The organism is Streptomyces sp. CRCS-T-1, assembly GCF_024442335.1.
GTDB lineage: Bacteria > Actinomycetota > Actinomycetes > Streptomycetales > Streptomycetaceae > Streptomyces > Streptomyces koelreuteriae.
In genome coordinates this window covers 4,554,574-4,667,759 of the sequence record NZ_CP101651.1, presented here as the reverse complement: position 1 = coordinate 4,667,759, position 113,186 = coordinate 4,554,574, and the positions used below count along the sequence as shown (strand labels likewise).

The following is a 113,186-nucleotide window of genomic DNA, read 5'->3' as shown; positions in this document are numbered from 1 at the left end:
GCGTGCAGCGGCTGTGCGTGGAGGGGTCCGGGCCGAACCGCAGCCCGTGCGGGGCGGCGGCCTCCTGGAGCCGGTCGAGCACCAGCCCCGGCTGTACGACGGCGGTACGGGTCACCGGGTCGAGTGACAGGAGCCGGTTCATGTGCCGGGTGAAGTCGAGGACGACTCCGGTGCCGGTGGCCTGCCCGGCGATGGACGTGCCCCCGCCCCGGGCGACCACGGGCACGCCGTGCTCCCGGCACACGGCCAGGACGGCGGCCACGTCGTCGGCGTCCACGGGGGCGACGACCCCGCGGGGGACCCGCCGGTAGTTGGACGCGTCCATCGTGACGAGCGCGCGGTCCGTCACGCCGAACCCCACGTCACCGCGGACCACGCCGCGAAGCTCCGCCTCAAGTTCCGACATGGGTCCATCCCATACCCACCGCCACCCCGTCTCACCCGACGGACGACGTTTCGCCCAGGTTTCCGGAAACGGCTACGCTCCCCTGCGTGGCTGAGATCCAGATTCCCGCTGACATCAAGCCCGCCGACGGACGTTTCGGCGCGGGCCCCTCCAAGGTGCGGACGGAAGCGCTGGACGCGCTGGCCGCGACCGGCACCTCCCTCCTCGGCACCTCCCACCGCCAGGCCCCGGTCAAGAACCTGGTCGGCCGGGTGCGCGAGGGCATCCGTGAGCTGTTCCAGCTCCCCGACGGCTACGAGGTGGTCCTCGGCAACGGCGGCTCCACCGCGTTCTGGGACATCGCGACGCACGGCCTGATCGAGAACAAGTCGCAGCACCTCACCTTCGGCGAGTTCTCCTCCAAGTTCGCCAAGGCCGCGAAGCTCGCCCCCTGGCTCGCCGACCCGGACGTCATCTCCAGCGACCCGGGCACGCACCCCGAGCCGGTCGCCGAGGCGGGCGTGGACGTCTACGCCTTCACCCACAACGAGACCTCGACCGGTGTCGCCGCCCCCATCAAGCGGGTGCAGGGTGCCGACGAGGGTTCCCTCGTCCTGGTCGACGCCACCTCCGGCGCCGGCGGCCTGCCCGTCGACATCGCCGAGACGGACGTCTACTACTTCGCCCCGCAGAAGTCCTTCGCCTCCGACGGCGGCCTGTGGATCGGCGTCTTCTCCCCGGCGGCGATCGAGCGCGCGGAGCGCATCCACGCCTCCGGCCGCCACATCCCGGAGTTCTTCTCGCTGCCCACGGCGATCGACAACTCCCGCAAGAACCAGACGTACAACACCCCGGCCCTCGCCACGCTGTTCCTCCTCAACGACCAGCTGGAGTGGATCAACGGCCAGGGCGGCCTGGACTGGTCGGTGCGCCGCACGGCCACGTCCGCGCGGACGCTGTACGGCTGGGCCGAGGACGTCAAGTACGCGAACCCGTTCGTCACCGACCCGGCCAAGCGCTCCCAGGTCATCGGCACGATCGACTTCACCGACGACGTCGACGCCGCCGCCGTCGCCAAGGTCCTGCGCGCCAACGGCATCGTCGACACCGAGCCGTACCGCAAGCTCGGCCGCAACCAGCTGCGTGTCGCGATGTTCCCGGCGATCGACCCGGCGGACGTCGAGGCGCTCACGAAGTGCGTCGACTACGTGATCGAGAAGCTTTGATCTTTTCTCGTACGTGACCTCTCCCGTACGTAACTGAGGGCGCCCCGCACACGCGGAGCGCCCTCAGTCATATACGCCAGAGCTCAGGCAGGTCAGACAGGCATGTTCAGCCGCCGAAGCCCAGGATCCCGCTCAGGGCCTTGCCGGCCGCGCTCGACGCCTTCGCCGCGGCGGCCTGCGGCTTGGGGTCGGCCAGCTTCTTGCAGACCGCGTCGGCCGTGCCGCTGCCGTGCGGCACCTTGCCGTTGGTGAGGTAGGCCGCCAGGTGCTTGTCGAGGCAGGCGTTGCCGCCCAGCGTGATGCCGTGGTTGCCGCCGCCCTGCTCCACGACCAGGCTGGAGCCCTTCAGCAGACGGTTCATGGTGACGCCGCCCTGGTACGGGGTGGCCGCGTCGTCCGTCGCCTGGAACAGCAGGGCAGGCGGGAGCTTGGAGTTGGAGACGTTCACCGGCTTCTGCGACTTCGTCGGCCAGAAGGCGCACGGCGCGTTGTACCAGGCGTTGTTCCAGGCCATGAACGGGGCCTTCTCGTACACGGCCCAGTTGTCCTTGCGCCACTGGTTCCAGTCGCGCGGCCAGGAGGCGTCACGGCACTGCACGGAGGTGTAGACGCTGTAGCCGTTGTCGCCGGAGGCGTCGATGGCGGCGATGTTGTCGTACGCCTTGACCAGCGCGGCGGTGTCCTTCTTGTTGACGTAGGCCGCGAACGTCTCGGCGAGGGTGGGCCAGTAGGCGTTGTTGTACCCGCCGGGTATGAAGATGTCCTCCAGTTCGGAGGCGCCCACCTTGCCGCCGGCCGGCTTCTTGGCGAGGGCCGCCCGCATGGCGTACCACTTGGCCTCGATCTTCTTCGGATCGGTGCCGAGCTTGTACGTGGAGTCGTACTTGGCTATCCAGGCCATCAGCGCCTTGTGACGCTTGTCGAAGGCGTAGTCCTGCTTGATGTTGGCGTCGTACCAGACCCCGGTCGGGTCGACGATCGAGTCCAGCACCAGGCGCCGCACGCGCTCGGGGAACAACTTGGCGTAGACGGCGCCGAGATAGGTGCCGTACGAGTAGCCGAAGTAGTTGATCTTCTTCGCGCCGAGGGCCTTGCGGATGGAGTCCATGTCCTTCACGGCGCTGACCGTGTTGATGTACGGCAGGACGTCCTTGTACTTCGTGCCGCAGGCCTGGGCGAAGGACTTGGCGCGCGCGAGGTTGGCCTTCTCGATCGCGGGCGTGCTGGGCACGGAGTCGGGGCGCACCGGGTCGAAGTGGCCCGGCTTGCAGTCCAGGGCGGGCTTGCTCTCGCCCACGCCGCGCGGGTCGAAGCCGATGACGTCGTACTGGGCCGCGACCTCCTTGGGCAGGGAGGAGGCGACGAAACCGGCCAGCGACAGGCCGCTGCCGCCGGGGCCGCCGGGGTTGACCAGGAGCGGGCCCTGGTACTTGGAGGCGGTGTGCGGCACCCGGGAGAGCGCCAGCGTGATCTGCTTCCCGTTCGGCTTCGCGTAGTCGAGCGGGACCTTCACCGACGCGCACTGCATCGTCGGGGAGTCGTCCGTGGCGCACTTCTTCCAGGTGACCTTCGCGGCCTGGGCGGTTGTCGCGGACCGCGACGCGTCGGCGCTGGCGGGAGCCGCGGTGAGGGTCCCGGCCAGCACGACGGTCGCGCCGCACAGTACGGCTGCGCTTCTTCTCATGGAGTTCTCTCAGAACGGTGAGGGGGGTCAGGCCCGTGAGTCACACGGGCCGTGCCGCATCGTTTCGGAAGAGCACGCCATGCACATACATATTCGACCGAGACTTGACCGAATCGAGTCATCCATCGCGCCCAAACCCCTTTAAAAGAGGGGTGCTTGGGCCATTCACGCCCAAACACCCTTCTCGCCGTGCGGGTCAGGGCCTACAAGGAGCAGGTCAGGAGGCGGGGAGGGAGCGGAGGAAGCCGGGCGACTTCTCCTGCTTCTCCTTCGCCTCGTCGCCGTCGCAACGGGTCTCCGTCGTGTTGTTCTGGGGCCCGAACAGGACGGACCAGACGATGCTCTCGAGGCCCTGCCGCTGAGTGTTGGACGTGTAGCACTGGGAACGCCGGTTCTCGTAACCGTCGGACGGCGCGGCACTGTGGGCCGCGACGGGTGCGGCGGAGGTCAGGGCCGACGCGAGGATGATGACGGCCGCACCAGCCGAGTGCGCCAGAGATCGAGGCATACGGTACAAACGCGGAGTTTTCATGATCACACCTTGAGCGGAAAAACGCCCGGGAGGAAGGCTGACGGCCCCTCGGCCGGGCAACTGAACCCGAACGGCGGCCCGCACCGCACGCCGCCGCGCCCGCTCACATCCGGCGGGTCGAGGGCTGCGGAGGCAGCATCACGTCTCCGCTGCGCTTGAGCCGCTGCCAGGGCAGCCGATAGCCGTTGATCGCGGTCAGACAGGCCTGGGTGAGGACCAGGTACATCACCTGGCGGTAGACGACCTGTTGAAGCGGGAGCGCCCACAGGGGCCGGAGCCGCTCGCCGTCGAGATGGAAGGCGTACGCGGCGCAGACGGCCTGCACCGCCAGCACACCGCACCACGCGAGCACGGTCGTGACCGGGTCGCCGAACACCAGGCCGTACAGGGCCAGGATGTCGATCAGCGGGGCGAGCAGCGGGGTGAGGATCTGGAAGACGGCCAGCAGGGGCAGACCGCGGCGGCCGAAGCGGCCCGCGGTGCCGCGCTCGACCAGCGCGTGCCGGTGCTTCCAGGCGGCCTGCATCGTGCCGTAGCTCCAGCGGTAGCGCTGGCGCCACAGTTCCCGCAGCGAGGACGGTGCCTCGGTCCAGCCGAGCGCGTCCGGGACGTAGCGGATCTCCCACCCGGCCCGGTGCAGGGCCATGGTGAGGTCGGTGTCCTCGGCGAGGGTGTCCGCGCTCACCATCCCGGCGTCCCGCAGGGCCTCGGCGCGGAAGGCCCCGACGGCGCCGGGGATGGTAGGCATGCAGTGCAGCAGGTCGTACATGCGGCGGTCGAGGTTGAAGCCCATGACGTACTCGATGTGCTGCCACCGGCCGAGCAGCCGCCGCCGGTTGCCGACCTTGGCGTTGCCCGCGACCGCCCCGACCCGGGGGTCGGCGAACGGCTGGACGAGGCGGCCGACGGTCGAGGGGGCGAAGACGGTGTCGGCGTCCAGCATGACGACGAGGTCGTGGGAGGCCCGCAGGACACCGGCGTTGAGGGCGGCGGGCTTGCCGCTGTTGGGCTGCCTCACGACGGTGACGTTCCCCAGCGCGAGTGACTCCGCGAGGTCCGCGGTGCCGTCGCGGGAACCGTCGTCCACGACGATGATCTCGACGGGGTGCTCGCTCGCGGCGAGGGAGCGCAGCGTCTTGGGGATGCACAGCCTCTCGTTGTAGGCGGGGATGACGACGCTGACGGGCCGGGTGACGGGCGGGGGCGCCTGCCCGCCGGTGCCGGGACGTGGGCGGCGGGCGTGGTGGCGGGCCAGGACGAGCAGCAGCACACACCGGGCCAGGACGAGCGAACCGACCACCAGCAGCAGCGCGCTGACGGCCGTCACCGCCGTCGACGACACGGTGACGGCGGCCACGAAGACACGGCCGCTCCACCGGTCCACCGTGTCGACGGGGCTGCTGAGGGTCTCGGCGCCGACCAGTTCGGCGAGCGTGGTGAAGCGATAGCCCTCGGCCTGCAGCCGGGGGATCAGGGTCGTGAGGGCCTCGACCGTCTGCGCCCTGTCCCCTCCCGCGTCATGCAGCAGGACGACCGCTCCCCTGCCCCCGGTCGGGGTGGCCGCGTCGGCGATCTCCCGGGCGCCCGGCCGCCGCCAGTCGTTGGTGTCCCGGTCGATGAACGCCAGGACATAGCCCTTCTCGCCCAGGCTCCGGACCAGGGACCACTCCGGGGCGTCGAGGGCGGCGGGGGTCGAGGAGTAGGGCATCCGCATCAGCGAGGTGTGGATGCCGGCGGCCCCGGCGAGCGCGAGCTGGGTCAGGGACAGCTCACGGTCGACGTCGCGCGCGGAGCGGGTGGTCAGGTCCGGGTGGGAGAAGGTGTGCACGCCGATCTCGTGGCCGGAGCGGACCACCCGGCGCAGCACCTCCGGGTACCGGGCGGTCTGCTGCCCGGTGACGAAGAAGGTGCCGGGCACTCCGTAGCGGTCGAGGACGGCCCGGATGCGGGGCGTCCAGGTGGGGTCGGGGCCGTCGTCGAAGGTCAGGACGACGGTCCTGTCCGGTGTGCGATAGGTGCGCAGATGATCGTCGGTGGTGTCGACGACCGGGCCGCCGCCCGCGATCGCGCGGGGGACGCCGGTGTCCGGTCGCCCGCCCGGCCCTTCCTGGTCCCCGGCGAAGCCCCTGGTGGTGTAGCCCTCGACCAGGAGGACCGAGGCGACGAAGGCCAGCAGGATCAAGGGGACGACGATACGGAAGCGATGCCGCGGTGCCAGGGGCGCTCGGGTCCGGCGCGGACCGGGCGGCCTCGATGAGCGGTCGGGTGACCGGTCGGGGCGCCGCCGCATCAGGGGGCCTCGGCCACCGTGGGGTCGGCGGGCGGGGGCGGCTCCGCGACACCGGACGGCGCGGAGGGGCTGGGCGCCGGTGCTGTGGGCTCGGGTGCCGGAGGGGTGGAGGGGGCGGTGGTGGGCGGAGCGGGCGAGGGCGGGGCCGGGGGCGAGGGCGCGGTGGTGTCCGGGTCCGGTTCCGCGGTGGGAGCGGCGGGATCATCGGGGTCCGCGGGCTCTTCCGGTGCGGGTGGCTCCTGTGTCGCCGGGGCCTGCGGTTCCGGGGTGCCGGTGTCGGACGGTGCCGGTGGGCTGCCGGGCACCAGGGGCGGAGCGAGGGAGGGGCCGGGCCCGGCGAGCCCCGGGACGAGCAGCGCGCTGGGACCGGCCGCGTCCGAGGCGTCGCCGGGCGGGGCCAGGGGCGTCCCGCCCGGGGTCTGCGCCCTCGGCGCGGCGGGCGCCGCCACGTCGCCGGGGAGCAGCGACCCCGGGGCGAAGGGCGTCGCCCCCATCAGGCTCAGCCCCAGCACCGCCATATAGGCCGCCGCACAGCCGGCCAGCCCGTAGCCCGCGCGCCGGAGATTGCGCGCACGCCGGCCGGAGGAGTCGACGAACACCGGAAGGCTCGGATCACTCGACGGCTCCTGCCCTGTTTGCCCCGCATCGACACGGTCAGGCGCCATAAAGGTCAGCGTACGCCGCTACGGGGCCGCCGGTCGGCTGGGGCGCCCGGCGAGCACCGGGCGCCCCAGCCGCACCACCCTCAGGTCGCCGTACAGCTCACACTCGGCACCGCCCCGCCCCCGGGCGCTCCGCCCAGGCCGAGGCTCGCCGAACCTCCCACCGGGACGCTCCCGTTGTGCGCGGCGTTCACCGCCGTCACGCTCGCCCCGCTCTGTGTGTACGAGGCGTTCCACATGCTGGTGACCTTCTGCGCGCCGCTCCACGTCCAGGCGACCTTCCACGAGGCCAGCGGCTTCGTGCCCGTGTTGGTCACCTTCACCTCGGCGTTGAAGCCGCCGCCCCAGTCGCTGCTCACCGTGTAGGCGGCGGTGCAGGCGGCCCCGCCACCGGGCTCTCCGGGCCCGCCGGGGTCCGGCCCGGAACCGCCGCCCGCGAAGCCCGGCGCCTTGATCGCCGCGAGGTAGCCGTCCTTGGCGGTGTCCACGGTCTGCCAGTCGTCCTTCAGGATGCCGCCCGTGTCGCCGGAGTTGGGGTTCCAGGACCAGAACGTCCAGTGGAAGCTGTCGGCGCCGGAGCCCGACGTCGACCGCAGATACGTCACCAGCGCGGACAGCCACCGCTGGTCCACCGTCGACTGGAGCGTCGTACCGAACTCGCCGAGCCACACCGGGGCGATGTTCTGCTTGAAGATGTAACCCCAGTACTTGTCCCAGATCCCCGGCATGTTCGCGGGGAACGACGAGTCGCTGAACCAGGGCTGCTGGGCCACCGAGGTGGCGTAGTCGTGGGCCGAGTACACCAGCCGGTTCGGCACGTCGAGCTGGACCGGGTACTGCGCCACGCCCATGAGGTTGCCGCCCCACCAGCCGTTCGTGCCGTTGTACGACTGCACGCCCTCGACCATGATCAGCAGCTCGGGGTTGACCGACAGCACCGCGTTGCCCGCGCGCTGGGCGGCCAGACGCCAGTCACGGGAGGTGTCGCCGCAGCCCCAGCAGGCCGGATCATGGGGCTCGTTGTGCAGGTCGATGCCGACGACGGTGGAGTTGCCCTTGTACCGCGTGGCCAGGGCCTTGAGATTGGCGATCCAGGTCGACTCGGGCACCGACGCCGTGTACCAGAGGGCCGACTGTCCGGCCGCGTCCGGGCGGTGCCGGTCGAGGACGATCTTGAGCCCGGCCTGTCCGGCGTACGCCACGATCTTGTCCAGGACCTGGAGCGAGGTCAGTCCGCGCAGGTCGGTGTTCTTGCCGTCGTAATTGACGCTGTCGGGCATGGTGCCGGACTTGAGGATGTCGTCGCTGTAGGGCATCCGGATCGTGTTGTAGCCCAGCGACTTCATCTGGTCGATCATGCTCTTGTAGTCGCGGGCCCACAGGCCGTGGACGACGTGGTTGGCGGTCTCGAAGCCGAACCAGTTGACACCGGCGATCCGGACGGGCGCTCCGGCCGCGTCCAGGATCTGACGGCCGCTGGTGTGCCAGTAGCCGGCGCCGGCCTTCACATCGACGTCGGCGTCGGCCTGGGCCGACTGCGTGCCGGCCAGCGGTAACAGGAGCGCCGCGGCAACACACAGCGCTCTGCGCAGAGTGCGGAACATGTGGCTGCTTCCTCTCTGACTCTCGGAGGCGCGGCCCCGGAATCGAATGGGAGCGCTCCCATAATGCCGCGCACCTCCCAGGAAACTGACGCACCATGAACACGTCAAGACTCCGGGAGGTACGCGTCGCTCGCGCTACCGGCTGAGCTTCTTGAACCGCCGTACCGCGAGCGGCAGGAAGATCGCCGTCAGGATCACCGGCCACACCCCGGCCATCAGCAGCGCGTGCTGCTCGACCCAGGTGTCACCGCCGACCGGCGTGCCGAACAGCTCGCGGGTCGCCGCCGCCGTGGAGGAGATCGGGTTCCAGACCGCCACCCAGCCCAGCCAGTCGGGCATGAGCTGCGGCGCGACGAAGATGCTGGAGATCATCGTGAAGGGGAAGGCGACCGCGAAGAGGCCGCCCGCCGCCTCCGGGTTGGGCACGATCAGACCGAGCCACACGCCGATCCAGATCAGCGAGAAGCGCAGCCACAGCAGCAGCCCGAACGCCCCGAGGAAGCCCAGCCCGCCGTCCGGACGCCAGCCCATGGCGAGCGCGGTGAGCATCATGATCGCCAACTCGGCGCAGGCGACGATCAGATCGGTGACCCCGCGCCCGGCCACCACCGCCGAGGACGACATCGGCATGGAGCGGAAGCGGTCGATGACGCCCTTGGTGGAGTCGTACACCACCACCGTGGCCGTGTTGATGAAGCCGAACGCCATGGTCATCGCGAACATGCCCGGCATCAGGAAGTCCTGGTAGTCCCCGCCGCCGGGCACCTTCATGGCGCTGCCGAAGACATAGCCGTAGAGCAGCACGGACAGGATCGGGAAGCCGAGCTGCCAGGCGATGTTGACGGGCTGGCGCTGGTAGTGGGTCAGGCCGCGGCGGACGATGTTCCAGCAGTCGGAGAGCAGCCAGTACGTACCGCCGCGCGTGCTCGGCGTGCTCAGGTCGATGGCGCTCACGCCGCGGCCTCCTTCTCGGTGCGGTGTCCGGTCAGACGCAGGAACACATCGTCGAGGCTCGGCCTGCGCAGCCCGATGTCCTCGACGCGGACGCCCTCGTCCTGGAGGGTCCGCGCCACCTCGGTGAGCGCGGTGACCCGGTCGACGACGGGGGCGTGCACCCGCAACTCGGTCTCGTCCGCCTCGGGTTCGCCGTCCGTGACCCGGGCGACGACCTTCACCACCCGCGGGATCTCGGACCGCTCGGCGACCACGACCTCGATCCGGTCGCCGCCGACCAGGTTCTTCAGCCCGTCCGGGGTGTCGTCGGCGATGGCCCGCCCCTGGTCGATGACGGTGATGCGCGAGGCGAGCTTGTCGGCCTCCTCCAGATACTGCGTGGTCAGCAGCACCGTGGTGCCGCCCGCCACCAGTGCCCGTACGGACTCCCAGACCTCGCCCCGGCTGCGCGGGTCCAGGCCCGTCGTCGGCTCGTCGAGGAAGAGCACGGCCGGCGCGAGGATCATCGACGCGGCGAGGTCGAGGCGGCGGCGCATACCGCCGCTGTACTTGCCCACGCCCTTGTCGCCGGCGTCGGCCAGGTCGAACTGCTCCAGCAGTTCACCGGCCCGGACCCTGGCCCGCTTGCCGCCCAGATGGAACAGGCGGCCGAACATCTCCAGGTTCTGCCGGCCCGTGAGCACCTCGTCGACCGCCGCGTACTGCCCGGTGAGCCCGATCCGGGCCCGGACCTCGCGCGGCTGCCGGGCCACGTCGAGCCCGGCGACCGTCGCGCTGCCCCCGTCCAGCCGGATCAGCGTGGACAGGATGCGCACGGCGGTGGTCTTGCCCGCGCCGTTCGGCCCGAGCAGACCGTGCACCGTGCCCTCGCGCACGGCCAGGTCGAAGCCGTCGAGGGCGCGTTTCTCGCCGTACCGCTTCTCCAGCGCCTCGGCCCGTACCGCGTATCCGTCCATGCCGCCCTCCCGTACCCGGCTCGCCAACTCTGAACTGAGTACAGCGTACCCTATTACGCGTACGACGTACCCAGTTTTGTTGCGGACCTCTAAGCTGACCCCATGACGAGCGGTGCGAGCGGTACGAGCGGTGCGGGCAGTACGGAGACCAGCGGCAGCGGCGACATCACCCGCACCCTCGAACTGTTGTGGGACACCGGACGCCGCCCGAGCCGGGGCCCGAAGCCGACCCTGACCCTGGACCGGATCGTGGAAGCCGCCGTCCAGTTGGCGGACGCCGAGGGGCTGGGCGGGCTCTCCATGCGCCGCGTAGCGGCCGAGCTCGGCACCGGCACCATGTCGCTGTACCGGTACATCCCCGGCAAGAACGAGCTGCTCGACCTCATGCTGGACCGGGTACAGCGCCCCACCGGCGAACTCGCCGGCCCGGACGACGGCTGGCGTGCCGCCCTGGAGGCGGTGGCCCACGAGAACCTCGCCCGCTACCGCCGGCACCCCTGGCTGCTCCAGGTCAACCAGTCCCGCCCGATCCTCGGCCCGAGCGCCCTCGACGGCATGGAGAGGATCCTCACCCGGATCCGCCCCATGGGGCTCACCGACCCCGAGCTGGTCTCGGTGATCATCATGATCGACGGGTACGTCGTCGGGGCCGCGCGCACGCAGGTGCACGAACAGGAGGCGGAGCGCCGGACGGGCCTGACCGACACCGAGTTCTGGCAGGCGCAGGTACCGGTCCTGGAGCAGGTCATGGCCTCGGGCCGCTACCCGGTCATGGCCTCACTCTCCGAGGACGCCTTCGGCACCGACTTCGACCACTTCGAGTTCGGGCTGCAACGGATGCTGGACGGGCTGGACGTCGTCGTGGCGCGACGCGGCGAGTCGGCCCCCTCCTAGCCCCGGGCGCCCTACCGCCGCCGTCGCCTCAGCCCCCGCATCCCGAACAGCACGGCACAGGCCACGGCGACGGCGATGGCCCCGTTCTTGAGATTCCCGCTCAGCCCATCGCCACCGCCACCGTCCGAAGCGGCGGAACTACCGCTCCCGGAGGCCGATCCGGACCCGCCGGCCCCGGGAGCGTCCTGCGGCTCCACGGGACTGTCGGCCCCCTCGGCGCCGTACATGAGCTTCTTCCCGTCGGCGGTGTAGGTGACGGACTCCCCCTGCCCGAGGAACGGCACACCGAGCCGCGCCTTCTTCTTGATCTTCCCGCCGTTCCAGTCGTACGCGATCGCCCCGAAGTAGCTGCGTACGACGAGGTGTTCGGCGTCCGGGGAGAGCGTGGCGTCGGTCGCCTCCAGGTCGGGAACGGCCGCGACGGGACGGAAGACGTTGCTCCCGGTGGGAGAGAGCTCGGCCGGCCCCTCGTACAGATGCCCGCCCTTCTCGTTCTTGTCGACGATGTAGACGCGGCCGGTCTTCGGGTGCACGACCAGCGACTCGGCGTCCCGCGCGCCGTCGGAGTACTTCACGACGTACTGCCTGGCCCGCACCGTCTGGTCGCGCAGATTCTTCGGCTCGGGCAGCCGGTAGATCCACACGTACGGCCAACTGCCGCCGAGGTTGTCGCCGATGTCGCCGACGTAGACCTGGTTGTCGGGCCCGATCGAGATGGCCTCGACATCACGCGGGCTGCCCACCCCGGCCATGGTGACCGTGGCGACCGTCTCGCCCGTGGCGCTGTCGACGGCGTAGAGATACGCCCCGTCGTCGCTGTCGTTGTGCGTCCAGTAGATCCCGGGGTGCTGCCGGGAGGCCGCCAGACCGCTGGACTCGGTGATGCGCGGATCCTTGATCGTGAACTCCTCGTCCCCGTCGGCGGCGGAGGCGGGCACGGCGAAGGCGCCCACGAGGAGAGCCGCGGCGAGGAAGACGGTCGGTCTGCGCATGCCCCAAGACTGCCATCCCGCTCCGCGGTTCACCGGGCACCGCCCACCACTCACCCCCCGCGGCCCGCGTGGCCCGACTCACACCCCGTCCGGCAGCCCGACCCTCCCGTGATCCTCCATGATGAGCGGATGCTCAGGTTCATGCCCGTAGGTGACTCCATGACGATCGGGAGCACGGGCGAACACACGTGGCGCTACCGGATCTGGCAGCACCTGTGCCGTTCCTACGGCGCGCCCTGCACCCTCGTCGGCCCGCGCGAGACGCTCTACGACAAGCTGGACGAGGCCCCGACGTCGTACGCCTACGCCGAACCGGACTTCCCCCGTGCCCACTTGGCCGGCTGGGGCGAGGGCTGGCTGCACATGGCCCCGCTGATCGGCGAGGCGGTGCGCTCGACGCGCGCGGACATCCTGCTGGTCTCCCTGGGCCTCATCGACCTGGGCTTCTACACGAACGCCGAGCAGACCGCCGAGAACGTCCGGGCCTTCGCGGCCGAGGCGCGGGCGGCGAACCGGCGGGTGCGGATGGTGTGGCTGCCGGTCACCCCGAACGTACGAGCCCAGACGGACGCGGCGTTCGCCACCGAGGTCGCCCGCTTCAACGAACTGCTGGCGAAGACGGCCGCGGACCTCGACGAGCCCGGCTCCCCCATCCTCCTGGCCTCGACCCCGCCGTCGTACGACATCCCCACCGACACCTACGACGGCACGCACCCGGGCCCGAGCGGCGAGCACAAGATCGCGGCGGCCTTCGCGGAGGCGATGTACCAGGCGTGGGACCTGGGCGAGCCCTACGAGGCGTAGCTCTCGGCGATCCCCCGCACCAGGAACTCCGCGCAGGCCCGGGTCTCCAGACCGTCCCAGCACTCGTCCGCCTCCCCGAGATAGACGGCCCGGGCCCGGGCGAGCACGGCCCGGTGCCCGGCGGGCAGCCGCCCCAGCACCCACGACGCCGCCGCGTCCTTGGAGCGGATGTCCCCGGTGACGAGGGTGGTCCAGATCCGCGCGAGGGTGAGCAGCACGTTGCGGGTGTCGGAGTCCAGCTCCCCCATCAGCTCCGGCACACCGGCGACGACGGCCCGCCTGAGGTCGGCGTGCGGCACCACGTCGATCAGCTCGCCGGGCGGCGGCCCGTACACCGGCGCGTCGGCACGCAGCACCATGGTGAGCAACGGCGCCAGATCAGGACTGGCCTCCGGCCCCGGAATCACCCCCCGCTCATACTCCTCCCGCAACCAGTCGCCGTAGAGAAAATCGCAGGTCGGCGGGTACCGCCAGGGCCGCACCTCGTCCCGCACGACGACGACCAGCTCGACATACCGCCGCCCACCCACACCGGACACCGCGAGCAACTCCTCGATGATTTCCCGCCGTTGCACAGGCCTCACGGACTCCCGCACGACGGCCAGGACGTCGATGTCACTGTGCGGCCGCAGCCCACCGAGGGTCGCGGAGCCGTGAAGGTACACCCCGAGAAGACTGTCGGGCAGGGTCCGACGAAGGAGCCGGACGAGCTGACGGGGGTCGGGCTGGTCTGGCACGGACGCGCCTCCTGACGTGAGTCGTACGTGCTTGCCTAGAGCGCACTCCACATCGCTAGCGTGCACCCATGAAGTACACGCAGCTCGGACGCACGGGACTCAAGGTCAGCCGGCTCGTCCTCGGCACCATGAACTTCGGTCCGCAGACCGACGAGGCCGACAGTCACGCCATCATGGACGCGGCGCTGGACGCGGGCATCAACTTCTTCGACACCGCCAACGTGTACGGCTGGGGTGAGAACAAGGGCCGTACCGAGAGCATCATCGGGAACTGGTTCGCCAAGGGCGAGGGACGGCGCGAGAAGGTCGTCCTCGCCACGAAGGTGTACGGCCACATGGGCGGCGACGGCCCGGCCTGGCCCAACCACGACAAGCTCTCCGCGGTCAACATCCGGCGGGCCGTGGACGCCAGCCTCAAGCGGCTCCAGACCGACCACATCGACGTCTACCAGTTCCACCACATCGACCGGGACACCCCGTTCGAGGAGATCTGGCAGGCGATCGACGTCCTGGTCCAGCAGGGCAAGATCCTCTACGTCGGGTCGTCGAACTTCCCCGGCTACAAGATCGCCCAGGCCAACGAGATCGCCGCCCGGCGCGGCGGGACCATCGGGCTGGTCAGCGAGCAGTGCCTCTACAACCTCGCCGAGCGGCGTGCCGAGATGGAGGTCATCCCGGCCGCGCGGGACTACGGGCTCGGGGTCATCCCCTGGTCGCCGCTGCACGGCGGTCTGCTGGGCGGCGTGCTCAAGAAGGAGGTCGAGGGCGGCCGCCGTGCCTCCGGCCGGGCCGCCGACGCCCTCGCCGACCCCGCCTCCCGCGCGCAGATCCAGGCCTACGAGGACCTGCTCGACAAGCACGGCATCGAGCCCGGCGAGGCCGCCCTGGCCTGGCTCCTCACCCGCCCGGGCGTGACCGGCCCGATCGTCGGCCCGCGCACGGCGGGTCAGCTGGAGTCCGCCCTGCGCGCGGCCGACCTGGAACTCTCCGAGGATCTCCTGACCGGCCTCGACGAGATCTTCCCGGGCCCGGGCCCGAGCCCGGAGGCCTTCGCCTGGTAGCGCACCTCCAGGGGCGCGGGGCTGAATCCGATCTGCGGCTCCACCGCAGATCGGAAGGCAGCGGACAGCAGTCCCCCGCCCCTGCCCGGCTACCTACCGAGCGCGGAAGCCAGGGCGACAACGAGAAACATCAGCACGAGCACACCGGCCATGATCCGGTTACGGGTTTTCGGGTCCACGGCACCGAGCCTAACCGGCACCCCCGAGCGCCCACCGACCGACCGCCTCATACCGGGGCTGCTCCCCCGGAACCCCCGACGTCGGCAGATTGCTCCGCACCAGCGCCAGCTCTCCCACCGTCCAGGTCCGGCCGGTGAACCCGGCCAGGGCGTCCAGGCACGGGCGCACGTCCCGCGCCTCCCGGCTCCTCGCGATCGTCAGATGGGCCTTGTACCGCCGGTGCTCCCCCATCGCCACCCCCGCCTTCCGCGCCGCGGCCTCGGCCCGCTCTGCCAGCAGCCGCAGGGTCGCCAGATCACCCTCGGCCCCGGCCCACAGCGCCCGCCCGTGCCCGAACTGACCGCCGCCTCGTACGGCCAGCGAAAAGGGGTCAGTACGGCGCGCGGCCCGCTCCAGCCGCTCCGACAGCTCGGGGACGAGACCGTCGTCGACCTCCCCGTAGAACGCGAGCGTGAAGTGCCAGCCGGGGCGGCCGGTCCAGCGCATGCCGTCGGCGCCGGGCAGCCCGCGCAACGCGTCGACCACGGAGCCGAGTTCACGGCACACCTCGTCGGGGGGCAGCACGGCCGCGAAGAGTCTCATGGACCCAGCCTGGCACCATGAGGCCATGCGGATCACCATCCGGGACGGCGGGCCCGACGACATTCCCGCGATACTCGGCATGCTCGACGGCTGCGTGGAATGGCTGGTCTCCCAGGGCCGCACGGGGCAGTGGGGGACCCGGCCCCTGTCGCAGAGCCCGAAGACGGTGGAGTCGGTCGGCCGGTACATGGCGGAGGGGAACACGTTCATGGCCGACGTCGACGGCGTCCCCGCCGGCACCCTCACCCTCACCGACTCGGCGGGCGCCTACCTTTCCCACCTCCCCCAGCCCGGCGAACCCGAGCGCTACATCCACTGGCTCGCCTCCGACCGCCGCTTCCAGGGCCACGGCGTGGGCAGCGCCCTGCTCGCCCACGCCGCCGAGGAGACCCGCCGGGCCGGAGTGGGCCTCCTCCGGGTGGACTGCTACGCCGGCGACGACGGCAAGCTCGTCCGCTACTACGAGGCCAACGGCTTCACCCGCACCGCTGCCTTCACGGTCGGCGAGAACAACTGGCCCGGGCAACTACTGGCCCGCAGGGTGTAGCCCCCGGCCCGCCCCCAGCCGGAGCCGGGCGTGTCCCGGTCACCGTGCGTATCGTTGTACTGCGCGGCAGCCGGGGTACGGCGCCACGGTGACCGTCCTCGCAGACAGGATCGAGATGGCCGACAGCAGCGGCGACCTCACCCTCAACGTGATGTTCGACTGGGTGGAGAAGATGCCCGCCCCCGAGGGCTACAAGGTCGAGATCGTCGGGGGGAACATCTTCCTGGCGCCTCAGCGGGACACCCACTGGGACATCATCGCGGACATCTACGACCAGCTGCGCACCAAGTATCCGCGCAAGCGCCTGAAGTCCGACGTCCGCGTCGACTACCCGGGCCACCTCAACGGCTTCGCCTCCGACCTGACGCTGATGGCCGAGGGCGCTGCGAAGAACGCCAAGAACCTGTGGCGCTACGAGGACGTCGAGTTCGTCGCCGAGGTCATCTCCAGGAAGACCGCGGCGAACGACTACGGGCCCAAGAAGGACGCCTACGCCGCCGCCGGTGTGCCGGTGTACCTGATCGTGGATCCGTACACCGGCCGCTGGCACCTGCACACCAAGCCCAAGGACGGCGAGTACCGGGGCAAGCTGAGTCTGGACTTCGGGGACGAGGCGGACCTGACCGGCACCGTGGTCGGCCTGCTTCTGGAGACCGGCGAGTTCCCCCGAGACTGACCCCGACCAGCCCCCTACGCCGCCGGAGCCAGCGCCTCCTGCTGCTCCCGGGGCACGAACCGCACCCGTGGGTGGCCCTGATGCCAGCCCACCGACAGGCGCAGATTGCCGACGCGGGCCAGGATCAGGCCGATCACGGCCGCCGCCACCGCCGCCACCGCGCCGCCCGCCGCGAGGCCCACCCGGGCGCCGTACGTATCGGTGATCCAGCCGACGATCGGGGCGCCGACCGGGGACCCGCCGAGGAAGACCATCATGTAGAGGGCCATGACACGGCCGCGCATGGCCGGGTCGGTGGACATCTGGATGCTGGTGTTCGTCGTGACGTTGACCGTCATGCCGAACAGGCCCAGCGGAACCATGAGCAGGGCGAACAGCCACAGCGTCGGCGTCGTCGCCGCCACGATCTCCAGCGCCCCGAAGACCATGGCCGCCGCGATCAGCAGCCGCAGCCGGGCCGTACCGCGCCGCGCGGCGAGCAGCGCGCCCGCGACCGAGCCGACCGCCATCAGCGTGTTGAACATGCTGTAGGCGCCGGCGCCCGCGTGGAACACGTCGTCCGCGAAGGCCGAGAGGTAGACGGGGAAGTTGAAGGCGAAGGTGCCGACGAAACCGACCAGGACGATCGGCCAGATCAGCTCCGGGCGGCCGGTGACATAGCGGACGCCCTCCCTCAGCTGCCCCTTGCCGCGCGGGGCGCGCTCCACGGCGTGCAGCTCACGGGCGCGCATCAGCAGCAGGCCGGTGAGCGGCGCGACGAAGGACAGGCCGTTGAAGAGGAAGGCGTAGCCGGTGCCGACGCCGGTGATCAGCAGACCCGCGACGGCGGGGCCGACCAGCCGGGCGGACTGGAAGTTGGCGGAGTTCAGGCTGACGGCGTTCTGCAGCTGCCCGGGCCCGACCAGTTCGGAGACGAAGGACTGCCGGGCCGGGTTGTCGACGACCGTGGCCAGACCCATCACGAAGGCGGCGACGTACACGTGCCACACCTGGACCTGGCCGGTGAGGGTGAGGACCGCGAGGGCGAGGGCGGTGAGGCCCATCGACGACTGGGTGACGAGCAGGGTGGGCCGCTTGCGCAGGCGGTCGACGAGGACACCGCCGTAGAGGCCGAAGAGGAGCATCGGCAGGAACTGCAGCGCGGTCGTTATGCCGACGGCGGCGGAGGAGCCGGTGAGGCTGAGGACCAGCCAGTCCTGGGCGATGCGCTGCATCCAGGTGCCGATGTTGGAGACGACCTGCCCCAGGAAGAACAGGCGGTAGTTCCTCACCTTCAGGGAGGAGAACATCGAGGACTTGCGAGCGGACCGGGCGTCGGAGGCGGGGGCGTCGGGGGTGGGCGGGGAGTCGTGGGGATCAGGTGCGGGGACGGAAGCTGCTCCGGGTCCCGTACTCAACAGGGTTCGCCTCCTTGCTGTGACGACTTACAGGTGCGCGAGCTTCTCCAGCACGGGGGCGGCGGCGCGGAGTTTCGCCCACTCGTCCTCGTCGAGGTCCTCGACCAGCGTGGCCAGGAACGCGTTCCGCTTGCGGCGGCTCTCCTCGAGCATCGTTTCGGCCTGCTCGGTGCGCGTCACGACCTTCTGGCGCCGGTCCTCGGGGTGCGGCTCCAGACGGACCAGCCCCTTCGCCTCCAGCAGCGCCACGATGCGGGTCATCGACGGCGGCTGGACATGTTCCTTACGGGCGAGCTCGCCCGGTGTGGCCCTGCCGCAGAGGGACAGGGTGCCGAGCACCGACATCTCGGTGGGGCTGAGCGACTCGTCGACACGCTGGTGCTTGAGCCGACGGGACAGCCGCATCACGGCGGATCGGAGGGAGTTCACGGCGGCTACGTCGTCGCCATGGCTGAGGTCCGGCATGTTCTTTAGCGTAACTCATTACTCTCGCTAAAGAACACCGGGGACACGCAGAAACCCCCGTGACCCTGGCCACTTACCCGTGACATCACTCATATGGGTGACGCGACGGCGGAACGCGCCCCGCCGCACCGAAGGATGCCGCGACCCTCATGCCCATGGGGACCAGCGTGCTCAGCCTGCGAATAGACCACGAACTGCTCGACCGGCTCCGGCACCATGCCGCGAAAAGGGGAATGAGCGTCCAGGACTATGTCGTCCGGACGCTCATTCGAGATGACTTCGACGAACGGTTCCAGGCCGCCGTCGAGGAGACGGAAAGGTTCTACGGAGTCACCTGAGAACCGGGCCCCGGCTCACGTAAGACCCAGCGCGGGCATCAGGTAGTAGAAGGCGAAGACCGCCGCCACCGCGTACATCGCGGCCGGAACCTCCCGGCCCCGGCCGGCCGCCAGGCGCAGCACCGCGAAGGTGATGAAGCCCATGCCGATGCCGTTGGTGATCGAGTACGTGAACGGCATCATCAGCATCGTCACGAAGGCCGGGATCGCGATCGTGTAGTCCGCCCAGTCGATCTCCTTGATCGAGCCGGACAGGATCAGGAAGCCGACCGCGACCAGGGCCGGGGTGGCGGCCTGGGACGGCACCATCGTGGCGACCGGCGTCAGGAACAGGGCGAGGGCGAAGAGCCCGCCGGTGACGACGTTCGCGAGGCCGGTACGGGCACCCTCGCCGACCCCGGCGGTGGACTCGACGAACGCGGTCGTGGCCGAGGAGGAACTGGCACCACCGGCGGCGACCGCGAAGCCGTCCACCAGCAGCACCTTGTTGATGCCGGGCATCTGCCCCTGCGCGTCCGTCAGCTTCGCCTCGTCGGAGACGCCCATGATCGTGCCCATCGCGTCGAAGAAGCACGACAGCAGCACGGTGAAGACGAACAGCACGCCGGTGAGCATGCCGACCTTCTCGAACCCGCCGAACAGACTGACCTGCCCGACCAGCCCGAAGTCAGGACTGGCAACAGGATTCCCGGGCCACTTCGGAGTGGTGAGCCCCCAACTCGGAACATCGACCACGGCCTCGATCACAACCGCCACCACCGTCATGGCCACGATCGAGATCAGGATCGCGCCGGACACCTTGCGCACGATCAGCGCGAGCGTCAGCAGCACCCCCAGCACGAACACCAGCACCGGCCAGCCGTTGAGATGACCGTCGCCACCCAGCTGCAGCGGCACGGTCGTCTGCGCGGCATCCGGGATCCGCGAGACGAACCCGGCGTCGACCAGCCCGATCAGCATGATGAACAGACCGATACCGATGGAGATGGCCTTGCGCAGCCCGAAGGGCACGGCGTTCATGACCCGCTCGCGCAGCCCGGTCGCGACCAGCAACATCACGACGAACCCGGCGAGAACCACCATGCCCATCGCGTCCGGCCAGGACATGCGCGGGGCGAGCTGCAGCGCGACGACGGAGTTCACACCCAGCCCGGCGGCGAGCGCGATCGGCACATTGCCGATGACGCCCATGAGAAGGGTGGTGAAGGCGGCCGTGAGGGCCGTGGCGGTGACCAGCTGCCCGTTGTCGAGCTGATGGCCGTACATGTCCTTCGCGCTGCCGAGGATGATCGGATTCAGCACGATGATGTAGGCCATCGCGAAAAAGGTGGCGAGACCGCCTCGGACCTCACGGGGCAGAGTGCTGCCCCGCTCGGAGATCCGGAAGAAGCGATCGAGTGCGCCGTACGTGGGCCCGGCTCCCGGCTGTTCAGGGGCGGGGACCTGGGCGGGAGCCGAGGACGACATGTGTTTGGTGTTTCCTACGAAGAGAAGTGGTCAAACGCAAACCGTTTCAGTATGAACATATAGACCCCCGAACGACCATCTCCGCGCGTAGACCTGATCGCCTCGTAAGCTGTCCCCATGGCGAAGTGGACCCCCAGGCACGAGGCGCCGGAGCCCCTGGAGGGCCCCGTGGTCGCCACCATCATCGGCGGCACGATTCTGTGGTTCCTCCTCTTCCTGATCCAGCTCCCCTTCTATGGCTGGTTCGACGACCACGGCCACACCTGGTGGATCTGGACCTGCCTGGCCGGAAGCGGCCTGGGCCTCCTGGGCATCTGGTACGTCCGCAAGCGCGACGCCGCGATCAAGCGAGCCACCCAGGACCCACCGGAGCCCCACACGACCCCGTCGGCCCCGTAGAAGGGCCAGCCGGGACGGGCCCGCACCCGCGCACGGCGAGCAGGGGACGTGTCGGGGGGTGTCCGCCCGCAGCGGTTGGCGCGTCAACGAACAGCTAATCGGTCCCCGACCCCATCGCGCCGTTCCGAGGACGGACACCCCCCGACGCGGCCCCGACCCACCACCCACGGCGTAGGCGCGGACGCGCACCCCCACCAAAGCCGCACAGGCCGCCGCAGGCACGGGGCCCCAGCCTCCTCCGACAGGACACGCCGCCACCCCCTCCCTACGCTCAAGAGGAGGCGGCGAACGCCCGGCCCCGCGGTGAGGAGCGCAGCCATGACGACGCAGGACAGCGCGACAGCGACCGACCGGACCCTGAAGGCCAAGCACCGCGCGATGTGGGCCCAGGGCGACTACCCGTCCCTCGCCGCCGAGGTCATCCCCGGCCTGGGAGCGGTCCTGGTCGAGGCATGCGGGGTACACCCCGGCCAACGCGTACTGGACGTCGGCGCCGGCAGCGGCAACGCCGCGATCCCCGCGGCCCTGGCCGGCGCGGACGTCATCGCCTCCGACCTGACCCCGGAACTGTTCGGAGCGGGCCGCCTCGCGGCCGAGAAGCAGGGCGCGGACCTCACCTGGCAGGAGGCCGACGCCGAGGACCTGCCCTTCGCCGACGCGGCGTTCGACACCGTGCTGTCCTGCGTAGGCGTCATGTTCGCCCCGCACCACCAGCAGGCCGCCGACGAACTGGTCCGCGTCTGCCGGCCGGGCGGCACCATCGGCCTCCTGAGCTGGACCCCCCAAGGTTTCATCGGCCGGATGTTCGCCGCGATGAAGCCGTACGCGCCCCCGCCCCCACCCGGCGCCCAGCCGCCCCCGCTCTGGGGAGACGTGAACCACGTACGCGCCCTCCTCGGCGACCGCGACCGGGTCACGGACGTCCACACCGAACGCGGCACCGCCAGGGTCGACCACTTCGCCACACCCGAGGCCTTCCGGGACTACTTCAAGGAGCGCTACGGCCCGACGATCACCGTCTACAAGAACATCGCCGACGACCCCGACCGCGTCGCCGCCCTGGACCGTGCCCTGGTGGACCTCGGCCGCGACGGCGACCTGGGAACGGGCCCGGACGGCACGATCCTGGAGTGGGAGTACCTCCTGCTCACCGCCCGCCGAGCGGGCTGACGCGACGGCGCGGCACCAGGGTCCGACGGCGTACAACTGCCGTACGACCAGGGCACGACACCCCTCCTCCCCAGGTCGGATCTTCCCCACATTCAGCAGGTGAAGCGGCAAATCCGCACGTACCGTCGAATGCATGACGCATCTCGACGCGGGTGCCCGGCTCGACTCCGCACGACCGGCACAGGTCACCTCCCCGGTGACCGGCCTGACCGGTGCTCAGGTCGCCGAGCGCGTGGCGCGCGGCCAGGTCAACGACGTACCCGTGCGCAGCAGCCGCTCCACCGTCGACATCGTCCGCGCGAACGTCTTCACCCGCTTCAACGCGATCATCGGCATCCTGTGGCTGATCATGCTGGTCGTGGCGCCGATCCAGGACAGCCTGTTCGGCTTCGTGATCCTCGCCAACACCGGCATCGGGATCGTCCAGGAGTGGCGGGCGAAGAAGACGCTGGACTCCCTCGCGCTGATCGGCGAGGTGCGGCCCACCGTCCGCCGGGACGGGGACGCCACGCAGGTCAGCACGTCCGAGATCGTGCTGGACGACCTGATCGAGATCGGCCCGGGCGACAAGGTCGTGGTCGACGGCGTGTGCGTCGAGGCCGACGGCCTGGAGATCGACGAGTCGCTGCTCACCGGTGAGGCCGACCCGGTGGTCAAGAGCCCCGGCGACCAGGTGATGTCGGGGAGTTTCGTGGTCGCGGGCGGCGGGGCGTTCCAGGCGACGAAGGTCGGGCGGGAGGCGTACGCCGCCCAGCTGGCCGAGGAGGCCTCGCGTTTCACCCTCGTCCAGTCCGAGCTGCGCTCCGGCATCTCCACGATCCTCAAGTACGTGACGTGGATGATGGTCCCGACCGCGATCGGCCTGATCATCAGCCAGCTGTTCGTGAAGGAGAACGCCTTCGACGACTCCGTGGCCCGCACGGTCGGCGGCATCGTCCCGATGGTCCCCGAGGGCCTGGTCCTGCTGACCTCCGTGGCCTTCGCCATCGGCGTGATCCGCCTCGGCCGCAAGCAGTGCCTGGTCCAGGAGCTGCCCGCGATCGAGGGGCTGGCCCGGGTCGACACCGTCTGCCTGGACAAGACCGGCACCCTCACCGAGGGCGGCATGGACGTCACGGAGCTGCGGCCGCTGCGGGACGCCGACGAGGCGTACGTACGACAGGTCCTGGCCGCCCTCGGCGAGTCGGACCCGCGCCCGAACGCCTCCCTGAAGGCGATCATCGACGCCTACCCGGACGGCGAGCGCTGGCGCTGCACCCAGGCGCTGCCCTTCTCCTCGGCGCGCAAGTACAGCGGCGCCGCGTTCGCCGAGACCGGCGGCGAGACGAGCACCTGGCTGCTGGGCGCGCCGGACGTCCTGCTGCCCGACGACGACCCCGCCCTGGCCGAGACCGGGCGGCTGAACGAGCAGGGCCTACGGGTGCTGCTGCTCGCCCGGGTAGAACGGGACCTCGACGACACCGACGTGACCGAGGGCGCGAAGTCCACCGCCCTGGTCGTCCTGGAGCAGCGGCTGCGCCCGGACGCGGCGGACACCCTGCGCTACTTCGCCGACCAGAACGTCCGGGCCAAGGTCATCTCGGGCGACAACGCGGTGTCGGTCGGTGCGGTCGCCTCCAAGCTCGGGCTGTCCGGCACGACCGTGGACGCCCGGCGGCTGCCCGCCGACGACGACGGCATGGCCCGGGCCCTCGACGACAACACGGTGTTCGGGCGGGTCACCCCGCAGCAGAAGCGGACCATGGTGGGCGCGCTGCAGTCCCGTGGGCACACGGTCGCGATGACGGGCGACGGGGTGAACGACGTCCTCGCCCTGAAGGACGCCGACATCGGGGTGGCGATGGGCTCCGGCTCGGAGGCGACCCGGGCGGTGGCGCAGATCGTGCTGCTGAACAACAGTTTCGCGACGCTGCCGTCGGTGGTGGCCGAGGGGCGCCGGGTGATCGGCAACATCACGCGTGTGGCGACGCTGTTCCTCGTCAAGACGGTGTACTCGGTGCTGCTGGCCGTCCTGGTGGTCTGCTCACAGGTCGAGTACCCGTTCCTGCCACGCCACCTGACCCTGCTCTCGACGCTGACGATCGGCGTCCCGGCGTTCTTCCTCGCGCTCGCGCCCAACAAGGAGCGGGCGAAGCCGAACTTCGTACGGCGGGTCATGCGGTATTCGATCCCGGGCGGGGTGGTGGCCGCGGTGGCGACCTTCGCGACGTATCTGATCGCCCGGGAGCACTACACGGGCGCGGGTGCGCTGGACGCGGAGACCAGCGCGGCGACGCTGACGCTCTTCCTGATCTCGATGTGGGTCCTGGCGATCATCGCCCGCCCCTACACCTGGTGGCGCGTCGCCCTGGTGGCTTCGATGGCCGGGGCGTTCCTGCTGGTCCTGGTGGTGCCGTGGCTCCAGCACTTCTTCGCGCTGAAGCTGGTCGGCATGACGATGCCGTGGATCGCGGTCGGCATCGCGACGGTTGCGGCGGCCACCCTGGAACTCACGTGGAGGTGGGTGGACCGCCGCTTTCCCGCTTAGCGCTCGGCTTCGGGGCGCGTGCTTACTGGACGTCGACGAAGTCACCCGCGGCGTTGACCGCCGGGGTGGTCGTCGTGCCCGCGAAGGAGTAGCGGAAGTAGCCGTCCACGGAGGCCTTGACCGTGGTCTTCAGCTCACCAGTGGAGTTCGACTTGATGGTCTTCACCGTGGTGTAGGTGTCGGAGTTCTTCTTACGGAACTGCAGCTTCACCGACTGGTTGGTGTAGCCGTGGTACTTGTTGTCGTCCCAGTTGGCGCGGGACAGCTTGCCGGTGACCGTGATGGTCTTGCCCTTCTTCACCGGCTCCGGCGAGGCGTTGACCGTCAGCTTGGAGAAGCGCTGCAGCTTGAAGGAGTTGGTCGGGTCCGTCACCGCGACGCCGACCTTGTCCAGGTTCGGCTCGTCCGGGTTCTCGCCGTTGAAGGCGACCGCGAAGCCCGCGGCCTTCCAGGAGCCGGCGTCCTCGTTCAGCAGCGCGAACGGGTCGATCTCGACGGTGGCCTTGCAGTTGGCGACGGTCGCGGAGGAGTCCGTGCAGCTCGCGTCGTTGCTGTCGAAGAAGAAGGCCGACTCCTCGAAGGAGGCGCCGCGGTACAGCTCGATGCCCGCGAAGAAGTCGTCGGCGTGGATGTCGACGTCCGCGCCGTGCGTCAGCTTGAAGGAGACGGGCACCTTCACCAGGTTGGTGGTGCCGACGGAGATGTTCTTGCCGTTGTTGACCTTGACGGAGGAGAAGGTCGCGTTCAGGGCGTACGGCTCGCCCTCCACGGCGCCGGCGAAGGCCGACCGGCCGGAGTCGGCGTGAACGACCTCGCTGGCGGCGGCGATGTCCGCGGGAACCTTCGGCTCGGCGGCCTGCGCGGCCGGCACGGCGAAGGCGGAAAGGGCCAGGGCGCCGGTGACGGCGGCCACGGTGGCTCGGATACGCATGCGTTCTCCAGGTGGAGAGGGGCCCCGGCGCTCGTCGTCGGCTCCAGGGGGCCCAAGTGATCGTGGAGTCTGTTGACTCACGTGATCAGATACGTGACGGGTGCGCATGGTTGTACGACGAGTGAAAAATATGTGCGGAAGTTTTCACCGGTCGCCGGGACGCCCTGCTCCTCCGGGACTCACCCTCTGAGCCTCAGTCGAACCACCGATCCCGCTCCAGCTCCTCCGTCCGCGACGGATCCTCCAGGAGTGCCGCCACCTCGAAGCGTCGCGGCCACTGGCCCGCCGCCCAGGCCAGGCCCGCGGCGACGCCCTCGAGGGTGGCGGCGTGGAGGGTGCCGTCGTTGGTGAGGCGCCAGTCGATCTCCACGTCGTCGACGACGAGTTCCTCGTGTTCGACGTAGGAGGAGGGGGTCTGCCGGCCGAGCAGGACCCGTACCGGGTCCGGTACGTCGTGCTCGACGCCCCCGGAACCGACCTGCCCGGTGACGGACTCGCTCAGGCGCCGCACCTGGAACAGTTCGGACAGTTCGGCGGCCCGGGCGGGGCGGACCGGGAGCAGGGGGACGCCCGAGGTGAAGGGGAGCAGGTCGGGCGAGTCGACGACCACGGCGTCGGCCGCGTCCACGACCTCCACCCGGCCGTCGACGACCGCGCGCAGCTCGTCCGGCAGGGTCACCTGCTCGGGGTCGAGATCCGCCAGGGCCCCGTACAGGGCGTGCAGTTGGGCGTCCGCCACCTCGCGCTCGGGCTCGGCGAGCCGGTCGAGCAGTTCGGCGGCCCCGCCGGGCTCGTCCAGCAGCGCGGTGACGGACGTGCGGACCCCGAGCGCGCGCAGCACCTGTTCGTCTTCAAAGCCGGTGGCGTCGGCCTCCTCGTAGAGACCGCGCAGGAGCGGGTCCCCGCCGGCGGCGCGCAGTCCGGCCGGGCGGCGGCCGTCGAGCACCGGGTTCCCGCGCAGCCACCACGCCGCGTACGGGCGTACGACCTCGTGGGTCCCGTCGTGCAGCAGGATCCGCACGGGCTCGACGATGGCGTCCCGGTAGGGCGGCTGCGACAGCAGGGCGAGGGCCTGGGCCCACTTGTCCTCGTCGACCAGGTCCAGGTCCCGTACGGCGATGATCTCCGTGGCGACCGGCGGGACCGGGCTGTCGGGGAAACGGTCGAGGATGTCCTCGCACCACACGTCGACGGCGTCCAGCAGACCCGCGTCGTCGGGCTCGGCGAAGTCGCCCTCGCGGGGCTCCAGTTCGTCCGGGTCGAGGACGACGTCGGTGGCGCGGACCAGCGCGAAGTTCACCAGGACCCCGCAGGCGGCGAGCGGCTGCTCGCCCCACCGGCCGGCCAGCTCCGCGTCCACGGCGGCGAGTTCGCCCTCGCGCATCACCTGGGCGAACGGGCCGCCGGGGAAGACGAGTTCGCAGGCGGGGGCCGGTTCGCCGTCCTCGTCGGGCAGGGCGAGGGCGCCCAGCCAGGGCTCGTCGCCGGGCTCCAGTCCGGCGTCCCGGACCAGCGCGAGCACGGTGTCGGCCAGTTCGTCGGCGTCGAGGGTGTCCTCTTCCCAGTTCACCCCGCCCTCGTCGTCCAGGGACGCGGCGACGGCGGCCCGGACCTGCGGGGTGGTGAGGACGGCACGCGGGGTGGCGGGCAGGGCGCCGAGCTTCTCCAGGAGCGGATGGGCGGCGTCCGGGTGGGCGACCTTCAGGCCGAGCCGGGCCAGCACCTCGGGGTCGATACCGGCGGCCTCCGCGCCGGGCAGGAGCACCTGCCGGGGGCCGATGGTCGTACGGCCGTCCGCGAGCGGCACCGGGAGGCCCGAGAGCCGGTCGGGGTCGACCCCGGCGAGGCTGTCGTAGAGGCGCCGCCACCAGCCGGGGTCCTTCTCCAGCCCGGCCAGCCGGTCGACGGCGTCGGTCAGCGGGACACGGGCGACGCCCAGGGTGCGCAGCTCCGCGCGCCGCTCCAGCCCGCCGGGCAGCAGGGTGGGCAGCACCTCGGCGAGGACCCGCACGGTGTCCGCGCCCGCGCCCTCGACGATCTCGGCGTCACGGGGCCGCAGGGAGTCGGGCAGGTCGTCGCCGTCGTGCTCCTGGGGCTCGGCGGCGGGCGGCAGGAAGGAGGTGCGCGGGAGCCGCTCCAGGATCGCCTGGCGCAGGGCGCCGTCCAGCTCGCCCTTGCCGAGCGGGCCGGGCACCAGGCCGATGATCCCGGTGGTCACGGGCCGCCAGTCGCCGAGGAGTTCGGCGTACGCGTCGGCCGCGCGCTGGACGAGGAAGTCGGTCAGCGGCCCGGGGGCGGCGTGCCGGCGGGTGGAGTCCAGCGGGAACGAGGCGATGAGCAGCGCCGGGACACCGAGCGGCTCGTCGCTGGGCGTGGGCGCGTGCACGACCGGACTGGTGCGGGGCCGGGCCGGGCTGCCGTCGCTGTCGACGGGCACGGCCCAGGTGACGGACCACCGCGGCCGGAGCCGCTCCTCGACGGGCCGGTCCGCGAGCAGGTCGGGCGTGAGCGGGCCGTGCGCGACGGCGGTGCGCCAATGGGTGACGCCGCCCTCGGAGTCGTCGACGACGGTGAAGGCGCCGTCGGTACGGCGGGTGATGGTCCTCGGGCTCTCCCCGTTGACCTCGACCACGACCTCGTCGAGGCCGGGGAGGGCGAGCAGCAGCGCGTCGTCCACGGCGTGCAGCAGCCGCTCGGCGAGAGCGGCGGCGGGGTCGTCGCGCAGCGGGAGGATGACGGCGGTGTCGTACGGGGCGGGGGCGGTGCCCTCGGCGGCGAACGGCAGCCGCAGCAGCGGTACGTGCCCGTCACGCCGCCGGACCTCGTCCCCGAGGCCGGGGCTGTGGCGGGCGGTGTCGGCGGCCAGGCCCCGGGCCTCGGCGAGGGACCAGCGCACCCCGCCGTGCCGGCCGATGAGGGCGGGCTCGTCGGTGACCGACAGGACGGCGGCGAAGCCGACGCCGAAGCGTCCGACGGCCTGCTCCTGGCTCTCCCGCTTCGCCGACGCCCGCAGCGTGGACAGCGACTCGACACCGGCCGCGTCCAGGGGCGCCCCGGTGTTGGCGGCGACGAGCACCCCGTCCCGGAGCGTCAGCCGCAACCGCCCCGGCACTCCGGCCCGGGCGGCGGCGTCGGCGGCGTTCTGGGCGAGCTCGACGACGAGCCGGTCCCGGTAGCCGCCGAGGACCAGGTCCTCCTCGGCGTTGGCGTCCTCACGGAACCGGGCGGGGCTGGTGGCCCACGCGTCCAGCACGCCGCGGCGCAGGCGGGCCGTGCCGAAGGGATCGGCGCCCTCGGGCGCGGGCCGCACGAACTTGCTCACGTTGTCTCTCCTCATCGGCTGACGACGAAGGTACCGCCTGGGCAACCGGGCCGCGTGCCCCGCCCGACACCGGCGATGACCGGCGACGCCCCACTCGTCGTCCCGGCCGACCATGGCGTCACACACCCCGGGCTCCCTCACCCACGCGAGTGAATGTCATCAACTTGGGCCTTTCTGCGAGCAGTTGGCTTCTACGCTCGCCCACAGTCCCTTTGGCATGTGCCGGAGGCATGATCCAATTCCGCAAGCATTCCCATCCCCCACAGGAACCGTGGACGGAGGGCGTACCGGCTCCAGCCGCTCGGAATGGGCGGCGCGCCCGGTCAGCTTCGGCCCTCGCCAGTGGCCCCTGCTCACCCTGCGGCCCCTGGTCGCGGGTCCGCACAACATGCCCGTACTCACCGACCCGGCCGAGGTCCGCAAAGACCTCGCACCCGGCCGCGGAACAGTGGAGGAACCTGGTGGCCGTGGACCTCTCCTTCTACAAGTCGTACATCTCGGAAGAAATCCGCGACGAGGGCCGGGCCGAGGGTGAGGCCCGGCGGGCCGCCGAAGACGTCCTGGAGGTCCTGGACGTCCGTGGCATCGACGTCCCCGAAGCGGTCCGCGAGCGCATCGTGAGCTGCGATGACCCCGAGACCCTGCGCCGCTGGCACCGGCACGCCGTGATCGCCCCCACTGCCGAGCAGATCTTCTCGGACGAGCAGGACGAATAGCCGATCAGCGCTTGGGCTCGGACACGCCTACGAGTGGCCCAGTTCCTCCGTGTTCTCGTCCGCCGCGGCCTCGACCGAGCCCGAGTCCGGCGCCGGGCGCAGGGGGAAGGGGTCGACGCGGGTCTCGTCGATGACCGGGGAGGGCGGCTGCGGGGGGCGGGGCATGACCGCGGCCTCGGAGTGGCCGCCGCAGCCGTAGGTGAGGGAGACGAGGCGGCCGTCAGCCGGGGAGAACTCGTTGGCGCAGACACCGAAGGCCTGGCCGAGGGAGCCGCCGATGGGGGCGAGGAAGCCGCAGGTGACGCAGGCCGCCGGGGCCGACTGGGCCATGGGGGTCTTGGGGCCGAACGCCTCCTCCCAGCGGTCGGCCGCGGTGTACAGGCCGTAGCGGGACAGGACGCGGGCCCGACGCATGCCGAGTTCCTCCGCCACTCCGGTGATGGAGCCGCGGGAGGGGATGGCCGGGAGGAAACCGGACGGGGGTCCCGCGGTGACGTCCGCGTCCTCCGACTCCACCAGATCGGCCATCTCGTGCGACACGGGGGAATTCGGCGCGGGCTCGTCCTCGCCGGAGTAGCCGGGCTCCAGACGGAGGTCCTCGGCGTCCGTGGGGAGCAGGTCGCCCGGGCCCATGTCGCCGGGGCGCAGCCGCTCGCTCCACGGCACCCACTCGGGCGCGAGCACCGCGTCCGGGCCGGGCAGCAGCGCCGCCTCGTCCACCGTGACGATCTTCGCCCGGGACGCCCGGGCCACCGTCACGGCCCACCGCCAGCCCCGGTATCCGAGCTCCCGGCACTCGAAGAAGTGCGTGACAACGCGGTCCCCCTCGGAGACCGTCCCCACGTGCTCGCCGACGATCCCTGGCGCCGCGGCCTCCTCGGCTGCGGCACGCGCGAGGTCGACGGCCTCGGCGCACAGACGGTCAGGGGTGCGGCTTCGCGTTGTCGCTGCGCTCACAGGTATCGCTTCTCTCCATACGCCGTCTCACGAGTGCGCCACTCCCGGCGCGGGGGCGGACGGAGCGGACCGGGGGACCGCGTCGACATCCTTCATCCATTTTGCGGGATGGCTGAGATACGCACGCTACCCTTCCGCCCCACTTCACGTACACCGACGGTCCCATGACCCGACGACCGGGCAGTCATCCGACAGTCACCCCACAGGCCCTATACAAGCGGTAATGGCACTACCCACAGCCTTCTCGGGGCACTATGACGTCGTGGCAGCCGCGAAGACGCCCGTCAAGGGAAGCAGCCGACGACGCGGACCGGGCCGTATGCGCGGCTCCCTCCGCGCGGTCGGCCGTGCCCTGCACTTCCCGGTGACCGGCACCGCCCGCGGCATCCGCAAGGCCACCCACGCGCACGGCGCCGGCGAGTCCGGCCTCGGCAAGCTGATCGAACTGCACGGCGTGAACGGCGCCGGCGATGTCATGGTCACCGTCGCCCTCGCCTCGACGGTCTTCTTCTCCGTCCCCACCGACGAGGCCCGCGGCCGGGTCGCGCTGTACCTCGCCATCACCATGGCGCCCTTCACGCTCCTCGCGCCGGTGATCGGCCCTCTCCTCGACCGCATCCCGCACGGCCGCCGCGCGGCCATGGCCGGTGCGATGCTGGCCCGGGCGCTGCTCGCGATCGTCCTGTCCGGGGCCGTCGCCACCGGCGGTATCGAGCTGTATCCGGCGGCGCTCGGCGTCCTCGTCGCGTCGAAGGCGTACGGGGTGGTCAGAAGCGCCGTCGTGCCCCGGCTGCTGCCACCCCGCTTCTCCCTGGTGAAGGCCAACTCGCGGGTCACCCTCGGCGGCCTCCTCGCCACCGGCATCGCCGCCCCGATCGGCGCCGGACTCCAGCAGATCGGACCGCGCTGGCCGCTCTACGGCGCCTTCGTGCTGTTCATCGTGGGTGCGGTCCTGTCGTTCACGCTGCCGCCCAAGGTCGACTCCGCCAAGGGCGAGGACACCGCGCTGCTGGCCGCGGACGAACAGCATCTGCACGGCCCGCACCGCAGGCCCGTCAAACGCCCCGGGCTGCGCACGGTCGGCCCGGCCGTCACCCACGCCCTGGCCGCCAACGCCTCCATCCGCTGCCTCACCGGCTTCCTGATCTTCTTCCTCGCCTTCCTGCTGCGCGAGCACCCGGTCTCCGGCCAGAGCGCGGCGGTGTCCCTGGGGATCGTGGGCGTCTCGGCGGGCGTGGGCAACGCGCTCGGTACGGCGGTCGGGGCGTGGCTGCGCTCCCGGGCCCCGGAGATCATCATCGTGACGGTGGTGGCGTGTGTGGTGGGCGTGGCGATCCTGGCGTCCGTGTTCTTCAGCGCGGTCCTGGTGGCCTGCCTGGCGGCGATGGCCGGCTTCGCACAGGCCCTGGCCAAGCTGTCGCTGGACGCGCTGATCCAGCGGGACGTGCCCGAACTGGTCCGCACCTCGGCCTTCGCCCGCTCCGAGACCCTGCTGCAGATGTCCTGGGTGCTGGGCGGGGCGGTCGGCATCGTGATGCCGCTCAACGGCACGGCCGGGCTGGCCGTGGGTGCCGCGATCGTCGCCACCGGGTGGGTGACGACCGTCCGGGGGCTGATCGGCTCGGCCCGACGCGGTGGTACGACACGGCCGCGGGTGGCGTAGCCGTCGGGCACGCCGTACCCCGCGTGGGCGGTCCGACCCGCGTGCCGGATAACCTTCGCCCATGAACACGTTGCAATCCGTAGTGCGACGCCGCCGCGCCGTCGCTGTCGCCGGTGTCGTATCCGCCGGACTGCTCGTCCTGTCGGCCTGTGACAAGCCGACGCCGATGGCCACGGTGACCGTGGGCAGCGACTCGGTGAACTCCGAGGCCACCTGTGGCGGCGAGGGCGACGCCCTGAAGCCCGCCGACCTCACGCAGTGCCTGAAGGACAAGGGCATCAAGTCCATCTCGGTCGACCCGGACGAGACCGTGCGCTTCGGTGTCGACCCGGAGATCGCCGACAAGGGCTGGACGATCCTGATGAACGGTCAGCCGCTGACCGACGCCAGCACGAAGACGTACCGCACCATCCCGGGCAGCGTGTTCTTCAACGCCCAGTACGGCGCGCAGGGCGACTCGACGCTGGTCTCCATCAAGGAGGGCGAGAAGGACACGTCCGGCCTCTGGAACTTCAAGCTCGAGAAGGACGCCTGATCGCTGCCGCTGGGCTGGGCAGGGTGCTGATCGCCACCGCTGTTCCTGTGGAGAGGGACGCGGTGGCACAGGCCTTCGGTGGGATTTCGCCGGGGTCCGATGACGCGGCGCTCGGCGCTGTCGGCCGTGCCCACCCGTTCCGCACCGGCGGAACGACTGCCCACGGCTGGACCGATGTGATCGACGTCGGTGTCGGGCCCGCCCTCGCCGCCGCGTCCGTCGCCTCCGCTCTCACCGCCGCCGCCCTCCAAGGCACCCCCTACGACCTCGTCGTCTCCGCCGGGATCGGGGGCGGCTTCCAGCCGGACGCGCCCGTGGGGTCGCTGGTCGTCGCCGATGAGATCGTCGCGGCCGATCTGGGCGCCGAGACGCCCGACGGGTTCGTGCCGGTCACGGAGCTCGGGTTCGGGACCGTGCGTCACCAGCCGCCCGGGGACCTCGTACGGCGGGTCGCCGAGGCCGCCGGGGCCCGTACGGGGGCCGTGCTCACCGTGTCCACTGTGACCGGGACGGCCGCCAGGGCCACCGCGCTGCGCGAGCGGCACCCCACCGCGCTGGCCGAGGCCATGGAGGGCTTCGGTGTCGCCGAGGCCGCCGGTGCGCACGGGGTGCCCGTGCTGGAGATCCGGGCGGTCTCCAATCCCGTCGGGCCGCGCGACCGCGCCGCCTGGCGCATCGGGGACGCCCTGGCCGCCTTGACCGAGGGTTTCGGGAAGCTCGTGCCCGTACTGGAGAGTTGGAACCGGCATGACCAGTGACCAGTTGCAGATCGCGTACTCCCCCTGCCCGAACGACACGTTCGTCTTCGACGCCCTGGCCCACGACCGTGTCCCCGGCGCCCCCGCCCTCGACGTGACCTTCGCCGACATCGACGTCACCAACGGCATGGCCGAGCGCGGCGAGTTCGACGTACTGAAGGTGTCGTACGCCGTGCTGCCGTACGTCCTCGACGAGTACGCGCTGCTGCCCTGCGGGGGTGCGCTGGGGCGGGGCTGCGGGCCGCTGGTGCTGACGCGGGAGGCGGACGTCGACCTCACCGGGCGCCGGGTCGCGGTGCCCAGCGAGAAGTCCACCGCCTATCTGCTGTTCCGGCTGTGGGCCGCCGACACCCTGGCCGACGGGGTCGGCGAGATCGTCGTCATGCCGTTCCACGAGATCATGCCGGCCGTGCGGGATGGGAAGGTCGACGCGGGACTCGTGATCCACGAGGCGCGCTTCACCTACGGCGGCTACGGCCTGCACAAGCTCGCCGACATGGGCGAGCACTGGGAGCACACCACCGGGCTGCCGATCCCGCTGGGCGCGATCATCGCCAAGCGGTCGCTGGGCGAGCAGAAGCTGCGGCTGCTGGCCGACTCCATCCGGACGTCGGTGCGCGCCGCCTGGGACGACCCCGAGGTGTCCCGCCCGTACGTCATGGAGCACGCCCAGGAGATGGACCCGGCCGTCGCCGACCAGCACATCGGGCTGTACGTCAACGAGTTCACGGCCGGTCTCGGCGAGGACGGCTACGCGGCCGTACGCGGACTGCTCACACGCGCGGCGGCCGAGGGACTCGTACCGCCCCTCGGCCCGAACGCGCTGCGCTTTCCCTGAGAAGCCTCAGACGTCCAGCTGGTCGGCGACCGCCCGCAGCAGGCCGGCGATCTTCTTGCCGGAGGTGCGCTCGGGGTAGCGGCCCCGCTCCAGCATCGGGGTGATGTTCTCCAGCAGGGTCGTGAGGTCCTGGACGATCGAGGCGAGTTCGTCCGGCTTCTTGCGCGTCGCCGCAGCGACGGAGGGGGTCGGGTCCAGAATCGTCAGGGACAGTGCCTGGTCGCCGCGCTGCCCGGCGACCACGCCGAACTCCACGCGCTGACCGGGCTTGAGCGTCTCGACTCCGGCGGGGAGGACCGAGGAATGGACGAAGACGTCACCGCCGTCGTCGCGGGAGAGAAAGCCGAAGCCCTTCTCGCTGTTGAACCACTTGACCTTGCCGGTAGGCACGTCTGTCCTCGTCCTCGTACTCGTCGGAAAACTGCTTCTGGAAACGGCTCTTGATAGCACTCGGGCGGGCCGCACGGACCCGCCGGTACCAAGGCTAATGCTCTTCAGGCCGGTGACAAGACGTCACCGGGTTGTTCCTTCGGGCAGGGAACTACCCTGGTCCGGTGCCTGACAAAACCCAAACGAATTCCGCCGCGCCCGGTGACCGTCTGGTCCGTGCCGGTGCCATCGTCTTCTTCATCGGTGCCGTGGCCACACTGGTCACGGTCGCCCCGCTGTTCCTCGGGACGACGCCCTTTCCGACGTACATGTTCGGATTGAGCATGCTCATGGCGGTCGGTTTCCTGATGGCCGGCGCGGGAGTACTGCGTTCCGTGGCGGCCGGCCGCCGTCAGGCGCGCGCGGGGCGGTAGCCGGCGAGCCACCCGGGGAATTCGGTCAGGTCGGCGAGGACGACGTCCGCGCCCGCCGCGCGCAGTTCCTCCGGGGGGCAGGGGCCGGTGGCCACCGCGACGGACAGCGCGCCGGCCGTCCGGGCGCCGCGCACGTCCCCGACGTGGTCGCCGACATAGACGCCCGCGTCGTGCTCGCGCAGCGCCTCCGCCTTCTGTTCGGCCCACAGGTCGCCGATCACCGCGTCGGGCTCCATGCCCAGGTGGGCGAGGTGCAGCTTGGCGTTGGGCTCGTACTTGGCGGTGACGACTATCGCGCGTCCGCCGGCCTCCCGTACGGCCGCGATGGCCTCGGCGGCGCCGGTCATCGCCGGGGTCGCGGCGATGGCGATCGACGGGTACATCGCGCGGTACAGGACGGCCATGTCCGCGACCTCCTCCGCCGGGAACCAGTTGATCAACTCCTCGGCCAGCGGCGGCCCGAGCCGCGTGACCGTCAGATCGGCGTCGATGTAGGTCCCCGTCCGCTCGGACAGCGCCTGGTAGCAGGCGCGGATGCCGGGACGGGAGTCGATGAGGGTCATGTCCAGGTCGAAACCGACGGTGAGTGCCATATGCGCCATTGTGCCCAGGGCGTATGACCCACAGGCGTCCCGGGGGTGCCCGGGATGTGGGCTACTTCTGCCGCTGCGAGCGCCACACCAGGAACAACGCCGAGGCCACCGCCGCGCCCCGGACCACCCAGGGCCAGGTCTCGGAGACCGCGTCGTTCATGTGGCCCTCGGCGATCGGAGTGCCCCAACGGCCGTTCATCCTGCCCCAGAGCCAGACCAGGCCCGAGGTGACGGCGAGCCCGGGCAGGACCATGACCGCCCACTTCGTCTCCGCCTGGGTCAGCCGGCGTGAGGCGTAGGCGATGAGCCAGCCGAGGAGGAGCACGAACCAGTTGCCGAGCACGGCGCCCGCGACGAGCAGAGCGGCGGCGGCCAGGAGCAGCGGGTTGCTCCAGTTGCCGGAGGGCAGACCGGGGAGGCGGCGGCGCCGGGTGCCGGCGACGGCCTCCTCCTCGACGGCCTCGACGGGCGGCTCGGCCGCCGTCTTCTCCGGCTCCGGCTTCCTCGGCTGCGGCGGCTTCAGCAGGTCCGGCAGTTCCACGCCGCCCACGAAGCCCGGCACCTCCTCGCCCACTCCGAACGGGCTGCTGTCCACCCGCCACCAGTCGGGCTGGACGACGCTGTCCCCGAGCTCGTGCCCGGCGGCCAGGTGCGGCGGGGCCGGGCCCTCGGCGGGCGCCGGGCGCGACTCCTCGCCGGGCCGGGCCGGGCGGGGCCGCGGGACGACGCGCCGCAGCATCCCCTTCGCCCGCTCCTCCGGCTCGTCGTCGCGCTGCACGGGGACGGCGGCGGGGGCCGGGGCGCTCCGCGGCGCGTCGCCGGTGCCTTCCGCTGCCGCCGCCACGATCTCGTCGGGGCTGCCCATGCGGGTCAGGATGCGGCGGACGGCGGCGGGCGAGTCGACGGTGACCTTCGCGCGGCGCCGGTCGATCTCGTTACGCAGGTCGGCGACCAGGCGCATCCGGGTGGCCGACGACAACTGCCGCTGCTGGGCCACGTCGCCGACACGGCTCAGATACTCGTAAACGACCTGGTCGCTCTCAATCCCCACGAAGTCCCCTCCGGGGCGGGTGCGTTGGCTGACGCCGTCGGACGACGGTATCGCGAGTCCCGGCAGGTCGGCCAAAAGCCCGTCCCGCGATCGGGGTCCGGGGTGCCCGCGGTCGGCCCGGCCGCCCGAGGCGACCCGCTACCGTGGACCGGATGAGCACCGAGGACAGGCCCCCGGCCCCCCGCTCCCTCGCCGAAGCGCTCCGCGCGCGGGGCGATGCCGCGCTGGCCGCGCTCCTGCGCAGCCGCCCGGACCTCATCACGCCCGTGCCGACCGACCTCACACAGCTCGCGACCCGGGCCGGCACCCGTGCCTCGGTCGTGCGCGCCCTGGAGCGGCTGGACCGGTTCGCGCTGCAGACGGCGGAGGCGCTGGCCGTGGCCGGGGACCCGGCGACGTACGACGAACTGCTCGGGCTCACCGCCGGGGACGACGCCGACCCGGCCGTCGTCGCCGCCCTGCCGCACGCCCTGGACGTCCTGCGCGAGCAGGCCCTGGTCTGGGGCGGCGACGACCGGCTGCGGCTGGTGCGCACGGCACGTGAACTGCTGGCACCCGCGCCGCAGCACCCCTCGCCGACCGGTCTCGGCCCGACGGTCCAGGAGGCCACCGCCGGGATGTCCCCGGGGCGGATCCAGGAGATCGTCACGACCGCCGGGCTGGCCTCGACGCATGACTCGGTCTCCGCGGTGACCGCCCTCACCGGCCTGTTCACGGACCGGGACCGGATGACCGCGCTGCTCGCCGACGCCCCGGCCGACTCCCTGGAGGTACTGGAGCGTCTCGTGTGGGGGCCGCCGTACGGGCAGGTCACCGCGGATCCGGCGGCCCGGCTGCGCTGGCTGCTGGACCGGGGGCTGCTGCTGCCGACGGCGCCGGGGACGGTCGTCCTGCCGCGCGAGGTCGCCCTGCATCTGCGGCGGGGGCCGGCGCACCGGACGCCCGAGCCCGCGCCGCCGGTGGTCGAGGCCGCCGCCGTACATCGTCCACAGGTTGTGGACAGTACGGCGGCCGGGCAGGCGTACACCGCGCTGGCGACCGTCGAGGAGCTGCTGAAGGACTGGGACGAGGGCGGGCCCGCGGTGCTGCGGGCGGGTGGGCTGAGCGTGCGGGACCTGAAGCGGACCGCCGTCGCCCTCGACGCGCCCGAGCCGGTCGCCGCGTTCTGGGTGGAACTGGCGTACGCGGCGGGCCTGATCGCCTCGGACGGGGAGGCCGACGAGCGGTACGCGGCGACCCCGGCCTACGACGAGTGGCTTCAGGCGCCCCCCGCCGAGCGCTGGTCGCGGCTGGCCACGGCCTGGCTCGCGGCGACCCGGACGGCCGGGCTGGTGGGCGGGCGGGACGCGAAGGACCGTACGTTGTCGGCGCTCGGGCCGGGCCTGGACCGCTCGGCGGCGCCCGAGGTACGGCACCGGGTGCTGGCGCTGCTGGCCGGGCTGCCGGAGGGGGCCGCTCCGGCAGCCGAGTCGGTGCTCGCCCGGCTGCGCTGGGAGCGGCCCCTGCGCGGCGACCGACGCGAGGACGACCTGCGCGGCCGTCTCGCCGAGTGGGCGCTGTCGGAGGCGGAGCTGCTGGGCGTGACCGGCCGGGGCGCGTTGTCGGGGCACGGCCGGGCCCTGCTGGGACCGGCGGCGGCCGCGAAGCACCCCGAGGCGGAGCCCTCCGCATCGGCGGGTCCGCCTACTGGTCCGGGAGACAAGCTCCCCGTCCATCACCACCACCATCGTCCCGCCCCGGTCGCTCCCCTCTCCCCCGCCGAACAGTCCGTCGCCTCCGCCGCCGCGGCCCGGCTCCTGGCGCCCCAGCTGCCCGAGCCGCTGGACCACGTGCTGCTCCAGGCCGACCTGACGGCGGTGGCGCCCGGGCCCCTGCGGCGCCCGCTCGCCGACATGCTCGGGGTGCTGGCGGACGTCGAGTCCAAGGGCGGGGCCACCGTCTACCGGTTCACGCCCGGCTCGGTGCGCCGCGCGCTCGACGCCGGTCAGGCCGCCTCCGACCTGCACGCCTTCCTCACCACGCACTCCCGTACGCCGGTGCCGCAGCCGCTCGCCTATCTGATCGACGACGTGGCCCGCCGGCACGGCCATCTGCGCGTCGGCGCGGCCTCGGCGTACGTACGCTGCGACGACGACGCGGTCCTCAACGAGATCCTCGCCGACAAGCGGGCCGCCGGGCTCGGCCTGCGCCGACTCGCCCCGACCGTGCTCGCCGCGCAGGCCGATCCCGCGGGGCTCCTCGAAGGGCTGCGGGCGATGGGGTTCGCACCGGCCGCCGAGTCCGCCGAGGGCGATGTGCTGATCACCCGCGCCCTCGCCCACCGCACCCCGCCGCGTACGGCGCCCGAGCCGGTGCCGGACGGTCCGCCGGTCCCCGACGACGTCCTCCTCGCGGCGGCCCTGCGCGCCATCCGGGCGGGCGACCTCGCCTCCACCACCCCGCGCAAGCCCGGCGCCACTCCGGCGGCCGACGGCGAGCTGCCCCGCACCGGTTCCGCCGAGACCCTCGCCACCATGCAGGCCGCCGTCCTGACCGGTGAGGCCCTGTGGATCGGCTACGTCAACGCCGAGGGCACCGCCAGCCAGCGGGTCATCGCGCCCATCCGCGTCGAGGGCGGCTTCGTCACGGCGTACGACCACACGGCGGACGAGGTCCGTACGTATCCGCTGCACCGGATCACCGGGGTCGCGGAGCTCGCCGACGACGCGGGCTGACCCCCGCCCGGGCAGGGGGGCGCTTCTCACCCGTTCGGGTGCACGGCGGCGTTCATGCACGCCACGCCGGGGATGTCCCACGCTCGGGCGACCTTGCCGGGCGTGCCGCTTCACGCGCTGTGCCCGGGGGCAGCCACCGGGTGTTCCTGTGAGCACTGCCGAAAGGAAGTCCCAGCATGCGCGCTGTCCGTCGAGTCACCGCCGTCCTGGCCACCGCCGTCCTGATGATGTTCGGTGGTCTCGCCACCCCGGCCGCGGCGGTGGGCATCGATGTCGCCGGCCTCGTCATCGAGACGCCGCAGATCTGATCCGTCTCCGCGCACCCGTGGGGGCCGGCCCCGCGTTCCGGGCCGGCCCGGGGTGCGGTGTCCCGCACCGCTCAGCCCGTGAAAGGCCCTGCCGCCATGCGTGAAAAGCTTCCCGCCGTCGTCCTCTTCGCCGCCGCCTTGGTGGGCGTGTTCGCGCCCTCGGCCGCGGCGGCCACGCCCGCGCTGCCGCTGCCCATCCCGGCGGCCCACGCCGAATCCCTGGTGGGCGAAGGCGTCTCCGTCGAGGGCCCGCTGGTCAACACCATCAGTCTGTCCACGCTGCGGTAGCGCGGCGCGTCCGGTAGCTGTCGCCCTCCAGCCGGACCACCTCGGCGTGATGGGCGAGGCGGTCCGCCATCGCGGGTGCGGAGGTGCCGAACACCTCGTCCCAGCGGCCGAGCGGGCGGTCGCTGGTCACGATCAGCGAGCCGCGCTCGTAGCGGTGCGCGACCAGCCGGAAGAACAGGCCGGCGGTGGCCGCGTCGAAGGGCGTGTAGCCGATCTCGTCGACGATCAGGAGGGGGTGATCGTCGAGGGCGGCCAGCTCCGCGTCGAGCCGGCCGGCGGCCCGGGCGTCGGACAGCCGGGCGGCCCACTCGGCGGCGGTCGCGAACATCACCCGGTGCCCGGCCTGGCAGGCCCGCACGCCCAGGGCGACGGCCAGATGCGTCTTGCCGGTGCCGGTCGGCCCGACGAACACGACGTTGCGCCGGGCGGCGACGAACTCCGCCTTGCCGAGCCGGGCCACGGTCTCCCGGTCGAAGCCCCGGGGGTGCTGCTGGTCGAAGTCCTCCAGCAGCTTGCGGGCGGGGAAACCGGCCGCGCGGATCCGGGCCTCGGCGTCGGCGTCGGTCTCCGGCAGGGACGTGGGCTCCGGCTCCGGCCGCCGGGGGTGGGGCAGGGTGGCCGCCGGGGTCTCGCCCGGCTGCGGGCGCGTGACCTGCGGGTGCCCGGCGGGCTCGCGGTCGGCGTGCGCGAGCTCGGCGTGCCCGTGGTCACCGTGCCCGCGATCCGCGTGCCCGCGATCCGCATGGCCGCGATCGCTCTGCGCCGCCATCGGCCCCGACATGTACGCGAGGATCGCCGCCGAGGCGATGAACGCCATGTGGATCACCGTCCCCCACAGCAGGGAGTGGTGGGAGGTGTGGTGGACGTCCACGAACATCTGGAGCAGATGCACGGAGGAGATGCCCACGATCGCGGTGGCGAGCTTGACCTTCAGTACGTTGGAGTTGACGTGCGAGAGCCACTCCGGCTGGTCGCGGTGGCCCTGGAGGCCGATGCGCGAGACGAAGGTCTCGTAGCCGCCGACGATCACCATGATCAGCAGGTTGGCGATCATGACGACGTCGACGAGCTTGAGCACGGCGAGCATCACATAGGTCTCAGTGGCGTGCCCGCTCACGCACATGAGGATTAAGGTCCACAGCTCCTTGAAGAACTTGTAGACGTAGACGCCCTGGGCTGCCACCAGCCCGAAGTACAGCGGGGCCTGGAGCCAGCGGGTGGCGAACAGGGCGTATCCGAGCGTGGTGGTCGGCGTATTCTGCACGGTTCGCCATTCTTCGGGGCCGCCGTGGAAAAACTGAATTCACACCACACGTTGGGATGAAAAGGCATTCTGTAGGACCGGCGTCGTTTCAGCAGCGCAGATCACACCCTCGGGCGGCTTCGATCAGGCACACTGGACGTTTGGCCGCAGAAAGGGTGCCGCGTGTGAATGGTCCGCTGATCGTCCAGTCCGACAAGACCCTGCTCCTGGAAGTCGACCACGAGCGGGCCGACGACTGCCGTCGTGTCATCGCCCCCTTCGCGGAGCTGGAGCGGGCGCCCGAGCACATCCACACCTACCGGGTGACCCCGCTGGGTCTGTGGAACGCGCGCGCGGCGGGCCATGACGCGGAGCAGGTCGTGGACGCGCTGGTGGAGTACAGCCGCTATCCGGTGCCGCACGCGCTGCTCGTCGACATCGCCGAGACGATGGACCGCTACGGCCGGCTCACCCTGTCCAAGCACCCCGCGCACGGCCTGGTCCTGACGACCACCGACCGGCCGGTGCTGGAGGAGATCCTGCGGTCCAAGCGGATCACACCCCTGGTCGGCGCCCGGATCGACCCGGACACCGTCGCCGTGCACCCCTCCGAGCGCGGGCAGATCAAGCAGACCCTGCTGAAGCTGGGCTGGCCGGCCGAGGACCTCGCCGGGTACGTCGACGGCGAGGCGCACGCGATCGAGCTGGCCGAGGACGGCTGGGCGCTGCGGCCGTACCAGAAGCAGGCCGTCGAGAACTTCTGGCACGGCGGCTCGGGCGTCGTCGTCCTGCCCTGCGGCGCCGGGAAGACGCTGGTCGGTGCCGGGGCGATGGCCCAGGCGAAGTCCACGACGCTGATCCTCGTCACCAACACGGTCTCCGCCCGGCAGTGGAAGCACGAGCTGGTGAAGCGGACCTCGCTCACCGAGGAGGAGATCGGCGAGTACAGCGGGACGCGCAAGGAGATCCGGCCCGTCACCATCGCCACGTACCAGGTGCTGACGACCAAGCGGAAGGGCGTCTATCCGCATCTGGAGCTGTTCGACTCGCGGGACTGGGGCCTGGTCGTCTACGACGAGGTGCATCTGCTGCCCGCGCCGGTCTTCAAGTTCACCGCGGATCTTCAGGCCCGGCGCCGCCTCGGCCTGACGGCCACCCTGGTGCGCGAGGACGGCCGTGAGTCGGACGTGTTCTCGCTGATCGGGCCCAAGCGGTTCGACGCGCCGTGGAAGGAGATCGAGGCGCAGGGCTACATCGCGCCCGCCGACTGCGTCGAGGTCCGGGTCAATCTGACGGACTCCGAGCGGCTCGCGTACGCCACGGCCGAGACGGAGGAGAAGTACCGCTTCTGCGCCACGACCGCGACCAAGCGGAAGGTCACGGAGGCGATCGTCCGCCGCTTCGACGGACAGCAGATCCTGGTGATCGGCCAGTACATCGACCAGCTCGACGAGCTGGGGGAACACCTCGGGGCGCCCGTGATCAAGGGCGAGACGTCGAACGCGCAGCGCGAGAAGCTCTTCGACGCCTTCCGCGAGGGCGAGATCAGTGTGCTGGTGGTCTCCAAGGTCGCGAACTTCTCGATCGACCTGCCCGAGGCGACCGTCGCGATCCAGGTGTCGGGCACCTTCGGCTCCCGCCAGGAGGAGGCCCAGCGTCTCGGCCGGGTGCTGCGCCCCAAGTCGGACGGCCACCAAGCCCACTTCTACTCCGTGGTCGCCCGGGACACCATCGACCAGGACTTCGCGGCCCACCGGCAGCGCTTCCTGGCGGAGCAGGGGTACGCGTACCGGATCGTGGACGCGGACGAGCTGCTCGCGGACAGCTGAGAGTGGCGGGTCCGTCGGCTCACTTGCGGCGGACCACGCCGACCTCCTCGCCGTACTGTCCGAGGACGATCACGTCGAAGGCGGCGCCCGCGAAGACCTTGACGGCGCGCAGGGCGTCGCCGAGGCGGTGGCGGTGGCTGCCGGTCACGGCGGTGGCACCCGGCGGCCGGCCCGGTGCGGGGGCAGGGGAAAGGGTTGCTGCGCTCATGTCTCCATGGTGCGGTTTCGCCCGTAAAGCCCGCGTCGGTCCAGGGACCGAGGTGGGGTACTCCGCTCGTAGGACCTCTCGTAGGACCTCGTGCGGACCTCGTGCGGACCCGTGGGACAACGACCCTTACGGGTCGCCGCATAAACCGTTGGCGGTGAATAAAACCGTTGGCGGTCGTCTCCCCCGCTCCTCTAGGATCTCCGCTCTTGCCCGCCTCCCTCTCGGAGCGCCGCCGACCGGACGGAAACCGGCCGGTATCTCACCGCCGTCCCTTCCGCAGGTCCTCCGGAGGCACCCCCTTGTCCACGCCCGTCGACGACCCGCTCTCCCGTGAGCGCTCCCACCTCTCCTCGTCCCGTTCCGCCCTGCGCGCCATGCGCGAGGACGTCGAGGCCCTCGACATCAGCGATGTCACCGCGAACTGGGTCAACGCGGAGGCGCTGAACCACCAGATCGAGGAGCGCATCAAGGCCCTGGCCGACCTCAGCGACACCCCGCTGTTCTTCGGGCGGCTCGACTATCTGCACACACCCGGCGCCGAGCAGGCCGAGGGTGCGGAGGGCGAGCGCTTCTACATCGGGCGGCGGCATGTGCACGACGCCGACGGCGACCCCATGGTGATCGACTGGCGCGCACCCGTCTCGCAGCCGTTCTACCGGGCCTCCAAGAAGGACCCCCTGGACATCGCGCTGCGCCGCCGCTTCGGCTACACGGGCGGCGACCTCACGGCGTACGAGGACGAGCACCTCTCCGACCCGGCCGAGGCGGCGAAGACCAGCCGGCTCCTCCAGCAGGAGATCGAGCGTCCGCGTGTCGGCCCGATGCGGGACATCGTCGCGACGATCCAGCCCGAGCAGGACGAGATCGTGCGCTCCGGGCTCTCCGGCTCGGTGTGTGTACAGGGCGGCCCGGGCACCGGGAAGACCGCCGTCGGCCTGCACCGGGTCGCCTATCTCCTCTACGCCCACCGCGAGCGCCTCGCCCGCACCGGCACCCTGGTCATCGGACCCAACCGGTCCTTCCTGCACTACATCGAGCAAGTGCTGCCCGCTCTCGGCGAGTTGAGCGTCCAGCAGGCCACCGTCGAGGACCTGGTGGCCCACGTCGAGATCAAGGGCACGGACGACGCGACGGCCGCCGTCGTCAAGGGCGACGCCCGCATGGCACAGGTGCTGCGCAGGGCCCTCTACGCGCACGTCACCCTGCCCACCGAGCCGGTCGTGGTCGTACGCGGCTCCCGCCGCTGGCGCGTCGCCCAGTACGAACTGGAGGACATCGTCCGCGAGTTGCTCGACCGCGACATCCGCTACGGCGCCGCCCGCGAGGCCCTGCCGCAGCGCATCGCGCACGCGGTGCTGGTGCAGATGGAGCGCTCGGGCGAAGCCCCGGACGACCGGGTGCAGGACGCGGTGGCCCGCAACAGCGCGGTCAAGGCGGCCGTGAAGACGGTGTGGCCGGCCGTCGACCCGGCGAAACTGGTGCTGCGCCTGCTGTCGGACGCGGACTTCCTCGCCGAGCACGCCGAGGGGATCCTCGACGAGGAGGAGCGGAAGGCGATCCTGTGGGCGAAGCCCGCGCGCAGCGTCAAGTCCGCCAAGTGGTCGACCGCGGACGCCGTCCTCATCGACGAGGCCACCGACCTGATCCAGCGCACGCACTCCCTCGGGCATGTCGTCCTCGACGAGGCGCAGGACCTCTCCCCCATGCAGTACCGGGCGGTCGGCCGCCGCTGCACCACCGGGAGCGCGACCGTCCTCGGCGACCTGGCGCAGGGCACCACGCCCTGGGCGACCCGAGGCTGGCAGGAGGCGCTGACCCACCTGGGCAAACAGGACGCGGTGGTGGAGGAGCTGACGGCCGGTTTCCGTGTGCCGACGGACGTCATCACCTACGCCTCCCGGCTGCTGCCGCACATCGCCCCGGGCCTCACTCCGGTCGAGTCGATCCGTGAGAACCCGGGCCACTTCGAGGTCAGGGAAGCCCCCGCGACCGCCGATGTCGTCGAGGCCTGCCGCGAGCTGCTGCGCAACGAGGGCTCGACCGGCCTGATCGCGGCGGACGCCCGGATCCCGGCACTGGCGGAGGCCCTGGCGGAGGCCGGTGTCCCGTACCTCGGCCCGGGCGAGGAGACCACCCAGGAGACCCGCCTGACCCTGGTCCCGGCCACGCTCGCGAAGGGTCTGGAGTACGACTACGTCGTCCTGGACGAGCCGCAGGCGGTGGTCGACGGCGAACCCGACGAGCGCACCGGCCTGCGGCGTCTGTACGTGGCGCTGACGCGAGCCGTGTCGGGGCTGATCGTCACGCACGCGGCCGGGCTGCCGCCGCAGCTGGCATCTCCCTGACCGCTCAGGTCGCGACGTAGCCCCCGTCGGCGGCGAGCACCGCGCCGGTGATGTAGCCGGCCTTGTCGGAGGCCAGGAACGCCACGGCCTCGGCGATCTCCTCGGGCTCGCCGGCGCGGGCGAGCGGGGTGTTCCTGCTGAACTCCTCGAACAGCTCGCCCACCGTCTCGACGGCCTTGTCGGTGCGGATCGGGCCGGGTGCCACGGAGTTGACGCGCACACCCGCCGCGCCGAACTCGACGGCCCACGACCGGGTCAGCGCGTCCATTGCGGCCTTGCTGGCGTTGTAGACGGAGCCGACCGGGGTGCCGATCTGCCCGGCGACCGACGAGACGTTGACGATCGCACCCTTCTGCTTGGCCACCATGGCCGGCGCGAGCGCGGCCGTCAGGAAGTAGGTCGCACGGACATTGACGTCGAACACCTGCTCGTAGCTGTCGAGCGGCTGATCGGGGGTCGTCGAGGACGGGAAGATGCCCGCGTTGTTCACGAGCACGTCCACCTCGCCGACCTCCTCGGCGAGCCTGCGGACGTCGTCGATGTTCGCGACGTCCGCGACGACGAAGTGGCCCGTCCCGCCCGCCCGCTCGATCAGCTCGACGGTCTCCTTGCCCAGTTCGGCCCTGCGCCCGGTCACATAGACGGTGGCCCCCGCCTCCGCGAGCTTGACCGCGATCGCGCGGCCGATGCCCGACGTGGCGCCGGTGACGAGTGCCTTCTGGTCCTGAAGTTCCTTGGTTGTCATGTCTGCCAACCTGGCCGCGCCGGATCGTCAGAGCATAGTTTCCGCATATACGGCCTGGTCAGGCCGTGAGGAAGCCGCCACGCGCAGCGCGAAGCAGAGGCGCACGAACCGCGGCAGCCGGTAGCGGCCGAGTACGAGCGGCTCGATCAGGTGCACGCCCGAGAGCGACTCCAGCACCAGCTCGATCTCGCCGTCGTCGCCCCCGCACATCTCCGCCGCCTCGTGACTGTCGATCACCTCGACGTCCCGGCGCGCGAGGCACATGAGCAGGCGCCGTTCCGGATCGCTCAGCTGCTTCTCGGCCGCGACCAGCGGGGCCATCATCGCGGCGCAGTCGGCGGGGATCACGTCGACGAGCCTGCTCTTGCGATCCATCTGCAGCAGGACCATCTCGATCGTCCAGTGCGGACGCGAGCTGAGCGTGCCGCCGATCACCCTGATCGGGTGCGGCAGTCGCGACAGGCGTTCCAGCAGCCTCTCGGCCTGCTCGGGTTCCGCGTCCGCGCGTGCCGGGCCGATGACCTTGCGCAGGAACTCCCGCGCCTCCCGCTCGGCCAGCCCGGCGATCTTCAGCCAGGTCACCCCCGGCAGCTCGTGCAAGCGGCGGACACTGGTGAGGATCATCGCCGAGCCGGGCGTGGCGAGATCGCGCACGGTCTCCGCGTCCCGCACGTCGTCGACCACGACCAGGAACCGCTTGCCGCGCGCCTTCTCCCGCCACAGCGCGGCCTTGTCGCCGACGGGGTTCTCGACTCCGACCGCGCGCAACAGCTCGTTGGCTACGTCCCTGCCCCTGACGAAGATCTGCCCGTCCGGGAAGCGTTGCTTGACGAGATGGCCGATCCGGGTGGCCAGCGCGGTCTTGCCGCTGCCCCGCATACCGGTGATGCCCACGGTGCCCGGCAGCGTCCTCAGGGCCTGCGCGATCTCCTCGGCCCGTCCGGTGAAGTCGACCAGATCCGGCACCAGTTGCTCCGGCCTGCGCGGCAGGGTGAGGTCGCCGGTGAGGATCCGCGCATGGACCTCGCGCAGTTCCGGCCCCGGTTCGAGGCCGAGTTCCTCGATGAGGAGGGCGCGCGCCCGGTGGAAGTGGTCGAGTGCCTCGCCCTGCCTGCCCTCCAGGTAGAGCGCGCGCATCAGGAGGGCGCGAGGTCGTTCCCTGAGCGGGAAGTCGGCGACGTGCCGCTGCAGCTCCAGCACGTCGAGCTCGCGTTCGAGGCAGTCCTCCCGGGCCTTGAGCCGGTGGTCGCCGAGCCGCACCCGTTGCGCATCGAAGTAGGCACTCCGCAGGCCCTCCAACGGCTCGCCGCGGCAGTCGTCGACGATCTCCGCGCGGGCCGTGTACCCGCCGTCCCTGGACTGCAGGTTCAGCTCCGGGAGCGTCTTGCGGAGCTTGTAGACGTACGTCCGCAGTGCCATCACCGCGCTCGGCGTCGGGTCGTCCCAGACCATGCCGATCAACTGGTCGTTGCTCAGCCGGATGCCGTTGTTCAGCAGCAACGCCGCCAGCACCGCGCGCTGCTGGCGCGGCCCCAGTTCGATCTCCTCTTCATCGCGCCAGGCTCGTACCGGACCCATCAGTGAGAAGCGCAGGCTCATGCAACGGGACAACGCGCGGGTGCGGTCGCTGCTTCCCCGTGTTTCCGGAGTCGAGCAGCGAGGGCGGGCGGACGGACTGACGGGGCTGACGTCCGGGGGCACGCGGGGGCGACGTCCGGAGACACGCGGGGGCAGCGTCCAGGATCACGCGGGTACGGCACCCGGAGTCACGCGGGCGCGGCGCCCGGGATCACACGGGCGCGGCATCCAGGGCGGTCCGCCACCGTGCGACGGCCTGCGCCGACACCGGCGCCTCCCAGCCCTCCGGCCGGGCCGCGCCGCCGATGTGGAAGCCGTCGACCCCGGCCGCCAGCAGCGTCGGAATGTGGTCCAGGCGCAGCCCGCCCCCCACCAGCAACTGCTGCTCGTACCCGGGCTCCCCTTGCCGTCCCGCCTCGGCGAGCAGCACGGGGAGCCCGTCGTCGACCCCGTCGGCCGATCCGGCGGTGAGGTACGTGTCGAGCCCGGGCATCCCGTCGAGTTGCTTGCGCAGGGCGTCGCGGTCGGCGGCCCGGTCGATCGCACGGTGGAAGGTCCAGGGGCAGCCGTCCAGCACCGCGACGACCCGCTCCACGGCCGTCAGGTCCACGCCGCCGTCCGCGTCGAGGAACCCGAGCACGAACTCCTCGGCCCCGGCCTCCCGCAGCTCGCCCACCACCCGGACCAGCCGGTCGGTGTCCCCCGCGGCGAAGCCGTCGGTGAGCCGGAGCATCACCCGCAGGGAGAGGTCGACGGCCCGGCGGATCCCGGCGACGGTCCCGGCGGACGGGGTGAGCCCGTCGGCCGCCATGTCGGTGACCAGCTCGAGACGGTCCGCGCCTCCCGCCTGGGCGGCGACCGCGTCCTCCACGCCGAGGGCGATCACCTCCAGGACTGCACGCTTGCTCATGGGACCCCATTCATAGGCATTCATAGGCATTCGCCGGCGTTCATCGGCGTCGAGGGCGGCCGGAACCCACCCACAGGTCTAGTCCAATCCAGACTACTTCCCGTGGGCCGGCCCCTTCACCCCTCCCCCAGGGGTCTTCTCCCGGTCATCCGAAGATGTTCAGCTCCTTCGCCTCCACCCCGGCCAGCTCATACGACGTCGCCTCCCCGACCCGACGCCCCGCGTACAGCCGTACGAGGGTCGGCCCGTCCCCGATGAACCGCCCCGGGGGCCGCTCCCCGTCGCTCTCGCCCAGCCGCAGCGGCTCGTCCAGGTCGTCGAGGTCGGCGTGCAGCGCCACATGCCCCCGCTCGTGGGTGATGCGGGCGAGCAGCGCGAGCGCGTCCGGCAGCCCGGCCCCGCCGTACGCCCCCGGCTCCCCGAGCGCCTCGCGCACGTCCCCGGCGTGCACCCACTCCCCGAGCGCGACACCGTCCAGCTTCCCGCCCGCCCCGGCGATCACCGCCCCGGCCTCGCCCAGCCCGCGCTCCAGCTCCGCCACGACCTGCGCGTTGCTCCACCCCTCCCGCTCGGCGATGTCCCGGTCGTTCGACTCGGGCGAGAACACACCCGCCTCGAACCGGCCCTCCGCCACCCGGGTCAGTACGGCCGAGCAGTGCGCCAGCACATCCCGGACCGTCCAGCCCGGACACGCGGCCACGGGCCGTGCGAAGTCCTCCTCGGCCCTGCCCCGCAGCAGCGGGATCAGCGCGTCGCGCTCGATCGTGAGCAGCCGCCCGGGCTGCTCGGGGTCGCGTTCCTCGTGCACATCAGCAGGAGTCGTCATACGACCCACGCTAGGTCCCACCCCCGGCCCAGCGGGAGAATGACTCCATGGCCGATCCCGATCCCGACACCCTGCGCACCCGCTTCACCCGCGCCCTGGAATCCGCCCGGGGCCCGGCCGGCGGTCCCGACCCTGCCCCGTACGCGGACAACCTGCTCACCCGCTGGCAGGAGCCCCAACGCCACTACCACACGGTCCACCACCTCACAGCGGTCCTCGACCACATCGACGCACTGGAGCCGCACGCGCAGGACCCGGACGTGGTGCGCCTCGCCGCCTGGTTCCACGACGCGGTCTATCTCCCCGACCGCTCCGAGAACGAGGAACGCTCCGCCCGCCTCGCCGAACGCGCCCTCACCGAGGCCGGCGTCCCCGCCGCCAAGACCGCCGAAGTGGCCCGCCTGGTCCGCCTCACGATCACCCACGACCCCGCCGACGACGACCCCGACGGCCAGGTCCTCTGCGACGCCGACCTGGCCATCCTCGCCTCACCCCCGTCGGCCTACGCGGCCTACACCACCGCCGTCCGCGCGGAATACCACTTCGTCCCGAACGACGCCTTCCGCACGGGCCGCGCGACGATCCTCCGCCAACTCCTGGACCTGCCGAGGCTGTTCAGGACCCCGCACGGGGCGAGCGAGTGGGAGGCGACGGCCCGCTACAACCTGCGGTCGGAGCTGGAACTGCTGGAGGATTCGCCCTCCTGACCGGCCCCCGGGTTCTAGGGTTGGCCCCACCGCACCACAGGGAGGGGAACACGGATGGACAACGCCGGCGAGCCCGAGGTCATCGAGCCGAGCCTGCCGTTCTGGGTCACCGTCACCGAGGAGGGCGACGACTCGATGGGCCTGTTCGGCGGCGGCGAACCCGCCCTGCGGTCCGTACCGCTCGGTCCCCTGCGCAAGAACCTCGCGGAAACCGTCGACGCTCTCCAGCAGCTGTTCGAGGACGCCGCGGCCCGGGGCGGCACCCTGCCGCTCGCCGAGGCCCAACTGTCCTTCCAGGTCACCGCGAGCGGCGGCGTCCAGCTACTCGGCACCGGCCAGGTGCAGGGCACCCGCGGACTGACGCTGGTCTTCAAACGGCCTTCCTAGCGCCTTCCGGGGACTTCATGAGGGGACGCAACAACCCCTTTGTGAACTAAAGTTGTCGGACGAACGGCCGAGGGGCAGGGGGACGGCATGAGTGGCAGCACGGCGAACCGGAACACAGCGGCGAGGACGACCGCGGGAGCCGAATCCCTCCGCGCCGCCTGACCCGCCGCGCATGCACAAGGTCCAGCACAAGGCCCTCCTCATCGGAGCGAGCGAGTACGACGACCCGCGCATCCAGGACCTGCCGTTCGTCCGCGACGACCTGCAGCGGATCCGGGACATGCTCATCGAACGCGGCTTCCGGACGGCGGAGATCGTCGAGAGCAAGCGCGGCATCACACCGAACACGGTCAACGGCCGCATCCGAGCCTTCCTGCGCGACGCCGGCCGGGGCGACACCCTGCTGATCCTGCTCAGCGGACACGGCCAGCACTTCGAGGGCAAGGACTTCCTGATCCCCGAGGACGCCACCTTCGAGGTCGGGGTCTTCGCCGAGAGCTGCATCGAGATCGGCTGGGAGCGGGAACTGGAGGACTCCCCGGCGGCTCATGTCGTCTTCCTCGTCGACGCCTGCCGGGAGGGCATCGACCGCGACACCATGGCCACGCTGCCCGGCATCCAGCCCTGGCCCCGGCGCAAGGTCGCCGACACGCTGCGCCGCAAAGTGGCCTACGTGCACGCCTGCAAGGCACCCCAACTGGCCCTGTTCGTAGGCGAGAAGGAGACGGTCCGGCCGGGCTTCGACCCCGGCACCCAGCCGGGCGAGTCCTTCAGCCTCTTCTCCCGCGCCCTCGCGGACACGATCGCGGCGGACCCGCATGCCCTGCACCTGCACGAGTTCGCGACGCGGGTGCAGAAACGGGTCGTGGAACTGCACCGCGCCTACGGCAAGACCCGCCCGCCGCAGGAGGTCACCGTCGTCACTGAGACCGCGGCCGCACCGGGCGGCGAGGACTTCCCGCTGCTGCCCGGCCCCGACCGGCGCACCGAGACGCACCCGTGGATCCGTTCCGCCGAACGGCACCCGGTCTGGCAGCGCACCCCCGACGGCCCCGCCCGCCGGCACCTCCAGGAGACCTGTGCCGCCCTGGCGTCCCGGCTGGCCGCGATGTACGACAGCGCGGCCCATGCCCTGCGCGACGACCCCTGGCACGACGACGAACTGGCCCGGCGCACCCACGACAGACTGGGCTTCCTCACAGGCCGGCTCGCCGACAACGTCGCTCTGTCCCCGACCGAGGCCGCGTTGGCGGTCCTGCTGCCCCTGGTCGAGCAGGCCTTCTGGACCCAGGAGGCCGCACAGCGCGTCGGCGTACTCGGCACGGACCTGTGCGCCACCGGCCCCGACCACACCCGCTTCCGCAAGTTCGGCCAGGGCTTCCCGCGCCTCAAGCGCCGGCTGCGCACCCTGCACGACCAGACCGCGGCCCGCGACTCCGTGGAGCGGATCCGCTGGTGGCTGTTCCACCGCTGGCTGATCCAGCAGCCGGAGCTGTACGCGGCGGAGAAGCTCAAGTCCCTCCTCGGCGAGGTGGCGGGCGGCTCCGACCAGCCGCCATGGGTGACCGACGCACTCTCCGCGGACCGTCTGATGCTGCTGCTGAAGGAACACCGCACGGCCCCGTTCTCCGTCCGCCGGGCCTCCACCGGCCGCCCTTCCGGCGCCCTCGACGACCACGACGTCATCGCCGCCACCACCGGCGACGAGCACGAGGTCCGCCAGCCCCTGGTCTCCGCCCTGCTCAAGGCGGCCTACGCGATGGCCGTCGACCCCGTCGACCTGCCCGAGATCGTCGTGGAGCACCTCGGCATCTACGACAGCGTCGACCTCGGCGAACTCAGGACGACCGTGCGCCGCTCCGACTGGCGGCACTCCGGTGTCGGCCGCTCCCTGAACGCGGTCTGCACCCACCCGGCCGTCCAGATCGCCCTACGGGAACACGCCGACCGCGTCGACACCCTGCTCCGCGAGATCAACCGGGACGACAACCCCGCCCTGGCCCCGCTCAGCGACCTGCCGCCCTACGCCGACGGCAGCCGGGTCCGCCTCGACGGCAACACCCCCGACCAGCTCTCCGACGGCATCCGCTTCCAGCTCGCCGAGGACCGCGTCCAGGAGCTCCTCATGGGCGAACAGCTCTACGGCGACCGCGAGCTGGCGGTCCGCGAGCTCTACCAGAACGCGCTGGACGCGCTGCGCTACCGGGACTGCCGCACGCAGTACCTCCAGCGCACGGGCCGTCCGACGGCACCCTGGGAGGGCCGGATCGAGTTCGTCCAGGGCGTGGGCTCGGACGGCCGCCCCTACCTGGAGTGCCGCGACAACGGCATCGGCATGGGCCTCACCGAACTCGGCAGCGTCTTCTCCCAGGGCGGCACCCGCTTCGTCGACCTGCCCGAGTACATCGAGGAACAGGTCGCCTGGAGCGAACTCCCGGAACCCAAGCTCCGCCTGTACCCCAACTCCCGTTTCGGCATCGGGGTCCTGAGCTACTTCATGCTGGCCGACGAGATCGTGGTCCGCACCTGCCGCATGGGGCGGGACGGCCGGCCCGGGCGGCTGCTCCAGGTGACGATCGCGGGGCCGGGGAATCTGTTCCGGGTGGAGGACCTTGGGGAGGGGACCGAGCCGGGGACGACGGTGCGGCTGTTGCTGTCGCGGCAGGGGAAGCGCATGTCGTGCGTGGACGCGTTGCAGCGGTTGCTGTGGGTGGCGGCTTATCAGACGACTGCGGCGCACGGGTCCCGCGGGCATGAGTGGGTGCCGAGAGAGTTGTCTCTTACGGCTGTTGAGATCGAGCTGTCGCAAGGGAAGTCGGGCGCTCGGGCCAAGGGCCCTGTCTGCCTCGCGTCCGGTTCACCGGACCTCTGGTGGATCGACCGCCAGGGCATCGTCCTGTCCGACGGCCTGTTGACGGAAACGGAACCGGCATTCCAGGCGGTACACCAGTTCCCCTACGGCATCATCATGAATCTGCATGGTGAGCATGCGCCGGTGCTCACCGTCGACCGGAAGAAGGTGCGTTCCTTCGACCGCGATCACGTAAGGGCTACGCTCACCGCTGCGGCGCCGAGTCTGACACTCCCGGACCTTCCCCTTCCGACCCTTGAGTGGCTGACGCAAGCCAGCTCGGCCTCGACGTGGTTCGGCGACCTCGTGGCTCGGCACGCCCAGCTCGCCGACGTGAAATGGCGCATCGGGGACTACTCGATGCCCTTCAGCAAGATTGGCTATTTCCTCCCTGACGCCGACCTCATCCCTCTGGTGACCGGCAGCTACAGGCTGGAACTACGTCGGCACCACGCTGCCCGCTTCTTCAGCACCATGCCGCCGAGTGTGCTGCGTTGGCGCCTGCGCGCGCTGTACCGCGCGGGACTCGGAGGGCCGGTGTCACTGCCGGAATCGTGCCCGTCCGACGAGTTGTGCGCCCGGCCCTCCGACCTGGTGCTGCTCGCCAGAGGTTCGTCCAAGCGCTGGGACAGGGCGTACAGAGACTGGACGGGGGAGCCGGACAGCCGGCATCCCGCTCTGCTTCTCGGCTTCCTTGCCGATTGGCACGACCCCGGCCAGCCGCTCAGCGCCGCCAAGATCTTCGCGCTGAGCAGCAGGTCGGAACGCCCGCCCGCGGACGTCGCCGCCCGGCTCACCGCTCTGGACTACCAGGTCGAACCCTTGTCCGGCTGCGCCGCCGCCGAATACGAGGATCTTCCGCTCCTGCTGCGGATGGGCACCGCGTCGGAGTGGCTGGCTCCAGACTCGGTACTTTCGGGGGCCCAGGTCTGTGTCAGTGCCGTGTACCGCGCCACTTCCACTCCGCAAGCCGCGCGGCGTCTGCGGGAATTGGGCTTCACCGTGCCGGAGGACCACCCGGTCCGGGAGCACTGGACAGAGGAGGAGCAAGGCATCATCAAGCGCCTGTGGTCGTCGTGCGCTACCCAACCGTCCCCCGATGAGGCTCTGCGCATCTCCCGGGCGCAGCTGGCCTCGGTGGCCCACGACACGGACGCGACGATGCTCCGCATCACGGAGTTCCTGTCCGAGCTGGGCTTCCAGTTGCCCCCCGACGCCACAAACGGCTGCGAACTGACAGAGGACGACCGAACGCTCCTTCTGTACAACGCCCAGCGTCCCTGGGTGGATCAGGAGGTCTCACTCCTCTACATGACAGCCGTGGCACGCCATCTCCAAAGGCCCGTCCAGTCCATCGCCGCACGGCTGGAGGATCTTGGCTACGCGGTGGCGCCTGTCCCCGACGATGAAGGACAGCTGCCCTCGCCGGCTGAGACCGCACTTGTCAGTCACAGTGTCACGCTGCGCACGGGCAGCCCCCTGAGCCTCTTCGGGGTGGCCCTCGCGGCACGGCAGACGGGCATCTCACTGCCCGAGGCGATCTCCGTCCTCGCCAGATGGGGCTACCGCTGCTCGGTCACGGCCGAGGCCGTTTCCTCCGCCAGCGGCATCGACAACACGCTCTACAGGTACCGCCCCTTCGCCGACCCCGCCGCCTGCGGCCCGGTATCCCCCGCCGCCCTGCACGCGGTGGGAGGCCGAGCCGACGCCCTCACCGACTTCGGCTACGACGTCGTCCCCCCGTCGAAAACCTGGCTCAGGGAAGACCACCTGGCAGACGCCCTGCTTCGCACCCTCACCACCGAGGAAACTTCCACCCCCACCCTCCACCCCGACGACCCCCCGCTCTCCCTCGTCACCCTGGCCGTCGTAGCCCTCTCCGCCGCCAAGACGCTCCGCGAAACGGCCCTCAAGGCCACCGGACTCGGCATGCGTCACGAGATCGAAGACTGGTTCCCCGCCCCGGAAAACCCGTCGCCCGAGGCCCCCACACCCTCATAGCCTCCCCACCATGTGGACAACAGGCGCGGAACAGGTGGAACAGGCCGTCGGCGAGTGTGTCGGCCTGCTGGGGGGAGTCACCGACCGGGACTGGGAGGGGGCGGCGGCCGGGCGGCTCGCGTGGAGTTGTCGGGAGACGGCCGTGCATATCGCCGAGGATCTCATCGCGTACGCGGGGCAGTTGGCGGGGCGGGAGGCCGAGGCGTACACGCCCTTCGAGTTGTCGCTGGAGGAGGGGGCCGGCAACGCGGGTGCGGTGCAGGTGATCCGGACGACGGGGGCTCTGCTCGCGGCGGCGATCCGGACGACTCCGCGGCAGGTGCGGGCCTTCCATCCGTATCCGTTCCGCAGCGCGAACCGTGAGGGGTTCGCGGCGATGGGAGCGGCCGAGGTGCTGCTGCACACGCACGACATCGCCGAAGGACTGGGCGTGCCGTACGAGGCGGACTCCGAGCTGTGCGACTTCGTTCTCAGGCGGATCTTTCCGCACGTCCAGCCGGGACCGAACCCCTGGCAGACCCTGCTGTGGGCCACCGGCCGGGGGGAGTTGCCGGGGCGGGCGCCCGTCACCGAGTGGCGGTGGAACAACAACCTGGTCGTCGAGACCGAACGGCTCGCCCTCGAGGGCGTCACCCCGGCGGTGGCCTACGACCTTGCCACGGTCGGTGAGGGCGGCTGCTTCGAGTGGCTCGGAGGGAGCCCGGCCGAGGGCACCCGGGTGGGCGCCGGGCTGGTGTTCAAGCAGTACGAGGACGGGGTCCACCGGCCGGAGTGGGGCATGTACGTGCTGGTCCGCCGCGAGGACGACCAGGCGCTCGGCGCCATGGGCTTCCACGCCGTTCCCGACGAGGCGGGGCGGGTCGAGATCGGCTACGACCTGGTCGAAGCGGCCCGGGGCAACGGCTACGCCACCGAGGCCCTGCGTGCGCTGTCGGCGTGGGCGCTGGCCCGGGACGAGGTACGGACCGTCGTCGCCAACGTCGAGCGGGACAACACGCCCTCGCGGAACGTCCTCACCCGCGCCGGATTCACGGCCGTGGCGGAGGACACCGAGCAGGTGACCTACGAGCTGAGTGGACCCGCGAGCTGAGTGGACCCGCGAGCTGAGTGGACCTGCGAGCTGAGTGGACCTGCGAGCCGGCAGAGCCTACGAACGGGCTGAGCCTGCGAACCGGCTGAGCCTACGAGCTCGGTGAACCCGGCGAGCGGTAAAGACCCTTGGGTCGTCGCAGCCCCGCCCCGTGCAGCAGCCGCACCACCTCGCGGCTGCTGACCTCCACGGCCCCGGCGCCCACCGCGTCGGCGTACCGCTGGGCGGGGATGTCGTAGTGGTCGCGTTCGAAGGCCCGCCGGGGGACGCCGAGGCGTTCGGCGAAGGTGTGCAGTTCGTCGTAGGAGACGTCGCTGATCAGGTGGGACCACATGCGGCCGTGTCCGGGCCAGGCCGGTGGGTCGATGTAGATCGTCACCAGGCCCTCACGAGGACGCCCCGCCGAGGGCCTCGCTCAGCGACCCGACCGCCGCGACCTTCACGCCCGCCTCGCCGCACACCCAGTGCGGGTCGGCCCCCAGCACCGGATCCACGTCCAGCGCGTGCGGGTCGTCGCCGCACACGGGGCACAGCGGCCAGCGGCCGTACCGCTCCAGCAGGGCGTCCTGGACGTCCTGCGCGACCAGACCGGCGACATACGGAGCGCCCTCGGGCCACTGCTCGACCCACCACCGCCGCTGTGTGACGGCCTCCTCGACGAGGGACACGACATCCGCCTCGGCGACGCGTCCCGCGACGAGGTCGGCCAGTACGAGGGCACGCGCGGCGTGCAGCGTCTGCTCCAGGGGTGTGATGGGCTCCATGCCCCCCATTGTGCGCACTCTTGACCCCGGCACCGAGCCGAAAATATCTTTCAAGGGTGACCCGTAGAGTGAAGGAAATTTTCGCCGCTGAGAACGGCGGCCGGAACGGCAAGGGCGACACCGGAGGCCCGAGCGCCATGGTCGGCACGCTCGGCACCCCGCCCGCCCCCGCCGCCCTCGCCGCCAAGGTCCGGACCCTGGCGCCGTCGATGACGCGTTCCATGCAGCGCGTCGCCGAGGCCGTCGCGGGCGACCCGGCCGGCTGCGCGGCCCTCACGGTCACCGGCCTCGCCGAACTCACCGGCACCAGCGAGGCGACCGTCGTACGCACCGCCCGGCTGCTCGGCTATCCGGGCTACCGGGACCTGCGCCTCGCCCTCGCCGGCCTCGCCGCGCAGCAGCAGTCCGGGCGGGCCCCGGCCATCACGACGGACATCGCGGTGGACGACCCGATCGCCGACGTGGTCGCGAAGCTCGCCTACGACGAACAGCAGACCCTCGCCGACACCGCCGCCGGGCTCGACACCGTCCAGCTCGGCGCCGCTGTCACCGCGCTGGTCGCGGCCCGGCGCACCGATGTGTACGGCGTCGGGGCGTCCGGTCTGGTCGCCCAGGACCTCACGCAGAAGCTGCTGCGCATAGGGCTGATGGCCCACGCCCACAGCGACCCGCATCTGGCTGTGACGAACGCGGTGCAACTGCGGGCCGGTGACGTGGCGGTCGCCATCACGCACTCGGGGTCCACCGGGGACGTCATCGAGCCGCTGCGGGTCGCCTTCGAGCGCGGCGCGACGACGGTGGCGATCACGGGCCGCCCGGACGGGCCGGTGACGCAGTACGCCGATCACGTCCTCACCACGTCCACCGCCCGGGAGAGCGAACTGCGTCCGGCGGCGATGTCGTCGCGGACCGGCCAGCTCCTTGTGGTGGACTGCCTGTTCATAGGGGTGGCGCAGCGGACGTACGACACGGCGGCGCCGGCGCTCTCGGCGTCGTACGAGGCACTGGCCCACCGGCACCGTCCCTGAACACCGCACCGACACAGACACGGGAAGCACGGAAAGAGCCGTCATGACCTCCACCTCCGACCCCCGGGACCTCAGAACCGAGCTGGAGTCCCTGACCACCGAGGCCTTCCGGCCGGAGCTGGCGGACATCGACCGGCTGCCCACCCTGGACATCGCGCGGCTGATGAACGGCGAGGACGCCACCGTGGCCGGGGCGGTCGCGGCGCGGCTGCCGCAGATCGCCGCCGCGATCGACGCGGTCGCGGAGCGGATGGCCCGGGGCGGCCGGCTCGTCTACGCGGGCGCGGGCACGGCGGGCCGGCTGGGGATCCTGGACGCCTCCGAGTGCCCGCCCACGTTCAACACCGACCCGGCCCGGGTCGTCGGCCTGATCGCGGGCGGCCCCGAGGCCATGGTCACCTCGGTCGAGGGCGCGGAGGACTCCCGCGAACTGGCCCGCGCCGACCTGGAGACCCTCGGCCTCACCCCGGACGACACGGTGGTCGGCATCTCGGCGTCCGGCCGCACGCCCTACGCCATCGGCGCGGTCGAACACGCCCGCACCCGGGGCGCCCTCACCATCGGCCTGGCCTGCAACCCCGGCAGCGCCCTCGGCACCGCCGCCGACCACGCCATCGAGATCGTCGTGGGCCCCGAACTCCTCACCGGCTCCACCCGCCTGAAGGCCGGCACGGCACAGAAGCTCGTCCTCAACATGCTCTCGACGATCACGATGATCCGGCTGGGCAAGACCTACGGAAACCTGATGGTCGACGTCCGCGCGTCGAACGACAAACTCCGCGCCCGCTCCCACCGCATCGTCGCCCTCGCCACCGGCGCCGACGACAAGGAGATCGAGCAGGCCCTCACCGCCACCGACGGCGAGGTCAAGAACGCCATCCTCACCCTCCTGGCCGACGTGGACGGCCCGACGGCGGCCCGCCTTCTCGCCCAGTCCGACGGGCACTTGCGAGCGGCCCTCGCCGCCTGCTCACGTCCCTCAAGCCGTAGACCGTGACGCGTCCGCCCCATGGCCTTTGCACTCCCGAAGCGGACACGGGCCGTGGGGGAGGGCTACTGCTGGTCACCCACGAAGGAGCGTGCTGTCTTTTCATCTGAAACCAGCAAATGGATTCCCTCTGGAAGTGGACACTTCAATAATGAGGCAATCCTCTTCGCCTCACCAAGCCGCCGAGCGATCTCCAAGCAGGTACGTTCCACAGCCAAGTGGATGGAAGACTCGACCGCGTCCGGAAATTCACCGGCCTGCTGATCGATCAGTTGCGAGATAGCGGAATTCCTATGCTCTGCCAGGTCCGATCCCGGCAGCTTTCCTCGCCCTTCGTTGCGTGTGACGTTATTTACGTCGTTTGCAAGCTGGAAGGCCGTTCCCAAATGCATCCCCATGGTGTGCAGCAGCCTGCGGTCTCCTCGAGAGCGGCCGGCGTGCAGACCTCCCATCCAGAACACCAGCGCCACAAGGCTTCCGGTCTTCAACTCCGCTATACCGAACGGATCCTCCGGCGCCAGAGGTCCTTGCAGATCACAGAACTGCCCACGTGACATGTTCACCAACGCGTTCAGAACCCTTTTGATCGCCGCCGGCTCCAGACGCTGAATGACGGCGAGCCCGCCCGTCAGGAGCACGTCCGAAAGCGCCAATGCGCCCGGAACTCCCATGATCGCCCGCTCGGTGGGGAGGCCGCGCCGAAGGAAATCCGCGTCCTCTATGTCATCACGAATCACACTCGCCTTGTGGATCATCTCCAGTGCCACGGCGAGGTCGACCGCGACCCGGCGCTTCCGCTTCTCCGCATCGGGATTCGCCACCATGAGGAAAAGGACCGCCCGATTCAAGCGCCCCCCGCGCGAAATCCTGGAATAGACCTCTTCAGGGAGACCCAGCTCCCGAAGTCGATTCTGCAAGCTCAGGCGAACTTCTTCGCGAACTTCACCCCATCGAGAATCATAGCTCAAGTCGGAACTCATGTTCTCTCGCTATTGGCTTACAGGAACGACATTACCGAGTACACTTCGGACATGTCAATCCGCCGGACAGGTTTGAAACGTGCCGCCGCCTTGGCCTTCCTGATGATTTCCTTCTACGTGCTGCGCACAGCCGGCTCCCGACCTGAAGCAGCGGAACGAGAAGCCGAAACGGAACCAGACCGGTCCAAACGTGAGGCGTTTTGGGAGCCGTACAAGATTGCGATCGCCGCGTTTTACGCGATCTGCGTACAGAGGGCCTTCGAGACAAGCGTACAAAAATTCACCGCCGACCCTCCCCGGATTCGGTTTGATTCCGGAGGCCTGGAGGCGCACATAGAATCTGATCAAGTCGTCCTGGTGTGCCAGCTCCTAGCCGTTCTCACGTGGATGGGCCTCTTCTACATCAACAATGTTCGCCTCTACTTCCTCATCCCTGTGGGGAGGTCCATCAGACGAGCTCTGGCCCATATGACATTGACTGCGGCATTGGCGCAGTTCTACTTTCTTGCCGCCACCATCGGCAGCCCGTCCGTGAATCAACTTCTCTTGATATCCGGCATTCTTTTCACTGACGCCATGTTCCCCATCGTCATCGGACCGGTACTCAGCTCGAGGCTTCGCACCGTCTGGGTGATACGGGGCATCGTCCAGACGTCATCCATATTCTGGATCTTGTTCTTCGTGCCGCCGGTGCATTACGTGCGAGTCGAGTGGAGCGCCATCATGCTGTTTCTGATGCTTGTTCAACTCTTCATCCTCGCCCCCTTGGAGAGCCGCGCCCGTCGCCGGATGGCCGCGTCTCTCTGAGCAGCATCGCTGTCAGTGCGGCCTGACGGACCACTTCCCGTAGGGGTATCGAAGGTCGTTCGCCCGCTTTCCCACCGGCCCCTTCCCTCGCACTACGCGCAGATAAGCGGCCGCCCAGATGAACGCCAGTCTCGGAGCCGGCACCACACTGAGACGCCGCGAGCTGGCAGTGACATAGGAACGCCACTCGATGGAGTGCCGTGCTCCCATCCCTCGGGCGCGGATCCCGAAATCCGTATCCTCGCCGAGGAGGAACCCTTCTTTGAAGCCGTCCAACGCGCGATAGGTCCGCTTGTTGGTCATCATGAAGTCACCGTTCGTGACCGGATAGCCGAACAGCCGCGCCAGAAGAATCAGCAGATAGATGAGCAGGAGCGTGGCGCGTATTCCTGCATTACTTCTGTCCGGGCGATGGCGCACCGAAACCATGCACAGTTCCCGCGGCTCCAATCTGCGCAGACAGCGTTGGATCACCTGCGGCCCCAGCACCACGTCCGCATCGAGGAAGAGCAGATACTCATACCTCGCCAAGGCGGCTCCGATATTTCTTTGGGTGCCGATGTCAGCGGTCGGCGACTTGGTGATCGTCATGGCAAGCCGCTCCGAATAACGCCTGGCCACTTCTGTCGTCAAGTCGTTCAAGCTCGCATCGACGACGATCACTTCGACCGCCAGATCCCCGGACTCTCCGGCCAGGGACTCCAGCAGCGGCCCGAGGTACGTCTCCTCATTGAGGGTCGGAATGACTATCGAGAGGGCCACCACTTCTGCACCTTCCCATGCTTGACAAGACGCATCAGGTCGAAGGCGACGCACCCCATCCCGGGGACCAGATATCGGAGCTCCACACCGCGCAGAACGCCAGAGGTCATCGTGGGTACGGCTGTTCCCACAGCTCGGAGCAGAGTGAACCGGCTAACTCTCTCACTGGCCTTGCTCTGTGGGTCTGCAATGGCGCAGTACGCAGAAAACCCAAGATTCTGCCAAAGGGCCGAGATCCGGGCCGCCTCCCCCGGAGGGAGCCTGGAAAGAAAAGCAAGCTGATAGGCGACGGCCAAGGCGATCAGCGCCGGGCGCACATGGGCACCGGACTTACGAATCGCCTGCGTCCATTTCACGTCATGCGCCAACCAGGCGATGTTGATGGCAGTCTGAACGCGATCTTCCAGCGATAGTTTCCGCCATGTCCAGATACCCCCGGCGGAATAGATTGCCTCCCATGCCAGGTTGAAGGCGAGAGCGGCTTCGGGGAGCAGCTCCGTACCTTCTTCCTCGGTCTCCGCGATTGCCTCGCGATACGCTGCGATCCAGCAGGTTCCGCCAAAGACCTTGAGTGCGAGCAGTGCCGCGCGCTTTGCGGCCGTTTCCTGCTGATCGGTCACGACACCCTCACAATAGTCCGAGTAAATGAGGCCCACCCACGGCCGACCGCGAATGATCATCATGCGCAGGCAACAGAAGCAGCGAAACGGACTTGTTCCTGATGCCAGTGGTGAACGCGGAGACATGAGTGGCGGCTGGGTTTGCGACCGCATCACCAGAGATGACGATCATCCGTATCCGTGCATGCCTCCATGCTTGCACGCCCGTGCGCGGTCGGGAGGCAGAACACCGCCCTTACCGAGGACTCGACAACACTTGTCCAGATCGAATGATCGCCGGTCCGAACCGGCGTGCGGACCGGGCATCTTGACGACTCAGAGGTTGCGAAATCCGGGGCGTCGACCTATCGGAGATGACACTTGGCGGCGAAGTGTCACCGCCACGATCAGCCTCGCAGACCCCCGAGACCGCGGAACCAGCCCCGGAACCAGACCCGGAACGAGCACCCTGTCGGCCCCAACGCCCCGTACGTTCTCCGCGAGCAGCCTCTCCACCAGCCTCACACCCATCGGGATCAGCGACCTGTGGCAGTCGTCGTCGCTCCAGCCCTCCCAGGTCGGCGCGTACAGGACGGTCGGCAGCGGCCCGGGGACATGGTCCGCGTGCAGCCGGATCGACGACAGCTGCGGGCGGCCCACCTCGACGATCGCCTGGTCATCGATGGCGTGCCGCACCCTCTGGTACCGGTCCCGCTCGGCGGTGGCGGGCAGGGCCGGGCGGGCGCCGAACTCCGCCACACCCGCGAGAAGGAGCCGCATCCTCGACGAGCCGGCGAGGCCGTCCGTGTGGTCCGTGCTCGATGAGGCCGCACTGCGTCGGCGGACCGGTGGCCGGCAGGTCATGGCAGAGGCCTTGCGCCACGTCACTGCCCTGATGGCGACGGCGGCGACTGCCTGGGAACAGGAGATGAACAGCCCGCCCCACGCACCGGGACCGCGCCGACTGGCGACAATGGACGTATGAATCACGCCCAGCTCACCGCCCTAGGCCGTGCCCTCCGACTTCTCGGTGAGCACGGGGAAGCCCTCACCTCCGACACCCCGGACGCCAAGCTGCACGAGGTCAAGGCCGATCTGAAGCGCGCCCTGGACCTGCTGGACGAGAGCGTCACGGGAGCGGCGCCCAGCACGCGATGCCCCGAGCATCCGAACGGCCCCGTCGACGAGAACGCCCCCGACCTGTGTCTGCTGTGCGAGACCCGGCGCCGGACGGCCCGCCGGAACGAGTTCAACGGACCCGCGCCGCAGCAGCCGCAGACCGACCCCGTCCAGTCCCGCTACGGCGTGAGCGGCGACCGCCCCCAGCCCCAGCAGCGCTGGCTGCCGGAGCTGTGGACCGGCCAGACCTGGCAGCTCTGCGGCACCCCGCGCCGGGACCGCCGCGAGGCCGAGCTGTACATCGCCGCCCAGCGCAAGGCGCCCAGGTCGGCCATGGCGTACCGGCTCGTGCACGAGTTCACCGACTACGAGGTGCTGCGGGTGTGGGGGACGCCGGTCAAGGTCGACATCGAGCCGATGGGCAACCTGTAGCTCACAGCAGGGGCAGGGCCTGGAAGTCGTGACCCTCCCACAGGCGCCGCGAGGTCTCCTCCGGGTACGCGCTCACCTCGGGCTGCGCGTCCAGCACCCGCACCAGCCGCTCCTGCTCGTCGTACGCCGGCCAGCCCGGGTCGCCCGACCGCGCGAAGGAGGTCCAGGACGCGCGGAAACCGGACGACAGCGCAAGCGCCTCGGCGGACGGCTCCACGCCCCCGAACAGCAGCAGCCCCAGGTCCGCCCCGTACGTGCCGAACAGCAGCGGGATGTCCAGGCCGTGGCAGGCACCGAGCGCGCCGCCGCTGCCCGGGGCCGCCCAGGTCAGTTCGTAGACGTAGGCGCTGCCGCCGCCCGCGCGCTGCGCGTCGGCCAGGTGCAGGGAGGGCATGTTGAACAGCCAGTCCGTCTGGACGCGCTCGTAGAGCTCGCCCGGGGAGGCGTCGGGGAAGGCCGCGCGATAGGCCCGCTCCCCGTCGGGGCCCGGGGCGAACAGGCGCAGGGCGGATGTCGCCTGCTCCTCGGTGATCTGGCCCAGCCGGCCCGCCATGGCGAGGAAGAGGCGGAACTCGTCACGGTTGTGGCCGACGAGCAGGTCGATGTCCCTCGCCGAACCGGCCGCCAGGGCCTGCCACGGCGTGGTCGGCAGGACCTCGCCGTCGACCACCGGGGAGAACGGCGTGACCGTGGGCGCCGCCTGACCCCAGCGGTCGACGTACTGGAGCATCTTGGCGCCCAGCGTCTCGCCCGCCGACGTCAGCCGGTGCGGGGCGATCGTCGAGAGATCGGCGACCGTGGGGCGCAGCCCCAGCTCGGCGGCCAGGGCGAGACCGATGTCACGGGAGAGTGCGTCGGAGAAGAACGTCCCCGGCACGCTCTGCGCGATCGCCCGGCGGAAGAGACCGGCCGCCCGTGGCATGGCGAGCAGCGAGGCGACCGAGCCCGCGCCGGCCGATTCACCGAAGACCGTGACCTGGTCGGGGTCGCCGCCGAACGCCTCGATGTTGTCGCGGACCCATTCCAGTGCCGCCACCTGGTCGAGCAGGCCACGGTTGGCGGGCGCGCCCTCGATGAACGCGAAACCCTCCATGCCCAGGCGGTAGTTGAGGGATACGACGACCACGTCGCCTTCGGCCGCGATGTGCCGGGCGTCGTAGCCGGGGCTGCCGGAGTGGCCGAGCTTGTAGGCACCGCCGTAGATCCACACCATCACCGGGCGGCGGGCCGCCGGGTCGGCTTCGGGGGTCCAGACGTTGACCGTGAGCCACTCGTCGCCCTCGGGTACGTCGAGCAGGCCCGGGCCGCCCAGGCTGCCGATGTCCTGCGGGGGCGGCGGGCCGAAGGCGTGGGCGTCGCGTATGCCGTCCCAGGCGTGGGCGGGGCGCGGTGCCATGAAACGGGCCTCGCCCACCGGGGGCGCGGCGAAGGGGATGCCGCGGAAGACGGCGAGTCCCTCCTCCCTGCGGCCCCGGACCGCACCGGCGGTGGTACGCACCACCGGTGCGGGCTCTTCGGAAGGGCTGCCCGCCGGCGGACGGGACTCGGTCGTCGTCATCTGGATCTCCTCACGGAATGCCGGTGCACAGGCGTTCGGCCAGTGTCCTTGACTGACGCAAGCAAATCCAGAGCCTCAGATGACCAGGTCAGCTGAGGGTCTTCAGCGCCGCCGGGTCGTACGGGGCCGTGTCCGCGAAGCGGCCGTCCAGCACCTTGGCCGCCCACTGCGGGTCCTGGAGCAGGGCGCGGCCGACGGCGACCATGTCGAACTCGTCGCGCTCGAAGCGGTCCAGGAGGTTGTCGAGGTCGTTGACCTCAGCGCCCTGGCCCTGGAAGGACTTGAGGAAGTCGACGCCGTTCAGGCCGACCGAACCGACGGTGATGGTGGGCTTGCCGGTGAGCTTCTTGGTCCAGCCGGCCAGGTTGAGGTCGGAGTCGTCGAACTCGGGCACCCAGTAGCGGCGGGTGGAGGCGTGGAAGGCGTCGACACCCGCGGCGGCCAGCGGGGTCAGGATGGACTCCAGCTCCTCGGGCGTCTCGGCGAGGCGGGCGTCGTAGGCCTCCTGCTTCCACTGCGAGTAGCGGAAGATGATCGGGAAGTCGGCGGAGACGGTCTCGCGGACAGCCGCGACGATCTCCTCCGAGAGCTTGGCGCGGGCGACGCGGTCGCCGCCATAGGCGTCGGTGCGGCGATTGGTGCCCTCCCAGAGGAACTGGTCGAGCAGGTAGCCGTGGGCGCCGTGGATCTCCACGCCGTCGAAGCCGATGCGCTCGGCGGCGGCAGCGGCCTCGGCGAACGCGCCGATGACGGCGTCGATGTCGGCCTGGGTCATGGCCTTGCCGGTGGGCTCCGAAGCGCCGATGCGCAGCCCGGAGGGGCCGACGGCCGGGGCGTCCGCGACGGGCGGCTCACCCTGGTTGCGGACCATGCCGATGTGCCAGAGCTGCGGCACGATCGTGCCGCCCGCCGCGTGCACCGCGTCGGCGACCTTCGCCCAGCCCGCGAGCTGCTCCGCGCCGTGGAACCGCGGCACGCGGTCGCTCTGCCCGGCCGAGTCGTGCCCGACGTAGGTGCCCTCGGTGACGATGAGGCCGACTCCGGCGGCGGCGCGGCGGGAGTAGTACGAGACGACGTCCTCTCCGGGGACGCCGCCCGGGGAGAACATGCGGGTCATCGGGGCCATCGCGATCCGGTTCGGGACGGTCAGGCCGCCCAGCGAGACGGGCCGGGACAGGATTTCGGCGGCGCGGGAGGCGGCGACAGTCACTCAGGGGCTCCTTCGGATACCGGACAGTATGTGCATGCGCATAAGGCGTACGTTTCAACGAACCGGCCCCGCCCCTGCCATCCCGCCCGAGCTGTGACCCCGCACACGCCCGCACACACCCACATACGCGCACCCACGCGCACACGCCCGAGGGCGGCACCCCCTGTCGGAACAGGGAGTGCCGCCCTCGGCAAGACCGTTGATCAACCCGGGAAAATCCCAGGGGTCGATCAGAAGTCCATGTCACCGCCCGGCATACCGCCACCGGCGGGCGCGGCGGCCTTCTCCGGCTTGTCGGCGATGACGGCCTCGGTGGTGAGGAACAGCGCGGCGATGGAGGCGGCGTTCTGCAGAGCGGAACGGGTCACCTTCGCCGGGTCGATGATGCCCTCGGCGATCATGTCGACGTACTCACCGGTCGCGGCGTTCAGGCCGTGGCCGACCTGGAGGTTGCGGACCTTCTCCACGACGACGCCACCCTCGAGACCACCGTTGACGGCGATCTGCTTGAGCGGGGCCTCCAGCGCGAGCTTCACGGCGTTGGCTCCGGTCGCCTCGTCACCCTCGAGCTCCAGCTTCTCGAAGACCTGGGAGGCCTGCAGCAGGGCCACGCCACCACCGGCGACGATGCCCTCCTCGACGGCCGCCTTGGCGTTGCGCACGGCGTCCTCGATGCGGTGCTTGCGCTCCTTGAGCTCCACCTCGGTGGCGGCACCGGCCTTGATGACCGCGACGCCGCCGGCGAGCTTCGCCAGGCGCTCCTGCAGCTTCTCGCGGTCGTAGTCCGAGTCGCTGTTCTCGATCTCGGCGCGGATCTGGTTGACGCGGCCGTTGACCTGGTCGGTCGAGCCGGCGCCGTCGACGATGGTCGTCTCGTCCTTGGTGATGACGACCTTGCGCGCCTTGCCCAGCAGGTCGAGCGTGGCGTTCTCCAGCTTGAGGCCGACCTCCTCGGAGATCACCTCGCCGCCCGTGAGGATGCCGATGTCCTGCAGCATCGCCTTGCGGCGGTCGCCGAAGCCCGGGGCCTTGACGGCGACGGACTTGAAGGTGCCGCGGATCTTGTTGACGACCAGGGTCGACAGGGCCTCGCCCTCGACGTCCTCGGCGATGATCAGCAGCGGCTTGCCCGACTGCATGACCTTCTCCAGGAGCGGGAGCAGGTCCTTGACGTTCGCGATCTTGGAGTTCGCGATCAGGATGTACGGGTCGTCGAGGACGGCCTCCATACGCTCCATGTCGGTGGCGAAGTACGCCGAGATGTAGCCCTTGTCGAAGCGCATACCCTCGGTGAGCTCCAGCTCCAGACCGAAGGTCTGGGACTCCTCGACGGTGATGACGCCTTCCTTGCCGACCTTGTCCATGGCCTCGGCGATGAGCTCGCCGATCTGGGTGTCGGCGGCGGAGATGGAGGCCGTGGAAGCGATCTGCTCCTTGGTCTCGACATCCTTCGCCTGCTCCAGCAGGGCGGCGGAGACGGCCTCGACGGCGCGCTCGATGCCACGCTTGAGGGCCATCGGGTTGGCGCCGGCGGCTACGTTGCGCAGACCCTCCTTGACCAGGGCCTGGGCGAGAACGGTCGCGGTGGTCGTACCGTCACCGGCGACGTCGTCCGTCTTCTTGGCGACTTCCTTGACCAGCTCGGCGCCGATCTTCTCGTACGGGTCCTCGAGCTCGATCTCCTTGGCGATGGAGACACCATCGTTGGTGATCGTGGGGGCGCCCCACTTCTTCTCGAGGACGACGTTGCGACCCTTGGGGCCGAGCGTCACCTTGACGGCGTCCGCGAGCTGGTTCATGCCGCGCTCGAGGCCGCGCCGCGCCTCCTCGTCGAACGCGATGATCTTGGCCATGTGAAGTGGTCCCTCCAGGACTGGGGGTGATTACTTCGGACCGCGCCCGCGCCCGCGACGGACGGCTCGCCAGCCTCGTGGTTCCTTCCCCACCCGGCCTGCGGGCCTCACCGACCCGGTCCTTACGTTGTCACTCTCACCTTCAGAGTGCTAACGCAATGATTAGCACTCGGGCATGTCGAGTGCAAGCGCCTCTCGGGGATCGGGCGGGCCGGTCAGCCAGCCGCGAACGAGGTCCGGCGGGTCATGCGGACAGACCGAAGGGCCCGTACCCCGGGGGGTACGGGCCCTTCAGAGAAGACCTGCCGCTTGCGGTTTGTCGTGGTCGCGCGTTCAGGCAGCGACGCGAACCATGTCGGCCTGTGGACCCTTCTGGCCCTGCGAGATCTCGAACTCGACCCGCTGACCCTCTTCAAGGGTGCGGTAGCCGTCCATCTGAATCGCGCTGTAGTGGACGAAAACATCCGCACCACCGTCGACCGCGATGAAGCCGTACCCCTTCTCCGCGTTGAACCACTTGACGGTGCCCTGAGCCATGCCTAACTCCCCTATTACTGGCCCTTGCACAGATCCGCACTTCGCGGATCCGGGTCAGACCTCACCCCCCACGGATTGGGGGCGTGCGCCGGAACGCGTCGACCGCGGCCGAATGTATCTGTCCAACTGCCCTCTGCAACAGGTCAATCGGACGAGAATTCCGGACGCACAGGATCCGGAATGTGGGGAGAATTCGCCAGACTTCAGGGCAAGTCGGGCCACACAAAGGGAACAAAAGCCGCGAAAGACACACACACTTTGGCTACATCTTGTCGGGCTCGCGGCAGGAATTCAGGGTGCCCGATCAGGGGATCGGGATCGCGTTCCCCAACTGTACCGCGCTCAACCACACAGAATTGCCCCCTCCGCTTCTCTCACGGAGGGGGCAATTCAATCAACGCTCAGTGACGGCCGTTACCGATGGTAATAATCGGGCCGGTCGACCGGTTCAGCCGCCGGCGACGGCCGGAATGATCGACACCCCGGCACCGTCCGGAGTGGCCGTCTCAAGACCCTGCTCGAACCGCACGTCGTCGTCATTGACGTACACGTTGACGAACCGGCGCAGCTTGCCCTGGTCGTCCAGCACCCGGGCGGCGATCCCGGTGTGGTTCTTCTCCAGATCGGCGATGACCTCCCCGAGGTTCCCGCCCTCGGCGGCGACCTCGGCCTGCCCGCCGGTGTAGGTACGCAGGATGGTGGGGATGCGAACGGTGACGCTCATGACTTCAAAACCTCCGGTTGGGTAGCGGACCTGCTTTAGGGGCGCGGGGAACTGCGCGACCAGCCCCCCACCGGCCCGCAGCCGTCAACGATCAGACGAGCCCAGCCTCACGGAACGAATCAAGGTTGGGACGAATCGTCGCGGTCAGCCCGGTCCCCGCCACCGCGTCCAACGTCTTCAGCCCATCACCCGTGTTCAGCACCACGGTCGTCAATGACGGGTCGAGAAGCCCGTTCTCCAGCAGCTTCTTCGCCACCCCCACCGTCACCCCACCGGCGGTCTCCGCAAAGACACCCTCGGTCCGGGCAAGCAGCTTGATCGCCTCGACGACCTGCTCGTCGTTCACGTCCTCCACCGCACCACCCGTACGCCGCGCGATGTCCAGCACGTACGGCCCGTCCGCCGGGTTCCCGATCGCCAGCGACTTGGCGATGGTGTCCGGCTTCTGGGGACGTACGACGTCGTGCCCGGCCTTGAAAGCCGTCGACACCGGCGAGCAGCCGAGCGCCTGCGCGCCGAAGATCTTGTACGGCTTGTCCTCGACCAGACCGAGCTTGATGAGCTCCTGCAGACCCTTGTCGATCTTCGTGAGCTGCGAGCCGGAGGCGATCGGCACCACGAGCTGGTCGGGCAGCTGCCAGCCGAGCTGCTCGCAGATCTCGTACGCGAGGGTCTTGGAGCCCTCGGCGTAGTACGGCCGCAGGTTGACGTTGACGAAGCCCCAGCCCTCGCCGGCCGGGTCGCCGATCAGCTCGGAGCAGAAGCGGTTCACGTCGTCGTAGTTGCCCTCGATGCCGACGAGCTCGCCGCCGTAGACCGCGGCCATCACGACCTTGCCCTGCTCCAGGTCGTGCGGGATGAACACGCAGGAGCGGAAGCCGGCGCGGGCCGCGGCGGCGCCCACCGCACCGGCGAGGTTGCCGGTGGAGGAGCAGGACAGGGTGGTGAAGCCGAAGGCGCGGGCGGCCTCCAGGGCCTGGGCGACGACGCGGTCCTTGAAGGAGTGCGTCGGGTTGCCGGAGTCGTCCTTGACGAAGAGCTTGCCGGCGTCGACGCCGAGCTCACGGGCGAGGTTGTCGGCCTTGACGAGCTTGGTCCAGCCGGGGTTGATGTTCGGCTTGTCCGCGACGTCGGCCGGGACCGGCAGCAGCGGGGCGTAGCGCCAGATGTTCGCGGGGCCCGCTTCGATGCGCTTGCGGAGCTCTTCGGTGTCGTAGGCCGAGAAGTCGTAGGCGATCTCCAGCGGGCCGAAACACTCCTGGCACGCGAAGACCGGGCCGAGCGGGACGCGGTGACCGCACTCGCGGCAGCTCAGGGCGGCGGCGGGGCCGAGGTCTACGGTGGATTCGGTGGTGCTTGCAACAGTCTGCGCAGCCATGTGAGGCGAGGCCCTTTCTCCTCATCTTCCTCACGACGCATCTCGCCGTGAGACGGATTTGGCACCTTCCCGAGCCGGGAGCCTCGCGCGTGTGGTCGACAGTGACCTACGAGTACCGACTGGAGGGTTGCCGGGGCTTCAACGGGCCGTTTCCCTCTGCCCCTCTGGATGAGCTGTATTCGGTTGTCGACGTGGGTTGACCCCGGACATGCGATGGTCACCCGCGTTGTTCAAGACTGTAACCGACGACCAGGACAGTTGAGATAGTCGTCCGAACCGCGAGATGGCTCACAGTCCGTCCCGCCGAGAGTACGCAGAGGAGCCGCCACGGTGCTGGAAGAAGTCGAGCGCTGGCTGAGCACCCGTTCCTGGTCCGCGACCGATCGCCCCCTCCACCAGATACTCGCCGCCAAGCAGCGCACGGGCCAGACGGTCAGTGTCGTGCTGCCCGCGCTCAACGAGGAGGAGACGGTCGGCGACATCGCGGCCGTCATCCGCCACGACCTGATGCGGCAGGTGCCGCTCGTAGACGAACTCGTCGTCGTCGACTCCGGCTCGACCGACCGTACGTCGGAGGTGGCCGCGGCCGCGGGCGCGACGGTGGTGCACCGGGACGCGATACTCCCGCGGCTGCCCGCGGTGCCCGGCAAGGGCGAGGTGCTGTGGCGCTCGCTGCTCGCCACCCGCGGGGACATCGTCTGCTTCGTCGACGCGGACCTCAGGGACTTCTCGTCCGACTTCGTCTCCGGGATCGTCGGCCCGCTGCTCACCGAGCCGGACGTGGACCTGGTGAAGGCCATGTACGACCGTCCGCTCGGCGGCGCCGCCGGGCAGGGCGGCCGGGTCACCGAGCTGATGGCCCGCCCGCTGCTCAACATGCACTGGCCACAGCTCGCCGGCTTCGTGCAGCCGCTCGGCGGCGAGTACGCGGCCCGCCGCTCCCTGCTGGAGCAGCTGCCGTTCCCCGTCGGCTACGGCGTCGAGCTGGGCATGCTGGTCGACGCCCTGCACCTGGCGGGGCTCGACGCGCTCGCCCAGGTCGATGTCGGGGTGCGCAAGCACCGGCACCAGGACGGGCAGGCGCTGGGCCGGATGGCCGCCGCGATCTACCGCACGGCCCAGCTCCGGCTGGCCCGCGGGCATCTGATCCGGCCGTCCCTGACGCAGTTCGAGCGGGGCGGGGACGGCTTCGAGCCGCGGACGTACTCCGTGGACACCGAGGAGCGTCCGCCGATGGTGGAGATCGCCGAGTACCAGGCACGGAAGGCCGCCTGACCGGGGCTGTTTTTCGGCCGGTCGGGTCAGGTCCGTACGTTTGAGCGTTTCCGGGCCGGGCTAGGTTGAGGGCTATGGCTTCTACGTACGGTGCTGCGCGGGTGCTGGTGGCCTCCAACCGCGGCCCGGTCTCCTACACGGTGGGCGAGGACGGTTCGCTGAACGCCAAGCGCGGCGGCGGCGGACTGGTCTCGGGGCTCTCCGCGATCGGCTCGGACGCGGACGCGCTGTGGGTCTGCTCCGCGCTGTCCGACGGCGACCGCGAGGCCGTACGGCGCGGGGTCGGCGAGGACGGCGTACGGATGCTGGACATCCCCGCCGACGTGCACGCCGACGCGTACAACGGCGTCGCCAACTCGGTGCTCTGGTTCGTCCACCACATGCTGTACCAGACCCCGCTGGAGCCGGTCTTCGACGCGGAGTTCCGGCGGCAGTGGGCGTCGTACGAGGCGTACAACCGGGCGTTCGCCCAGGCGCTGGCGGAGGAGGCGGCCGAGGGCGCGGCGGTCGTGGTGCAGGACTACCACCTGTGCCTGGTGCCCGGCCTGCTCCGCGAGCTGCGCCCGGACGTCCGGATCGGGCACTTCTCGCACACGCCTTGGGCGCCGCCCGAGTACTTCCGGATGCTGCCGGACGATGTGGCGGGGCAGGTGCTGCGCGGCATGCTGGGCGCGGACCGGCTGGGCTTTCTCACCCAGCGCTGGGCGGACGCGTTCGCCGAATGCGCCGAGCGGTTCGCCGACGGACTCGGGGGCACGCGGATCGGCGTGCACGGGCTGGGGGCCGACGCGGACTTCCTGCGGCAGCGGTCCCACGAGCAGGACGTCGAGGAGCGGATGGCCTCCCTGCGTGAGCAGATCGGCGAGGGCCGCCGCACCATCGTCCGCGTCGACCGCACCGAGCTGTCGAAGAACATCGTGCGCGGTCTGCTGGCGTACCGGCAGCTGCTCGACGACCACCCCGAGTGGCGCGAGCGCGTCGTACACGTGGCCTTCGCCTACCCCTCCCGGCAGGACCTCGCGGTGTACCGCGACTACACGGCCGAGGTGCAGCGGCTGGCGGACGAGATCAACGAGCAGTACGGGACACCGGGCTGGACGCCGATCGTCCTGCACGTCAAGGACGACTTCGCACGCTCCCTGGCCGCCTACCGGCTGGCCGACGTCGCACTCGTCAACCCCATCCGCGACGGCATGAACCTCGTCGCCAAGGAGGTCCCGGTCGTCTCCGACGCGGGCTGCGCGCTGGTGCTGTCGCGGGAGGCCGGGGCGTACGAGGAGCTGGGCGAGGACGCGATCACCGTGAACCCGTACGACGTCACCGGCACGGCCGCGGCCCTCCACGAGGCACTCTCGATGCGCCCGGAGGAACGCGCCGAGCGCGCCAAACGCCTGGCAGCGGCAGCGACCGCGCTGCCGCCGGCGCAGTGGTTCGTGGACCAGCTCGACGCGTTGAGGGGCTGAGCGGTGGTGACCAGCCTGCACACGGATCACGGGGATCATGGGCTTCCGGCGCCCGCCACGAAGGCCGGGCAGGAAGGTCTGGACGCTCTCCTCACTCATCCCGGCAAGGCCCTGATCGGGCTCGACCTCGACGGGACGCTCGCGCCGATCGTCGCCGATCCCGAGAAGGCCCGGGCCCATCCCGAGGCCGTGCCCGCGCTGGCGGCGCTCGCGCCGAAGGTCGCCGCCGTGGCGGTGATCACCGGTCGGCCCGCCGAGGTCGCGGTGCGCAACGGCGGCTTCGCCGACGTCCCCGGCCTGGAGCACCTCGTCGTCCTGGGGCACTACGGCGCCGAGCGGTGGGACGCCCGTACCGGCGAGATCACCGCCCCTCCCCCGCACCCCGGAGTCGCGGGCGTCCGCACGGAACTGCCCGAACTCCTCGAACGGCTCGGGGCGTCGCAGGGAACCTGGATCGAGGAGAAGGGCCGGGCCGTGGCCGTGCACACGCGCCGCGCCGCCGACCCGCAGGCCACCCTGGACCAACTGCGCGAGCCGCTGACCGGCCTGGCCGGCCGCCACGGCCTGATCGTCGAACCCGGCCGCATGGTCCTCGAACTCCGCCCGCCCGGCATGGACAAGGGCGTCGCCCTGACCGAGTTCGCCCAGGAGATCGGCGCCGGTTCCGTCCTCTACGGCGGCGACGACCTGGGCGACCTCCCCGCCTTCTCCGCCGTCGACCGTCTCCGCACGAACGGCACCCCGGGCCTGCTGGTATGCAGCGGCAGCGACGAGGTGACGGAACTACGGGAGCGCGCGGACCTGGTGGTGGAGGGCCCGGAGGGCGTCGTACGCCTGCTGGCAGCACTGGCCCAACGGCTCGACTAGAGGCGCCCCAAAGGGGCGCGGGGCTGTATCGATCTGCGGCTCCGCCGCGTGGGCGCGACCAGCCACGACGCGCCCGCACCCCGCGAACCTCAGCGTTCAGCCCGCCGCCGCTCCCGAACCCGCCGCAGCCGATTCACCGTCACCGGGTCGTGGGCAAGAGCCCTCGGGTCGTCCAGCAGGGCATTGAGGAGCTGGAAGTAACGCACAGGAGCAAGCCCCAGCTCCTCCCGCACGGCCCGTTCCTTCGCACCGGGACCGGAAAAGCTCCGCCCTTCGAGCGCGAGGATGTCCCGCTCCCGCCGCCCGAGCCGCCCCTGCTCACCCGTGTCCTCGTCCATGCCCGGCACCGTAACGCCCACCACCGACAGCGCCCAGCCGGCGCCTACTCCGCGTTCTCCGCCCGGGACGCCTCCGCCTGGAGCTGCCCGAGGACGACCGAGGGGCTGCCGCCGGGGGCGACGGCCTTGCCGATCCGCTGCTTGATCTCGGCGCTGACGTCGGCCCAGGAGGTCTTGCCGACCGGGTACAGCTCGGAGGTCAGCAGCTCCTCCAGGAACGGCCGGAGGTGCCGGTCCTGCTCGGACACGGCCATCGTCCCGGACGCGGAGGTGGTGACCGGCAGCAGGTCGTACTCGCGGGAGAAGGCCAGCACGTTCTTCTCGCTGTACACGAAGTCGAGGAAGTCGCCGACCTGGTCGCGGTTGCCGTTCTTGCGGAAGGCCGTCATCCAGTCGGCGACACCGAGCGTGGACTTGCTCGTGCCCTCCTTGCCCGGCGTCGGCACCATGCCGTACTTGACGCCCTTCTTCCCGGCGATGTTCATCAGCGACGGGTGCCCGTTGACCATGCCGACCTCGCCCTTGGCGAAGGCGGCGTACGCGTCGGCCCGGTTCAGCTCCCCGGGCGCGACCGGCCCGTTCAGGCCCTTGCCGACGAGTTCGTCCTTCAGCCAGGAGAAGGTGTCGACGTTCTCGGGGGAGTCGATGCCGTAGCTGTCGACGGTGTCGGTGTAGCCGCCCCCGCCGCTGAGCATCCACTGCATGGTCTCGGCCGGCGCCTCCTCCGGGCCGAGCGGCAGCGCGTACGGGTAGGTCACGCCCTCCGCCTTGAGCGCCTCGGCGTCGTCGGCCAGGTCGTCCCAGGTCTTCGGCGGGGTGATGCCTGCCTCGGAGAAGAGGGTCTTGTTGTAGAAGAGCACGCGCGTGGAGGAGGCGAACGGCATGCCGTACTGCACGCCCTTCACCTGCCCCGCGGAGGCGAGCTGCCCGACGAAGTCGGCCTGCACGGGTATGGAGAGCAGTTCGTCGGCCTTGTAGAGCTGGTTCTGCGCCGCGTACCCGGCGTACGAGCCGATCTGCGCCATGTCCGGCGGGTCACCGGCGGCGACCATCTCCCGGACCTTGCGGTCGACGTCGTTCCAGGAGTAGACGCTGACGTCGATCTCCACGTCGGGGTGGTCGGCCTCGTACTCCGCGACGAGCTTGTCCCAGTACTTCTGGGAGCTGTTGGCCTTGCTGTCGCCGTAGTCGGCGGCGACCAGCTTCAGGGTCACGTCGGCGGAGCCGCCCGTCACGCCGCAGCCGCCGAGGACCGCCGTCATGCCCAGTGCGGACACCACCGCGATCGTTCCTGCCATCCGCTGCCGCTGCACCGCTGTACTTCCCCAACCCTGGCGTCACCGCCACCGAAAACTTTCGATATTCGGAATAAGGTCTACACCACGTGAGTGGACTAGACCTCTCGCGGGTCCCCGGGTCACACTGTGTTCCGTGAGACATGTCATCGCCCTGGACGTGGGCGGCACCGGAATGAAGGCCGCTCTGGCCGGGCCCGGGGGCGAGGTGCTGCACCGGTCCCGCCGGGCCACCGGACGCGAGCAGGGCCCGGAGGCCGTCGTCGCGGGCATCCTCGACTTCGCCGCCGAGCTGCACGCGTACGGCGCCGAGCACTTCGGCACGCCCGCGGCCGCCGCCGGTGTGGCCGTGCCCGGCATCGTCGACGAGGCGGCGGGCATCGCCGTCTACGCCGCGAACCTCGGCTGGCGCGACGTCCCCCTGCGTGACGCGCTCGCGGAACGGCTGGGCGTCCCGGTCGCCCTCGGCCACGACGTGCGCACCGGTGCTCTCGCCGAGGGCCGGGTCGGCGCGGGCCGGGGCGCCGACCGGTTCCTGTTCGTGGCGCTGGGCACCGGCATCGCGGGCGGCATCGGCGTCGAGGGCCGGGTCGAGTCGGGCGCGCACGGCTTCGCGGGCGAGATCGGCCACATCGTCGTACGCCCCGGAGGAGCCCCCTGCCCGTGCGGGCAGCGCGGCTGCCTGGAGCGTTTCGCCTCTGCGGCGGCCGTCAGCGAGGCCTGGGCCGCGGCCTCGGGCGACCCGGACGCGGACGCGGCCGACTGCGCGAAGGCCGTCGTATCCGGCGACCCACGGGCCCGGGCGGTCTGGCAGGAGGCGGTGGACGCCCTCGCCGACGGCCTGGTCACGGCCCTCACCCTGCTGGACCCCCGCACCCTGATCATCGGCGGCGGCCTGGCCGAGGCGGGAGAGACGCTGTTCACGCCCCTGCGCGAGGCCATCGACCGCCGCGTCACCTTCCAGAAACAGCCGCCGATCGTCCCGGCGGCCCTGGGCGACTCGGCGGGTTGTCTGGGCGCGGGCCTGCTCGCCTGGGATCTCCTCAACCACACGGACCGTACGGAGGTATCGCCCTGATGGCAGCGGACCCAGGGGCGCGGGGAACTGCGCGACAAGCCACACACCACCCGCACCCGGCAACGTCAGGAACCCCCACGGTCCTGTCCGGCGCGACGGTGGTCCTCCCCACCGGGGCCGTCCAAGACAGCCGGCTGACCATCGACGGCACCCGCATCACCCCCACCACCCCCGAAAACGCCCAGGTCATCGACGTAACAGGCCACTACGTCATCCCCGGGTTCGTCGACCTGCACAACCACGGCGGCGGCGGAGCCTCCTTCACCTCCGGCTCGGCCGAGGACATCCTCAAGGGCATCCACACCCACCGCCTGCACGGCACGACCACCCTGGTCGCCTCCACCGTCACCGGCGACATGGACTTCCTCTCCCAACGCGCGGGCCTGCTCAGCGAGCTGGCCGAGCAGGGCGAGATCGCCGGCGTCCACTTCGAGGGCCCGTTCATCTCCCCCTGCCGCAAGGGCGCCCACGCCGAGGACCTGCTGCGCGATCCGCACCCCGCGGACGTCCGCAAGCTGATCGAGGCGGCCCGGGGCCAGGCGAGGATGGTCACGCTGGCCACCGAGCTCCCCGGCGGCCTGGACTCCGTACGCCTCCTGGCCGACCAGGGCGTGATCGCGGCGATCGGCCACACGGACGCGACCTACGAGCAGACCGTCGAGGCCATCGACGCGGGCGCGACGGTGGCCACGCACCTCTTCAACGCGATGCCGCCCCTCGGCCACCGCTTCCCCGGCCCGATCGCGGCGCTCCTGGAGGACGACCGGATCACGGTCGAGCTGATCAACGACGGCACGCACCTGCACCCCGCCGCGCTCCAACTGGCGTTCCACCACGCGGGCGCGTCACGGGTCGCGTTCATCACGGACGCGATGGACGCGGCCGGTTTCGGCGACGGCCGCTACTGGCTCGGCCCACTGGAGGTGGAGGTCGCCGACGGCGTGGCCCGCCTGGTCGAGGACGGCACGATCGCGGGCTCCACCCTCACCCTGGACCGCGCCTTCAAACGCGCGGTCACGATCGACGGTCTGTCGGTCGAGGACGCGGTACAGGCCCTCTCGGCAACCCCGGCCCGCCTGCTCGGCATGTCCGACCGCATCGGCTCCCTGGAGCCAGGCAAGGACGCGGACCTCGTCCTCCTGGACGCGGACTTCGACCTGAAGGGCGTGATGCGCCGGGGCGAATGGGTGGTCGGTCCCCAACTGCGCTGATCTATCCCGCAGTCGGGAGACGGTGGCCGAGTCCAGGACTGGGCCGACCGCCGTCTCTTTGGCATGATCGAGCCTCCGGAAGTCCACGGCAGCACGCGCATGTCTCTACATCGGGGGAGGTCAGCCAGGTGATCCTCACGGTCACACTGAACACCGCTCTCGACATCACCTACCGCGTACGGTCCCTCCGTCCGCACGCCTCCCACCGCGTCTCCGAGGTGACGGAACGCCCCGGCGGCAAGGGCGTCAACGTGGCCCGGGTGCTCGCGGCCCTCGGGCACGAGGTGACGGTGACGGGATTCACGGGCGGTGCGACGGGCCGGGTCGTCCAGGAACTTCTGGCCTCGGTGCCGGACGTGACGGACGCGCTGGTCCCGATCACGGGCACCACCCGCCGCACGATCGCCGTGGCCGACGACCTGACCGGCGACACGACACAGCTCAACGAACCGGGCCCGACGATCACCCCCACCGAGTGGTCGTCCTTCCAGGAGGCCTACGAGGACCTGCTGGCGTCCGCCTCGGCAGTGGCCCTGTGCGGCAGCCTCCCCCCGGGCGTCCCGGTCGGCGCCTACGCCGGACTGGTCCGCACGGCCAGGTCCGCCGGCATCCCGGTCCTCCTCGACACCAGCGGCGAACCCCTGCGCCGAGGCGTCGCCGCCCGCCCCGACATCATCAAGCCGAACACCGAAGAACTGGCAGAACTCACCGGCTCCCACGACCCGTTGCGAGCCACCCAGGACGCCCGCCGCCGAGGCGCCCGCGCGGTCGTCGCGTCCCTGGGCCCGAAAGGCCTCCTCGCGGTATCCCCCGAGGGCCGCTGGCGCACCGCCCCACCCACCCTCGTACGAGGCAACCCGACAGGCGCCGGCGACTCCGCGGTGGCGGGCCTGATATCGGCCCTGGTGGAGCACCTTCCCTGGCCGGATCGCCTGACCCGAGCGGTCGCCCTGTCGGCGGCGACGGTCTCGGCGCCGGTCGCGGGGGAGTTCGACCGGCGCGTGTACCAGGAACTGCTGGGGCGGGTCACCGTGACGAGTGAGGCATCTGCGGCGTAGGCCACACGTGACCGAAATCCTCTGGCCGATCTTCCTCCCCCCACCTAAGATCACGAACGACCAAAGATCGACCTTTTTGCTGGGGGAACAATTGAACAAGATCACGAGGCTGGCCATGGTCGGCATCGCCTCCGTGGGCCTGGTGGCCACCATGAACTCCGGCGCCTCGGCGGCCCCGGAGCTCAAGGCCGCTCCGGCTGCCGCGCAGGAGTGGGGCGGCGGCTGGAGCGACGTCCGGGACGTCAGCATCCGTGAGAAGCCCAGCGCCACCGCACGGAAGGTCGGCACCCTGAAGAAGGGGAAGATCGTCAAGTGCTGGGTCGCCGGGTGCAGCGCGGTCGACGGCGGCAGCTACAAGTGCACCAGCAGCTCGCCCAGCGAGAAGCGCTGGCACGAGGTCAACTGGGGCGGCAAGAAGCGGTACGCGGCGACTCGCTGCCTGGAGTGGGGCCGCGTCGAGTGAGCTGAGCTCATTCTCGGCTCGTAGCTCGTACGACGGCGGCCGTCCCCCACGCTGTGTGGGAGACGGCCGCCGTCGGCGTATCAGCTCGAGCCGGCTAGGCCTTCGCGAGGTAGAACTGGTCGAGGACCGCGTCGCACTTGTTGCCCTCGTTGCAGGCGAGCTCGATGGTGTTCGTGCCCTTGTTCAGGTTCACGGTGGCCCAGGTGTTCTTCCAGCCCTGTTCCCAGTCGCCCTTGGGGGTGCCCCCGAAGTTCTCCATGTTCATGGGCCTGGCGTCGGCCTTGCCGTTGACCACCACGGTCGCGTCGGCGTCCGTGCCCGGGACGCCGTAGTTCACGTAGAACTTGTAGCTGCCGGCCTTCTTGATGCCGTCCACCGTCCAGGTGACCTTGGCACCGACCTGGTTGAAGCCCGTCACATAGACCCCGCCGTCGGCCTTCGCGCCCTTGAACTCCGACGCGGTCGACATGCCGGGGCTGAGGCGCAGGGTCTTCGCGTCGGCCTTCGGCAGCTCGACCTGGCTCGCCCCGCTCTTGCTGGCCGACGGAGTCGGCTCGGCGCTCTGGGACTGGCTCTGGTCGGAGCCCGCCTGGTCCTCGGACTTCTTGTCGTCCTTGTCGCCGCCCACCATGGCCACGCCGATGCCGATGACGACCGCCGCGACCACCGCGATCGCGCCGATCAGCAGGCCCTTGGTGTTGGGACCGCGGCCGCCCCGGCCGCCTCCGCCGCCGGGGACCTGGTGCTGGGGGGCGGTGGTGGCTCCGGCGCCGCCGGGCAGGGTCTCGGGGGCCGCGTAGTGCGCGTTCGGCCGGCCGTAGCCGCCCTGCTGCTGGGGGACCTGGCCGTACGCCGCGGCCTGGCCCGCGGCCGCCTGCGGCTGCTGCTGGCCGTAGGAGCGGGTGCCGACCGCACGCACACGGTTGACCGAGTTCGGGTAGCCGTAGCCCCCGGACGGCGGCTGGGCTCCGTTGGCCTGCCCGTCGGCGTAGAGATAGCCGAACGGGTCGTCGTCCTCGGGCGTGCTCGCGCCGTTGTTGCCGGGCGTCATCCCTTGGTCTCCTCAGTCAGGTGCGGTGCAATGCGGTACGGGTCGTAAGACAGCGAGCCTACCCGCTCCCAGTGACCCAAACAGGTGACTCAGACCGCATCAACTCGCTGACCTCGGGTTCACCCAGCGCGTCTGTGTTGTTTGGGACGAGATCGTTTCTCGACGTACATCCGCTCGTCAGCGGATTTCAACACTTCGTCCGCCGTCATTCCACAGTGTGCCCATCCGATGCCGAAACTGGCCCCGACCCGGACGGCACGCCCCTCGGCGCGGATGGGCTGGATGATCTCGTTGCGGAGGCGGACCGCCAGGTCCTGCGCGTCGGCCCGGCCGAGCCCGTCCGCGAGGATGACGAATTCGTCCCCCCCGAGCCGGGCGACCGTGTCACCGTCGCGGACGCCGCCGCTCAGCCGCCGGGCGACCTCGATGAGAACCGCGTCACCCGCGTTGTGCCCGAACCGGTCGTTGATCGACTTGAAGCCGTCGAGGTCGCAGAAGAGGACGGCGAGACCCTTCGTGCCGTCGTCCTGGTCGCCGTCCGGGGCGACGGTGTGCACATGGTGGTCGTAGGCGTCGAACGGATCGGCGGACTGCCGGAAGTCGAAGCCGGGGCCGACGACGTCGAAGGCGGGGTGGCCGTAGGCCGCGTCATGGGACTCGGCGACGGCGGAGTGCGGGGGCGCGGCGCGCTGACAGAGGCGCGAGGACAGTCGCGAGCGCAGCTCGGCGGAGTTCGGCAGGCCGGTGAGCGAGTCGTGCGAGGCGCGGTGGGCGAGCTGCAGCTCGCGGCGCTTGCGCTCCTCTATGTCCTCGACGTGGGTGAGGAGGAAGCGGGGGCCGTCGGCGGCGTCGGCGACGACGGAGTTGCGGAGGCTGACCCAGACGTAGGTGCCGTCGCGGCGGCCGAGGCGGAGCTCCGCGCGGCCGCCCTCGGCGGAGGTCCGCAGCAGGGTGCCTATGTCCTCGGGGTGGACCAGGTCGGAGAAGGAGTAGCGGCGCATCGCGGAGGCGGGGCGGCCCAGCAGCCGGCACAGGGCGTCGTTGGTGCGCAGGATCCGGCCGTGCTGGTCGCCGCCCATCTCGGCGATGGCCATGCCGGACGGCGCGTACTCGAAGGCCTGCCGGAAGCTTTCCTCGCTCGCCCGCAGGGCCTGCTGCTCGCGCTCCAGCCGGACGAGCGCGCGCTGCATGTTGGCGCGCAGCCGGGCGTTGCTGATCGCGATGGCGGCCTGGAAGGCGTACATCTGGAGTGCCTCGCGGCCCCAGGCGCCGGGGCGGCGGCCGTTGCGCGGGCGGTCCACGGAGAGCACGCCGATCAGCTCGCCGCACGCCGCGCTGCCCTGCGGCCCGGGCGCGTACATGGGCGCGAAGAGCCGGTCGGCCGGATGCCACTCGTCCTCGAAGCGGGGCGCGGGGCCGTCGGTGTACCACTGCGGGACGTCGTCGTCGTCGAGGACCCAGCCCTCGGTGTGGGGTATGAACACCAGGTCGCCCCAGTGCTCACCCATGCCGAGGCGGCGTTCCCAGGATTCGCGCGAGCCGACGCGGCCGGTGATGAGGGCCTCGGCGGCGGGGTTCCCGGCGAAGGCGGCGACGACGAGATCGCCGTCGGGGCGTACGAGGTTCACGCACGCCATCTCGTACCCGAGAGCGGCGACGACGCCCTCCGCGACGGTCTGCAGTGTGTCCGCCAGGCTGCGGGCCGTGTTCATGTCGGCCATGACCTGGTGCAGTTGTCGCAGGGACGCAAGACGGACGTAAGGCTCCGACTCGGTCTCCATGCTCGCCCTCCCCCCGAGTACCTCGCAGCGAATCAAGAATCAAGGGTTCTTCTCGGCGTACGTCCTGGCAGCTTCCCCGCCACTGAATCACAGCGCGCTGCTCACTCGGTACACAGGGTCAACAATTCCTGCCCCTTGTGACTCAAGTCACAGGCAAAGCTGAACAATTGCCGGGAGTTTCTGCAATCCCCATATGCGTCCTGCGAACGAAGCCTTGTCACGCTGTACACACGTTGGCAGGGAAAAGGCCGTCCGGTCCGCCGGAAGTCCTAGGACCGTGCTCGGGCGGGAGCCCGATGCGGGGCGCGCGGGGCGGAGATTAGCGTTTCCGGTGTGCCGAACACTCCCCCTGCCGCGTCTTCGATCGCCTCGTCCGCCACCTCTCCGATCGCCGCGCCCGCCACGTCCCCGATCATTCCGTCGCCCGCCTCCGGGCATGCTGAGGGGGTGAGCAACGACGAGTTCCGCGCCGCCATGTCCCGGCTGGCCTCGGGCGTGGTCCTGGTGACCGCGCAGGAGCCGCCGCTCGACCCGGACGACCCCTCGGCGCCCGGCAGCGAGGACGTGGGCATGACGGCCACGGCCTTCATGTCGGTGTCCCTGGACCCGCCGATGGTGCTGGTGAGCCTGCGCGAGGGCTCCCGCATGGACGAACTGCTCGACGAACAGCCCGAGTGGGCGGTGTCCGTCCTGTCCGAGAGCCAGCGGCACATCGCGGGCCGGTTCGCCATGAAGGGCCGGGTCAGCGACCGGCTGCTGTTCGCCGACATCCCGTACACGCGCGGCGAGTACAGCGGGGCACCCCTGGTGGGCGGCGCCCTGGCCGTCCTGGAGTGCCGTACCGAGCAGCGCGTAGCGGCCGGCGACCACACGCTGGTCATCGGCCGTGTGCTGACCGCCCGGGTGCCGAGCGCGGAGGGCGGGCCGCTGACGTACTTCCGGGGGCGGTACCGGCAGTTGGGCTGAGGCGGAAATCCGGTGGCCCGGGGTTGATCGTCGACCCTAGGGTGCGCGCATGACGACGACGGGCCTCCGCCTCGAAGAGATCACCGCCGGGAATCTGGACGCCGCCCTCGGCATCCAGGTCCGCCCCGACCAGGAGCACGCGGTCGCCCCGGTCGTGAAGTCGCTCGCCGAGGCGTACGCGCACGGCGCCATCGCCTGGCCCCGCCTCATCGTCGACGGCGACCGCCCGGTCGGCTTCCTGATGGCCTCGCTCGGCATCGACTGGTACGGGGACGGCAGCGAATTCCGCTCGGGCCTGTGGCGGCTGAACATCGCGGCCGGGGAGCAGGGCAAGGGGTACGGCCGTTTCGCCGTCGAGTCCGTCGCCGCCGAGCTGCGCCGGCACGGCACCGAGAAGTACTACGTCACCTGGCACCCGGGACCGAACGGCCCCGAGGGCTTCTACCTGGGCCTCGGCTTCCGTCCGGCCGGGGAGAACAGCGGGGGCCAGACGGTGGGGCTGCTGGAGCTGGCCTAGGTCCCTCGACAGGCGCTAGCTCCAGCCCTGGCCCGTTCGGCCGCGCTTGGTCTCCGAGCGCTGTTTCTTCTCGCGCAGCCGCCGCTCGTTGATCCCCCGGGGGATCCGGGTCTTCCTGCGGGGCTTGGGCGGGGGCGCGGTGGCTTCGGCCAGGAGGGCGGCGAGGCGTACGGCGGCGGACTCGCGGTTGCGCCACTGGGAGCGGTGCTCGGAGGACCGTACGGTGACGACTCCGTCGACCAGGCGCCCGGCCAGCCGCTCCAGCGCCCGCTGCTTCCACACCTCGGGCAGCGCCTCGGTCTTCGCCAGGTCGAAACTCAGCTCGACCTTCGAGTCACTGGTGTTGACGTGCTGCCCGCCCGGCCCCGACGACCGCGAGAAACGCCACATGAGCTCGGCCTCGGGCAGGGAGACGGAGCCGCGGATGACGTGGGGACCAGACATGCCGTCCATGTTCCCGCTTCTGTCCCGTCCACGTCATCCCAATAATCGCGAGTAAAGAAAGTAAAGGAGCTGGAACCTCGCGTACCCCTCTCTACGTTCAGGGGGGTAGCTGTAGCTTCTTTGACGCAGCTTCTTTGCCGTACTGCCGTACGTAAACGAGGGAAGGGACTCCCAACAATGGCTGTAAGCCTGTCCAAGGGTGGCAACGTCTCGCTCACCAAGGAGGCTCCGGGCCTGACCGACGTCACCGTGGGCCTCGGCTGGGACGTCCGCACCACCACCGGCACGGACTTCGACCTCGACGCGTCCGCGATCGCGGTGAACACGCAGGGCAAGGTCTTCTCGGACGCCCACTTCGTGTTCTTCAACAACAAGCAGACCCCGGACAACACGATCGTCCACACCGGTGACAACCGCACGGGCGAAGGCGCCGGCGACGACGAGGCCATCAACGTCAACCTCGCCGCCCTCCCGGCCGACATCGAGAAGATCGTCTTCCCGGTGTCCATCTACGACGCGGAGAACCGCTCGCAGAACTTCGGCCAGGTCCGCAACGCCTACATCCGCATCGTCAACCAGGCCGGCGGCGCCGAGATCGCCCGCTACGACCTGTCGGAGGACGCGGCCACGGAGACGGCCATGGTCTTCGGTGAGCTCTACCGCAACGGCGCGGAGTGGAAGTTCCGCGCAGTCGGCCAGGGCTACGCCTCGGGCCTGGTCGGCATCGCCCAGGACTTCGGCGTGAACGTCTGATCGGACGTCGAGCTTGTTCTGACACTGTGGAGCCCCCGAGCCTTGGAAGAGGCCGGGGGCTCCGCCCTTTGCTTGGGGGCGCGGGGAACTGCGCGACAAGCCACAACGAACCCGCAGCCACCCCCGCACCTGAGCCCCCAACGGCGCTCCGGCTCCGCCCTCACGGCCGCTCCGGCTTCCCCTCCCCGTACAGCCAGTCCTCCCAGATCCCCTCGAAGTCCTCCCCGGGCGCCTGTTCCTCGACGTACGCCGTGAACTCGGCCGTGTCCGCGTTCCCGTACCGATGCTCGGCCGCCCACCCCCGCAGGATGGCGAAGAATCTGTCGTCACCCACCGTCTGGCGGACCTTCTGGAGGACCATCGCGCCGCGCTGGTAGACGGGATCGCCGGAGATGTTCGCGGCATCCGCGGGCTTCGCGGGCGGGAACGCCCAGAGGTCCTTGTACGTCTTCTCGCCGTTCTCGTACAGCGCGTCGAAGGACTCCTGCGCGCTCTCCCCGCCGTGGTCCTCCCGCCACAGCCACTCCGCGTACGTCGCGAAGCCCTCGTTGAGCCACATGTCGCGCCAGCTCTCCGGTGTGACGGAGTCGCCGTACCACTGGTGGGCGAGTTCGTGGACGAGGAGGGTGAGGCCGGGGGCGCCGGGGAAGACGGGGCGGGTCTGGGTCTCCAGGGCGTAGCCGACCTCGGCCGCTCGGTCGACGATCGCGCCGGTGGAGGAGAAGGGGTAGGGGCCGAACCGCTTCTCCGCCCAGCGCAGGATCTCGGGGATGCGCGCGAGCACGGCGCGGCTCGCCTCCTTCTCGTCCGGGTCGACGGCCGTGTACACGGGCAGACGGTCCCGGGCCGTGGAGCGGGCGGTGGAGCGGGTGATGTCGAAGCGGCCGATCGCGAGCGTGGCGAGGTAGCTCGCCATGGGCTCGGCGGAGTGCCAGGCGAAGGTCGTACGGCCGTCCTTCGCGGTCGTGACGTCGCGCAACTCCCCGTTGGAGACGGCCCGGAGCCCTAGCGGCACGGTCACCGTGAGGTCGTAGGACGCCTTGTCGGAGGGGTGGTGGTTGCCGGGGAACCACGCCATCGACCCCACCGGCTCCCCCAGCGCGAGCACGCCGTCGCCGGTGCGCAGCCAGCCCTCCTGGGAGCCGTCCGGGTCGGTGACGGTCTCGGGCGCCCCGGAGTAGCGGACGGTCACGCGGAACGTCTCGTCCCGGCCGAGGTCCTTGCGCGGCCGGACGGTGAGCTCCTGCCCGGCGCGGTTCCAGCGGGCCGTCTCGCCGCCGACGGTGACCTCGCCGACGTCCAGGCCGAGCAGGTCCAGGTTGAAGGCGGTGAGGTCCTGGGTCGCCCGCGCGGTGAGGGTCGCCGTGCCGGTGAGGTGGTGGGCGTCCGGGTCGTAGGCGAGGCGCAGGCCGTAGTGGGTGACGTCGTAGCCGCCGTTGCCGGCCTTCGGGAAGTAGGGGTCGCGTACACCGGAGCCGCCCGGGGTGCCGTGGACCCCACCGCAGGCCGTGAGGGCGAGCGCGGAGACGAGCAGGGCGGGGACAAGACGTACGGACCGGGCCACGCTCTCGATCCTATGGGGGTCGTGACAGCATCACCCCCGTGCTCGACATCGGCTACGCCCTCTCCAACCGCTTCCCGGACCCTCCGCAGACCGACTACCGCCGCGCGGACGTCCGCGCCCTGCGGCACGATCTGTTCTGCGGCGACGTCTATCTGGCGGACACCAAGACCGACCACGAGGTGTCCACAGCCTGGGGATGGGTGCCGGTGCTCGACTTCGCGTGGGCGCTGTGCGACATCGTGGAGCGGATCGACCGGGACCCGGCGGGCTCGCGGGCGTCCCGGCCGCAGCACGCGGAGCTGGACTTCACCGAGTCGACCGACCGGATGCTGTTCGAGCGCCGCTTCGGCTGGGTGGACATCGAGGCCGACTGGATGCGCGCGGAGGAGCCCCCGCTCACCGTCTCCCACTCCGAACTGCGCCGCGAGTCCCGGGACTTCCTGCACGACCTGATCGCCGACCTCACCGATCTGCACGACGATCTCGCCGAGAACCCGGCGATCTGGACGCTCCAGGCGCGCTTCCCCAGGGTCTCCTGACACCGGTCCGCCACCGGGGTGACACGATCGCCCTGCGACGACCGGCGAGGACCGGCGACGACCGGCGACGGACACGGGGAGAACGGACGCATGACCGACGGACGAGTGGCCTACGGCCTGAACTACAGCGTGGACCCACCGGCCGTCGTCAGCGGGGAGGGAACGCCGCAGGACACCTCCGCCCGGCTCGTCCGCGACCCCGACAGCCCCGCCCCGGACCGGCTCCGCTCCCTGCGGGCCTTCCATCTGCGCGCCGAGGACGGGTCGCCGGTCGCCCGGGTCGTGACGGAGCAGCCCCTGGGGTCACGGCTGAGCGGGCGCCCGGCGGTGTACCACGTCCTGGATCCGTACGGGGCCCCGCTCGGGCGGATCACCCTGCGGCGGCGCCGCGCCTTCCGGTGGGGCCGCCGGCGCTGGACCGTGGAACCGGTCGGGGGGCCGGTCCTCCAGGGGTACCAGGGGCGGCTGTGGAGCTGGCTGCTGTGGTGGCCCTTCGGGCTGCCCGTCCAACTGCTGTGCCTGATCTGGGTCCTGATGGCGGAGGGCGACGACGGCCCCCGCCCACCCCGACGCATCACCTGGCGCGACGGCTCCCACCGCGCCCACCTCGTCTTCCGCGCGGTGGCCGAGGACTACCGGCTGCTGAGGCACGAACTCGACCCCCGCCTGGTCAACGCCCTCATAGGACTGCACCAGTCCTACGACTGGCCGGAGCGGGCGGGGTCGGACGGCTGGTACGAGTGGTGAGCGCGGGCTGGTACGAGTGGTGAGCACGGGCTCGCACGAGTGGTGAGCGCGCGGCGCTGCGCGTACGGCGATCAGCCCTCCACCCTGATCCCCCACTCCATCGCCAGCACCGGTGCCAGATCCAGCAGTTGCGCCGTACTGATCACCGCCCCCGACAGCCGGTCGAAACCCCGGCTGATCTCCAGCGACGCGGCCCCGCGCAGGTCGACGTCCGTGAGGGTCGCCGCGTGCAGGTCGACGCCCTTCAGGGCGCAGTCGACGAACTCCACCCGCTCCAGGCGGGCGCCCCCGAAGTCCGGCTCGACGAGGACACAGCCCTCGAAGACGACGTCTCTGAGCCGGGCGGTGCGCAGATTCAGATAGTCGATCTTGCCGCCGCGGATCACCACCCGCTCCAGCACCGCCCCGTGCAACTGCGGCCCGCCGAGGCGGGCATCGGTGAGCTCCACGTCCCGCAGGGTCGCCTCGGAGAGGTCGGTGCCGACGCCCCGGACACCGGTGAGGGCCGAGTCCAGGAAGCGAGCATGCCGCAGCCGGGTCTCGTCCAGCGCGCACCCCGTCAGCGCGCAGTCCATGAAACGGGCCCCCGCCCCGTCCTGCCCGGTGAGCTCCGCGTCCCGGAACTCCAGCCCGTCGTAGTCCCCGTCCGGCTCCAGCCCACCCCCCTCGTACGGCTCCAACACGGGCAGCCGTAGCTCCGGCCGCCGCGCGCCCTTCACACCCGCAGGGCCGGTCGCACCCGGACGGCCCGTCGCTCTCCTCGCCATGACCCCATGCTGCACCCCACCACTGACAACACCCCCTGACCTGCGCGAACACCGGCCATGTCACATTCCGGCCCCCGTGAACGGTCGTAATCCCGAAGGCGATTGTCGACCTCAGGCCTCAAGGGAGATCCCAGCCATGCACCACCGCATCACCGTCATCGGCGGCGGCTTCGCCGGACTGACCGCCGCGATCACCGCCGCCGAGGCGGGCGTCAAGGTCACCCTCCACGAAACCCACCACACCCTCGGCGGCCGGGCCCGAACCGCCGACGGCCCGTACCGCACGAACGAGGGCCCACACGCCCTCTACAACGGCGGTCCGCACTGGGCCTGGCTCAAGCAGCGCGACCTCATCGGCCCGCTCGCCCCGATCCCGCCCCTGGAGGCCGCCCGGCTACGGCTGCGGCACCACGGCGTGCTGCGCCGCACCCCGCCCTTCCCGATGCTGAAGCTGCTGCGCAGGACCGCCCGGCAGGCGCCCGTGGACGTCGACTTCCTGACCTGGGCGACCGGCGTCGCGGGCGAGGAAGGCGCCCGGGCCGCCGCCCACTACTCCGCCGTCGCCCTCTTCCACCACGACCCCGGCTCCCTGTCGGCCGCGTTCGTGCAGGAGCGCCTGCGCCGGGCCACCAAGCTGCCGCCCGAGGCCCATTACCCGCGCGGCGGCTGGGGCGGCATCATCGACCGGATGGCCGCCCGGGCCTGGAACCTGGGCGTCCGGATGGAGACCCTGTCCCGTGTCGACATGCTCCCCACGGATACGCCGGTGATCGTCGCGACCTCCCTCCCCGCCGCCCGGCATCTGCTCGGCGACGACTCCCTGACCTGGCCGAGCGGCCGTACCGCCCTGATCGACCTGGCCGTGCGCACCCGGCGCGGGGACGCCTTCGCGGTCTCCGACCTGGACGCGCCCGGCTGGCTGGAACGGTTCACCGCCCAGGACCGCACCCTCGCCCCGGCCGGCGAGCAGCTCATCCAGGGGCAGCTCCCCCTCGCCCCGCACGAGTCGAAGTCCGACGGCATCGCCCACGCCGAGGAGCTGCTCGACCTGGGGTTCCCGGGCTGGCGCAAGCGGGTCACCTGGCGGCGCGAGGCCGTCGCGGCCGGCCGTACGGGCGCGGTCGACCTGCCCGGCACGAGCTGGCGCGACCGGCCCGCCGTGGACCGGGGCGACGGTGTCTATCTCGCCGGTGACCAGGTCGCGGCGCCCGGTGTGCTCTCGGAGGTCTCCTTCAACAGCGCCCTGACGGCGGTCTCCCTGGCCCTCGGACGGCAGGAGCTTGACCTCAAGCAAGCTTGAGGTTGAAGGCTTGTCGCAGACCACCGCGACACGAGGAGCCTCGTATGCACGCCATCCGCCTGCACGCCTTCGGCCCGGCCGGGAACCTCACCCACGAGCGGGTCGAGGACCCCCGGCCGGACCCCGGCCAGGTCCGTATCGCCGTACGGGCGGCGGGCGTCCACCTCCTGGACGCCGCCCTGCGCGAAGGCATGCGGGGCGGACCGGCGGCCGAGCCGACGCCGCTCCCCACCATCCCCGGCCGCGAGGTCGCCGGGGTCGTCGAGTCCCTGGGCGAGGGCGTCGCGGACCTGTGGCTCGGCAAGCGGGTCGTCGCCCACCTCGGCTTCGTCCCCGGCGGGTACGCCGAACTGGCCGTCACCGCGGCCGAACGCCTGCACGAGATCCCGGAGAACCTGGACTTCGCCGAGGCCGTCGCCATGATCGGCACGGGCCGTACGGCGATGGGGATCCTCCAGTTCGCCGACCTCGGGCCCGACTCGGTGGCCGTCGTCCCGGCCGCCGCCGGAGGCATCGGCACGCTGATCGTCCAGTACGCCAGGAACGCCGGCGCGACCGTCATCGGCCTCGCGGGCGGGCCGGACAAGGTCGCCCGCGTACAGGCGAACGGTGCCGATCTCGCCGTCGACTACAAGGACCCGGCCTGGCCCGCCAAGGTCCGCGCCCACCTCGGCGGCCGGACCGCGACCGTCGTCTTCGACGGCGTCGGCGGCGACGTGGCCCACGAGGCCGTCGCCCTCCTCGGCCCCGACGGCAAGCACATCGTCTTCGGCTGGTCCGGCCAGGGCATCCTCGACGGCGAGCCCTACCTCGTCGACGGCGTCTCCGAACAGGTCCTCGGCCCCACGATGCTGAGCAAGGCCGGAGGCCCCGACCCCCTGCGCACCCTCGAACTCCGCGCCCTCACCGAAGCCGCCACCGGCCGCCTCACCCCGGCCGTCCAACGCTTCCCACTCCGCGAGGCGGCGGCCGCGCACGAGGCACTGGAGAGCCGGGGGACGACGGGGAAGGTGGTCCTGGAGCCCTGACCCGACACCGAGGAGGGCCCCGCTCGCAACGGGGCCCTCCACACAGAAGGGGTCTGCAACCGGCAGATCAGCGGGCGACCGTCTTCGTCGCCGCACTCACCGCCGACCCGTCCTTGTGCCCCGCGCGGTGGGCGGTCACCTTCACGGTGATCTTCTTGCCCTGCTGCGCCGCCTTCAGCACGAGCGAGGACTTCGTCACCCCGCTGATCGCCGCGCCGTTCGCGTACCACTGGTACGACCAGGAGGACGCGGCCGGGCTCCACGTCCCGGTCGACGACTTCAGCGTCTTGCCGACCTCGGCCGTCCCGCTGATCACCGGCGGCTTCGTCGCCTTGGGCGCGTCGCCCTTGGCCACGGTCACCGACGGCGAGGACGCCGACCCGCTCTGCCAGCCGCTCCTGACCGCCGTCACGGTCACGCTGATCTTCTTGCCGGACTGCGCCGCGGGGATCCGGTACGCCGACGCCGTGGCACCGGCGATCCCGGCCCCGTCCGCCTTCCACTGGTACGTGTACGACGTCGGCGCCGCCGACCAGGCGCCCGGCGCGGCGATGACCTCGGCACCCACCTTGGGCGTGCCGGTCACCTTCGGTGCCGCCGTGTTCTTCAGCTCGGGCCGGGGCGTCACGCTGAAGGTGCCGCGCCGGAACTCCCAGCCGCGCGTGATCACGCTGACGTTCCAGGTGCCGGTCGCCGCGCCCGTGAGGTCCACGGTCGCGGTCACCGTCCGGTTGTCCGCGGCGACCGAGTCCGCCTCCGCCGTGATCGTCTTGCCGGCCTGGCTCAGCCGGACGGTGACGTCCTTCCCGAGCGCGGTGCCGGTGACCGTGAGCTTCACCTTGCCGCCGCTGGCGCCCGTGTCGGGGCTGACGGCGGTGACGTTCGTCTTCTCCGTGCCGCACAGCGCGGAGGAGCAGATGAGTTCGGCGCTGTAGGCCGTGCTCGACGCCTTCTCCGGCAGGCCGAGCAGGAACAGCGACGGCGTACTCCCGGAGGACGAGCCCTGGACGGCGCAGTCGTAGCCCTCAGGGATGAAGCGAGTGCAGCCGTTCTTCCAGGTGGACGTGTCGTACAGGACGGGAACCGCCTTGACGTCGGCGCCCGCCGTGTCCTTGATGTCGGTGTCGAACCGGTCGAATCCCGCGGTGGGCAGCGCCGCGCACACGGCGGTGCGCGACTCGTCCAGGGTGCCGGTGACCGGCCCGTATCCGAAGGCCACGGACGGCACCTTCACGCACTCCGGGGCGGGCCCGTCGGCGGTCGCGATCCGCAGCCGGTCCAGGCGGTACTCGGGCGCGGCCTTGAGATGGGCGGGCGTCTGCACGAGCACCTGGTGGGTGGTCGAACCGCTCACCGCGCAGGACGTGTTGCGGAAGGCGCACTCCACACGGCCGTCCCCGCCCACCACCGCGCTGTTGGCGGTACCGAGCGCGTCCCGCACATCGACGTGCACGACATCGGTCGCCGCGCCGGTGGTCACCTGGTGGCAGTTGATGGTGCCCGGCGCCGCGTACGCGCTCTTCAGGGACGCCCCGCCGACCTTCACCGCCGAGGTCGTCGCACAGCCCGCGGCGGAGGCGCTCGCCGTGACGTCACGCCGGGTCAGGGAGTACGTCGCGGCCTCGTCCCGGCCGGTCACCAGCACGGTGTGGGACTTGCCCGGGGTCAGCGAGCAGATCGTCCAGCCGTCGGTGGTGGCGTAGCGGTCGCAGACGCGCTTGCCGTCTGAGTCGAGCACCGAGAAGCCGGCCGGAGCGGTCCCCGAGGTCGCGGTCAGTTGCAGCAGCTCCGCGTTCGAGTGCGCGTCGGCCGGGATGCCCAGGCAGTGCGAGAAGACGCCGTCGCCCGTGGTCAGCGTGGCCTTGGCGCCGCCCGGGGCGAAACTGCCCGCGGGCAGGGCGGGGCAGCCCTCGGCGGCGTCGGTGCGGTGGAAGGCGACCCGGTAGGGGCCGGTGGCCGAGTCGCCGCTGTCCTCGGTGTGCACCAGTGCGCGGAACGGAGCCTCTCCGGTCAGCGCGCAATCGCCGTCGCCGAGCGCCCCGCTGTCGCACTGCGGGGTGCCCGCGCGGTCCAGGACCTCCACCTCGGGGGTCAGCCCGGCCGAGGAGTTCGCGGTGAGCGCGGCGATCCGGGCGCCCTTCGGCACGGGCAGCGTCAGACAGTCGTACTGCCCGACCGTGCTCAGCTCGCCCTTGTACAGGCCGGTCCCGATCTCCTCGCAGCCGGCGTCGGAGGCCCGGTCGAACACGACCAGCCGGTCCCGGGAGGCCTCGAAGGGGTAGCGGTCCAGGACGGCGGTGTAGGTGCCGGCCTCGCGGATCCGGCAGGGGTCGGTGCCGGAGTCGCACACGGTCAGCCCGTCGGCGTCGTAGACCCGGACCGCCCTGGCCGACCGGTCCTCGTCCACGGCGTGCACGGTGTACGGCCCGGCCCGGTCGGTGGAGAAGGTGTAGCAGAGGTCGGTGCGGAAGTCCTGCGGCTTCAGCGGGCCGTACGGCAGGACCGAGGCGGTCGTGCAGCCCCGCGGGTCGTTCAGCCGACGCACCTGGAGCGCGTAGGCGGCGGGGAAGGCGTTCTCCGAGCGGGAGACGCTCGACAGCACCCGGTAGGGACCGTCGCCGGGCAGCACACAGCTGTCCTCGCCGTCCTCCGGGAAGCGCTCGCAGATCCGGGCACCGGTCTCGTCGGTGATCCAGGCGAGCGACTCGCCGTACACCTTCCGCTGGAGCTTCAGCCCGATCCTCTCACCGGGCCGGGCCTCGAAGGCCTGGCAGTCCACGGCCAGCGGGCTCGCCGCGCTCCGGATCACGGCCGGCAGGTCCCAGCCGGTGCCGACGGGCTCGGCGCAGCCGCGGGTGCCCGAGCCGAGCGGGACGACGGTCAGCTCGGCCTTCTCGTCGTCCACCCAGCCGCTGTTGACGACCTTGAGGGTGTACGTCCCTGCCGCGGGCACCTGGCACCAGCCCTCGGTGCGGGCCTCATCGGCGTGGCAGTCGACCTGGGCGCCGTCGGCGTCGTACAGCTGCGTGTAGGCGTTGTTGCCGCTGTCCTTCAGGCTCACCAGATGCGGACCGGCCGCGTCGGCGGTCACGGTGAAGCAGGCGCTGCTCTGCGCCGGGACGGTCACCCTGCCGACGGCGTCACCCGGGTCCCCGAACGGCGCGAGCGCGAGCGGCGCACACTCCGGTTCGACGTCCTGGGCGACCCCGGCCGCGGCCCCCGCCCCCGTCAGGCTCAGCAGCGAGGCGAACAGCGAGACGGCGAGGGCGGACGCGACGGCCCGCCCACGTCTCTCGCGCGATCTCGGTCTCGGACATGCGTCGGTACCTGACATGGCAATCCCCCCTGGATCAGTGGTCGTTGGCGAGATGCTCGCACACAGGTACGACACACCGCCCGCGAGATACCACCGCCCCGGCCGGCCCCAAATTCATGTGCCGCACCCCGCACACCCCACTACCGTGCCGGGAGTGATCGACATCCCCCGCGAACTGGCAGCATCACAGGAGAAGTTCAACGGCGAGGCGGGCCGCGACTTCATCGCCGGGCTGCCGGAGCAGACGGCCCACTTCCTCGACCGCTGGAAGCTGAAACCCGACGGCCCTCCCATGCACGGCGTCTCCGCCCTGGTGCTCCCGGTGCTCCGCCCCGGCCACAGCCCCGCGGTCCTCAAGCTCCAGATCCTCGACGAGGAGAGCGAGGGCGAACCGGTGGCGCTGCGCGTCTGGAACGGTGGCGGAGCGGTCCGTCTCCTCGACCACGACGAGCCGACCGGCACCATGCTGCTGGAGCGTCTCGACGAGACCCGCATGCTGTCCCACGTGCCGGACACCCACCAGGCCGTCGTCACGATCGCGGAGCTCCTCGCCCACCTCACCTCCTTTCCCGCCCCGCCCGGCCTGCGCCGCCTCGGCGACATCGCCCGGGCCATGCTCGACCAGACCCCCTGGGCCCTCGCCCGCATCCCCGACCCCGAGTCCCGCCGCCTGGTCGCCGACTGCGCGGCCGCCGTACGCGAGGTCGTCGACGAACCGGGCGACCGCCTCCTGCACTGGGACCTCCACGACGAGAACGTCCTCGCCTCCGACCGCGCCCCCTGGCTCGCGATCGACCCCAAGCCCCTCGCGGGCGACCCCGGCTTCGAACTCTGGCCGGCCCTCGACAACCGCTACGACCCCGACGACATCCTCTGGCGCTTCGACGCCATGACCGACGTCCTCGCCCTGGACCGCCCCCGAGCCCGGGCCTGGACCCTCGCCCGCCTCCTCCAGAACACCCTGTGGGACATCGAGGACGACCGCCCCCTCGACAACGACCAGCTCGAAATCGCCCGCCGCCTGCGCAGCGCATGAAAAAGCCCAGGCCCGGAGAGGTCCGGCCTGGGCGGGAAGAGCCCCCTGTCGGATTCGAACCGACGACCTACGCATTACAAGTTGTCCGATCTTGGTCCGTCACAGTCCACAGCAGTTTCCTGACCCCACAAGACCGTGCTTAACGGGCTCAGCGGTCACCTGCGGACGTTGTCGGATCGCTGCGGACCTCGCACTCAATGAGACCGCAAGTGAGACCCACCCGCCGGCTCCTGGGGTGCTGGGCTCCTGCCAGCCACCAACCTCACTATCACCAGCCATGTCCATGCGACATGCTGCATGAGCGCCCTCACGACACAATCGTTGCCACGACGCGACCACCCAAGTACATGCCGCCCTCGTCTCACGCAGAATTCGATCAAGCGCTCACCGCGCACGCGCGTCCAAGACTGCACCGAAGTGAGTGACGAGCTTCACGCCCCCCGACTGGTTCGCTACGCTATGAACTTACGTACCAACCGTGAGTGAAGACGCTGGTCGACGCCCAGCGGGGGTGGGGTGTAGTCAAATGCACAGGCGGTCCGTTATCATATCGTGACCTTCTCTCGTTACCGTGAAAGAGCCCAACTTCTCCACACACAGTCGTCGGTCAGTGCACTCTGGGTGTGAGGGGGGATATGGCGTTCGGCTGGAGACGCAAGAGAGAGCACCTCGAAGACGATCTTGAGCTGTCTCAGTACGGAAACAACACTCGTCCGAAGGGCGGACCAGCGTTTCGCGCTTCCCCCCGAGACAGGGACAAGGGGGAAGTCTCGATGACGCGAGGGCGGCTGTCTGCTGAACGAGCGCACAGGGTGGTAGGTCTTCAGGCGCCACGTGAGGGGGATGGCGTGAGATGGACCACAGTGGGGAGACTCAGAGAGTCTGGTTTCGTAGTAGTGCCTAAGCCCACACAGGGCAACCCGAACCATGTTGTGGTGTCAATCCCAGGTCGCGGCGACTGGGCGCCGGAAGATGCGAAGCGCTTTGACCAGTGCTTCACTGAAGATCCGGAGTGGCTGGAGAGTGTTTCGACGCACTCCCGGAAGGAAGGGAACGGGTAGGTGATGGAACGAATCGTTCTGGAGCTTGAAGCTCGGCCGTGGCTTCCCTCTAACTCCGTTCGCATGATCCGTGAGCTGAACTACTACGACATGCCGACAGAGGGCATCCTGAGGCACCGCTTCCTGCCGCGCTACTACTTCTTTGCCTGCATCGATGGTGCCGTGAATGAGTACAGCATGTGGGTGTACGTGTCGATTTCACGGTCTGAGGCTCGCCAGCTCAAGAAGCTGCATGGCAATGCGCTTAGGCACTTCGAGGCAGGGCTGCTGGTCAACCGCCCTGTAGACGCGGTCATGGCCCATGAGGACCGAGGCATTGTGCAAAAGGGGCAGGCGAAGATCGTAGTGGAAGGGCCACTTCCCGCATCCGAGCCTACGTTGGCACAAGAGGCTTGGTCCTCTGTAAACAAGCAGATCAGGGCGGAAGCTGGCGCAATCGAGCGCATGGTGCCCTGCTAGTCGTTGCCGGACGCCAGTTGGGGCGGGCTGCAGCCCGCCCCAACTGGCGTCCGTGGCTGGTGCTTGCTGGCGAGTTGACCGCACCTTTCACCTCGGCATGAATCCGAGGATCAGAGAGCCTGCCTGCTCAGTCTGCGGACCTCATCACTTGAGCGAGCCGCTAACGAGCCTCTTCGCCCAGCGCTCAAAGAAGGTCGGGGATGGTCCGTCCGTCCTCCCTCCGCGCCGGTCATGAGTCGTGGGAGTGTTAGATCTAGCGACGAGCGAGCGGAGAGGGAGAGCGAGTGTCACGGCAGGCCAACCCTCGGGGGACCTTCCTGAAGATCGCCGACACTCTGAAAGCCTGGATCGAAACGAACCCAGCCATGGCGGAACTGCCGGCTCTCTCTGAGGTAATGAGGGATCACGAGGTTTCCCGGGGGGTCGCGCTCCGTGCTTTCGCTGTGCTGAGGCAGGAGGGTGTGGCTGAACCGGTGCCGGGCGGACGGTGGCGTGTCATACGCGCTGGGGTGGCGGTCGAACGGCGCCCGCTCGAACAGCGGATCGCGGACATCATCACGGCTGACGGTCTCGAAGTGGGGCAACCATTCCCCAGCACTTCTGTGCTGGCAGAACGGTTCGGGGTCTCACGCCCCACAGTGACCAAGGCACTGGAGAAGTTGGAGACCGCCGGCATGCTGGCGGGGGGCGGACAGGGCAGGGTGCGGACGGTCCGCGCTGTGCCGACGCGAGAGGAGCGTTCATAGCTTGCCGAAGTTGACCGAGTGGGCCTATCCCCTGGCTGAGTCCCTGCTCGCCGAGCCATTGCCGCGGCGGTGGAAGCACTGCCTGGGGGTCGCCGAGAGGGCGCGCACGATCGCGCTCGTCCTCGGACAGGACGCGGACCTGTTGGAGGCCGCGGCGGTCCTGCACGACATCGGCTACGCGCCGGACCTCGCCAAGACCGGCTTTCACCCGCTGGACGGCGCGCGCTACCTCCGGGACGTGGCCAGCGCCGACGAACGGGTCATCAACCTCGTCGCCCACCACTCCTGCGCCTGGATGGAGGCGGACGCGCGCGGCATGCGCGAGGAGCTGGAGGGCGAGTTCCCTCGCGAGAGCGCGCACCTGAACGACGCGCTCTGCTACTGCGACATGAACACCACACCAGACGGCACGTCTACGAACCCGATCGACCGGATCAACGAGATCGCCGGTCGGTACGGGCCGGACAGCCTGATCGGGCAGTTCATCCGCCGGGCCGAACCGGAGATCCTGGCCTGTACATCCCGCGTACTCGAACGGGTCGCCACAGTCAAGCGTCAGCCGATGTAGGGAGCAGTGCGCGCCCGGTCCAGGGCGTGCTCGATCCGGAGCCGCATCGTGGGGTGCACGTCCAACGTCGTCAGGTCCGCTGGGTCGACCCAGCGGACCTGAGTCGTCTCGTTGCTCGTGCGGAGTTCACCTCCGACCGGCCGCGCGCGAAAGCAGATGCTGAACTGCTGGCGTACCTCTCCGTCGTCGTACTGCATCACATGCCCGGGGTCCGTGTAGATCCCGGACATGTTGACGACTTCCGCCTTGATCCCGGTCTCTTCCCAGACTTCGCGCACGACAGTGTCGCTGATCGACTCCCCCACGTCGTGACCGCCACCAGGCAGTGCCCAGCGCCCGTTGTCGGAGCGCTGAATCATCAGCACCTGTCCTGCATCCCTCTGCACGAACGCGACGACGGACGGCACGACCGAGTTGGCCGGCGGGGCGTCCGGGTCGTGCAAGTAGTCGATGCGTCCCATGCTCAAGCTCCCGTGATGTCGCGTTCGGTTACTGGCCTGGCGCCTTCCCAGGTCTGCTGAACGCTATTGGCGAAGGTGTCGAACAGACCACCACCTGGGAGGCGCCGCAGATGGAACACCGGTGCCATGTAGGCGCCGATGCCGTACACGTGGGTGTTGGCCAACATCTCGTCATCAGCCCGGTAGATCGAGTTGTAAAGCACCGTGTCGTGCAGGCGGAAGGCAATCTCGGGGTGGCTGGTGAACAGTGGGCGGTAGTTCACCAACGCATTACGGATCTTGCCATCCATGATGCGATGCCCTTCGTCGATGCCGCGTCGGACGACGGCTTCGCACTCCGGATCGCCCATCAGCACTCGAATGCGGACGCCGCTCTCGGCCTTCTCCTTCAGCGTCGAGAAGAAGAGCGGGTCCTCCGCCAGGTAGATACCGGCGTACACGAGGATGTCGATGCGCTCCGTGGCGCGCTCGCACATCTGGCGCCAGAGGGCTGACGGCACGACGTGCCGGTGGGGGTAGACAGCCGCGATCTCCGCTTTGGTTAGATCCGCTGCGCTTTCGACAGCACGGCTGTCATCCCACAGCGTCGTCACGTCGACGTTCAGCGCCGCCGCCGTTGCGTACTGGTGACGCCGGTACGGGACTTTGCCCTGCGTGATCCAGCGTTCGATCGTCTTCGGGATGACGCCGATCTCTTCGGCGAGGCTCTGCACGGTCATGCCGCGGGCGAGGAGGGCGGACCGTAAACGTTCGTTCGACATCTGCACCCCCGTAGGGACTTCTAGGGACTTCTTGACCGTAACTAGAAGACCGACAGCTGTCTATGCGCGGGGTAACCAACTCCCCTGACCAGCAGCGATTCTGAATGTGCGCCAAGAAGTTCCGGCGCGAAACCAGGAGGTTCCGTCGGCGTACTTGACGGACCCTCATGCAGTACCTGTAAAACAGGTACTGCACATGCCGACCACCTCGGTCGGAACGCGGCTTCATGCCGCATGCGCAGAAGGCGGGGACGCTGCAATCCCGCTGAAGGCCAGGCAGAACAGGGCTTCGGCCCGTACTGGCGAGGTGGCCCGGCGACCGCGAGCAACGGCCGGAGGGTGGGGACGTGGTCCCCCTTGCAGTGCTTCATCCCTGTTCATCTCGCCTGAGAGGTATTCCAGTGCACCGACGAAGACCATGGGCGCCGCCGTCATGGACCGGCCGGCGGGCGCCAGGACGTCACCCGGGTCCGTGAGCGGCACGCACGCTCACGGCCGAACGGTCCGCTCTCGTCCTGCCATCGCAGCGGCTAGCGCTGCGGCCGGTTGCCTCCCTCGCCCGTCCGGGCCCGCGTACCGCGCGGGGTCCGTACGGGCGGGGTGTGGGGAGCCGAGACGTTCCCCGCTTCAACGGCGAGCGGCCCCCGGGGTGCCACCCGGGAGCCGCGGTCGGGCCGTTCACCCTTCGAGAGGAACCACGACCCATGAAGATTCTCCCCCTTCACTCGCAGTCCGACATCGACGCGGCCGAGCAGGACCGCGAGCCGTCGTTTGCGGAGCTGGATGCGATCGAGCAGGAGATGCCGCTGATCGAGGCTGACGTCGAGTTGCTTGACGCGCAGATCAGTCTGCTGGACAGGCCGGTCACGGCGTTCGACGCGCGGCGGCTGCGGCGGGCCCGGCGTCAGGTGCTGGTCGCCCGTCGGGACCTGACCAACAAGATTGTGGCGGGGGCGGCATGAGCGCGTCCGCCTACGTCGACACCGGGTCGACAGGCGTCGAGTCCCGGTCGACGCCCGTCAATGCCGAGCACGGGATCACGGTCATCGCGGCCGTACTCACGGTGGTGCTCACGGCGGTGGCGTTCTGGCTGTCCTACGAGCACTTGCAGGAAGTCGCCGCCGAACACGGCATGGCCGACGCCGTCGCCCGCTCGTGGGCGTGGCCGGCCACCGTGGATCTGTTCATCGTGATCGGTGAGCTGTTGATCCTGCGTGCCTCGCTTGCCCACAAGGTCGACTGGTGGGCAATCGGCCTGGTCACCGCAGGTGACGGGGCCTCGATCGCGCTGAACGTGGCCGGGGTCGGCAAGGACGCCAACGCCCTGGACTACGTGGTCGCCGCCGTTCCGCCGGTGGCGGCACTACTGGCGTTCGGCGCGCTGATGCGGCAGGTGCATGCCTACCTCGCCCGCAAGGCATTGACGGGCGTCACCACCCCGCCGCCGGGCGTCAACGAACCCTCGACGCCCGTCAACGTCAGCGTCGACCGGCCGCCGGCCGCACCCGCAGCGCCGTCCCTGTCGGAGCCGGAAGCGGCGGGGGAGTTGCCCGTTCTGCCGGTGGGCGTCGAGGGCGCATCGGCGCCCGTCGATGCCGAGCCGGTTGCCGTCGAAGCGCGTTCGACGGCCGTCGACCTATGCATGCCGGTGATCTACCCGAACCGGGTCGATCAGGTGGTGCGGGCGCTGTACGGGACCGACTTCACTCAGCCGAACACCGCCCGCATGACGATGGCCATGGCCGGGCTCGGTCTCGGTGCATCGGAGTCGACGGCCCGCACGGCGCGCGGCCGGGTCAAGGCGCGTGAGCCGTACCTTGCCGACTTCCCCACCGCGATCGCCGGTTGAGGGGGTTGAGGTGACTGCACGCAACAAGCGGCGCCAGTCGGCCGGGGACATGTTCCCCGGCATGCCCTCCCTGCTGCCGAAGAAGCCGCCCAAGGCGGAAGCCGAACCCGAGGCGATGACCTTGGATGAGGCGATCGCTCGCTCGTTCGCGATCTATGACCGGGTGCTGGCCGCGTTCCCGGTCGTGGCCACGATCGGGCTGTTCTCCGGCGGCAACGACTCCGTGGTCGTCAACCATCTCTTCCGACACCGGGTGGATGCGATCGCGCACGTCAACACCGGAACCGGGATCCCGGAGACCACCCAGCACGTCCGGGACGTGGTCGCCGCCTGGGGCCTGCCCCTGCACGAGCTGCACCCGAAGAACTCCTACCGGGATCTCGTGCTGGGCAACGTGCTCTCCACTCGGGGCCAGAACATTGGCCGGCAGGTGTGGAAGGGCTTCCCCGGCCCGGCCGGGCACAGCGTGATGTACCGCAGGTTGAAGGATGAGCCGCTGCAGCGCCTGCGCGGGCAGATCATCGGCCGTCACGGGCGTAGTCGCAATGCCGTCTACCTGGGCGGCATGCGCTGGGCGGAAACCGACCGGCGCTTCCGCAACGCCGAAGAGGTCGACCGCGAGGGCGCCCTGCTCTGGGTGTCCCCGATCGTGCACTGGACCGATGCCCACATGCGCGAATACCGCGACCGGCACCGCTGCACCCTCCCGCACCAACACGCCGAGCACCAACTGTGCTGGCTGGACGCGCTGCCGCTGAACGAAGTCACCGTTCACCTGCACATGTCCGGGGAGTGCCTGTGCGGAGCGTTCGCCAAGCCCAATGAGCTCGATGAGATCGAGTTCTTCTACCCCCACGCCGCCAAGCCCCTGCGGGAGCTTGAGCGCGAGGCCGAAGCGCTCGGTCTGCCCGCCTGCAAGTGGGGTCAGCGTCCGCCCGGCCCGCGCAGTCGCCGCCCGGCCGGGCGGCTCTGCCGCAAGTGCGACGGCATCGAGGGCCAAGCCGACCTGCTCGCCGAATGGCGCGAGTCCGGCCTGATCACCCCGAATCAGTTCGCCACCTTCACCCGCACCGACGAACAGCCCGCCGCCTGAAACCCACCGACTTCATCGGGAGTTCGCTGTGTCCAGCCGTACCCGTGCCCGCTCCGTGAAGACGGCGGCGGGCGTCCACACCGTCCGTATCCCTCGTCAGCGTGGCCGCCGTTCCGACCCGTTCGTGATCGTCGTCCCCGAGCGCCCCTCCCTGACCCGCGAGGCCCTCGGCTTCATCGGTCGTGGCCTGTGGCACTTCCGCCGCGCCCTCGCCCCCACCGGCCTCTCCGTGCTCGCGTTCCTGGTGGCCGGGCTCCTGCACGCCATCGCCTGGTGGTCGTCCCTGGTTGTCGCCCCCGTGGCGGCGGTGCCGGTGGTGTGGCTGCTGGTCATGCAGCGCCGTCGCCCGGCCCGCGCCGCCGCGCTCGGCTGGCGCATCGGCCTGACCGTGCTTGCCACGGCCGCCGCTGTGTGGCTGGCGCTGGCCGCCGGGTTCGGGCCGCTGAACGGATCGCTCGCGCTGCTGTGGCTGCTCATCCTCATCGCCGCGCAGACCGCGTGGCTCATCATCCGCCCGTCCCACTGACCTGAGGAGATCGCCACATGGCAGACAACGGATCCGCCAACCGGGCCGCCAACCGGCGCTACCGCCAGGCCCAGCACGCCGGCCGCCCGCTCATCGACGAGACCGGCCACAAGAGCAACAAGTTCGCCAACGCCGGGGCCGTCGCCGGCGGCTTCGTCGGGGCGCTGGGCGGCTCGATGGTCCCACCGATCAACGTCACCGTGAACAACAACAAGCGCGGCTCCGGCTCGAACGGGCGCCGGTCGCACGCCGAAGCCCTGCTCCCCGCACCCGACTTCACCTCCCCCGCGCAGGTGCGGAACTACTGCAACACCCTGCGGGCCGCGGCCGTGACGCTCTCGATCGAGGTCGCTATGGGCACCGAGATCCTCAAGGGCGTCCTCGCCGCCGTGCCGGACCCCGAGGGCCGCGCGTTCGGCTCCCGGATCCGCGCGGCCAAGGTCGCCCGGAAGATGAACAAAGCCGCCGATGACCTGCGCAGCGCCGCCAAGAACGCCGCCGCCTGCTACGCCACGTTCCAGCAGGAATTCGAGGAAGAGATCAACCGCGTCCGTCACCGTGCCCGCAAGCCGAAGCAGCCGGTCATGAACTGGGACCAGCAGTAAGGAGGCCGACCCATGGCAAGGAACAGCAACGGCCGCGTGCGGCACACCGACTTCCTCGACAACGGCCTCGTCGCCGAATACCGAGGCGACGGCCTCCTCCCCGGCCAGTCCCCCGCCGGCGGCGGGGTGGGCGGCTACCTCCTGTCCCGGGCGATGCCGCACCTGCCACCGTGGCTGGCCGCCGCCGGCATCGGCATCGCCGGCGGGCTCGGCAGCCTGAAGTGGGAGGAAAGCGCGGCGGCCGGGGTCGGCCTCACCCTCGCCTCCGTCATGCTCACCGGAGCCACCTGGTGGATGGGCAAGTCCACCACCGCCCAGCGCCGCCTCCACTCCGCGATCACGGTGGCGTCCGCATCGGCCTGGACCACGGCCGCGTGCCTGGCCGGGCCCACCGCCGGACCGCTGCCCGACCTGTACATGATGGGCGCCCCGGCACTGGCGCTCTCGTGGAACATCCGCATGATCCTGCGCCGCAACCACGAGGCCCCCGGCGAGAGCGGCGACAAGGGCCTGCTGGAGAAGGTCGGGCTCGCCCGGGCGCAGATCGGGCAGGCGAAGGTGGAGCCCAACCGGGTCACCGCCCCGCTCGCGGTAGAGGCCGGTGAGCAGACCAACGACGACGTGTCCAAGGCCCTGGCCCGGATCGCCTCCGCCCTCGACCTGCCCACCTCCGCCGTGCGCTACCAGCCCGACCCTGACTCCTCCCGGCGCGGGGAACTGGTCATCGTGCCTGAGGACATGCTCGCCCAGGCCGCGTACTGGGAGGGACCGTCGAACCTCGGTGGTTCGATCGCCGATCCGCTGGTGATCGGCCGCTACGACGACGGCTCCCCGATGTACCTGTGGCTGCCCGGGGACCCAGACGCCGGCCGCAACGGCACGCACGTGCTGGTTGCGGGCGGCACCGGGTCGGGCAAGGGCGAGACGGCCCTGAACCTCCAGACGGAGATCCTGTCCCGGCGGGATGTGCTGCTGTGGCTGTCGGATCCGAAGATGTTCCAGGACTTCCGCCCGCTGCTGCCCGGCATCGACTGGGCCGCCGAAGGCGGAACCCCCACCGAAGTCATGGTGGAAGCGATCCAGGCCGTCATCCCCGCCCGCACCCGGTGGCTGGGACAGCACAACTACCGCCAATGGGTCCCCGCGGCCGCCGAAGTGCAGAACGATCCCAAGCACTCGTGCCGGCCGGACGGCCGTGCCTGCGGCTGCCCCGGCACGCCGTACCTGGTGGCGTGGATGGAGGAGGCCGCCAGCACCCTGCGGGCCCTGGGGGACGACGCGTTCACGGGCATCGCGCAGGAGGCCCGGTCCGCCGGTGTCTCGCTGATCGTGTCGCTTCAGCGGCCGTCGTATGACCAGATGTCCACCAGCACGCGGGCCTCTCTGCCGTCGGTGATCGCGCTCGGCTGCGACCCGCGTGATGAGTCGTTCTCCCTGCCGGACACGGTGCTGGACGCGGGCGCCCACCCCGGCGCCTGGGGCAACCGCCGCCCGGGCTACTGCTACCTCGTCACCCCGGGCATCGACGAGACCCGCTACGCCTCACCCGGCCGCACCTGGGGATTCGGCCGCGACGCGATCTCCCGCATGGAGGTCCTCGCCGACTGGGCACAACGCAACGGCGCCGAGGCCGACCCCGTCACCGCCGGGGCCGCCTCCAGCGTCGCCGGCAACGCCTACACCGGCCGCAGCCTCCCCTACGGCAATCCCACCGCGCACACCGCCACGGATGAGGACGACATGGACGACACCGGGTACGGGCCCCTGGTCGACCCCGAGGACGACCACATCGACCCCGAAGCCGAACTCCCCGAGCCCGAGCAGGGCGACGACGCCCCGATCTTCGGACAGGACAGTGGCCGCAAGCCGAAGCCGGACGAGGCCCGGCGCCTGTTCGCCCAGGCGCTGGAAGAGTTCGAGCGGGACGGGCACATGGTCGTCGGTCCCAAGGACTTCAACGACTGGTGCGACCGCAACCAGCTCTCCCGGCCGTGGGTCTCCGCACGGCTCAAGGAGGCCTACGAGGACGGCCGCCTGGAGCCGACGAACACCACCGGCCGGTGGCGCATCGTCCCGGCCCTGACGGCCGCCTGACGCCTGACACCGTCACGGCCCCCTGACACCCAAACCCCTAGGCACACGCGGTGTCACGCACTCCTGACACCACCCGCTGACACCCCCTGACACCCCACCCGAACGGGCCCGCGCCACCACCGTGACGCGGGCCCGCCCCCATCCCGGAGGCAACCACCGTGGCCCGCCCCGAACAGCCCACGGCCATCGAAGTCCACCACCCCCAGCCGATACCGACGCACCTGCCGGCCGCGCCGATCGTCCCCGTCCAGCCGCACACCGTGCCGGCCGTCGCGAGCGTGGTCCTGCCCGACGGGCGAGTCGTCACCGGCTACGCCATCAACCCCGTCCAGCCCGAACCGATCGCGACCAAGCCGCCGATCTCCCGCACGGCCGTGAACGTCGCCCTCGGCGGCATCGGGTTCCTCGCCGTCTGCGGCGGCCTGCTGCTGCTCACCTCGTTCATCGCGGCCCTAACCGCGTTCGTCACCCAGCTCATCACCCTCGCCGCCGTCATCTTCGGCGGCTGGATCACCGTGCAGGTCTTCAGCGCGAGCGGCCACCAGGGCGGAACCACGGTCAACATCCGCAAGGCCGTCATCAAGCGGAACAAGTTCCACAGCTAGCTACGCCAAGGGCGGTCCCCACATCTCGCCAAAGACCCGGGACCGCCCTTGCCCAACCAGCCCACTACAGACCTGTTGGAGGGCACCCAGCATGACCCATCCCACCAGCGTCCGGCGAGTAGGCAGCATCCTGACTGCCGATCTGGCCTGTCTGCCGCTGTTAGCCTCCGCCCTCACGGCGGCTGAGCGCGGCTGGCCGGTCATCCCGCTGCACCCGTACGCGAAGCGGCCGGCCGGGCACGCCGAACGGGCCTGCCCCGGCACCGGGCGCTGCGCGAGCGGGCACCGCAAGCCCGAGCAGCGCGCCACCACCACCCCCGACCTGATCCACGCCACATGGGCGACGCGCCCCTACAACGTCGGCATCGCGACCGGCCCGGCCGGACTGCTCGTCATCGACCTCGACGTGTGCAAGCCCGAAGAGCCAGAAGGAGCGCCTGACGGCGCCACTTCCCTCGAAGCGCTCTGCGAGCGCACCGGCCAGACCGTCCCCACCACCTACCGGGTGCGGACCGCACGCGGCGGGGAACACCTGTACTTCACCGCCCCGCCCGGGGTGCGGCTGAAGAACAGCGCCAACCGTCTCGGGCCACACATCGACACCCGCGCCTGGGGCGGCTACGTCGTCGCCCCCGGCAGCACCACCCCCGACGGCACCTACGAGGTGACCGACGAGGCGCCCGTGGCTCCGCTCCCGGCATGGCTGGCCCCACTGCTCACAGAGCAGCCCAAGCCCGCCGTCGTGGAACTGGCGCCCGTGCGGGACGGCACCCGCGCCGCCCAGGTGGCTCTGGAACGCGAATGCGCGGTCATCACAGGCGCGACCGAGGGCGGGCCCAACGGCCGCAACAACACCCTGCACAAGAGCGCCTGCAAGGTCGCACGGTTCGTCGCATGGGGCCACCTCCCCCGGGACGTGGCAGAGCAGGCAATCCAGGCGGCGGGGGAGACTACCGGCCTGCCGCCGGCCGAGTGCCGCGCGACCATCCGCAGCGCCATGGACTGGGTCATCGCCCACGCCACACCACGGCAGGCAGCCTCATGACCGGCCCCAACTCCCCCCACCTGGACTGCCCCACAGCCCCCACCACCGGCCCGCGCGCCGCTCCACAGCCTGTGGACCCGGCGGCCCTGGGCGAGCCGAAAGGCGCCGCCCGCAAGGGCGTCCCCACTGCCCTTCGCTCGAACCGGTCCCCGGCACGGCCGGGAGCCGACCCGACACCGGACGCCCCCGGCATCCGGATCTTCGCCCCGCCCGTCTACCGGCACCACTACGACGGCGCCCGCTGGTCCACCAAGCCCGGCGCCCTGCCCACTGCCGCCTACGCCTGCCCCTGCGGACAGACCGGCGCAGCCCGCGGCAAGGACGCCGTGGCCGCCTTGGTCGCCGACTACGACGCCCACCAGCACGCCTGCAAGGGAGCTCCCGCCCCGCACACCGAAAGGAGGAACGCCGCATGACCGACAACACTCAGGCCGCCCCGTCCATCGACGGCGCCGCCCTGCTCAACGAGGTCGAAGCGTTCCACCGCCGCTTCAACGTCTTCCCGACCGAGGCCGCCTACGTCGCCGTCACCCTGTGGGACGCGCACGCGCACCTGCTGGACGCGTTCGAGTCCACCCCCCGCCTGGCGTTCCTCTCCCCCGAGCCGGGCTCCGGCAAGACCCGCGCGCTGGAGATCTGCGGAACTCTGGTCCCGCAGCCCATGGTGGCCGTCAACGCCTCGCCCGCCGCCCTGTTCCGCGCAGTCTCCGGAATGGAGGACGGACGGCCCACGATCCTCTTCGACGAGATCGATACCGTGTTCGGCCCCAAGGCCAAGGACAACGAGGAACTGCGCGGCCTGCTCAACGCCGGTCACCGCCGAACCGGTGTCTCGTACCGGTGCGTTGGGGACGGTGGCAACCAGAGCGTGCAGGCGTTTCCCTCGTACGCCGCGGTCGCTGTCGCCGGTCTCGGCTGGCTCCCGGACACGATCCTGACCCGCTCGGTCATCATCCGCATGCGCCGGCGGGCCCCCAACGAGACCGTGGAATCCTTCCGGAGCCGTCTTCACGAACCCCAGGGGCGCGCCCTGCGCAAACAGCTCGCCGCCTGGGCGGACACCGTCCGCGACCAGGTGCAGGACGCCTTCCCCGAGATGCCCGAGGGCGTCTCGGACCGGCCGGCGGACGTGTGGGAACCGCTGCTCGCCATCGCCGACGCTGCCGGAGGCGACTGGCCACAGCGAGCGCGCGAAGCGTGCGCCGAGTTGGTCGCCGCCGCCACCGTGGGGGACAAGGCGTCCCTGGGCATCCGGCTGCTGACCGACCTGCGCGACATGGTGTTCAACGGCGCCGACCGGATGCCAACCGCGCAGATCCTCGCCGCGCTCAACGCCATGGACGAGGCGCCCTGGGCCGACATGGGCGGCAAGCCGCTCGACTCCCGGCAACTCGCCAAGCGGCTCGGGGAGTACGTCACCGCCGACAACACCCCGATCAGGGCCCGCAACATCCGCACCGGCGCCGGAGTCGTCAAGGGCTACTACGCCGCCGACCTGCACGACGCGTGGAAGCGCTACTGCCCCGCGCCGACGGAGTCCGCTACACCCGCCACGACCACCGACTGACCACCCTCTGACCAGCGGAAACGGCGTAGCGGCTGTTACCCGCGTAACCCGCTACGCCCCCGCTACAGACACCGCAGAACCGCTACAGCCCCCGAGCGCGTAGCGGACCCATCCGCTACATCCCGCGCGACCGCTACGCCGGAAACCCGCTCTGACCTGCGACGTAGCAGCAGTGGCGCATGTAGCGGACCTACGGGCAAGGGGGCCCGCCTCCCCCAGAGTCTCCGATCAGGAAGGCAGTCTTCATGAGCACCGCGCTCCCGCCCTCCGACCAGTTGCTCTACACCCCGACGGAAGCCGCCACGGTTCTCCGGTTCGGGCGCTCCACCGTCTACGAGCTGATGGCCGAAGGGGTCCTGAGGTACGTCAAGCGGGGTCGTTCCCGCCGCATACGTCGCAGCGACCTGGAGGCGTACGTCAACGCCCTCGAACCGGTCTCCCACTGATCCACGCCCCCGCCAAGGCGCCCCCGGACACCCCGTCCGGGGGCGCCTTCCGTATGGAGGAGCACGTTGAGCCCCCGCAAACCGAACATGGAATCGTCCATCTACCTCGGTAGTGACGGCTGGTGGCACGGCCGAGTCACGATGGGCGTCAAAGACGACGGCAGTCCCGACCGACGCCACCGCCGAGCCAAGACCGAGACGCAGATCAAGCGCAAGGTTCGCGAGCTGGAGGACCTCCGCGACCGGGGCCGCGCCCCCAAGGCCGGCCGCAAGCCCACCGTGGCCCAGTGGATGACCACCTACCTGACCGACATCGCGAGCCTGAAGCTCAAGCCCCGCTCCCTGGACGACTACTGGTCCAAGACCCGCAACGACATCATCCCCGGCATCGGCCAGCACCGAATCGACAAGCTCCAGCCGGAACACCTGGAACGGATGTACCGCAAGATGCTCGACGCTGGGCACGCGGAATCCCACGTCCTCAAGGTGCACCGCATCCTCTCCCGCGCCCTGAAGATCGCCCACCGTCGCCGGATCATCGTCGAGAACGTGGCGACCCTCGTGGACCCGCCGACCGTCGACGAGACGGAGACGAATCCGTTCTCGATCGAGGAAGCGAAGGCCTTCCTGGAGGCCGCCGCCAAGCGGCCCACGTTCATGCGGTGGGTAGTCGGTGTCGGCATGGGGTTCCGGCAGGGTGAGGCCCTGGGATTCCGATGGAAGTACGTCGACCTCGACAACGAGCTGTTCCACCCCCAGTGGCAGCTTCAGCGCCTCACCTGGCGCCACGGATGCAAGAACGCCCACGCCTGCGGCGAACGACTTCACCGATTCGACCTCTGCCCGCCCGAATGCCGGACGCACAAGAGCTACAAGCGGGGTTGTCCAAAGCCGTGCCTGAGGGACTGCACAAAGCACGCCAGTGTCTGTCCCGACCGCAAGGGCGGCGGTCTCGTCTTCACCCGCCCCAAGACCAAGAAGAGCCGGAACGCCGTCCCTATCCCGCCCCCGTTCATCCCGTACCTGCTGGAGCACAAGGCGCAGCAGGAGGAAATGCGCGCCGCGGCGGGCGACGAGTGGGAGGAGCATGACGCGCTCTTCACCCGGCCGGACGGCCAGCCGATCGATCCCCGCGACGACTGGGAGGAATTCAAGGACCTGCTCGAAGAAGCAGGCATCGACGACCGGCGCCAGCACGACGGCAGCCGACACACCGCCGGCACGATCCTGAACGAGCTGGGCGTGGACCTCCCCACGATCATGGAGATCCTCCGCCACTCCCAGATCGGCCAGACTCGCCGGTACGTCAAGGGCAGGTCCCACCTCGCCAAGGCCGCCATGCTCCGCATGGGAGACACCTTCCTGCCGGGCCCGGTAGCCGTCCCGGAAGCCGCGTCTGAGACCACAACTGAGACCGGGGACAGCCGCGCGGCCCGCGCCCGGCGTCGCCGCCGCGTCCGCTGAACGAAAAACCCCAGGTCAGAGAACATCTGGCCTGGGGCAGGAAGAGCCCCCTGTCGGATTCGAACCGACGACCTACGCATTACAAGTGCGTTGCTCTGGCCAGCTGAGCTAAGGAGGCCCGTACGGGTGTGCACCCGCACGTGCCCGAGCAGTGTACCCAGGTCCCCGAGGGGCCCCGTCGAAAATTTCCGCGAAGTTCACAGGGGCGGAGGTACTGACAGACCAGGTGAACGCCAGGTACGGTCCTGAGCCAGTTCACACGCGTGGACTACACCACAACGGAATTCCGTCGTGGCACCGCCTTCCTACTCGGATCGTCCGGCACGTTCCTGCCGGTAGAAGGGGTTAGTTCATCATGGCCACTGTCTCGTTCGACAAGGCGACCCGGATCTACCCGGGCACCGAAAAGCCCGCTGTTGACGCGCTGGAGATCGACATCGAGGACGGCGAGTTCCTCGTCCTCGTCGGCCCGTCCGGCTGCGGCAAGTCCACCTCGCTCCGCATGCTCGCGGGGCTCGAGGACGTCAACGCCGGCGCCATCCGCATCGGCGACCGCGACGTCACGCACCTGCCGCCGAAGGACCGGGACATCGCCATGGTGTTCCAGAACTACGCGCTCTACCCGCACATGACCGTCGCCGACAACATGGGCTTCGCGCTCAAGATCGCCGGCGTCAACAAGGCGGAGATCCGGCAGAAGGTCGAAGAGGCCGCGAAGATCCTCGACCTCACCGACTACCTGGACCGCAAGCCGAAGGCGCTCTCCGGCGGTCAGCGCCAGCGTGTCGCCATGGGCCGCGCCATCGTGCGTGAGCCGCAGGTCTTCCTCATGGACGAGCCGCTGTCCAACCTGGACGCCAAGCTCCGCGTCAGCACCCGTACGCAGATCGCGAGCCTGCAGCGCCGCCTCGGCATCACCACCGTCTACGTCACCCACGACCAGGTCGAGGCCATGACGATGGGCGACCGCGTGGCGGTCCTCAAGGACGGTCTGCTCCAGCAGATCGACACCCCGCGCAACATGTACGACAAGCCCGCCAACCTCTTCGTGGCCGGCTTCATCGGCTCCCCCGCGATGAACCTGGTCGAGGTGCCGATCACCGACGGCGGCGTGAAGTTCGGCAAGTCGGTCGTCCCGGTGCAGCGCGACGCGATCGCCGCCGCCACCGACAAGACCGTCACCGTCGGCGTCCGCCCCGAGCACTTCGACGTCTCCGACGCCGAGCAGGGCCTCGCCGTCACCGTCAACGTCGTCGAGGAGCTCGGCGCCGACGCCTACGTCTACGGCACCGCCAAGGTCGGCGACGACTCCAAGGACCTCGTCGTCCGCGTCAGCGGCCGTGACGTCCCGGAGAAGGGCAGCCAGCTGCACATCGTGCCCCGCTCCGGCGAGACCCACGTGTTCTCTACGTCGAGCGGCGCGCGCCTGTCCGACTGACGGCAACCGCAAACACCCGACCTCGGGTAATTCACCCAGGTTGACGAAGAAGGCCCCGCAGAGCGCTGCGGGGCCT

Annotated in this window: 108 protein-coding genes, 1 tRNA gene, 1 pseudogene and 1 riboswitch (1 of these 111 running past the window's edge); of the genes and pseudogenes, 61 read left to right on the top strand and 49 right to left on the bottom strand. The window is 70.6% G+C overall.

What is annotated here, in order from left to right:
• Positions 1-406, bottom strand: the 5' portion of a protein-coding gene (locus tag NNW99_RS21270) for an FAD-binding and (Fe-S)-binding domain-containing protein (protein ID WP_215120718.1). 2,513 nt of this gene lie to the left of the window's left edge; only the first 406 of its 2,919 coding nucleotides appear in the window; it begins with the start codon at positions 404-406; the stop codon falls past the left edge of the window.
• Positions 407-492: 86 nt separating this feature from the next.
• Here NNW99_RS21270 and serC point away from each other — a divergent pair, with 86 nt between their 5' ends.
• Positions 493-1,611 carry a phosphoserine transaminase gene (gene serC / locus NNW99_RS21265; RefSeq protein ID WP_215120717.1) on the top strand — a complete coding sequence of 373 codons (1,119 nt, stop codon included), beginning with the start codon at positions 493-495 and terminating at the stop codon, positions 1,609-1,611.
• A 106-nt stretch (positions 1,612-1,717) separates the two neighbouring features.
• Here serC and NNW99_RS21260 read toward each other — a convergent pair whose 3' ends face one another.
• The 7 genes from NNW99_RS21260 to NNW99_RS21230 form a co-directional block, all read right to left on the bottom strand.
• Positions 1,718-3,295 (bottom strand): alpha/beta hydrolase, encoded by a 1,578-nt coding sequence (locus NNW99_RS21260; protein WP_215120716.1) that lies wholly within the window; start codon positions 3,293-3,295, stop codon positions 1,718-1,720.
• 217 nt (positions 3,296-3,512) lie between these two features.
• A complete protein-coding gene (locus tag NNW99_RS21255) occupies positions 3,513-3,803 on the bottom strand; it encodes a hypothetical protein (protein ID WP_215120715.1) in 291 nt (96 codons plus the stop codon).
• Between the two features lie 127 nt (positions 3,804-3,930).
• A complete protein-coding gene (locus NNW99_RS21250) occupies positions 3,931-6,117 on the bottom strand; it encodes a bifunctional polysaccharide deacetylase/glycosyltransferase family 2 protein (protein ID WP_215120714.1) in 2,187 nt (728 codons plus the stop codon).
• Positions 6,117-6,782, bottom strand: coding sequence for a hypothetical protein (locus tag NNW99_RS21245; protein ID WP_215120713.1), 666 nt, complete (start codon positions 6,780-6,782; stop codon positions 6,117-6,119). The genes NNW99_RS21250 and NNW99_RS21245 overlap by 1 nt, the downstream gene beginning before the upstream one ends.
• Before the next feature lie 80 nt (positions 6,783-6,862).
• On the bottom strand, positions 6,863-8,383 hold the full coding sequence (locus NNW99_RS21240; RefSeq protein ID WP_215120712.1) for a cellulase family glycosylhydrolase: 1,521 nt from the start codon (positions 8,381-8,383) through the stop codon (positions 6,863-6,865).
• A 135-nt stretch (positions 8,384-8,518) separates the two neighbouring features.
• The gene (locus NNW99_RS21235; protein WP_215120711.1) at positions 8,519-9,337 is read right to left on the bottom strand and encodes an ABC transporter permease; all 819 of its coding nucleotides are present in this window, start codon (positions 9,335-9,337) and stop codon (positions 8,519-8,521) included.
• A complete protein-coding gene (locus NNW99_RS21230) occupies positions 9,334-10,293 on the bottom strand; it encodes an ATP-binding cassette domain-containing protein (RefSeq protein ID WP_215120710.1) in 960 nt (319 codons plus the stop codon). The genes NNW99_RS21235 and NNW99_RS21230 overlap by 4 nt, the downstream gene beginning before the upstream one ends.
• A gap of 102 nt (positions 10,294-10,395) precedes the next feature.
• Between NNW99_RS21230 and NNW99_RS21225 the strand changes: the two genes are divergently transcribed.
• Positions 10,396-11,187, top strand: a complete 792-nt coding sequence (locus NNW99_RS21225; RefSeq protein WP_215120709.1) for a TetR/AcrR family transcriptional regulator — start codon at positions 10,396-10,398, stop codon at positions 11,185-11,187.
• Between the two features lie 11 nt (positions 11,188-11,198).
• Here NNW99_RS21225 and NNW99_RS21220 read toward each other — a convergent pair whose 3' ends face one another.
• Positions 11,199-12,179 (bottom strand): WD40 repeat domain-containing protein, encoded by a 981-nt coding sequence (locus NNW99_RS21220; RefSeq protein WP_215120708.1) that lies wholly within the window; start codon positions 12,177-12,179, stop codon positions 11,199-11,201.
• 129 nt (positions 12,180-12,308) lie between these two features.
• Here NNW99_RS21220 and NNW99_RS21215 point away from each other — a divergent pair, with 129 nt between their 5' ends.
• Complete coding sequence (locus NNW99_RS21215) at positions 12,309-12,983, top strand: GDSL-type esterase/lipase family protein (RefSeq protein WP_215120707.1); 675 nt, start codon at positions 12,309-12,311, stop codon at positions 12,981-12,983.
• Here NNW99_RS21215 and NNW99_RS21210 read toward each other — a convergent pair.
• Positions 12,971-13,720, bottom strand: a complete 750-nt coding sequence (locus NNW99_RS21210; RefSeq protein ID WP_215120706.1) for an aminoglycoside adenylyltransferase family protein — start codon at positions 13,718-13,720, stop codon at positions 12,971-12,973. The genes NNW99_RS21215 and NNW99_RS21210 overlap by 13 nt on opposite strands.
• A gap of 68 nt (positions 13,721-13,788) precedes the next feature.
• Here NNW99_RS21210 and NNW99_RS21205 point away from each other — a divergent pair, with 68 nt between their 5' ends.
• Complete coding sequence (locus tag NNW99_RS21205; RefSeq protein ID WP_215120705.1) at positions 13,789-14,781, top strand: aldo/keto reductase; 993 nt, start codon at positions 13,789-13,791, stop codon at positions 14,779-14,781.
• 189 nt (positions 14,782-14,970) lie between these two features.
• On the opposite strand, the gene thpR is transcribed toward NNW99_RS21205, so the two are convergent.
• On the bottom strand, positions 14,971-15,543 hold the full coding sequence (thpR, locus tag NNW99_RS21200) for an RNA 2',3'-cyclic phosphodiesterase (protein WP_215120704.1): 573 nt from the start codon (positions 15,541-15,543) through the stop codon (positions 14,971-14,973).
• Positions 15,544-15,568: 25 nt separating this feature from the next.
• On the opposite strand from thpR, the gene NNW99_RS21195 reads away from it, so the two are divergent.
• The gene (locus tag NNW99_RS21195) at positions 15,569-16,090 is read left to right on the top strand and encodes a GNAT family N-acetyltransferase (protein ID WP_215120703.1); all 522 of its coding nucleotides are present in this window, start codon (positions 15,569-15,571) and stop codon (positions 16,088-16,090) included.
• 88 nt (positions 16,091-16,178) lie between these two features.
• Positions 16,179-16,766 (top strand): Uma2 family endonuclease, encoded by a 588-nt coding sequence (locus NNW99_RS21190; RefSeq protein ID WP_215120702.1) that lies wholly within the window; start codon positions 16,179-16,181, stop codon positions 16,764-16,766.
• Positions 16,767-16,780: 14 nt separating this feature from the next.
• Here the strand turns inward: NNW99_RS21190 and NNW99_RS21185 are convergent, their stop codons facing one another.
• Entirely contained in the window at positions 16,781-18,163 is a 1,383-nt protein-coding gene (locus NNW99_RS21185) for an MFS transporter (protein ID WP_215120701.1), read from the bottom strand.
• A gap of 27 nt (positions 18,164-18,190) precedes the next feature.
• Complete coding sequence (locus tag NNW99_RS21180) at positions 18,191-18,628, bottom strand: MarR family winged helix-turn-helix transcriptional regulator (RefSeq protein ID WP_215120700.1); 438 nt, start codon at positions 18,626-18,628, stop codon at positions 18,191-18,193.
• A gap of 155 nt (positions 18,629-18,783) precedes the next feature.
• Between NNW99_RS21180 and NNW99_RS21175 the strand changes: the two genes are divergently transcribed.
• The gene (locus tag NNW99_RS21175; protein WP_215120699.1) at positions 18,784-18,966 is read left to right on the top strand and encodes a ribbon-helix-helix protein, CopG family; all 183 of its coding nucleotides are present in this window, start codon (positions 18,784-18,786) and stop codon (positions 18,964-18,966) included.
• Positions 18,967-18,981: 15 nt separating this feature from the next.
• Here NNW99_RS21175 and NNW99_RS21170 read toward each other — a convergent pair whose 3' ends face one another.
• Positions 18,982-20,433: an NCS2 family permease gene (locus tag NNW99_RS21170; RefSeq protein ID WP_215120698.1), complete on the bottom strand. Its 1,452-nt coding sequence runs from the start codon at positions 20,431-20,433 to the stop codon at positions 18,982-18,984.
• A 117-nt stretch (positions 20,434-20,550) separates the two neighbouring features.
• Between NNW99_RS21170 and NNW99_RS21165 the strand changes: the two genes are divergently transcribed.
• The 3 genes from NNW99_RS21165 to NNW99_RS21155 all read left to right on the top strand — a co-directional run bounded on the left by NNW99_RS21165 (position 20,551) and on the right by NNW99_RS21155 (position 24,529).
• Positions 20,551-20,832 (top strand): DUF2530 domain-containing protein, encoded by a 282-nt coding sequence (locus NNW99_RS21165; protein WP_215120697.1) that lies wholly within the window; start codon positions 20,551-20,553, stop codon positions 20,830-20,832.
• A 318-nt stretch (positions 20,833-21,150) separates the two neighbouring features.
• Positions 21,151-22,002, top strand: a complete 852-nt coding sequence (locus NNW99_RS21160; RefSeq protein WP_215120696.1) for a class I SAM-dependent methyltransferase — start codon at positions 21,151-21,153, stop codon at positions 22,000-22,002.
• 133 nt (positions 22,003-22,135) lie between these two features.
• A complete protein-coding gene (locus tag NNW99_RS21155) occupies positions 22,136-24,529 on the top strand; it encodes an HAD-IC family P-type ATPase (protein WP_215120695.1) in 2,394 nt (797 codons plus the stop codon).
• A 22-nt stretch (positions 24,530-24,551) separates the two neighbouring features.
• Here the strand turns inward: NNW99_RS21155 and NNW99_RS21150 are convergent, their stop codons facing one another.
• The gene (locus NNW99_RS21150) at positions 24,552-25,460 is read right to left on the bottom strand and encodes a hypothetical protein (RefSeq protein WP_215120694.1); all 909 of its coding nucleotides are present in this window, start codon (positions 25,458-25,460) and stop codon (positions 24,552-24,554) included.
• A 193-nt stretch (positions 25,461-25,653) separates the two neighbouring features.
• Positions 25,654-28,782 carry a sacsin N-terminal ATP-binding-like domain-containing protein gene (locus NNW99_RS21145; protein WP_215120693.1) on the bottom strand — a complete coding sequence of 1,043 codons (3,129 nt, stop codon included), beginning with the start codon at positions 28,780-28,782 and terminating at the stop codon, positions 25,654-25,656.
• A 301-nt stretch (positions 28,783-29,083) separates the two neighbouring features.
• On the opposite strand from NNW99_RS21145, the pseudogene NNW99_RS21140 reads away from it, so the two are divergent.
• Positions 29,084-29,498, top strand: a pseudogene (locus NNW99_RS21140) (hypothetical protein); the annotation flags it as partial.
• Positions 29,499-29,525: 27 nt separating this feature from the next.
• On the opposite strand, the gene NNW99_RS21135 reads toward NNW99_RS21140, so the two are convergent.
• On the bottom strand, positions 29,526-30,455 hold the full coding sequence (locus tag NNW99_RS21135) for a DUF3027 domain-containing protein (RefSeq protein WP_215120691.1): 930 nt from the start codon (positions 30,453-30,455) through the stop codon (positions 29,526-29,528).
• A 262-nt stretch (positions 30,456-30,717) separates the two neighbouring features.
• Here NNW99_RS21135 and NNW99_RS21130 point away from each other — a divergent pair, with 262 nt between their 5' ends.
• The 4 genes from NNW99_RS21130 to NNW99_RS21115 all read left to right on the top strand — a co-directional run bounded on the left by NNW99_RS21130 (position 30,718) and on the right by NNW99_RS21115 (position 34,249).
• A complete protein-coding gene (locus tag NNW99_RS21130; RefSeq protein ID WP_370869150.1) occupies positions 30,718-32,118 on the top strand; it encodes an MFS transporter in 1,401 nt (466 codons plus the stop codon).
• Between the two features lie 61 nt (positions 32,119-32,179).
• Positions 32,180-32,653, top strand: a complete 474-nt coding sequence (locus NNW99_RS21125; protein WP_251057882.1) for a DUF2771 domain-containing protein — start codon at positions 32,180-32,182, stop codon at positions 32,651-32,653.
• On the top strand, positions 32,623-33,411 hold the full coding sequence (locus NNW99_RS21120) for a futalosine hydrolase (protein ID WP_285439967.1): 789 nt from the start codon (positions 32,623-32,625) through the stop codon (positions 33,409-33,411). The genes NNW99_RS21125 and NNW99_RS21120 overlap by 31 nt, the downstream gene beginning before the upstream one ends.
• A complete protein-coding gene (locus tag NNW99_RS21115) occupies positions 33,401-34,249 on the top strand; it encodes a 1,4-dihydroxy-6-naphthoate synthase (RefSeq protein WP_215120688.1) in 849 nt (282 codons plus the stop codon). Before NNW99_RS21120 ends, NNW99_RS21115 begins: the two co-directional genes overlap by 11 nt.
• 6 nt (positions 34,250-34,255) lie before the next feature.
• On the opposite strand, the gene NNW99_RS38980 is transcribed toward NNW99_RS21115, so the two are convergent.
• On the bottom strand, positions 34,256-34,639 hold the full coding sequence (locus tag NNW99_RS38980) for a cold-shock protein (RefSeq protein ID WP_189729237.1): 384 nt from the start codon (positions 34,637-34,639) through the stop codon (positions 34,256-34,258).
• Between the two features lie 164 nt (positions 34,640-34,803).
• Here NNW99_RS38980 and NNW99_RS21105 point away from each other — a divergent pair, with 164 nt between their 5' ends.
• Positions 34,804-35,052: a hypothetical protein gene (locus tag NNW99_RS21105; RefSeq protein WP_184599437.1), complete on the top strand. Its 249-nt coding sequence runs from the start codon at positions 34,804-34,806 to the stop codon at positions 35,050-35,052.
• Here the strand turns inward: NNW99_RS21105 and NNW99_RS21100 are convergent.
• Both NNW99_RS21100 and NNW99_RS21095 read right to left on the bottom strand, forming a co-directional pair.
• Positions 35,031-35,654, bottom strand: coding sequence for an HAD family hydrolase (locus NNW99_RS21100; RefSeq protein WP_215120687.1), 624 nt, complete (start codon positions 35,652-35,654; stop codon positions 35,031-35,033). The genes NNW99_RS21105 and NNW99_RS21100 overlap by 22 nt on opposite strands.
• A 52-nt stretch (positions 35,655-35,706) precedes the next feature.
• On the bottom strand, positions 35,707-36,696 hold the full coding sequence (locus NNW99_RS21095; protein WP_215120686.1) for a hypothetical protein: 990 nt from the start codon (positions 36,694-36,696) through the stop codon (positions 35,707-35,709).
• A gap of 152 nt (positions 36,697-36,848) precedes the next feature.
• On the opposite strand from NNW99_RS21095, the gene NNW99_RS21090 reads away from it, so the two are divergent.
• From NNW99_RS21090 to NNW99_RS21080, 3 genes are all read left to right on the top strand, one after another.
• Positions 36,849-39,410 (top strand): helicase C-terminal domain-containing protein, encoded by a 2,562-nt coding sequence (locus NNW99_RS21090; RefSeq protein WP_215120685.1) that lies wholly within the window; start codon positions 36,849-36,851, stop codon positions 39,408-39,410.
• 176 nt (positions 39,411-39,586) lie between these two features.
• Positions 39,587-39,718 carry a hypothetical protein gene (locus tag NNW99_RS21085; RefSeq protein WP_255961296.1) on the top strand — a complete coding sequence of 44 codons (132 nt, stop codon included), beginning with the start codon at positions 39,587-39,589 and terminating at the stop codon, positions 39,716-39,718.
• Positions 39,719-39,814: 96 nt separating this feature from the next.
• Positions 39,815-40,006 carry a hypothetical protein gene (locus NNW99_RS21080; protein WP_215120684.1) on the top strand — a complete coding sequence of 64 codons (192 nt, stop codon included), beginning with the start codon at positions 39,815-39,817 and terminating at the stop codon, positions 40,004-40,006.
• Here the strand turns inward: NNW99_RS21080 and istB are convergent.
• Entirely contained in the window at positions 39,984-41,270 is a 1,287-nt protein-coding gene (istB, locus tag NNW99_RS21075; protein WP_215120683.1) for an IS21-like element helper ATPase IstB, read from the bottom strand. The two genes, NNW99_RS21080 and istB, sit on opposite strands and share 23 nt — an antisense overlap.
• Before the next feature lie 164 nt (positions 41,271-41,434).
• Between istB and NNW99_RS21070 the strand changes: the two genes are divergently transcribed.
• Positions 41,435-43,078, top strand: coding sequence for a DNA repair helicase XPB (locus NNW99_RS21070; RefSeq protein ID WP_215120682.1), 1,644 nt, complete (start codon positions 41,435-41,437; stop codon positions 43,076-43,078).
• Positions 43,079-43,097: 19 nt separating this feature from the next.
• Here the strand turns inward: NNW99_RS21070 and NNW99_RS21065 are convergent, their stop codons facing one another.
• Complete coding sequence (locus NNW99_RS21065; RefSeq protein WP_184599430.1) at positions 43,098-43,286, bottom strand: hypothetical protein; 189 nt, start codon at positions 43,284-43,286, stop codon at positions 43,098-43,100.
• Positions 43,287-43,585: 299 nt separating this feature from the next.
• Between NNW99_RS21065 and NNW99_RS21060 the strand changes: the two genes are divergently transcribed.
• Positions 43,586-45,631, top strand: a complete 2,046-nt coding sequence (locus NNW99_RS21060) for an ATP-binding domain-containing protein (protein WP_215120681.1) — start codon at positions 43,586-43,588, stop codon at positions 45,629-45,631.
• A gap of 4 nt (positions 45,632-45,635) precedes the next feature.
• On the opposite strand, the gene NNW99_RS21055 is transcribed toward NNW99_RS21060, so the two are convergent.
• From NNW99_RS21055 to NNW99_RS21040, 4 genes are all read right to left on the bottom strand, one after another.
• Positions 45,636-46,376 (bottom strand): SDR family NAD(P)-dependent oxidoreductase, encoded by a 741-nt coding sequence (locus NNW99_RS21055; protein WP_215120680.1) that lies wholly within the window; start codon positions 46,374-46,376, stop codon positions 45,636-45,638.
• Between the two features lie 27 nt (positions 46,377-46,403).
• Positions 46,404-47,954 (bottom strand): BTAD domain-containing putative transcriptional regulator, encoded by a 1,551-nt coding sequence (locus NNW99_RS21050; protein ID WP_215120679.1) that lies wholly within the window; start codon positions 47,952-47,954, stop codon positions 46,404-46,406.
• Between the two features lie 211 nt (positions 47,955-48,165).
• On the bottom strand, positions 48,166-48,864 hold the full coding sequence (locus tag NNW99_RS21045; RefSeq protein ID WP_215120678.1) for a copper homeostasis protein CutC: 699 nt from the start codon (positions 48,862-48,864) through the stop codon (positions 48,166-48,168).
• A 145-nt stretch (positions 48,865-49,009) separates the two neighbouring features.
• The gene (locus NNW99_RS21040) at positions 49,010-49,690 is read right to left on the bottom strand and encodes a maleylpyruvate isomerase family mycothiol-dependent enzyme (RefSeq protein WP_215120677.1); all 681 of its coding nucleotides are present in this window, start codon (positions 49,688-49,690) and stop codon (positions 49,010-49,012) included.
• Positions 49,691-49,737: 47 nt separating this feature from the next.
• Here NNW99_RS21040 and NNW99_RS21035 point away from each other — a divergent pair, with 47 nt between their 5' ends.
• The 4 genes from NNW99_RS21035 to NNW99_RS21020 all read left to right on the top strand — a co-directional run bounded on the left by NNW99_RS21035 (position 49,738) and on the right by NNW99_RS21020 (position 56,726).
• The gene (locus tag NNW99_RS21035; protein WP_215120676.1) at positions 49,738-50,397 is read left to right on the top strand and encodes a hypothetical protein; all 660 of its coding nucleotides are present in this window, start codon (positions 49,738-49,740) and stop codon (positions 50,395-50,397) included.
• A gap of 54 nt (positions 50,398-50,451) precedes the next feature.
• On the top strand, positions 50,452-50,784 hold the full coding sequence (locus tag NNW99_RS21030; RefSeq protein WP_215120675.1) for a hypothetical protein: 333 nt from the start codon (positions 50,452-50,454) through the stop codon (positions 50,782-50,784).
• 172 nt (positions 50,785-50,956) lie between these two features.
• A complete protein-coding gene (locus tag NNW99_RS21025) occupies positions 50,957-55,636 on the top strand; it encodes a caspase family protein (RefSeq protein WP_215120674.1) in 4,680 nt (1,559 codons plus the stop codon).
• Between the two features lie 34 nt (positions 55,637-55,670).
• Positions 55,671-56,726: a GNAT family N-acetyltransferase gene (locus NNW99_RS21020; protein ID WP_215124379.1), complete on the top strand. Its 1,056-nt coding sequence runs from the start codon at positions 55,671-55,673 to the stop codon at positions 56,724-56,726.
• Positions 56,727-56,817: 91 nt separating this feature from the next.
• Here NNW99_RS21020 and NNW99_RS21015 read toward each other — a convergent pair whose 3' ends face one another.
• On the bottom strand, positions 56,818-57,105 hold the full coding sequence (locus NNW99_RS21015) for a DUF4031 domain-containing protein (RefSeq protein ID WP_215120673.1): 288 nt from the start codon (positions 57,103-57,105) through the stop codon (positions 56,818-56,820).
• A gap of 7 nt (positions 57,106-57,112) precedes the next feature.
• A complete protein-coding gene (locus tag NNW99_RS21010) occupies positions 57,113-57,490 on the bottom strand; it encodes a hypothetical protein (RefSeq protein ID WP_215120672.1) in 378 nt (125 codons plus the stop codon).
• A gap of 56 nt (positions 57,491-57,546) precedes the next feature.
• Here NNW99_RS21010 and NNW99_RS21005 point away from each other — a divergent pair, with 56 nt between their 5' ends.
• Entirely contained in the window at positions 57,547-58,518 is a 972-nt protein-coding gene (locus NNW99_RS21005) for a MurR/RpiR family transcriptional regulator (RefSeq protein ID WP_215120671.1), read from the top strand.
• 43 nt (positions 58,519-58,561) lie between these two features.
• Entirely contained in the window at positions 58,562-59,515 is a 954-nt protein-coding gene (gene murQ, locus NNW99_RS21000; RefSeq protein WP_215120670.1) for an N-acetylmuramic acid 6-phosphate etherase, read from the top strand.
• A 56-nt stretch (positions 59,516-59,571) separates the two neighbouring features.
• Here the strand turns inward: murQ and NNW99_RS20995 are convergent, their stop codons facing one another.
• Positions 59,572-60,486 (bottom strand): polyprenyl synthetase family protein, encoded by a 915-nt coding sequence (locus NNW99_RS20995; protein ID WP_215120669.1) that lies wholly within the window; start codon positions 60,484-60,486, stop codon positions 59,572-59,574.
• A 51-nt stretch (positions 60,487-60,537) separates the two neighbouring features.
• Between NNW99_RS20995 and NNW99_RS20990 the strand changes: the two genes are divergently transcribed.
• Complete coding sequence (locus tag NNW99_RS20990) at positions 60,538-61,293, top strand: hypothetical protein (RefSeq protein WP_215120668.1); 756 nt, start codon at positions 60,538-60,540, stop codon at positions 61,291-61,293.
• A 12-nt stretch (positions 61,294-61,305) separates the two neighbouring features.
• Here the strand turns inward: NNW99_RS20990 and NNW99_RS20985 are convergent, their stop codons facing one another.
• The 3 genes from NNW99_RS20985 to NNW99_RS20975 all read right to left on the bottom strand — a co-directional run bounded on the left by NNW99_RS20985 (position 61,306) and on the right by NNW99_RS20975 (position 63,434).
• Positions 61,306-62,055: a glycosyltransferase gene (locus tag NNW99_RS20985; RefSeq protein ID WP_215120667.1), complete on the bottom strand. Its 750-nt coding sequence runs from the start codon at positions 62,053-62,055 to the stop codon at positions 61,306-61,308.
• On the bottom strand, positions 62,040-62,675 hold the full coding sequence (locus tag NNW99_RS20980) for a hypothetical protein (protein WP_215120666.1): 636 nt from the start codon (positions 62,673-62,675) through the stop codon (positions 62,040-62,042). Before NNW99_RS20980 ends, NNW99_RS20985 begins: the two co-directional genes overlap by 16 nt.
• 315 nt (positions 62,676-62,990) lie before the next feature.
• Entirely contained in the window at positions 62,991-63,434 is a 444-nt protein-coding gene (locus tag NNW99_RS20975) for a hypothetical protein (protein ID WP_251058170.1), read from the bottom strand.
• Here NNW99_RS20975 and NNW99_RS39160 point away from each other — a divergent pair.
• Both NNW99_RS39160 and NNW99_RS20965 read left to right on the top strand, forming a co-directional pair.
• Positions 63,337-63,639 (top strand): Scr1 family TA system antitoxin-like transcriptional regulator, encoded by a 303-nt coding sequence (locus NNW99_RS39160; protein ID WP_370869149.1) that lies wholly within the window; start codon positions 63,337-63,339, stop codon positions 63,637-63,639. The genes NNW99_RS20975 and NNW99_RS39160 overlap by 98 nt on opposite strands.
• Entirely contained in the window at positions 63,636-64,205 is a 570-nt protein-coding gene (locus tag NNW99_RS20965) for a hypothetical protein (RefSeq protein ID WP_215120665.1), read from the top strand. Before NNW99_RS39160 ends, NNW99_RS20965 begins: the two co-directional genes overlap by 4 nt.
• Position 64,206: 1 nt before the next feature.
• On the opposite strand, the gene NNW99_RS20960 is transcribed toward NNW99_RS20965, so the two are convergent.
• From NNW99_RS20960 to thrC, 6 genes are all read right to left on the bottom strand, one after another.
• Positions 64,207-65,763, bottom strand: coding sequence for a carboxylesterase/lipase family protein (locus NNW99_RS20960; RefSeq protein ID WP_215120664.1), 1,557 nt, complete (start codon positions 65,761-65,763; stop codon positions 64,207-64,209).
• 88 nt (positions 65,764-65,851) lie between these two features.
• Positions 65,852-66,973, bottom strand: coding sequence for an NADH:flavin oxidoreductase (locus tag NNW99_RS20955; protein WP_215120663.1), 1,122 nt, complete (start codon positions 66,971-66,973; stop codon positions 65,852-65,854).
• A 230-nt stretch (positions 66,974-67,203) separates the two neighbouring features.
• Complete coding sequence (gene groL / locus NNW99_RS20950) at positions 67,204-68,826, bottom strand: chaperonin GroEL (RefSeq protein WP_215120662.1); 1,623 nt, start codon at positions 68,824-68,826, stop codon at positions 67,204-67,206.
• A gap of 333 nt (positions 68,827-69,159) precedes the next feature.
• A complete protein-coding gene (locus NNW99_RS20945) occupies positions 69,160-69,363 on the bottom strand; it encodes a cold-shock protein (protein WP_003949956.1) in 204 nt (67 codons plus the stop codon).
• 448 nt (positions 69,364-69,811) lie between these two features.
• Entirely contained in the window at positions 69,812-70,087 is a 276-nt protein-coding gene (locus NNW99_RS20940) for a MoaD/ThiS family protein (RefSeq protein WP_215120661.1), read from the bottom strand.
• Positions 70,088-70,178: 91 nt separating this feature from the next.
• Complete coding sequence (gene thrC / locus NNW99_RS20935; protein WP_215120660.1) at positions 70,179-71,465, bottom strand: threonine synthase; 1,287 nt, start codon at positions 71,463-71,465, stop codon at positions 70,179-70,181.
• A gap of 18 nt (positions 71,466-71,483) precedes the next feature.
• Positions 71,484-71,640: riboswitch (SAM riboswitch) on the bottom strand.
• Between the two features lie 155 nt (positions 71,641-71,795).
• Here thrC and NNW99_RS20930 point away from each other — a divergent pair.
• The 3 genes from NNW99_RS20930 to otsB all read left to right on the top strand — a co-directional run bounded on the left by NNW99_RS20930 (position 71,796) and on the right by otsB (position 75,070).
• A complete protein-coding gene (locus NNW99_RS20930; protein ID WP_215120659.1) occupies positions 71,796-72,740 on the top strand; it encodes a glucosyl-3-phosphoglycerate synthase in 945 nt (314 codons plus the stop codon).
• Positions 72,741-72,814: 74 nt separating this feature from the next.
• Positions 72,815-74,203: a trehalose-6-phosphate synthase gene (locus NNW99_RS20925; RefSeq protein WP_215120658.1), complete on the top strand. Its 1,389-nt coding sequence runs from the start codon at positions 72,815-72,817 to the stop codon at positions 74,201-74,203.
• Between the two features lie 6 nt (positions 74,204-74,209).
• On the top strand, positions 74,210-75,070 hold the full coding sequence (gene otsB / locus NNW99_RS20920) for a trehalose-phosphatase (RefSeq protein WP_251057880.1): 861 nt from the start codon (positions 74,210-74,212) through the stop codon (positions 75,068-75,070).
• Positions 75,071-75,159: 89 nt separating this feature from the next.
• Here the strand turns inward: otsB and NNW99_RS20915 are convergent, their stop codons facing one another.
• Complete coding sequence (locus NNW99_RS20915; RefSeq protein ID WP_215120657.1) at positions 75,160-75,408, bottom strand: DUF3263 domain-containing protein; 249 nt, start codon at positions 75,406-75,408, stop codon at positions 75,160-75,162.
• Positions 75,409-75,452: 44 nt separating this feature from the next.
• Positions 75,453-76,706: an ABC transporter substrate-binding protein gene (locus NNW99_RS20910; protein ID WP_215120656.1), complete on the bottom strand. Its 1,254-nt coding sequence runs from the start codon at positions 76,704-76,706 to the stop codon at positions 75,453-75,455.
• A gap of 133 nt (positions 76,707-76,839) precedes the next feature.
• Between NNW99_RS20910 and NNW99_RS20905 the strand changes: the two genes are divergently transcribed.
• The 4 genes from NNW99_RS20905 to NNW99_RS20890 all read left to right on the top strand — a co-directional run bounded on the left by NNW99_RS20905 (position 76,840) and on the right by NNW99_RS20890 (position 80,513).
• A complete protein-coding gene (locus tag NNW99_RS20905; protein ID WP_215120655.1) occupies positions 76,840-77,781 on the top strand; it encodes an ROK family protein in 942 nt (313 codons plus the stop codon).
• The gene (nagA, locus tag NNW99_RS20900) at positions 77,781-78,992 is read left to right on the top strand and encodes an N-acetylglucosamine-6-phosphate deacetylase (protein WP_215120654.1); all 1,212 of its coding nucleotides are present in this window, start codon (positions 77,781-77,783) and stop codon (positions 78,990-78,992) included. Before NNW99_RS20905 ends, nagA begins: the two co-directional genes overlap by 1 nt.
• Before the next feature lie 128 nt (positions 78,993-79,120).
• Positions 79,121-80,050, top strand: a complete 930-nt coding sequence (locus NNW99_RS20895) for a 1-phosphofructokinase family hexose kinase (RefSeq protein WP_215120653.1) — start codon at positions 79,121-79,123, stop codon at positions 80,048-80,050.
• A gap of 91 nt (positions 80,051-80,141) precedes the next feature.
• Positions 80,142-80,513 carry a hypothetical protein gene (locus tag NNW99_RS20890; protein WP_215120652.1) on the top strand — a complete coding sequence of 124 codons (372 nt, stop codon included), beginning with the start codon at positions 80,142-80,144 and terminating at the stop codon, positions 80,511-80,513.
• Positions 80,514-80,607: 94 nt separating this feature from the next.
• Here NNW99_RS20890 and NNW99_RS20885 read toward each other — a convergent pair whose 3' ends face one another.
• Together NNW99_RS20885 and cdgB are read right to left on the bottom strand one after the other, a co-directional pair.
• Positions 80,608-81,564, bottom strand: a complete 957-nt coding sequence (locus NNW99_RS20885) for a carbohydrate-binding protein (RefSeq protein ID WP_215120651.1) — start codon at positions 81,562-81,564, stop codon at positions 80,608-80,610.
• Between the two features lie 119 nt (positions 81,565-81,683).
• On the bottom strand, positions 81,684-83,345 hold the full coding sequence (gene cdgB / locus NNW99_RS20880) for a diguanylate cyclase CdgB (protein WP_215120650.1): 1,662 nt from the start codon (positions 83,343-83,345) through the stop codon (positions 81,684-81,686).
• Between the two features lie 387 nt (positions 83,346-83,732).
• Here cdgB and NNW99_RS20875 point away from each other — a divergent pair, with 387 nt between their 5' ends.
• Together NNW99_RS20875 and NNW99_RS20870 are read left to right on the top strand one after the other, a co-directional pair.
• A complete protein-coding gene (locus tag NNW99_RS20875) occupies positions 83,733-84,311 on the top strand; it encodes a flavin reductase family protein (protein ID WP_215124377.1) in 579 nt (192 codons plus the stop codon).
• Between the two features lie 49 nt (positions 84,312-84,360).
• Complete coding sequence (locus tag NNW99_RS20870; protein WP_215120649.1) at positions 84,361-84,828, top strand: GNAT family N-acetyltransferase; 468 nt, start codon at positions 84,361-84,363, stop codon at positions 84,826-84,828.
• 15 nt (positions 84,829-84,843) lie between these two features.
• On the opposite strand, the gene arfB is transcribed toward NNW99_RS20870, so the two are convergent.
• Positions 84,844-85,281, bottom strand: a complete 438-nt coding sequence (arfB, locus tag NNW99_RS20865; protein ID WP_215120648.1) for an alternative ribosome rescue aminoacyl-tRNA hydrolase ArfB — start codon at positions 85,279-85,281, stop codon at positions 84,844-84,846.
• Positions 85,282-85,449: 168 nt separating this feature from the next.
• On the opposite strand from arfB, the gene NNW99_RS20860 reads away from it, so the two are divergent.
• On the top strand, positions 85,450-86,025 hold the full coding sequence (locus tag NNW99_RS20860) for a TerD family protein (protein WP_189729329.1): 576 nt from the start codon (positions 85,450-85,452) through the stop codon (positions 86,023-86,025).
• Between the two features lie 160 nt (positions 86,026-86,185).
• Here NNW99_RS20860 and NNW99_RS20855 read toward each other — a convergent pair whose 3' ends face one another.
• A complete protein-coding gene (locus NNW99_RS20855; protein WP_215120647.1) occupies positions 86,186-87,589 on the bottom strand; it encodes a M1 family metallopeptidase in 1,404 nt (467 codons plus the stop codon).
• A 38-nt stretch (positions 87,590-87,627) separates the two neighbouring features.
• Between NNW99_RS20855 and NNW99_RS20850 the strand changes: the two genes are divergently transcribed.
• Both NNW99_RS20850 and NNW99_RS20845 read left to right on the top strand, forming a co-directional pair.
• Positions 87,628-88,128: a hypothetical protein gene (locus tag NNW99_RS20850; protein ID WP_215120646.1), complete on the top strand. Its 501-nt coding sequence runs from the start codon at positions 87,628-87,630 to the stop codon at positions 88,126-88,128.
• A gap of 90 nt (positions 88,129-88,218) precedes the next feature.
• The gene (locus NNW99_RS20845; RefSeq protein ID WP_215120645.1) at positions 88,219-88,875 is read left to right on the top strand and encodes a hypothetical protein; all 657 of its coding nucleotides are present in this window, start codon (positions 88,219-88,221) and stop codon (positions 88,873-88,875) included.
• A 71-nt stretch (positions 88,876-88,946) separates the two neighbouring features.
• Here NNW99_RS20845 and NNW99_RS20840 read toward each other — a convergent pair whose 3' ends face one another.
• A complete protein-coding gene (locus NNW99_RS20840; RefSeq protein ID WP_215120644.1) occupies positions 88,947-89,642 on the bottom strand; it encodes a pentapeptide repeat-containing protein in 696 nt (231 codons plus the stop codon).
• Between the two features lie 136 nt (positions 89,643-89,778).
• Between NNW99_RS20840 and NNW99_RS20835 the strand changes: the two genes are divergently transcribed.
• Positions 89,779-90,942: an NAD(P)-binding protein gene (locus tag NNW99_RS20835; RefSeq protein ID WP_215120643.1), complete on the top strand. Its 1,164-nt coding sequence runs from the start codon at positions 89,779-89,781 to the stop codon at positions 90,940-90,942.
• 44 nt (positions 90,943-90,986) lie between these two features.
• Positions 90,987-91,970 (top strand): zinc-binding dehydrogenase, encoded by a 984-nt coding sequence (locus NNW99_RS20830; RefSeq protein ID WP_215120642.1) that lies wholly within the window; start codon positions 90,987-90,989, stop codon positions 91,968-91,970.
• A gap of 67 nt (positions 91,971-92,037) precedes the next feature.
• On the opposite strand, the gene NNW99_RS20825 is transcribed toward NNW99_RS20830, so the two are convergent.
• Positions 92,038-95,304 carry an IPT/TIG domain-containing protein gene (locus NNW99_RS20825; RefSeq protein WP_215120641.1) on the bottom strand — a complete coding sequence of 1,089 codons (3,267 nt, stop codon included), beginning with the start codon at positions 95,302-95,304 and terminating at the stop codon, positions 92,038-92,040.
• A gap of 127 nt (positions 95,305-95,431) precedes the next feature.
• Here NNW99_RS20825 and NNW99_RS20820 point away from each other — a divergent pair, with 127 nt between their 5' ends.
• From NNW99_RS20820 to NNW99_RS20805, 4 genes are all read left to right on the top strand, one after another.
• Positions 95,432-96,322: an aminoglycoside phosphotransferase family protein gene (locus NNW99_RS20820; RefSeq protein WP_370869148.1), complete on the top strand. Its 891-nt coding sequence runs from the start codon at positions 95,432-95,434 to the stop codon at positions 96,320-96,322.
• Positions 96,323-97,446: 1,124 nt separating this feature from the next.
• Complete coding sequence (locus NNW99_RS20815; protein ID WP_255986516.1) at positions 97,447-97,842, top strand: hypothetical protein; 396 nt, start codon at positions 97,447-97,449, stop codon at positions 97,840-97,842.
• A 284-nt stretch (positions 97,843-98,126) separates the two neighbouring features.
• On the top strand, positions 98,127-98,588 hold the full coding sequence (locus NNW99_RS20810) for a GntR family transcriptional regulator (RefSeq protein WP_215120638.1): 462 nt from the start codon (positions 98,127-98,129) through the stop codon (positions 98,586-98,588).
• 1 nt (position 98,589) lies between these two features.
• On the top strand, positions 98,590-99,156 hold the full coding sequence (locus tag NNW99_RS20805; RefSeq protein WP_215120637.1) for an HD domain-containing protein: 567 nt from the start codon (positions 98,590-98,592) through the stop codon (positions 99,154-99,156).
• On the opposite strand, the gene NNW99_RS20800 is transcribed toward NNW99_RS20805, so the two are convergent.
• Positions 99,144-99,617, bottom strand: coding sequence for an NUDIX domain-containing protein (locus tag NNW99_RS20800; RefSeq protein ID WP_215120636.1), 474 nt, complete (start codon positions 99,615-99,617; stop codon positions 99,144-99,146). The two genes, NNW99_RS20805 and NNW99_RS20800, sit on opposite strands and share 13 nt — an antisense overlap.
• A gap of 2 nt (positions 99,618-99,619) precedes the next feature.
• Entirely contained in the window at positions 99,620-100,378 is a 759-nt protein-coding gene (locus NNW99_RS20795) for an XRE family transcriptional regulator (RefSeq protein ID WP_215120635.1), read from the bottom strand.
• A 704-nt stretch (positions 100,379-101,082) separates the two neighbouring features.
• On the opposite strand from NNW99_RS20795, the gene NNW99_RS20790 reads away from it, so the two are divergent.
• From NNW99_RS20790 to NNW99_RS20735, 12 genes are all read left to right on the top strand, one after another.
• Positions 101,083-101,340 carry a DUF6284 family protein gene (locus tag NNW99_RS20790; protein ID WP_215120634.1) on the top strand — a complete coding sequence of 86 codons (258 nt, stop codon included), beginning with the start codon at positions 101,083-101,085 and terminating at the stop codon, positions 101,338-101,340.
• Positions 101,337-102,227 (top strand): DUF2637 domain-containing protein, encoded by an 891-nt coding sequence (locus tag NNW99_RS20785; protein WP_215120633.1) that lies wholly within the window; start codon positions 101,337-101,339, stop codon positions 102,225-102,227. The genes NNW99_RS20790 and NNW99_RS20785 overlap by 4 nt, the downstream gene beginning before the upstream one ends.
• Positions 102,228-102,288: 61 nt before the next feature.
• Positions 102,289-103,320, top strand: coding sequence for a phosphoadenosine phosphosulfate reductase family protein (locus NNW99_RS20780; RefSeq protein WP_215120632.1), 1,032 nt, complete (start codon positions 102,289-102,291; stop codon positions 103,318-103,320).
• Positions 103,321-103,348: 28 nt separating this feature from the next.
• Complete coding sequence (locus tag NNW99_RS20775) at positions 103,349-103,846, top strand: hypothetical protein (RefSeq protein WP_215120631.1); 498 nt, start codon at positions 103,349-103,351, stop codon at positions 103,844-103,846.
• A 17-nt stretch (positions 103,847-103,863) separates the two neighbouring features.
• A complete protein-coding gene (traA, locus tag NNW99_RS20770) occupies positions 103,864-104,451 on the top strand; it encodes a plasmid transfer protein TraA (protein WP_215120630.1) in 588 nt (195 codons plus the stop codon).
• A 12-nt stretch (positions 104,452-104,463) separates the two neighbouring features.
• Positions 104,464-106,545 (top strand): plasmid transfer protein TraB, encoded by a 2,082-nt coding sequence (gene traB, locus NNW99_RS20765; protein WP_215120629.1) that lies wholly within the window; start codon positions 104,464-104,466, stop codon positions 106,543-106,545.
• A 158-nt stretch (positions 106,546-106,703) separates the two neighbouring features.
• On the top strand, positions 106,704-107,150 hold the full coding sequence (locus tag NNW99_RS20760; protein ID WP_215120628.1) for a hypothetical protein: 447 nt from the start codon (positions 106,704-106,706) through the stop codon (positions 107,148-107,150).
• A 91-nt stretch (positions 107,151-107,241) separates the two neighbouring features.
• Positions 107,242-108,195 carry a bifunctional DNA primase/polymerase gene (locus NNW99_RS20755; RefSeq protein ID WP_251057879.1) on the top strand — a complete coding sequence of 318 codons (954 nt, stop codon included), beginning with the start codon at positions 107,242-107,244 and terminating at the stop codon, positions 108,193-108,195.
• Positions 108,192-108,611, top strand: coding sequence for a hypothetical protein (locus NNW99_RS20750; protein WP_251057878.1), 420 nt, complete (start codon positions 108,192-108,194; stop codon positions 108,609-108,611). Before NNW99_RS20755 ends, NNW99_RS20750 begins: the two co-directional genes overlap by 4 nt.
• The gene (locus tag NNW99_RS20745) at positions 108,608-109,762 is read left to right on the top strand and encodes a DUF3631 domain-containing protein (protein WP_215120627.1); all 1,155 of its coding nucleotides are present in this window, start codon (positions 108,608-108,610) and stop codon (positions 109,760-109,762) included. Before NNW99_RS20750 ends, NNW99_RS20745 begins: the two co-directional genes overlap by 4 nt.
• A 245-nt stretch (positions 109,763-110,007) precedes the next feature.
• Positions 110,008-110,208 (top strand): helix-turn-helix domain-containing protein, encoded by a 201-nt coding sequence (locus NNW99_RS20740; protein ID WP_003991911.1) that lies wholly within the window; start codon positions 110,008-110,010, stop codon positions 110,206-110,208.
• A 66-nt stretch (positions 110,209-110,274) separates the two neighbouring features.
• Positions 110,275-111,672, top strand: coding sequence for a tyrosine-type recombinase/integrase (locus tag NNW99_RS20735; RefSeq protein WP_215120626.1), 1,398 nt, complete (start codon positions 110,275-110,277; stop codon positions 111,670-111,672).
• 44 nt (positions 111,673-111,716) lie between these two features.
• Here NNW99_RS20735 and NNW99_RS20730 read toward each other — a convergent pair.
• Positions 111,717-111,790: transfer RNA gene (locus NNW99_RS20730), tRNA-Thr, on the bottom strand.
• A gap of 237 nt (positions 111,791-112,027) precedes the next feature.
• Here NNW99_RS20730 and NNW99_RS20725 point away from each other — a divergent pair.
• Entirely contained in the window at positions 112,028-113,110 is a 1,083-nt protein-coding gene (locus NNW99_RS20725) for an ABC transporter ATP-binding protein (RefSeq protein ID WP_215120625.1), read from the top strand.
• The last annotated feature ends 76 nt before the right edge of the window (positions 113,111-113,186 follow it).

Bases quoted from the DNA above. Each gene is read 5' to 3' on its own strand.
- NNW99_RS21125 (WP_251057882.1), top strand. From the start codon at position 32,180: ATGAACACGTTGCAATCCGTAGTGCGACGCCGCCGCGCCGTCGCTGTC.
- NNW99_RS20960 (WP_215120664.1), bottom strand. From the start codon at position 65,763: ATGACGACGACCGAGTCCCGTCCGCCGGCGGGCAGCCCTTCCGAAGAG.
- NNW99_RS20800 (WP_215120636.1), bottom strand. From the start codon at position 99,617: ATGGGACGCATCGACTACTTGCACGACCCGGACGCCCCGCCGGCCAAC.
- NNW99_RS20965 (WP_215120665.1), top strand. From the start codon at position 63,636: ATGAATCACGCCCAGCTCACCGCCCTAGGCCGTGCCCTCCGACTTCTC.
- NNW99_RS20745 (WP_215120627.1), top strand. From the start codon at position 108,608: ATGACCGACAACACTCAGGCCGCCCCGTCCATCGACGGCGCCGCCCTG.
- NNW99_RS20860 (WP_189729329.1), top strand. From the start codon at position 85,450: ATGGCTGTAAGCCTGTCCAAGGGTGGCAACGTCTCGCTCACCAAGGAG.
- NNW99_RS20990 (WP_215120668.1), top strand. From the start codon at position 60,538: ATGTCAATCCGCCGGACAGGTTTGAAACGTGCCGCCGCCTTGGCCTTC.
- NNW99_RS21100 (WP_215120687.1), bottom strand. From the start codon at position 35,654: ATGGCGCATATGGCACTCACCGTCGGTTTCGACCTGGACATGACCCTC.
- NNW99_RS21080 (WP_215120684.1), top strand. From the start codon at position 39,815: ATGCGTGAAAAGCTTCCCGCCGTCGTCCTCTTCGCCGCCGCCTTGGTG.
- groL (WP_215120662.1), bottom strand. From the start codon at position 68,826: ATGGCCAAGATCATCGCGTTCGACGAGGAGGCGCGGCGCGGCCTCGAG.
- arfB (WP_215120648.1), bottom strand. From the start codon at position 85,281: ATGGACGGCATGTCTGGTCCCCACGTCATCCGCGGCTCCGTCTCCCTG.
- NNW99_RS21065 (WP_184599430.1), bottom strand. From the start codon at position 43,286: ATGAGCGCAGCAACCCTTTCCCCTGCCCCCGCACCGGGCCGGCCGCCG.
- NNW99_RS21245 (WP_215120713.1), bottom strand. From the start codon at position 6,782: ATGGCGCCTGACCGTGTCGATGCGGGGCAAACAGGGCAGGAGCCGTCG.
- NNW99_RS20845 (WP_215120645.1), top strand. From the start codon at position 88,219: ATGACCGACGGACGAGTGGCCTACGGCCTGAACTACAGCGTGGACCCA.
- NNW99_RS20725 (WP_215120625.1), top strand. From the start codon at position 112,028: ATGGCCACTGTCTCGTTCGACAAGGCGACCCGGATCTACCCGGGCACC.
- NNW99_RS20885 (WP_215120651.1), bottom strand. From the start codon at position 81,564: ATGACGCCCGGCAACAACGGCGCGAGCACGCCCGAGGACGACGACCCG.
- NNW99_RS21165 (WP_215120697.1), top strand. From the start codon at position 20,551: ATGGCGAAGTGGACCCCCAGGCACGAGGCGCCGGAGCCCCTGGAGGGC.
- NNW99_RS20870 (WP_215120649.1), top strand. From the start codon at position 84,361: ATGACGACGACGGGCCTCCGCCTCGAAGAGATCACCGCCGGGAATCTG.
- NNW99_RS20780 (WP_215120632.1), top strand. From the start codon at position 102,289: ATGCCCTCCCTGCTGCCGAAGAAGCCGCCCAAGGCGGAAGCCGAACCC.
- NNW99_RS21055 (WP_215120680.1), bottom strand. From the start codon at position 46,376: ATGACAACCAAGGAACTTCAGGACCAGAAGGCACTCGTCACCGGCGCC.
- NNW99_RS21115 (WP_215120688.1), top strand. From the start codon at position 33,401: ATGACCAGTGACCAGTTGCAGATCGCGTACTCCCCCTGCCCGAACGAC.
- NNW99_RS21090 (WP_215120685.1), top strand. From the start codon at position 36,849: ATGAGCACCGAGGACAGGCCCCCGGCCCCCCGCTCCCTCGCCGAAGCG.
- NNW99_RS21155 (WP_215120695.1), top strand. From the start codon at position 22,136: ATGACGCATCTCGACGCGGGTGCCCGGCTCGACTCCGCACGACCGGCA.
- NNW99_RS21025 (WP_215120674.1), top strand. From the start codon at position 50,957: ATGCACAAGGTCCAGCACAAGGCCCTCCTCATCGGAGCGAGCGAGTAC.
- NNW99_RS20785 (WP_215120633.1), top strand. From the start codon at position 101,337: ATGAGCGCGTCCGCCTACGTCGACACCGGGTCGACAGGCGTCGAGTCC.
- NNW99_RS20750 (WP_251057878.1), top strand. From the start codon at position 108,192: ATGACCGGCCCCAACTCCCCCCACCTGGACTGCCCCACAGCCCCCACC.
- NNW99_RS20830 (WP_215120642.1), top strand. From the start codon at position 90,987: ATGCACGCCATCCGCCTGCACGCCTTCGGCCCGGCCGGGAACCTCACC.
- NNW99_RS20840 (WP_215120644.1), bottom strand. From the start codon at position 89,642: ATGGCGAGGAGAGCGACGGGCCGTCCGGGTGCGACCGGCCCTGCGGGT.
- murQ (WP_215120670.1), top strand. From the start codon at position 58,562: ATGACCTCCACCTCCGACCCCCGGGACCTCAGAACCGAGCTGGAGTCC.
- NNW99_RS20755 (WP_251057879.1), top strand. From the start codon at position 107,242: ATGACCCATCCCACCAGCGTCCGGCGAGTAGGCAGCATCCTGACTGCC.
- NNW99_RS20945 (WP_003949956.1), bottom strand. From the start codon at position 69,363: ATGGCTCAGGGCACCGTCAAGTGGTTCAACGCGGAGAAGGGGTACGGC.
- NNW99_RS21220 (WP_215120708.1), bottom strand. From the start codon at position 12,179: ATGCGCAGACCGACCGTCTTCCTCGCCGCGGCTCTCCTCGTGGGCGCC.
- NNW99_RS21040 (WP_215120677.1), bottom strand. From the start codon at position 49,690: ATGACGACTCCTGCTGATGTGCACGAGGAACGCGACCCCGAGCAGCCC.
- NNW99_RS20740 (WP_003991911.1), top strand. From the start codon at position 110,008: ATGAGCACCGCGCTCCCGCCCTCCGACCAGTTGCTCTACACCCCGACG.
- NNW99_RS21225 (WP_215120709.1), top strand. From the start codon at position 10,396: ATGACGAGCGGTGCGAGCGGTACGAGCGGTGCGGGCAGTACGGAGACC.
- NNW99_RS21030 (WP_215120675.1), top strand. From the start codon at position 50,452: ATGGACAACGCCGGCGAGCCCGAGGTCATCGAGCCGAGCCTGCCGTTC.
- traA (WP_215120630.1), top strand. From the start codon at position 103,864: ATGGCAGACAACGGATCCGCCAACCGGGCCGCCAACCGGCGCTACCGC.
- thrC (WP_215120660.1), bottom strand. From the start codon at position 71,465: ATGGCTGCGCAGACTGTTGCAAGCACCACCGAATCCACCGTAGACCTC.
- cdgB (WP_215120650.1), bottom strand. From the start codon at position 83,345: ATGGAGACCGAGTCGGAGCCTTACGTCCGTCTTGCGTCCCTGCGACAA.
- NNW99_RS20910 (WP_215120656.1), bottom strand. From the start codon at position 76,706: ATGGCAGGAACGATCGCGGTGGTGTCCGCACTGGGCATGACGGCGGTC.
- NNW99_RS20795 (WP_215120635.1), bottom strand. From the start codon at position 100,378: ATGTCGAACGAACGTTTACGGTCCGCCCTCCTCGCCCGCGGCATGACC.
- NNW99_RS20790 (WP_215120634.1), top strand. From the start codon at position 101,083: ATGAAGATTCTCCCCCTTCACTCGCAGTCCGACATCGACGCGGCCGAG.
- NNW99_RS21255 (WP_215120715.1), bottom strand. From the start codon at position 3,803: ATGCCTCGATCTCTGGCGCACTCGGCTGGTGCGGCCGTCATCATCCTC.
- NNW99_RS21010 (WP_215120672.1), bottom strand. From the start codon at position 57,490: ATGGAGCCCATCACACCCCTGGAGCAGACGCTGCACGCCGCGCGTGCC.
- NNW99_RS20835 (WP_215120643.1), top strand. From the start codon at position 89,779: ATGCACCACCGCATCACCGTCATCGGCGGCGGCTTCGCCGGACTGACC.
- NNW99_RS20815 (WP_255986516.1), top strand. From the start codon at position 97,447: ATGATCCGTGAGCTGAACTACTACGACATGCCGACAGAGGGCATCCTG.
- NNW99_RS21240 (WP_215120712.1), bottom strand. From the start codon at position 8,383: ATGTTCCGCACTCTGCGCAGAGCGCTGTGTGTTGCCGCGGCGCTCCTG.
- NNW99_RS20995 (WP_215120669.1), bottom strand. From the start codon at position 60,486: ATGAGTTCCGACTTGAGCTATGATTCTCGATGGGGTGAAGTTCGCGAA.
- NNW99_RS21195 (WP_215120703.1), top strand. From the start codon at position 15,569: ATGCGGATCACCATCCGGGACGGCGGGCCCGACGACATTCCCGCGATA.
- NNW99_RS21230 (WP_215120710.1), bottom strand. From the start codon at position 10,293: ATGGACGGATACGCGGTACGGGCCGAGGCGCTGGAGAAGCGGTACGGC.
- NNW99_RS39160 (WP_370869149.1), top strand. From the start codon at position 63,337: ATGGCGTGCCGCACCCTCTGGTACCGGTCCCGCTCGGCGGTGGCGGGC.
- traB (WP_215120629.1), top strand. From the start codon at position 104,464: ATGGCAAGGAACAGCAACGGCCGCGTGCGGCACACCGACTTCCTCGAC.
- NNW99_RS21180 (WP_215120700.1), bottom strand. From the start codon at position 18,628: ATGCCGGACCTCAGCCATGGCGACGACGTAGCCGCCGTGAACTCCCTC.
- NNW99_RS21035 (WP_215120676.1), top strand. From the start codon at position 49,738: ATGGCCGATCCCGATCCCGACACCCTGCGCACCCGCTTCACCCGCGCC.
- NNW99_RS20940 (WP_215120661.1), bottom strand. From the start codon at position 70,087: ATGAGCGTCACCGTTCGCATCCCCACCATCCTGCGTACCTACACCGGC.
- thpR (WP_215120704.1), bottom strand. From the start codon at position 15,543: ATGAGACTCTTCGCGGCCGTGCTGCCCCCCGACGAGGTGTGCCGTGAA.
- NNW99_RS20915 (WP_215120657.1), bottom strand. From the start codon at position 75,408: ATGGACGAGGACACGGGTGAGCAGGGGCGGCTCGGGCGGCGGGAGCGG.
- NNW99_RS20975 (WP_251058170.1), bottom strand. From the start codon at position 63,434: ATGCGGCTCCTTCTCGCGGGTGTGGCGGAGTTCGGCGCCCGCCCGGCC.
- NNW99_RS21150 (WP_215120694.1), bottom strand. From the start codon at position 25,460: ATGCGTATCCGAGCCACCGTGGCCGCCGTCACCGGCGCCCTGGCCCTT.
- NNW99_RS21175 (WP_215120699.1), top strand. From the start codon at position 18,784: ATGGGGACCAGCGTGCTCAGCCTGCGAATAGACCACGAACTGCTCGAC.
- NNW99_RS21205 (WP_215120705.1), top strand. From the start codon at position 13,789: ATGAAGTACACGCAGCTCGGACGCACGGGACTCAAGGTCAGCCGGCTC.
- NNW99_RS21045 (WP_215120678.1), bottom strand. From the start codon at position 48,864: ATGAGCAAGCGTGCAGTCCTGGAGGTGATCGCCCTCGGCGTGGAGGAC.
- NNW99_RS20825 (WP_215120641.1), bottom strand. From the start codon at position 95,304: ATGTCAGGTACCGACGCATGTCCGAGACCGAGATCGCGCGAGAGACGT.
- NNW99_RS21215 (WP_215120707.1), top strand. From the start codon at position 12,309: ATGCTCAGGTTCATGCCCGTAGGTGACTCCATGACGATCGGGAGCACG.
- NNW99_RS21160 (WP_215120696.1), top strand. From the start codon at position 21,151: ATGACGACGCAGGACAGCGCGACAGCGACCGACCGGACCCTGAAGGCC.
- NNW99_RS20925 (WP_215120658.1), top strand. From the start codon at position 72,815: ATGGCTTCTACGTACGGTGCTGCGCGGGTGCTGGTGGCCTCCAACCGC.
- NNW99_RS21250 (WP_215120714.1), bottom strand. From the start codon at position 6,117: ATGCGGCGGCGCCCCGACCGGTCACCCGACCGCTCATCGAGGCCGCCC.
- NNW99_RS21170 (WP_215120698.1), bottom strand. From the start codon at position 20,433: ATGTCGTCCTCGGCTCCCGCCCAGGTCCCCGCCCCTGAACAGCCGGGA.
- NNW99_RS21085 (WP_255961296.1), top strand. From the start codon at position 39,587: ATGCGCGCTGTCCGTCGAGTCACCGCCGTCCTGGCCACCGCCGTCCTG.
- NNW99_RS21260 (WP_215120716.1), bottom strand. From the start codon at position 3,295: ATGAGAAGAAGCGCAGCCGTACTGTGCGGCGCGACCGTCGTGCTGGCC.
- NNW99_RS21050 (WP_215120679.1), bottom strand. From the start codon at position 47,954: ATGGGTCCGGTACGAGCCTGGCGCGATGAAGAGGAGATCGAACTGGGG.
- nagA (WP_215120654.1), top strand. From the start codon at position 77,781: ATGGCAGCGGACCCAGGGGCGCGGGGAACTGCGCGACAAGCCACACAC.